This window comes from Fodinibacter luteus (assembly GCF_039541575.1).
GTDB classification, from domain to species: domain Bacteria; phylum Actinomycetota; class Actinomycetes; order Actinomycetales; family Dermatophilaceae; genus Fodinibacter; species Fodinibacter luteus.
Map to the genome: position 1 here is coordinate 283,350 of NZ_BAABGM010000003.1, position 99,830 is coordinate 383,179.

General features: G+C 73.3%; 98 protein-coding genes, 3 tRNA genes and 1 other RNA gene (1 of these 102 only partly in view). 52 read left to right on the plus strand and 50 right to left on the minus strand.

Features of this window, described 5'->3' with window-relative positions:
- From ABD899_RS03855 to ABD899_RS03880, 6 genes are all read left to right on the plus strand, one after another.
- Positions 1-194, plus strand: the 3' portion of a protein-coding gene (locus tag ABD899_RS03855; protein ID WP_345202494.1) for a DUF1048 domain-containing protein. Its footprint begins 172 nt before the window's first position; the window shows 194 of its 366 coding nt (coding positions 173-366); the start codon falls outside the window, past its left edge; it ends in the stop codon at positions 192-194.
- Complete coding sequence (locus tag ABD899_RS03860) at positions 191-1,009, plus strand: ABC transporter ATP-binding protein (RefSeq protein WP_345202497.1); 819 nt, start codon at positions 191-193, stop codon at positions 1,007-1,009. Before ABD899_RS03855 ends, ABD899_RS03860 begins: the two co-directional genes overlap by 4 nt.
- Positions 1,006-1,770 (plus strand): ABC transporter permease, encoded by a 765-nt coding sequence (locus tag ABD899_RS03865; RefSeq protein ID WP_345202501.1) that lies wholly within the window; start codon positions 1,006-1,008, stop codon positions 1,768-1,770. Before ABD899_RS03860 ends, ABD899_RS03865 begins: the two co-directional genes overlap by 4 nt.
- Before the next feature lie 72 nt (positions 1,771-1,842).
- Positions 1,843-2,802: an ABC transporter ATP-binding protein gene (locus ABD899_RS03870; RefSeq protein ID WP_345202504.1), complete on the plus strand. Its 960-nt coding sequence runs from the start codon at positions 1,843-1,845 to the stop codon at positions 2,800-2,802.
- Entirely contained in the window at positions 2,799-3,416 is a 618-nt protein-coding gene (locus tag ABD899_RS03875; RefSeq protein ID WP_345202506.1) for a hypothetical protein, read from the plus strand. The genes ABD899_RS03870 and ABD899_RS03875 overlap by 4 nt, the downstream gene beginning before the upstream one ends.
- Positions 3,417-3,440: 24 nt before the next feature.
- The gene (locus tag ABD899_RS03880; RefSeq protein WP_345202509.1) at positions 3,441-3,833 is read left to right on the plus strand and encodes a hypothetical protein; all 393 of its coding nucleotides are present in this window, start codon (positions 3,441-3,443) and stop codon (positions 3,831-3,833) included.
- 10 nt (positions 3,834-3,843) lie between these two features.
- Here ABD899_RS03880 and ABD899_RS03885 read toward each other — a convergent pair whose 3' ends face one another.
- Positions 3,844-6,051 carry a HelD family protein gene (locus tag ABD899_RS03885; RefSeq protein WP_345202512.1) on the minus strand — a complete coding sequence of 736 codons (2,208 nt, stop codon included), beginning with the start codon at positions 6,049-6,051 and terminating at the stop codon, positions 3,844-3,846.
- Between the two features lie 128 nt (positions 6,052-6,179).
- Here ABD899_RS03885 and purD point away from each other — a divergent pair, with 128 nt between their 5' ends.
- Positions 6,180-7,460: a phosphoribosylamine--glycine ligase gene (purD, locus tag ABD899_RS03890; protein WP_345202514.1), complete on the plus strand. Its 1,281-nt coding sequence runs from the start codon at positions 6,180-6,182 to the stop codon at positions 7,458-7,460.
- Between the two features lie 81 nt (positions 7,461-7,541).
- Positions 7,542-8,435, plus strand: a complete 894-nt coding sequence (locus ABD899_RS03895) for a phosphoribosylaminoimidazolesuccinocarboxamide synthase (protein ID WP_345202517.1) — start codon at positions 7,542-7,544, stop codon at positions 8,433-8,435.
- Positions 8,436-8,462: 27 nt separating this feature from the next.
- Here ABD899_RS03895 and ABD899_RS03900 read toward each other — a convergent pair whose 3' ends face one another.
- Genes ABD899_RS03900 through ABD899_RS03910 form a run of 3 tightly spaced genes read right to left on the minus strand, consistent with a single transcriptional unit; the run spans position 8,463 to position 10,306 of the window.
- A complete protein-coding gene (locus tag ABD899_RS03900) occupies positions 8,463-9,218 on the minus strand; it encodes an SDR family oxidoreductase (RefSeq protein ID WP_345202520.1) in 756 nt (251 codons plus the stop codon).
- A 25-nt stretch (positions 9,219-9,243) separates the two neighbouring features.
- Positions 9,244-9,834 carry a TetR/AcrR family transcriptional regulator gene (locus ABD899_RS03905; RefSeq protein WP_345202522.1) on the minus strand — a complete coding sequence of 197 codons (591 nt, stop codon included), beginning with the start codon at positions 9,832-9,834 and terminating at the stop codon, positions 9,244-9,246.
- Between the two features lie 40 nt (positions 9,835-9,874).
- Positions 9,875-10,306 (minus strand): SRPBCC family protein, encoded by a 432-nt coding sequence (locus tag ABD899_RS03910; RefSeq protein ID WP_345202525.1) that lies wholly within the window; start codon positions 10,304-10,306, stop codon positions 9,875-9,877.
- A gap of 239 nt (positions 10,307-10,545) precedes the next feature.
- Here ABD899_RS03910 and purL point away from each other — a divergent pair, with 239 nt between their 5' ends.
- On the plus strand, positions 10,546-14,457 hold the full coding sequence (gene purL / locus ABD899_RS03915) for a phosphoribosylformylglycinamidine synthase (protein ID WP_345202528.1): 3,912 nt from the start codon (positions 10,546-10,548) through the stop codon (positions 14,455-14,457).
- A gap of 162 nt (positions 14,458-14,619) precedes the next feature.
- Here purL and ABD899_RS03920 read toward each other — a convergent pair whose 3' ends face one another.
- Both ABD899_RS03920 and ABD899_RS03925 read right to left on the minus strand, forming a co-directional pair.
- Positions 14,620-14,859 (minus strand): hypothetical protein, encoded by a 240-nt coding sequence (locus tag ABD899_RS03920; protein ID WP_345202531.1) that lies wholly within the window; start codon positions 14,857-14,859, stop codon positions 14,620-14,622.
- A gap of 891 nt (positions 14,860-15,750) precedes the next feature.
- Positions 15,751-16,557 (minus strand): spermidine synthase, encoded by an 807-nt coding sequence (locus ABD899_RS03925; protein WP_345202534.1) that lies wholly within the window; start codon positions 16,555-16,557, stop codon positions 15,751-15,753.
- Between the two features lie 196 nt (positions 16,558-16,753).
- On the opposite strand from ABD899_RS03925, the gene ABD899_RS03930 reads away from it, so the two are divergent.
- A complete protein-coding gene (locus ABD899_RS03930; protein ID WP_345202536.1) occupies positions 16,754-17,143 on the plus strand; it encodes a sterol carrier family protein in 390 nt (129 codons plus the stop codon).
- Between the two features lie 80 nt (positions 17,144-17,223).
- On the plus strand, positions 17,224-18,087 hold the full coding sequence (locus tag ABD899_RS03935; protein WP_425474936.1) for an LLM class flavin-dependent oxidoreductase: 864 nt from the start codon (positions 17,224-17,226) through the stop codon (positions 18,085-18,087).
- Positions 18,088-18,134: 47 nt separating this feature from the next.
- On the opposite strand, the gene ABD899_RS03940 is transcribed toward ABD899_RS03935, so the two are convergent.
- On the minus strand, positions 18,135-19,751 hold the full coding sequence (locus tag ABD899_RS03940) for a molybdopterin-dependent oxidoreductase (protein WP_345202542.1): 1,617 nt from the start codon (positions 19,749-19,751) through the stop codon (positions 18,135-18,137).
- 103 nt (positions 19,752-19,854) lie between these two features.
- On the opposite strand from ABD899_RS03940, the gene ABD899_RS03945 reads away from it, so the two are divergent.
- Together ABD899_RS03945 and purF are read left to right on the plus strand one after the other, a co-directional pair.
- Complete coding sequence (locus ABD899_RS03945) at positions 19,855-20,094, plus strand: hypothetical protein (protein ID WP_345202544.1); 240 nt, start codon at positions 19,855-19,857, stop codon at positions 20,092-20,094.
- 25 nt (positions 20,095-20,119) lie between these two features.
- Positions 20,120-21,760, plus strand: coding sequence for an amidophosphoribosyltransferase (gene purF / locus ABD899_RS03950; protein ID WP_345202547.1), 1,641 nt, complete (start codon positions 20,120-20,122; stop codon positions 21,758-21,760).
- A gap of 84 nt (positions 21,761-21,844) precedes the next feature.
- Here the strand turns inward: purF and ABD899_RS03955 are convergent, their stop codons facing one another.
- The 3 genes from ABD899_RS03955 to upp form a co-directional block, all read right to left on the minus strand.
- Positions 21,845-22,705: a PH domain-containing protein gene (locus ABD899_RS03955; protein ID WP_345202549.1), complete on the minus strand. Its 861-nt coding sequence runs from the start codon at positions 22,703-22,705 to the stop codon at positions 21,845-21,847.
- A 1-nt stretch (position 22,706) separates the two neighbouring features.
- Positions 22,707-22,871 (minus strand): hypothetical protein, encoded by a 165-nt coding sequence (locus ABD899_RS03960; protein WP_345202551.1) that lies wholly within the window; start codon positions 22,869-22,871, stop codon positions 22,707-22,709.
- 323 nt (positions 22,872-23,194) lie between these two features.
- Positions 23,195-23,836, minus strand: a complete 642-nt coding sequence (upp, locus tag ABD899_RS03965) for a uracil phosphoribosyltransferase (protein ID WP_345202553.1) — start codon at positions 23,834-23,836, stop codon at positions 23,195-23,197.
- Between the two features lie 52 nt (positions 23,837-23,888).
- Here upp and ABD899_RS03970 point away from each other — a divergent pair, with 52 nt between their 5' ends.
- The 3 genes from ABD899_RS03970 (at position 23,889) to ABD899_RS03980 (ending at position 24,911) form a co-directional block, all read left to right on the plus strand.
- Positions 23,889-24,323, plus strand: a complete 435-nt coding sequence (locus ABD899_RS03970) for a nucleoside deaminase (protein WP_345202715.1) — start codon at positions 23,889-23,891, stop codon at positions 24,321-24,323.
- 125 nt (positions 24,324-24,448) lie between these two features.
- Positions 24,449-24,703, plus strand: a complete 255-nt coding sequence (locus ABD899_RS03975) for a GlsB/YeaQ/YmgE family stress response membrane protein (protein WP_345202555.1) — start codon at positions 24,449-24,451, stop codon at positions 24,701-24,703.
- A 118-nt stretch (positions 24,704-24,821) separates the two neighbouring features.
- Positions 24,822-24,911, plus strand: a tRNA-Ser gene (locus tag ABD899_RS03980).
- A gap of 376 nt (positions 24,912-25,287) precedes the next feature.
- Here ABD899_RS03980 and ABD899_RS03985 read toward each other — a convergent pair.
- Genes ABD899_RS03985 through ABD899_RS03995 form a run of 3 tightly spaced genes read right to left on the minus strand, consistent with a single transcriptional unit; the run spans position 25,288 to position 27,058 of the window.
- On the minus strand, positions 25,288-26,196 hold the full coding sequence (locus ABD899_RS03985) for a CHAD domain-containing protein (RefSeq protein WP_345202557.1): 909 nt from the start codon (positions 26,194-26,196) through the stop codon (positions 25,288-25,290).
- 21 nt (positions 26,197-26,217) lie between these two features.
- Complete coding sequence (locus ABD899_RS03990) at positions 26,218-26,757, minus strand: LytR C-terminal domain-containing protein (RefSeq protein WP_345202558.1); 540 nt, start codon at positions 26,755-26,757, stop codon at positions 26,218-26,220.
- A 10-nt stretch (positions 26,758-26,767) separates the two neighbouring features.
- Positions 26,768-27,058, minus strand: coding sequence for a type II toxin-antitoxin system VapB family antitoxin (locus tag ABD899_RS03995; protein ID WP_345202559.1), 291 nt, complete (start codon positions 27,056-27,058; stop codon positions 26,768-26,770).
- A 69-nt stretch (positions 27,059-27,127) separates the two neighbouring features.
- Between ABD899_RS03995 and ABD899_RS04000 the strand changes: the two genes are divergently transcribed.
- On the plus strand, positions 27,128-28,843 hold the full coding sequence (locus tag ABD899_RS04000; protein WP_345202560.1) for a helicase HerA-like domain-containing protein: 1,716 nt from the start codon (positions 27,128-27,130) through the stop codon (positions 28,841-28,843).
- 150 nt (positions 28,844-28,993) lie between these two features.
- Here ABD899_RS04000 and ABD899_RS04005 read toward each other — a convergent pair whose 3' ends face one another.
- Complete coding sequence (locus ABD899_RS04005; protein WP_345202561.1) at positions 28,994-29,401, minus strand: hypothetical protein; 408 nt, start codon at positions 29,399-29,401, stop codon at positions 28,994-28,996.
- A 96-nt stretch (positions 29,402-29,497) separates the two neighbouring features.
- On the opposite strand from ABD899_RS04005, the gene ABD899_RS04010 reads away from it, so the two are divergent.
- Entirely contained in the window at positions 29,498-29,866 is a 369-nt protein-coding gene (locus ABD899_RS04010; RefSeq protein WP_345202562.1) for a carboxymuconolactone decarboxylase family protein, read from the plus strand.
- 194 nt (positions 29,867-30,060) lie between these two features.
- On the opposite strand, the gene ABD899_RS04015 is transcribed toward ABD899_RS04010, so the two are convergent.
- Together ABD899_RS04015 and ABD899_RS04020 are read right to left on the minus strand one after the other, a co-directional pair.
- A complete protein-coding gene (locus tag ABD899_RS04015; protein ID WP_425474933.1) occupies positions 30,061-30,984 on the minus strand; it encodes an AEC family transporter in 924 nt (307 codons plus the stop codon).
- A 119-nt stretch (positions 30,985-31,103) separates the two neighbouring features.
- A complete protein-coding gene (locus ABD899_RS04020) occupies positions 31,104-31,475 on the minus strand; it encodes a VOC family protein (protein WP_345202565.1) in 372 nt (123 codons plus the stop codon).
- Between the two features lie 104 nt (positions 31,476-31,579).
- Here ABD899_RS04020 and ABD899_RS04025 point away from each other — a divergent pair, with 104 nt between their 5' ends.
- The gene (locus ABD899_RS04025; protein ID WP_345202567.1) at positions 31,580-32,476 is read left to right on the plus strand and encodes a DUF6597 domain-containing transcriptional factor; all 897 of its coding nucleotides are present in this window, start codon (positions 31,580-31,582) and stop codon (positions 32,474-32,476) included.
- 15 nt (positions 32,477-32,491) lie between these two features.
- Here ABD899_RS04025 and ABD899_RS04030 read toward each other — a convergent pair whose 3' ends face one another.
- The 4 genes from ABD899_RS04030 to ABD899_RS04045 form a co-directional block, all read right to left on the minus strand.
- A complete protein-coding gene (locus tag ABD899_RS04030) occupies positions 32,492-34,402 on the minus strand; it encodes a propionyl-CoA synthetase (protein WP_345202569.1) in 1,911 nt (636 codons plus the stop codon).
- Positions 34,399-35,844, minus strand: a complete 1,446-nt coding sequence (locus ABD899_RS04035) for an MFS transporter (RefSeq protein WP_345202572.1) — start codon at positions 35,842-35,844, stop codon at positions 34,399-34,401. The genes ABD899_RS04030 and ABD899_RS04035 overlap by 4 nt, the downstream gene beginning before the upstream one ends.
- Before the next feature lie 81 nt (positions 35,845-35,925).
- A tRNA-Ser gene (locus tag ABD899_RS04040) sits at positions 35,926-36,013 on the minus strand.
- Between the two features lie 76 nt (positions 36,014-36,089).
- Complete coding sequence (locus tag ABD899_RS04045) at positions 36,090-36,557, minus strand: DUF3817 domain-containing protein (RefSeq protein ID WP_345202574.1); 468 nt, start codon at positions 36,555-36,557, stop codon at positions 36,090-36,092.
- Positions 36,558-36,663: 106 nt separating this feature from the next.
- On the opposite strand from ABD899_RS04045, the gene ffs reads away from it, so the two are divergent.
- Positions 36,664-36,760, plus strand: an RNA gene (gene ffs / locus ABD899_RS04050) — signal recognition particle sRNA small type.
- A gap of 37 nt (positions 36,761-36,797) precedes the next feature.
- Here ffs and ABD899_RS04055 read toward each other — a convergent pair.
- On the minus strand, positions 36,798-37,511 hold the full coding sequence (locus ABD899_RS04055; protein WP_345202576.1) for a response regulator transcription factor: 714 nt from the start codon (positions 37,509-37,511) through the stop codon (positions 36,798-36,800).
- Positions 37,512-37,688: 177 nt separating this feature from the next.
- The gene (locus ABD899_RS04060; protein WP_345202579.1) at positions 37,689-38,522 is read right to left on the minus strand and encodes a DsbA family oxidoreductase; all 834 of its coding nucleotides are present in this window, start codon (positions 38,520-38,522) and stop codon (positions 37,689-37,691) included.
- Between the two features lie 129 nt (positions 38,523-38,651).
- Between ABD899_RS04060 and ABD899_RS04065 the strand changes: the two genes are divergently transcribed.
- The 5 genes from ABD899_RS04065 (at position 38,652) to ABD899_RS04085 (ending at position 43,261) form a co-directional block, all read left to right on the plus strand.
- Positions 38,652-41,075, plus strand: a complete 2,424-nt coding sequence (locus tag ABD899_RS04065) for a DNA polymerase III subunit gamma and tau (protein ID WP_345202582.1) — start codon at positions 38,652-38,654, stop codon at positions 41,073-41,075.
- Positions 41,072-41,767, plus strand: a complete 696-nt coding sequence (locus tag ABD899_RS04070; protein ID WP_345202584.1) for a lysophospholipid acyltransferase family protein — start codon at positions 41,072-41,074, stop codon at positions 41,765-41,767. Before ABD899_RS04065 ends, ABD899_RS04070 begins: the two co-directional genes overlap by 4 nt.
- A 56-nt stretch (positions 41,768-41,823) precedes the next feature.
- The gene (locus ABD899_RS04075) at positions 41,824-42,048 is read left to right on the plus strand and encodes a cation transporter (RefSeq protein ID WP_345202586.1); all 225 of its coding nucleotides are present in this window, start codon (positions 41,824-41,826) and stop codon (positions 42,046-42,048) included.
- A 66-nt stretch (positions 42,049-42,114) separates the two neighbouring features.
- The gene (gene recR, locus ABD899_RS04080) at positions 42,115-42,714 is read left to right on the plus strand and encodes a recombination mediator RecR (RefSeq protein ID WP_345202588.1); all 600 of its coding nucleotides are present in this window, start codon (positions 42,115-42,117) and stop codon (positions 42,712-42,714) included.
- Positions 42,707-43,261 carry a DUF5063 domain-containing protein gene (locus ABD899_RS04085; protein WP_345202590.1) on the plus strand — a complete coding sequence of 185 codons (555 nt, stop codon included), beginning with the start codon at positions 42,707-42,709 and terminating at the stop codon, positions 43,259-43,261. The genes recR and ABD899_RS04085 overlap by 8 nt, the downstream gene beginning before the upstream one ends.
- Positions 43,262-43,418: 157 nt before the next feature.
- Here the strand turns inward: ABD899_RS04085 and ABD899_RS04090 are convergent, their stop codons facing one another.
- The gene (locus tag ABD899_RS04090) at positions 43,419-44,564 is read right to left on the minus strand and encodes an NAD(P)/FAD-dependent oxidoreductase (protein WP_345202592.1); all 1,146 of its coding nucleotides are present in this window, start codon (positions 44,562-44,564) and stop codon (positions 43,419-43,421) included.
- A 273-nt stretch (positions 44,565-44,837) separates the two neighbouring features.
- Here ABD899_RS04090 and ABD899_RS04095 point away from each other — a divergent pair, with 273 nt between their 5' ends.
- The 9 genes from ABD899_RS04095 (at position 44,838) to ABD899_RS04135 (ending at position 55,587) form a co-directional block, all read left to right on the plus strand.
- The gene (locus tag ABD899_RS04095) at positions 44,838-46,112 is read left to right on the plus strand and encodes an aspartate kinase (protein ID WP_345202594.1); all 1,275 of its coding nucleotides are present in this window, start codon (positions 44,838-44,840) and stop codon (positions 46,110-46,112) included.
- Position 46,113: 1 nt separating this feature from the next.
- Entirely contained in the window at positions 46,114-47,232 is a 1,119-nt protein-coding gene (locus tag ABD899_RS04100; protein ID WP_345202596.1) for an aspartate-semialdehyde dehydrogenase, read from the plus strand.
- A gap of 119 nt (positions 47,233-47,351) precedes the next feature.
- Entirely contained in the window at positions 47,352-48,551 is a 1,200-nt protein-coding gene (locus ABD899_RS04105; RefSeq protein ID WP_345202598.1) for a pyrophosphate--fructose-6-phosphate 1-phosphotransferase, read from the plus strand.
- 15 nt (positions 48,552-48,566) lie between these two features.
- Positions 48,567-48,782: a hypothetical protein gene (locus ABD899_RS04110; RefSeq protein WP_345202600.1), complete on the plus strand. Its 216-nt coding sequence runs from the start codon at positions 48,567-48,569 to the stop codon at positions 48,780-48,782.
- 37 nt (positions 48,783-48,819) lie between these two features.
- Entirely contained in the window at positions 48,820-50,493 is a 1,674-nt protein-coding gene (locus ABD899_RS04115) for a phospholipase D family protein (protein WP_345202603.1), read from the plus strand.
- 120 nt (positions 50,494-50,613) lie between these two features.
- The gene (locus tag ABD899_RS04120; protein ID WP_345202605.1) at positions 50,614-51,849 is read left to right on the plus strand and encodes a carboxylate--amine ligase; all 1,236 of its coding nucleotides are present in this window, start codon (positions 50,614-50,616) and stop codon (positions 51,847-51,849) included.
- 10 nt (positions 51,850-51,859) lie between these two features.
- Complete coding sequence (gene cuyB / locus ABD899_RS04125; RefSeq protein WP_345202608.1) at positions 51,860-52,582, plus strand: cysteate racemase; 723 nt, start codon at positions 51,860-51,862, stop codon at positions 52,580-52,582.
- 218 nt (positions 52,583-52,800) lie between these two features.
- Positions 52,801-53,118 carry a hypothetical protein gene (locus tag ABD899_RS04130; RefSeq protein WP_345202610.1) on the plus strand — a complete coding sequence of 106 codons (318 nt, stop codon included), beginning with the start codon at positions 52,801-52,803 and terminating at the stop codon, positions 53,116-53,118.
- An 84-nt stretch (positions 53,119-53,202) separates the two neighbouring features.
- Positions 53,203-55,587, plus strand: a complete 2,385-nt coding sequence (locus tag ABD899_RS04135; protein ID WP_345202613.1) for an ATP-binding cassette domain-containing protein — start codon at positions 53,203-53,205, stop codon at positions 55,585-55,587.
- A 153-nt stretch (positions 55,588-55,740) separates the two neighbouring features.
- Here ABD899_RS04135 and ABD899_RS04140 read toward each other — a convergent pair whose 3' ends face one another.
- The 4 genes from ABD899_RS04140 to ABD899_RS04155 all read right to left on the minus strand — a co-directional run bounded on the left by ABD899_RS04140 (position 55,741) and on the right by ABD899_RS04155 (position 58,695).
- Positions 55,741-56,394, minus strand: a complete 654-nt coding sequence (locus ABD899_RS04140) for a dihydrofolate reductase family protein (protein ID WP_345202615.1) — start codon at positions 56,392-56,394, stop codon at positions 55,741-55,743.
- 120 nt (positions 56,395-56,514) lie between these two features.
- Positions 56,515-57,411, minus strand: coding sequence for a hypothetical protein (locus tag ABD899_RS04145; RefSeq protein ID WP_345202617.1), 897 nt, complete (start codon positions 57,409-57,411; stop codon positions 56,515-56,517).
- 110 nt (positions 57,412-57,521) lie between these two features.
- Positions 57,522-58,010, minus strand: coding sequence for a Gmad2 immunoglobulin-like domain-containing protein (locus ABD899_RS04150; protein WP_345202619.1), 489 nt, complete (start codon positions 58,008-58,010; stop codon positions 57,522-57,524).
- A gap of 67 nt (positions 58,011-58,077) precedes the next feature.
- Positions 58,078-58,695 (minus strand): M23 family metallopeptidase, encoded by a 618-nt coding sequence (locus ABD899_RS04155; protein ID WP_345202621.1) that lies wholly within the window; start codon positions 58,693-58,695, stop codon positions 58,078-58,080.
- A gap of 153 nt (positions 58,696-58,848) precedes the next feature.
- Here ABD899_RS04155 and ABD899_RS04160 point away from each other — a divergent pair, with 153 nt between their 5' ends.
- Positions 58,849-59,064: a hypothetical protein gene (locus ABD899_RS04160; protein ID WP_345202623.1), complete on the plus strand. Its 216-nt coding sequence runs from the start codon at positions 58,849-58,851 to the stop codon at positions 59,062-59,064.
- A gap of 124 nt (positions 59,065-59,188) precedes the next feature.
- Here ABD899_RS04160 and ABD899_RS04165 read toward each other — a convergent pair whose 3' ends face one another.
- From ABD899_RS04165 to ABD899_RS04180, 4 genes are all read right to left on the minus strand, one after another.
- Complete coding sequence (locus ABD899_RS04165) at positions 59,189-60,001, minus strand: DUF5995 family protein (RefSeq protein ID WP_345202625.1); 813 nt, start codon at positions 59,999-60,001, stop codon at positions 59,189-59,191.
- Positions 60,002-60,082: 81 nt separating this feature from the next.
- Positions 60,083-60,916, minus strand: a complete 834-nt coding sequence (locus ABD899_RS04170; protein WP_345202627.1) for an alpha/beta fold hydrolase — start codon at positions 60,914-60,916, stop codon at positions 60,083-60,085.
- A 1-nt stretch (position 60,917) separates the two neighbouring features.
- Positions 60,918-61,793 (minus strand): SDR family NAD(P)-dependent oxidoreductase, encoded by an 876-nt coding sequence (locus ABD899_RS04175; RefSeq protein ID WP_345202629.1) that lies wholly within the window; start codon positions 61,791-61,793, stop codon positions 60,918-60,920.
- Positions 61,793-63,037: an NADH:flavin oxidoreductase/NADH oxidase family protein gene (locus tag ABD899_RS04180; protein ID WP_345202632.1), complete on the minus strand. Its 1,245-nt coding sequence runs from the start codon at positions 63,035-63,037 to the stop codon at positions 61,793-61,795. The genes ABD899_RS04175 and ABD899_RS04180 overlap by 1 nt, the downstream gene beginning before the upstream one ends.
- A gap of 96 nt (positions 63,038-63,133) precedes the next feature.
- Between ABD899_RS04180 and ABD899_RS04185 the strand changes: the two genes are divergently transcribed.
- On the plus strand, positions 63,134-63,748 hold the full coding sequence (locus ABD899_RS04185; protein ID WP_345202635.1) for a TetR/AcrR family transcriptional regulator: 615 nt from the start codon (positions 63,134-63,136) through the stop codon (positions 63,746-63,748).
- Positions 63,745-64,737, plus strand: a complete 993-nt coding sequence (locus tag ABD899_RS04190) for an NADP-dependent oxidoreductase (RefSeq protein WP_345202637.1) — start codon at positions 63,745-63,747, stop codon at positions 64,735-64,737. Before ABD899_RS04185 ends, ABD899_RS04190 begins: the two co-directional genes overlap by 4 nt.
- A 153-nt stretch (positions 64,738-64,890) precedes the next feature.
- Here the strand turns inward: ABD899_RS04190 and ABD899_RS04195 are convergent, their stop codons facing one another.
- The 4 genes from ABD899_RS04195 to ABD899_RS04210 all read right to left on the minus strand — a co-directional run bounded on the left by ABD899_RS04195 (position 64,891) and on the right by ABD899_RS04210 (position 68,139).
- Complete coding sequence (locus tag ABD899_RS04195) at positions 64,891-65,709, minus strand: strictosidine synthase (RefSeq protein WP_345202639.1); 819 nt, start codon at positions 65,707-65,709, stop codon at positions 64,891-64,893.
- Positions 65,706-66,587: an alpha/beta fold hydrolase gene (locus tag ABD899_RS04200; protein ID WP_345202641.1), complete on the minus strand. Its 882-nt coding sequence runs from the start codon at positions 66,585-66,587 to the stop codon at positions 65,706-65,708. The genes ABD899_RS04195 and ABD899_RS04200 overlap by 4 nt, the downstream gene beginning before the upstream one ends.
- Positions 66,588-66,968: 381 nt before the next feature.
- A tRNA-Pro gene (locus ABD899_RS04205) sits at positions 66,969-67,042 on the minus strand.
- Between the two features lie 128 nt (positions 67,043-67,170).
- Positions 67,171-68,139 carry a metallophosphoesterase gene (locus ABD899_RS04210; RefSeq protein WP_345202643.1) on the minus strand — a complete coding sequence of 323 codons (969 nt, stop codon included), beginning with the start codon at positions 68,137-68,139 and terminating at the stop codon, positions 67,171-67,173.
- 73 nt (positions 68,140-68,212) lie between these two features.
- On the opposite strand from ABD899_RS04210, the gene ABD899_RS04215 reads away from it, so the two are divergent.
- Positions 68,213-68,677 carry a GatB/YqeY domain-containing protein gene (locus ABD899_RS04215; RefSeq protein ID WP_345202644.1) on the plus strand — a complete coding sequence of 155 codons (465 nt, stop codon included), beginning with the start codon at positions 68,213-68,215 and terminating at the stop codon, positions 68,675-68,677.
- A gap of 21 nt (positions 68,678-68,698) precedes the next feature.
- Here ABD899_RS04215 and ABD899_RS04220 read toward each other — a convergent pair whose 3' ends face one another.
- Positions 68,699-71,110, minus strand: a complete 2,412-nt coding sequence (locus ABD899_RS04220) for a penicillin-binding protein (protein WP_345202645.1) — start codon at positions 71,108-71,110, stop codon at positions 68,699-68,701.
- 309 nt (positions 71,111-71,419) lie between these two features.
- Between ABD899_RS04220 and ABD899_RS04225 the strand changes: the two genes are divergently transcribed.
- Positions 71,420-71,743: a WhiB family transcriptional regulator gene (locus ABD899_RS04225; RefSeq protein WP_345202646.1), complete on the plus strand. Its 324-nt coding sequence runs from the start codon at positions 71,420-71,422 to the stop codon at positions 71,741-71,743.
- Between the two features lie 114 nt (positions 71,744-71,857).
- Here the strand turns inward: ABD899_RS04225 and bagB are convergent, their stop codons facing one another.
- The 3 genes from bagB to ABD899_RS04240 form a co-directional block, all read right to left on the minus strand.
- On the minus strand, positions 71,858-73,138 hold the full coding sequence (gene bagB / locus ABD899_RS04230) for an ArsA family ATPase (RefSeq protein WP_345202647.1): 1,281 nt from the start codon (positions 73,136-73,138) through the stop codon (positions 71,858-71,860).
- Complete coding sequence (gene bagA, locus ABD899_RS04235; protein WP_345202648.1) at positions 73,138-74,151, minus strand: ATPase BagA; 1,014 nt, start codon at positions 74,149-74,151, stop codon at positions 73,138-73,140. Before bagA ends, bagB begins: the two co-directional genes overlap by 1 nt.
- Positions 74,152-74,398: 247 nt before the next feature.
- Positions 74,399-75,199, minus strand: coding sequence for an alpha/beta hydrolase family protein (locus tag ABD899_RS04240; RefSeq protein WP_345202649.1), 801 nt, complete (start codon positions 75,197-75,199; stop codon positions 74,399-74,401).
- Between the two features lie 44 nt (positions 75,200-75,243).
- Between ABD899_RS04240 and sp36 the strand changes: the two genes are divergently transcribed.
- From sp36 to ABD899_RS04265, 5 genes are all read left to right on the plus strand, one after another.
- Entirely contained in the window at positions 75,244-75,396 is a 153-nt protein-coding gene (sp36, locus tag ABD899_RS04245) for a Sp36 family protein (RefSeq protein ID WP_345202650.1), read from the plus strand.
- 2 nt (positions 75,397-75,398) lie between these two features.
- A complete protein-coding gene (locus ABD899_RS04250; protein ID WP_345202652.1) occupies positions 75,399-75,872 on the plus strand; it encodes a RidA family protein in 474 nt (157 codons plus the stop codon).
- A gap of 4 nt (positions 75,873-75,876) precedes the next feature.
- A complete protein-coding gene (locus tag ABD899_RS04255; protein WP_345202653.1) occupies positions 75,877-76,602 on the plus strand; it encodes an NUDIX hydrolase in 726 nt (241 codons plus the stop codon).
- A 199-nt stretch (positions 76,603-76,801) separates the two neighbouring features.
- A complete protein-coding gene (locus ABD899_RS04260; protein WP_345202655.1) occupies positions 76,802-77,731 on the plus strand; it encodes a DUF559 domain-containing protein in 930 nt (309 codons plus the stop codon).
- 168 nt (positions 77,732-77,899) lie between these two features.
- The gene (locus ABD899_RS04265; protein ID WP_425474934.1) at positions 77,900-78,712 is read left to right on the plus strand and encodes an MBL fold metallo-hydrolase; all 813 of its coding nucleotides are present in this window, start codon (positions 77,900-77,902) and stop codon (positions 78,710-78,712) included.
- Between the two features lie 46 nt (positions 78,713-78,758).
- Here the strand turns inward: ABD899_RS04265 and ABD899_RS04270 are convergent, their stop codons facing one another.
- Complete coding sequence (locus ABD899_RS04270; RefSeq protein WP_345202657.1) at positions 78,759-79,436, minus strand: Crp/Fnr family transcriptional regulator; 678 nt, start codon at positions 79,434-79,436, stop codon at positions 78,759-78,761.
- A gap of 103 nt (positions 79,437-79,539) precedes the next feature.
- Here ABD899_RS04270 and nth point away from each other — a divergent pair, with 103 nt between their 5' ends.
- Genes nth through ABD899_RS04285 form a run of 3 tightly spaced genes read left to right on the plus strand, consistent with a single transcriptional unit; the run spans position 79,540 to position 82,372 of the window.
- Positions 79,540-80,451: an endonuclease III gene (gene nth, locus ABD899_RS04275; RefSeq protein WP_345202660.1), complete on the plus strand. Its 912-nt coding sequence runs from the start codon at positions 79,540-79,542 to the stop codon at positions 80,449-80,451.
- The gene (locus ABD899_RS04280; RefSeq protein WP_345202662.1) at positions 80,448-81,167 is read left to right on the plus strand and encodes an NUDIX hydrolase; all 720 of its coding nucleotides are present in this window, start codon (positions 80,448-80,450) and stop codon (positions 81,165-81,167) included. The genes nth and ABD899_RS04280 overlap by 4 nt, the downstream gene beginning before the upstream one ends.
- Positions 81,164-82,372 (plus strand): MarP family serine protease, encoded by a 1,209-nt coding sequence (locus ABD899_RS04285; protein WP_345202665.1) that lies wholly within the window; start codon positions 81,164-81,166, stop codon positions 82,370-82,372. The genes ABD899_RS04280 and ABD899_RS04285 overlap by 4 nt, the downstream gene beginning before the upstream one ends.
- Here the strand turns inward: ABD899_RS04285 and ABD899_RS04290 are convergent.
- The 4 genes from ABD899_RS04290 to acs all read right to left on the minus strand — a co-directional run bounded on the left by ABD899_RS04290 (position 82,364) and on the right by acs (position 86,989).
- Positions 82,364-82,864 (minus strand): phage holin family protein, encoded by a 501-nt coding sequence (locus tag ABD899_RS04290; protein ID WP_345202667.1) that lies wholly within the window; start codon positions 82,862-82,864, stop codon positions 82,364-82,366. The genes ABD899_RS04285 and ABD899_RS04290 overlap by 9 nt on opposite strands.
- A gap of 122 nt (positions 82,865-82,986) precedes the next feature.
- Positions 82,987-84,324: a Na+/H+ antiporter NhaA gene (gene nhaA / locus ABD899_RS04295; protein WP_345202670.1), complete on the minus strand. Its 1,338-nt coding sequence runs from the start codon at positions 84,322-84,324 to the stop codon at positions 82,987-82,989.
- Between the two features lie 85 nt (positions 84,325-84,409).
- On the minus strand, positions 84,410-84,964 hold the full coding sequence (locus tag ABD899_RS04300) for an NADPH-dependent FMN reductase (RefSeq protein WP_345202673.1): 555 nt from the start codon (positions 84,962-84,964) through the stop codon (positions 84,410-84,412).
- Between the two features lie 78 nt (positions 84,965-85,042).
- Positions 85,043-86,989: an acetate--CoA ligase gene (acs, locus tag ABD899_RS04305; RefSeq protein WP_345202719.1), complete on the minus strand. Its 1,947-nt coding sequence runs from the start codon at positions 86,987-86,989 to the stop codon at positions 85,043-85,045.
- Between the two features lie 454 nt (positions 86,990-87,443).
- On the opposite strand from acs, the gene ABD899_RS04310 reads away from it, so the two are divergent.
- The gene (locus ABD899_RS04310; RefSeq protein WP_345202676.1) at positions 87,444-88,376 is read left to right on the plus strand and encodes a phenylalanine 4-monooxygenase; all 933 of its coding nucleotides are present in this window, start codon (positions 87,444-87,446) and stop codon (positions 88,374-88,376) included.
- Positions 88,377-88,492: 116 nt separating this feature from the next.
- Here ABD899_RS04310 and ABD899_RS04315 read toward each other — a convergent pair whose 3' ends face one another.
- On the minus strand, positions 88,493-90,139 hold the full coding sequence (locus ABD899_RS04315) for a solute symporter family protein (RefSeq protein WP_345202678.1): 1,647 nt from the start codon (positions 90,137-90,139) through the stop codon (positions 88,493-88,495).
- A 2-nt stretch (positions 90,140-90,141) separates the two neighbouring features.
- The gene (locus ABD899_RS04320) at positions 90,142-90,480 is read right to left on the minus strand and encodes a DUF485 domain-containing protein (RefSeq protein ID WP_345202681.1); all 339 of its coding nucleotides are present in this window, start codon (positions 90,478-90,480) and stop codon (positions 90,142-90,144) included.
- A gap of 287 nt (positions 90,481-90,767) precedes the next feature.
- On the opposite strand from ABD899_RS04320, the gene tdh reads away from it, so the two are divergent.
- On the plus strand, positions 90,768-91,808 hold the full coding sequence (tdh, locus tag ABD899_RS04325; protein WP_345202683.1) for an L-threonine 3-dehydrogenase: 1,041 nt from the start codon (positions 90,768-90,770) through the stop codon (positions 91,806-91,808).
- 199 nt (positions 91,809-92,007) lie between these two features.
- Positions 92,008-93,201 carry a glycine C-acetyltransferase gene (locus tag ABD899_RS04330; RefSeq protein ID WP_345202685.1) on the plus strand — a complete coding sequence of 398 codons (1,194 nt, stop codon included), beginning with the start codon at positions 92,008-92,010 and terminating at the stop codon, positions 93,199-93,201.
- 309 nt (positions 93,202-93,510) lie between these two features.
- Here the strand turns inward: ABD899_RS04330 and ABD899_RS04335 are convergent, their stop codons facing one another.
- The 4 genes from ABD899_RS04335 to ABD899_RS04350 all read right to left on the minus strand — a co-directional run bounded on the left by ABD899_RS04335 (position 93,511) and on the right by ABD899_RS04350 (position 97,425).
- The gene (locus ABD899_RS04335; RefSeq protein WP_345202687.1) at positions 93,511-95,043 is read right to left on the minus strand and encodes a sodium/solute symporter; all 1,533 of its coding nucleotides are present in this window, start codon (positions 95,041-95,043) and stop codon (positions 93,511-93,513) included.
- Positions 95,040-95,354 carry a hypothetical protein gene (locus tag ABD899_RS04340; protein ID WP_345202689.1) on the minus strand — a complete coding sequence of 105 codons (315 nt, stop codon included), beginning with the start codon at positions 95,352-95,354 and terminating at the stop codon, positions 95,040-95,042. The genes ABD899_RS04335 and ABD899_RS04340 overlap by 4 nt, the downstream gene beginning before the upstream one ends.
- Before the next feature lie 71 nt (positions 95,355-95,425).
- Complete coding sequence (locus ABD899_RS04345) at positions 95,426-96,208, minus strand: LytR/AlgR family response regulator transcription factor (RefSeq protein WP_345202692.1); 783 nt, start codon at positions 96,206-96,208, stop codon at positions 95,426-95,428.
- A 23-nt stretch (positions 96,209-96,231) separates the two neighbouring features.
- On the minus strand, positions 96,232-97,425 hold the full coding sequence (locus ABD899_RS04350; protein WP_345202694.1) for a sensor histidine kinase: 1,194 nt from the start codon (positions 97,423-97,425) through the stop codon (positions 96,232-96,234).
- 52 nt (positions 97,426-97,477) lie between these two features.
- Here ABD899_RS04350 and ABD899_RS04355 point away from each other — a divergent pair, with 52 nt between their 5' ends.
- Both ABD899_RS04355 and ABD899_RS04360 read left to right on the plus strand, forming a co-directional pair.
- A complete protein-coding gene (locus ABD899_RS04355; protein ID WP_345202697.1) occupies positions 97,478-98,326 on the plus strand; it encodes a thioesterase family protein in 849 nt (282 codons plus the stop codon).
- Positions 98,327-98,335: 9 nt separating this feature from the next.
- On the plus strand, positions 98,336-99,190 hold the full coding sequence (locus ABD899_RS04360; protein ID WP_345202700.1) for a Fic family protein: 855 nt from the start codon (positions 98,336-98,338) through the stop codon (positions 99,188-99,190).
- Positions 99,191-99,830: the final 640 nt, after the last annotated feature.

Below are 99,830 nucleotides of genomic sequence, written 5' to 3' on the forward strand. Positions count from 1 at the left end.
ACCTCTTCGAGCGAGCCGCCGCCGATGGCACGCCCGTGCGGGACGTCGTCGGGTCCGACCCCGTCGAGTTCGCGGAGGCGTTCCTCCTCAACTACCCCGCCGGCAGCTGGATCACCCGCGAGCGGGACCGGCTGGCCCGCACCATCGAGCAGGCCGAGCGCGAGGCCGCCGGAGACGGCGAGGTCCCGCGATGACGGCCCCCACCGCCCCCGCACCGGCCATCCGGGTGCGCGGCATCGAGAAGTCCTTCGGCGACCTCGCCGTGCTCCGCGGCGTCGACTTCGACGTGCACCGCGGCAGCGTCGTCGCCCTCCTCGGGTCGAACGGCGCGGGCAAGACGACCCTCGTGCGCATCCTCGCGACGTTGCTGCGCGCCGACGCCGGCACGGCCACGGTCGCCGGCGTCGACGTCGCCGAGCGGCCGGCCACGGTGCGCGAGGCGTTCAGCCTCACCGGGCAGTTCGCGGCCGTCGACGACGTGCTCACCGGGCGGGAGAACCTCGTCCTCGTCGCGCGGCTGCGCCACCTCCCGGATGCCGCGGGCGTCGCCGGCGCGCTGCTGGCCCGGTTCGGGCTCACCGAGGCCGGCGACCGGCGGGTCGCGACGTACTCGGGCGGGATGCGCCGACGGCTCGACATCGCGATGAGCCTCATCGGTGATCCCCCCGTCGTCCTCCTCGACGAGCCGACCACGGGCCTGGACCCCCAGGGCCGCCTCGAGGTGTGGAGCTGCGTCACCGAGCTCACCGGTCGCGGCACGACCGTCCTGCTCACGACGCAGGACCTCGCCGAGGCCGAGCAGCTCGCCGATCGCATCGTCATCCTCCACGAGGGGCGGATCATCGCGAACGGCACCCTCGCCGAGCTCAAGCGCCTGCTGCCCCCGGCGCGGGTCGAGTACGTCGAGAAGCAGCCGACCCTCGAGGAGGTCTTCCTCGCCGTCGTCGGCGACGGGCACCGCACGCCCACCTCCCCGGCATCCGAGACGACCACGCGGGAGCAGCCATGAGCCTCAGCCACGTCGTCGGCGACACCGCCGTCCTCACCGGCAGGTCGCTGCGGCACGTCCTGCGCAGCCCCGACACGATCATCACGACGACCGTCATGCCGGTCATGTTCATGCTGCTCTTCGTCTACGTCCTCGGGGGGGCGATCCGCACGAGCACCGGCGCGTACGTCGACTACCTGCTCCCCGGCATCCTCCTCATCACCGTCGCGTCGAGCGTCTCCTACACGGCCTACCGGCTCTTCCTCGACCTTCAGGGTGGGCTCTTCGAGCGCTTCCGCTCACTGCCGATCGCCCGCTCGGCGGTGCTGTGGGCCCACGTGCTGACCTCCCTCGTGGCCACGACGGTCTCCGTCGTCGTCGTCGTGGGCGTGGCGCTCGTCATGGGGTTCCGCTCGGGCGCCGGTCCGCTCGCCTGGCTCGGGGTCGCCGGCATCCTCGCGCTCTTCACGCTCGCGCTCACCTGGCTGGCCGTCGTCGCCGGGCTGTCGGCGTCGAGCGTCGACGGCGCGAGCGCGTTCTCGTACCCGCTCATCCTCCTGCCGTTCGTCAGCTCGGCGTTCGTGGCCACCGCGACGATGCCCGGGCCGGTGCGGGCCTTCGCGGAGCACCAGCCGGTGACGCCGATCGTCGACGCCATCCGTGCCCTGTACACGCAGCAGCCGGTGGGTGCCGACCTCTGGGTCGCCCTCGCCTGGTGCCTCGGCATCCTCGCCGTCGCGAACCTCGCCGCCGTGGCGGTCCACCGCCGGCGGTTCGGGTGACCGACCGGATCTGCACGGAACCTTCACAGGTCCCCCCCACGGCGGGTGGCCGACCGGCCCTAGCGTCGGGCCATGATCAGCGTTCGAGGACTGACCAAGACGTACGGTGACGTGACGGCCGTCGACGACCTGACCTTCGAGGTGGCGGCGGGCAAGGTCACCGGCTTCCTCGGCCCGAACGGGGCCGGCAAGTCGACGACGCTGCGCATGGTGCTCGGCCTGGACCGGCCCACCGCCGGGAGCGCGACCGTCAACGGGCGGCGCTGCGCAGGGCTCGCGGCTCCCCTGCGGGAGGTGGGTGCCCTGCTCGACGCCGACGCCGTGCACCCCGCACGTTCCGGTCGGGCGCACCTGCGGATCGCGGCGCACACCAACGGCATCCCGCTGTCGCGCGTCGACGAGGTCCTCGAGCAGGTCGGCCTGGCCGCGGCGGCCCGGCGCAGGATCAGCGGCTACTCCCTGGGGATGCGGCAGCGCCTCGGGATCGCAGCGGCGCTGCTCGGTGACCCGCCCGTGCTCGTCTTCGACGAGCCGGTCAACGGCCTCGACCTCGACGGGGTGCGCTGGATCCGCGCCCTGTTCAGGGGGTTCGCGGACGAGGGTCGCACGGTGTTCGTGTCGAGCCACCTCCTGAGCGAGGTGCAGCTCGTCGCGGACCGGGTCGTCGTCATCGGGCGGGGCCGGCTCATCGCGGACGCGGCGGTCGACGAGGTGCTGGGCGGGCTCGACGAGGTGAGGGTCCGGGTGCGCACCCCGGCCTCCGCCACGCTCCGCCGCGCGCTCGCGGGGCGCGCCGAGGTGACGGTGCCCGCCCCGGGGGAGCTCGAGGTGACCGGGGTCGCGTCTGCCGACATCGGCGACCTGGCCCACGACATCGGTGTCCCGCTGCACCACCTCGCCGAGGTCGAGCAGTCGCTCGAGCAGGCCTACCTCTCGCTGACCGACGGGGCGGGGGACCACCGCGACCGGGCGCCGGGGTCGCTCGACCCCGTCGGGCCCGAGCGGGCCGCTGCGTCGGGGTCGGCCCGGTGAGTGCCGTCGCGCTCTCCACGCGCACCGGCCGGGCCGAGTGGTCGCGCATCTGGAGCGTGCGGTCGAGCAGGGTGCTCGTCCTCGTCACGGCCACCGCCGACCACACCACCGGCGCCATCGTGCCGACCCTGCAGTGGACGCCGCGCCGTGGCGTGCTGCTCGCCGCCAGGGCATTCGTCATCACCGCGACGGCGACGCTCGTCGGCCTGCTCCTCGTCACGGCGGCCTGTGTCGTGGTCTGGGCCCTGGTGCCGGAGGTCGGCCTGCCCGTGGCGCAGGGGCGCGACCTCCTCGCCGGGCTCAGCGCGGTCTACGGGTCCTGTGCCCTGCTCGGGGTCGGGCTCGGGCTGGCCCTGCGCAGCACCGCCGGCGGGCTCGTCACCGTCCTCGCGCTCGTGCTCGTGCTGCCCCCGCTGCTCGCGCAGCTGCCCTACGACTGGTCGGCCACCCTCACCGCGATCCTGCCCGGCTCGAGCGTCCTCCACCTCGTCTTCGGCGAGGGACCGAGGGAGGGCCTGTCGCCGGCGTCGTCGCGGCTCGTGCTCGCGGCGTGGGCCGCCGGGGCCCTCCTCGTCGGCGGTGCACGCCTCGTTCGCTCCGATGCCACCCGATGACCGACCCCGCAGGAGGGACCACCCATGAACGCATCCACCCGCTACTGGCTCGCCGTCGTGCTCGCCGTCGGCACCGTCCTGCTCCTCGTCCTGGGAGCGGGCGCGCTCGGTGTCATCGGTGCCGGGGGGCCCGCGGACCGGGTCTTCCTCGCCGTGCCCGTCGTGCTCGTCGTCGGCTCGCTCCTCGCCCGCTTCCGTCCGCGGGGGATGGCGGTGGCCCTCCTCGCGACTGCGGCGACGCAGGTCCTGGCTCCCGTCGTGGCCTTCGCCGCGGGCCTCGAGGGCACCGCGGGCGCCTCCGTCGTCGACGTCGTGGGGCTGACCGCGATGCTCTCGGGGCTGTTCGTCCTGGCGGCGTGGCTCTTCCGGCGAGCCGACGAGGCGACCGAGCCGGACGGGGTGAGGAGGGCCGCCTGACGCCGTCGGCTCAGGCCGGGCGCAGCACGTGCATCCGGTGGGCGGCGCGGGTGAGCACGACGTAGAGCACCCGAACCCCGCCGGGCGACTCCTCGGCGATCGCGTCGGGGTCGACGACGACGGTGGCGTCCCACTCCAGGCCCTTCGTCGACAGCGGGTCGATGACCTGGACCCGCCCGTCGCCTGCGCCGTCGAGCCCGGCGAGCCGGTCCTGCCAGCGCCGGGGGGTGATGACGGCGAGCGACCCCTCGACCTCGCCGAGCAGCTGCTCCACGGCATCCGCCGCGGCCGTGGCCAGCGAGCCCGTCACGGCGCGCGTGACCGGGTCGACTCCCGTCTCGCGCACGGCATCCGGGATGTCGGCGTCGGGGACGAGGGGAAGGATGACGTCGCGCGCGAGGTCGAAGATCTCGCGGGCGTTGCGGTAGTTCGTGTCCATGTGGAAGGCCCGGCGCTCCTGCCCGGCGAACGCCTCGTCGCGGGCGCGGCGCGCCTCGGCGAGGTCGGACCACGAGGCCTGAGCGGCATCCCCGACGACGGTCCACGACGCGGTGCGACCCCGGCGAGCGAGCATCCGCCACTGCATCGGCGAGAGGTCCTGGGCCTCGTCGACGAGCACGTGCGCGTACCCCGACGCGCGGTCGATGCGACCCATCATGAGCCGGTCGCGGGCGTCGGCCGGTGTGACGATGCCGACCTGCGGGTCGTCGACGACGCGACGGTCGCCGGCCCGCACGTCCTGCACGCCGTAGGCCGAGAGGTCGTCGAGCTCCTCGATGTCGTAGAAGCCGACGTCCTCGCGCTCGGCGACCTGCACCGGCCCGAGCCGGGCGACGAGCTCGTCGACGAGTGCGGCGTCGGCGACCGACCACGACCCGGCCTCGAGCGCCTCGCGGTACGACCCCGCGAGGGCCGCCCCCTCCTCCTGGTCGAGCACACCCCGCGAGACGGCGTACACGTGGTCGGTGTCGGCGAGGCCGAGGAGCAGCTCGCGCGGGTCGAGCTGGCGCCACCACGTCGCCATGAACTCGTCGACGGCGCGGGAACCCTCGAACGCGTCGAGGAACACCTCGCGGTCGCCCTGGCGCACCGAGCGCCAGGCCGCCTCCGCGAGTGCCGCGCGCGCGGCATCCGCGCCGAGGTTGTGCTGGTGGTTGCGCAGCACGTCCGAGCGGACCCGTCGCAGCACGTGCTCGTCGAGGCGCACGGCGTGCCCGGCGACGAAGGCCCGGAACGCATGCTGCGCACCGGCCGGCGGGCGTGCGGTGAGGCGGCCGAGCAGCCGGCGGATGCGCAGCGACCCCTTGATCGCGGCGACCTCGGGGGTGTCGAGACGAGTGGCCGTCATGCCGTCGACGAGGTCGCCGACCGCGCGCAGCGCCACCGACTCCTCGCCGAGGCTGGGCAGCACCCGCTCGATGTAGGCCGTGTACGCGGACGACGGGCCGACGACGAGGATGCCGCCGTTCTCGAACCGGCGCCGCTCGGAGTACAGCAGGTAGGCCGCGCGGTGCAGGGCGACGACGGTCTTGCCGGTGCCCGGGCCACCGCTGATCTCGGTGACTCCCCGCGAGGCAGCGCGGATCGCCTCGTCCTGGTGACGCTGGATCGTCGCGACGATGTCGCGCATCTGGCGGCCCCGGCTCCGGGTCAGGGCGGCGATGAGGGCGCCGTCGCCCAGCACGACGATGTCGTCGGGCGCCTCGGGCACCATGAGGTCGTCCTCGGCACCGATGACGGTGGCTCCCCGGCAGCGCAGCACCCGGCGGCGCACGACCCCCATCGGGTCGACCGGCGTCGCGCGGTAGAAGGCGGAGGCGGCGGGGGCCCGCCAGTCGACGACGAGCGGCTCGTAGTCGTCGTCGCGCACCCCGAGACGGCCGATGTAGCGCACCTCGCGCTCGGCCGCCGTGGAGCGCTCCTCGCCGAGGTCGAGCCGGCCGAAGACGAGGCCCTCGTACTGCTTCTCGATCATCGACCGGCGCCGGGCCGCCGCGAAGACGAGCGCGTCGCGCTCGAACAGGCCGGTCATCTCCTCGTCGCGCACGTCGCCGGCGCGTGAGGTGCGCCCCCGCGCCATCCCGTCGGCCTCGACGTCCGACGCCCGCCGGCTCGCCTTCTCGAGCTCCGCGTAGACCCGGTCGACGTGGGCCTGCTCGAGGGCGATCTCGCCCGCGACGTCGGGCGAGGTGTCTGGCACCGGGTGGGGGGCGGTCACGAGGCGGGGTCTCCTGGCTGGACGGGTCGTGCGCGTGGCTGGCCACGGAACTCATCAGTCTAATCCCGTCGGCGGGCGAGGCCGGACGCGCGCCCCCGCACCGCACCCCGCACCCTAGATTGGGGCCCGTGAAGGTACTCGTCGTCGGGTCCGGGGCCCGCGAGCACGCCATCGTCCGTTCCCTGCGCCTCGACCCCTCGGTCGACGAGGTCGTCGCGGCGCCGGGCAACCCGGGCATCGCCGAGCTGGCGCGGTGCGAGCCGCTGCTTGGCGGCGTCGCCGACGCCGACGGGGTCGTCGCCGTGGCGACCGGGCTCGGTGCCGACCTCGTCGTCATCGGGCCCGAGGCGCCGCTCGTGGCCGGCGTCGCGGATGCCGTGCGCGCGGCCGGCATCGCGTGCTTCGGGCCGTCGGCACAGGCCGCCCGGCTCGAGGGCAGCAAGGCGTTCGCGAAGGACGTCATGTCGGCGGCCGAGGTGCCGACCGGGCTCGCCCACGTGTGCACGAGCGTCGAGGCGGTCGAGGAGGCCCTCGACGCCCTCGGGGCCCCGCACGTCGTCAAGGACGACGGGCTCGCAGCCGGCAAGGGGGTCGTCGTCACCGACGACCGTGCCGAGGCGCTCGAGCACGCCCGGGCCTGCCTCGCCAAACCCCACGGAGCCGTCGTCGTCGAGGAGTACCTCTCCGGGCCGGAGGTCTCGGTGTTCTGCCTGTGCGACGGCACGACGGTCGTGCCGCTCAGCCCGGCCCAGGACTTCAAGCGCGTCGGGGACGGCGACGCCGGGCCCAACACCGGCGGGATGGGCGCCTACAGCCCCCTCGACTGGGCGCCCGAGGGCCTCGTCGACGAGGTCGTGAGCCGGGTGGCGCAGCCGGTCGTCGACGAGATGCGCCGTCGGGGCACGCCGTTCGCCGGGGTGCTCTACGTGGGCCTCGCCCTCACGCCGCGCGGGCCCCGGGTCATCGAGTTCAACGCCCGGTTCGGCGACCCCGAGACCCAGGTCGTCCTCGCGCGGCTCCGCACGCCGCTCGGCGGGCTGCTGCTCGCCGCCGCGACCGGTCGCCTCGAGGACCTCCCCGACCTGCGCTGGTCGACGGACCACGCCGTGACCGTCGTCGTCGCGGCCGAGAACTACCCCGGCCCCCCGCGCACCGGCGACCCGGTCACGGGGACCGAGGACGTCGTGGCCGCGCCCGACGCCTACGTCCTCCACGCCGGCACGGCCCGGGACGCCGACGGGCGGCTCGTCTCCGCCGGGGGGCGCGTGCTCTCCGTCGTCGCGAGCGGTGGGTCGCTGGCGCAGGCGCGCCGGCGGGCGTACGCCGTGGTGGCCGGCATCCGGCTGCCGGGCTCGCACCACCGCACGGACATCGCGCTGCGCGCGGAGCGGGGTGAGGTCACGGCCTGACCGGCGCCTGGCGCGGTGGGGGCGACCGCAGGGTGCACTGCGGCGACCGCCGGGCCTGTGCCGGCTGGAAGAATCGGCGCCATGCCCGATGCACCCCCCGACCTGCCCGGCTACGCCCACGTCTACTCGGGCAAGGTCCGTGACCTCTACGCGCCGATCGACCCCGCCACCGGCGGCCGGCGCCCCGACCGGCTGCTGCTCGTCGCGTCCGACCGCATCTCGGCCTTCGACTTCGTCCTCGACAGCCCGATCCCCGACAAGGGGGAGGTGCTGACCCGGCTGTCGCTGTGGTGGTTCGCCCAGCTCGAGGACCTCGTCCCGAACCACGTCGTGTCGACGGACGTCCCGGATGCCGTGCGCGGGCGGGCCGTGCTCGTCGAGCGCCTCGAGATGCTCCCCGTCGAGTGCGTCGCCCGCGCCTACCTCACCGGCGGTGGCCTGGGGGAGTACACCGCGACCGGTGCCGTGAGCGGCATCCGCCTGCCCGAGGGCCTCGTCGACGGCGACCGCCTGCCCGAGCCGATCTTCACCCCCTCGACGAAGGCGCCCGTCGGGGAGCACGACGAGCCGATCCCGTACGCCGCCGTCGAGGCCCAGCTCGGCGCGTCGCTCGCGGCCCGGGTGCGCGACCTCACCGTGGCGATCCTCCAGCGCGGCAACGCGATCGCGGCCGGTCGCGGCATCCTGCTCGCCGACACCAAGGTCGAGTTCGGTCTGCGCGGGGACGAGGTCGTGCTAGCCGACGAGGTGCTCACACCCGACTCCTCGCGCTTCTGGCCCGCGGACGAGTGGGAGCCGGGCCACCCGCAGCCGAGCTTCGACAAGCAGTTCGTGCGCGAGTGGCTCACCTCGCCCGCCTCGGGGTGGGCGAAGGGCTCGGGCGAGCCGCCGCCCGCTCTGCCCGAGGACGTCGTGGCCCAGACCCGGGCGAAGTACGTCGAGGCCTACGAGCGGCTCACCGGCGAGGCCTTCTGACCCTCGGGCCTGCGGGCCGGGGCCGGGTCAGCCCTCGGCGAGCCAGTCGGCGAAGCGGCGGGTGTCGACCTCGACGTCGCCGCGGGGCAGCAGGCCCGTTCGCAACGCGGGCATCGGCGGCGGGAGGCGGACGACCCGCACCCCCGGATGCCGGGCGCGCGCCACCGCGCGGGCCATCGCCGCGGCATCGAGCTCCTCGGGCCCGGCGAGCTGCCGCGCCTGCGGGCCGCGGCTCGTCGCAGGACCGGCCTCGACGGCGTCGGCGACGAAGGCCGCGGCCGCGTCCGGGTGCACCGGTTGCAGCCGCATCCCGAGCACGACGGCGAGGGGACCGACCCGGATCTGCTCGAGGAACGTCTCGGCGAGGCTGAACCATGCCGTCGTGCGGGCCAGCGTCGTCGGGACCGCCCCCGCGGCGTACGCCTCCTCCTGGGCGGCCTTGCCCGCGTAGTACCCGGCCGCCCGCCGCACGCCGGGGTCGGCGGCGTTGACGACCGAGAGGCAGACGACGTGGCCCACGCCGGCCCGCGCGGCGCCGCTCGCGACCCGAGTGGCCGCACCGCCGAAGAAGGACACCGCGGTGCGCCGGGAGATGGACACGACGTTGAGGCAGTCGACGACCGTGTCGGCCCCGGCCAGGGCCTCGTCGAGACCGGCCCCGGTCGTCGCGTCGACGCCCGTCGCCCGGGCGGCCACGACGACGTCGTGCCCGCGGCCGGCGAGCACCCGGGACACCGCGGCGCCCATGGCGCCGGTACCGCCGAGCACGACGACCCGGCTCACCCCGCTGCCTCCCGCACGACCCGGCTCATCCGGCCACCTCCAGCACCTCGCGCCGCACCATGTGCGTCCAGCGTGCCATCGCCGCGTCCGCCGCGGCCCGGTTGCCGGTGGCGGCCACCTCGAAGAGCAGCCCGCGGGCCATGGCGAGCGACTGGAGGGCGAGCGTCGGGGCCCGGTCCGGCGGCACACCGAGCCGCAGGTAGGCGTCGCGGAGAGCGTCGGTCCACCCGGTGCGCAACCAGGTGCGCAGGGGTGCGGCGTGCGGCTGCCCCCGCATGGCGTGCGTCGACAGCTCGAAGAACAGCGGGGCGAAGACCTCGGCCCGGTCCGCGACCCGTGCCCAGAAGACGAGGCCGGCCTCCAACGGGTCGAGGTCGCTCGCGGCGAGGTCGACGAGCGCGGCGTGCTCGGCCTGCTCGACCGCTTCGACGACGGCGCCGAGAAGTCCTGCGCGGGATCCGAAGTGGTAGTTGAGCATCCGGTGGCTCGTGCCGATGCCGTCCGCGAGCGTACGCAGGCTCGTGTCCCCGACGCCGTGCCCGGCGAACCACTCGACGGCCCGGGCCAGGAGGACGTCGCGGGGCGAGGGCGCCGGCTCGGTCGCCGGTCCGGCCACCGGCTGAGGCACCGGCTGAGGCACCGGCTCAGGCACCGGCTCAGGCACCGGCATCCGCCGAGGCGGTGCGGTCGAGGGCCCGGGCCTCCTGGCGGACGTAGTCGAGGGTCTTGCGGCCGAGCACGAGCCGCAGGACGGGGGCGAGCAGGCCCCACCAGGAGATGCCGAGCACGATCGTCGTGCCGCCGTCGGCCTCGGGGCGCAGCACGTGCGTGCCGACCGAACGGATGCCGGGCTGCTCCGACTCCCACGTGAAGGACCGCCCGGGATCGATGGCGGTGATCGTCCAGACGGCCCGGGGCAGCCCGGGCTGCTCGACGGAGTAGCGCGCGCCGACCTCGTCGGGCCGGGCGGCCTCCAGCGGGGTGACGGCATCGACGGTCGGGAGCCACTGCGGCCAGCGGCGGACCTCGGACATGACCGACCACAGCCGGTCGACGGGGGCGTGGGAGACGTGGGCGACCTCGATCATGTACCAAATGGTACATCACGGTGGGGGTGAGGCCGGGCACGGCGAGGCGAGGCCGGGCGCGGCGAGGCGAGGCCGGGCGCGGTCGGGCGCGGCGAGGCGAGGCTGGGCGAGGCCGGGACCGGTCGGGCGCGGCCGGGCAAGGCCGGGCGGGGCCGGGCGGCAGAGCGGGAGGAGGGTGGCCCCGGTAGCCTTGACGACGGCATCCGCCCCCGCGCCCCACCACCGGGAGAGACGCACCCATGGCCTCGTCGCACGAGCTCGTGCTGACCACCGTCCCGGGCGGCGACGCCCTCTCCCCGTTCCGAGCCGGTGCCCTGCTGACCCGGCTGCACAGCGTCGCGCCGCCCGTCACCGGGCTCAGCGCGCGCCACGTGCACCTCGTCGCGAGCGAGCGCGCCCTCGACGACACGACCCGCACCACGGTCGAGCGGCTGCTCACGTACGGGCCGCCCTCCACGGGTGACGCGCAGGGTGCTCACGTCGCCACCGTGGTCGTCGCCCCGCGGCTGGGCACGCTCTCGCCGTGGGCCTCGAAGGCCACCGACATCGCGCACAACTGCGGCGTCGACGTGCGGCGGGTCGAGCGGGTCACGGAGTACCTCATCGCCGGCGACGAGCCGCTCACCGACGAGCAGTGGACCGCGGTCGCCGACCTCCTCCACGACCGGATGACCGAGACCGCCCTGCCGCACCGCGATGCCGCCGCGGCACTGTTCGACGAGCGCGAGGCCGAGCCGATGGAGCACGTCGACGTGCTCGGGCGGGGACGCTCCGCGATCGAGGAGGCGAACACGGCCTACGGGCTCGCCCTCTCCGACGACGAGGTCGACTACCTCGTCGACGCCTTCACCGGGCTGCGCCGCAACCCCACCGACGTCGAGCTCATGATGTTCGCGCAGGCCAACTCCGAGCACTGCCGCCACAAGATCTTCAACGCGGACTTCGTCGTCGACGGGGTCGTGCAGCCGCGCTCGCTGTTCGGGATGATCCGGTACACCGAGGAGGTCGCGGGCGAGGGAACCGTCGTCGCCTACAAGGACAACGCCTCGGTCATGCTCGGGGGACGTCGCGTGCGCTGGATGCCCGAGTCGGCCGACGGCCCGAGCCGCTACACCGCGCGCGAGGACGACGTCCACGTGCTCATGAAGGTCGAGACCCACAACCACCCGACGGCGATCAGCCCCTTCCCCGGTGCGGCCACGGGCGCGGGCGGGGAGATCCGGGACGAGGGCGCGACCGGCCGCGGTTCGCAGCCCAAGGCCGGGCTCACCGGTTTCGCCGTGTCCAACCTCCACCTGCCCGGGCTCGAGGAGCCGTGGGAACGCGAGCCCTACGGCGCCCCGGCCCACATCGCGTCGCCGCTCGAGATCATGGTCGAGGGGCCGGTCGGGGCGGCGGCGTTCAACAACGAGTTCGGCCGCCCGGGGCTGGGCGGGTTCTTCCGGGTCTACGAGCAGACCGTCGACGGGGTGCGCCGCGGCTTCCACAAGCCGGTCATGAGCGCGGGCGGGCTCGGCACGATCAGCGCCGACCAGACCGAGAAGGTCGTCTTCGCGCCGGGCACGCTGCTCGTGCAGATCGGCGGCCCGGGGATGCGGATCGGCATGGGGGGTGGGGCGGCCTCGTCGATGGCCGCGGGGGCCAACGCCGCAGAGCTCGACTTCGACTCGGTGCAGCGGGGCAACCCCGAGATCGAGCGGCGCGCCCAGGAGGTCATCAACCACTGCTGGGGCCTCGGGGCCGACAACCCGGTGCTCGCCATCCACGACGTCGGGGCCGGGGGCCTGTCGAACGCCTTCCCCGAGCTCGTCGACGGCGCCGGCCTCGGGGCGCGCTTCGACCTCACGGCCGTGCCGCTGGAGGAGAGCGGGCTCGCGCCGAAGGAGGCGTGGTGCAACGAGTCGCAGGAGCGCTACGTGCTCGCCCTGGCGCCCGAGTCGCTCCCGGTGTTCGCGGCGCTGTGCGAGCGCGAGCGCTGTCCGTACGCCGTCGTCGGGGTCGCGCGCGACGACGGCCGCCTCGTGCTCGGCGAGGGGCCCGACGACCGCGACGACGAGGACCGTGCGATCGACATGCCGATGGAGGTGCTGCTCGGCAAGCCGCCGCGGATGACGCGCGACGTGACCCGGGTCCCTCGCGTCGGTGACGAGCTCGACCTCGCGGTCCTCGACGTGCGCGAGGCGGCGTACGCCGTGCTCCGCCACCCGACGGTGGCGTCCAAGCGCTTCCTCGTGACGATCGCCGACCGCACCGTCGGCGGCCTCACGCACCGTGACCAGATGGTCGGTCCGTGGCAGGTGCCCGTCGCCGACGTCGCCGTGACCCTCGCCGACCACGTCGGCTTCGCAGGTGAGGCGATGGCCACCGGCGAACGAATGCCGGTCGGGGCCGTCGACGCACCGGCATCCGGTCGGCTGGCGGTCGGGGAGGCGCTGACGAACCTCCTCGCGGCGCCGGTGTCGGGGCTCACGGGGGTCAAGCTGTCGTGCAACTGGATGGCCGCGTGCGGCGAGGAGGGTGAGGACGCGGCGCTCTACGACACGGTCGAGGCCGTCGCGATGGAGCTGTGCCCCGACCTCGGGGTCTCGGTGCCCGTCGGCAAGGACTCGTTGTCGATGCGCACACGGTGGACGGATGCCGGGTCGGGCCGAACGCGTCAGGTCACCTCGCCGGTGTCCCTCGTCGTCACGGCGTTCGCGTCGTTGCCCGACGTGCGCGGGACGCTCACGCCCCAGCTGCGAGGCGGCGCGGGGGCCGCGACCGAGCTCGTGCTCGTCGACCTCGGGGCCGGGCTCGACCGCCTCGGCGGGTCGGTGCTCGCCCAGGCGTCCGGCGTGTTCGGCGGGGCCGTGCCCGACCTCGACGACCCGGCCCGACTCGTGGGGCTGGTCGCCGCACTGGCCGAGCTGCGTTCTGCCGGAGCGGTACTCGCGTACCACGACCGCTCCGACGGAGGCCTGTGGGCCGCGGTGGCCGAGATGGCGTTCGCCGGGGGGTGCGGGGTCGACCTCGACGTGCCGTCTGTTGCGGGGCTCTTCGCCGAGGAGCTCGGGGCGGTGCTCGAGGTGCCCGCGGAGCGTTCCGACGAGGTGCTCGAGGTGCTGGCGGCGCACGGGCTCGGCGAGCTGAGCCGGGTCGTCGGGCGCCCCACCCCGGAGCGACGGGTGCGGGTCGCGGTCGCGGGCGAGGCGCTGCTCGACGAGGCGGTGCGCGACCTCGGCCAGGCCTGGGACGAGGTGTCGTGGCGGATCGCGACGCTGCGCGACAACCCTGCCTGCGCCGAGGAGGAGCACGAGGCCTTCGCCTCCGACGACGACCCCGGGCTCGTCGTCGCGCCGACGTTCGACCCGACCGACGACGTCACCGCCCCGTACCTCAGCCTCGGGGTGCGGCCCAGGGTGGCCATCCTGCGCGAGCAGGGCGTGAACAGCCACGTCGAGACCGCATTCGCCTTCGACAGAGCGGGTTTCGACACCTACGACGTGCACATGACCGACCTTCAGGAGGGTCGGTTCGACCTCGCGGACGTCGTGGGCCTCGTGGCCTGCGGTGGGTTCTCGTACGGCGACACGCTCGGCGCAGGGGAGGGCTGGGCGCGCTCGGTGCTGTTCGACGAGCGGCTCACCCACTCCTTCCACGACTTCTTCCACCGCGACGACACGTTCGGGCTCGGCATCTGCAACGGCTGCCAGATGTTCGCCGCGCTCGCCGACCTCATCCCGGGCGCCGAGGCGTGGCCGCGGTTCACCCGCAACAGGTCCGAGCAGTACGAGGCGCGGCTCACCCTCGTCGAGGTGCTCGACTCGCCGTCGATCCTCACGTCGGGGATGGCCGGCAGCCGCATCCCCATCGCCGTCGCGCACGGCGAGGGCTTCGCCGACTTCTCGGCGCGCGGCGACTCCGGCGTCGTCAGGCGGGTGGCCCGCTTCGTCGACCACCACGGCGAGCCGGCGACGACCTACCCGTTCAACCCCAACGGGTCGCCCGGCGGGCTCACCGCGGTGACGACGCCCGACGGCCGGTTCACGGCGATGATGCCGCACCCCGAGCGGGTCGCCCGCAACGCGCAGCTGTCGTGGACGTCCGCCCCGGTGGAGCAGGAGAGCCCCTGGCTGCGGATGTTCCGCAACGCGCGGGTCTGGGTCGGCTGACGCGACGAGCCCCCCGCTTGCGTCCGGCATCTTGGGCCCCGGAACCCCCAGCCTGCCGGACGTCGTCGGTGGCCTCTTCGAACGTCCGGCATCTTGGGCCCCGGAACCCCCAACCTGCCGGACGTTGGCTCGGATGCCGTCGTCCACAGGGCGCGCCTTCGCTCACGTTCGTCCACAGCCTCCCGGCGTGCCCTGGTTCGGCACCATCCAGGACGTGACGATCCAGCCATGGACCACGAGCCGCTCCGCCTCCGAGACGTGGTCGACCTGCCCGAGTCGGCCGATCGAGTGGTGTCGCTCGCCAGGCTGCGCCAGGCGGGTGTGACCCGTGAACGCAGGCGCGCGCATGTCAAGGCCGAGCGTTGGCGGGCCGTGCCGAACCGTGGTGTCGTGCTCGACCATGGCCCGCTCGATGGGCCGGCCGCGTGGCGCGCTGCTCTGCTGCAGGTCGGGGCATCCGCACGTCTCGGGGGCGTCACCGCTCTCCAGGCCTGGGGAATGACGGGGTTCGACGAGCCGAGCATCCATGTCTGGGTCAGGAAGTCCACCCGCAAGGGACGACCAGACGGCGTCATCCTGCACGAGAGTCGGCGGTGGGCCGCCGAGCACGCGGTGGACCACGGCATCCCACGGGCCACACCCGCGGTGGCGGCCGTCCAAGCGGCACTCTGGGCGCGCACCGCACGGCAGTCGGCCTTCCTGCTCGTGTTGCCCGTGCAGCAGCGCCTCGCGTCCGTGGAGCACATCGGCGACGAGCTGGCACGAGTGCGTCGCCATGCGTACGGAGCGATGCTCCGGGGGGTCCTCATCGACATCAGTGACGGGGTGCGCTCGATGAACGAGCTGGACTTCGCTCGCCTGTGTCGCCTCCGCGGGCTACCCGAGCCCAGCAGGCAGACGCCACGTCGGTCGCCCGACGGACGCCGCTATCTCGACGTCGAGTGGGTGGTCCACGGGGTGCGGCTCGAGGTGCAGGGCGCCGGGCACGGGCAGCTCCTCAACGCCCTCAGCGACGACGTAAGGCTCATGGACCTCGCCGCGGAGCCCGGCGCGGCCGTCAGTGTCTCGGTGTTGTCGTTGCGGGTCGATCCGGAGCCGCTCTTCCGCAGCCTGTCCCGGTTGCTCCGGTCCCGAGGGCTGGCGGGGGGCCTACCACCCGGCCTGACCCGCAGGACGTCCGGCAGGTCGGGCCCTCTGACCCCCACGGTGCCGGACGTCAGCAGGGGGACCCGCAGGACGTCCGGCAGATCGGGCCCTCTGACCCCCACGTCGCCGGACGTCCGCCGCAGGGCGTCAGCGGCGGCGCCAGGATCCTCGTGCGGGCGGCGGGGGAGAGGATGCCGTGTCGCCGGCAGTTGCGCTGAACGGGCGTGCCCCCGGCCGCCGGCGGTCGACCTCCTCCCAGCCCATCACCCCGGTGGGCAACGCCGCGGATGCCGTGGCGCGCCGCAGCGTGAACAGGTCGAGCGGGCTGGTGGCCCCGACGAGGACGAGGTTTCCGAAGCGCTTGCCCTTCAGCACCTCGTGCAGGCCGACGAAGGCGACGTGGCCGAGGGCCTCCCGGGCTCCGGCCGCGACGCGCGCGGCGTAGTGCATCCCCGGCTCGTCAGCGACGTTCGCGAGGACGAGGCCGCCGGGGGCCAGCACCCGACGCAGCTCGGCGAACCACTCGACAGTGCCCAGCTCGGCCGGCACCCGGCCGTCGGCGTAGGCGTCGAGCACGACCAGGTCAGCGCTCGCGTGGCGCACCGCCGCGATGCCGGTGAGCCCGTCGACCGGCCGGACGCGGATCCGGTGGCCGCGCGGGAGCGGAAGCTCACGGCGCACGGCATCGGTCAGACCGGCATCCGGCTCCAGGACGATCTGCGGTGAACCATCCCTCGAATGGTGCACCCAGCGAGCCAGCGTGAGCCCCGCACCGCCGACGTGGGTCACGCGCAGAGGACCGCCGGGCGCGAGGGCGTCGATGACGAGGGCGAGGTGCTGGACGTACTCGAAGTCCAGGCGCGTCGGGTCCTCGAGGTCGACCGCCGACTGTGGCTGGCCGTCGAGCACGACGGTGACCAGTGTCCCCTCGCGCTCGAACTCGGCCACACCCATCCTGAGAGGCTACGGGCCGGGTGGCCGCCCCGTCGGGCCGGTCGGTCACGCGCCGCCGAGCACCTCGCCGACCACGATGAACGTCCACATGAGGCCCATCGCCAGTCAGGCCCGGAGCACCACCTGCGGGATGACGCCGCGCTCGCCCCGTCGCCACGCCACGAGCCCCACCACGGCCGCGGGTAACGTCGTCGTCATGCCACCGCGCCGACGCACCGACCCCGTGGTGGGCGAGGCGGCCCTCGCCGCCTGGCGGGCCGATCCCGACGGCGTCGACCGCGCCACCCGCGCCGCCGCGGTGCGCTTCACGCTCGAGGAGCTCGGCGCCGTCGCGCCCGGCCGCAGCGTCGAGGTACGGGTCCCGCCGTTCGGCGCCGTGCAGTGCGTCGAGGGGCCCACCCACACCCGCGGCACCCCGCCCAACGTCGTCGAGACCGACGCCGAGACCTGGCTCTCCCTCGCCACGGGGGTGCTCCGGTGGGCCGAGGCGCTCGCCGACGGCCGGCTGCGCGTCAGCGGCACCCGGGCCGACCTCGGCTCGCTGCTCCCGCTTGTCGGTCGCGACCCCGCGGGGGTGGCGCGGTGACGGCCCCGACGGAGGGTCCGGGGCGGGCGCCCGGGCCACCCCCCACGCGGCGGGCCACCGCGGACGCGGCGCGCGACGGCATCCGGCACGGCATCACGATCCTGCCCGAGCTGCCCTGGCGGGAGTCCGCCCCGATGTGGCGCGCGGCCGAGGAGATGGGCTTCGACCACGCGTGGACCTACGACCACCTCGTGTGGGGCGGGCTCCCCGATGCGTCGTGGTTCGCCGCCGTCCCCACGCTCGCCGCCGCCGCCGGGGTGACGACGACGATCCGGCTCGGGACGTTCGTCGCCTCCCCGAACTACCGGCACCCGTACACCTTCGCCCGGGACGTGCTCACGCTCGACGACCTGTCCGGCGGGCGCTTCGTCTGCGGGCTCGGCGCGGGCGGCGACCTCGACGCCGGCATCCTCGGTGAGGACCGCACGCTCAAGGAGCGGGTCGACCGCTTCCACGAGTTCGTGCAGCTGCTCGACCGCCTGCTGCGCGAGGACCGGGTCGACCACGTCGGCGGCTGGTACACGGCGCGTGGTGCACGGACCCTGCCCGGCCCGGTCCGCCACCGGGTGCCGCTGCTCGTCGCGGCGAACGGGCCCCGCTCGATCCGGCTCGCGGCCACCCTGGGTGACGGCTGGATCACCTACGGCGGGAAGGGCGACACCCTCGACGCGTGGTTCGGGCACGTCGCGGAGCTCGCCGCGCGCTTCGACGACGCGGTGGATGCCGTGGGTCGTGGCCCGCTCGACCGCGTGCTGTCGCTCGACTCCTCGCCCCGGTTCTCGCTCGACTCGGTCGAGCTCTACGCCGAGATGGTGGGACGCGCTGCCGAGCTGGGCTTCACCGACGTCGTCACGCACTGGCCCCGACCGAGCGGCCCGTATGCCGGGGACGTCGCGGTCCTCGAGTCGGTCGCCGCGACCGTCCTGACCCGCACGCCCGGATGAGGTGAGGCAGACCCGGAGGCGTCCGCCCGGCAAGAGGCGGCTGGCCGTCAACCCGCGGTGACGACGATGCGGTGCCAGCCCGTCGCGCCCCGGGGGAAGGGCTCCGTGCGCGCCTCCTCCTGGACCGCCCCGGTGCCGTCCGTGGCGCGGACCGTCAGCGTGTGACGGCCGGGGGCCGCTGGCCACGGCAGGTACCACTGGCGCCAGTGGTCGATGCCGGCGTCCGGGCCGAGCGTCGCCTCCTGCCAGGCGCCGTCGTCGACCCGCACCTCGACCCCGGCGATGCCGCGGTGCTGGGCCCAGGCGACGCCGCCGACGACGGCGTCGCCGGCGGAGACCCGGGCGCGATCGCGCGGGGTGTCGATGCGCGACTGGGTGAGGATCGGGGCGTCGGTGGCCCACCCCCGCTCGGTCCAGTAGGCGCGCCCGGCCGCGTACGTCGTGGCCTCGAGGCGGCTCAGCCACTTCGTCGCCCCGACGAAGCCGTAGAGACCGGGGGTGACGAGGCGCGCCGGGAACCCGTGCCGCGTCGGCAGCGGCTCGCCGTTCATCGCGACCGCGACGATCGCCTCCCGGTCGTCGGTGAGCGCCTGGACCGGCGTCGAGATCGTCATCCCGTCGGTGGAGTGGCTCAGGACCTGGTCGGCGCCCGGCCGGACCCCGGCCCGCTCGAGGAGGTCGCGGGTGAGCACGCCGAGCCACCGGGCGCCCCCGACGTAGGGGCCGCCGACCTCGTTGGACACGCACGTGAGCGTGATGTCGCGCTCGACGAGCGGCATCGCGATGAGCTCGTCGTAGGTGAGCCGGAAGGGGCGGTCGACGTCACCGTCGACGGTGAGCGTCCAGCCGGCGGGGTCGACGCGGGGGATGACGAGCGCGGTGTCGATCCGGTAGAACTGCGAGCTCGGCGTGCGGAGCGCCGAGATGCCGGGCACGGTGGCCTCGAGCCCGGCCGTCGGCGGCGGCAGGGGCACGGCGGGTGGCGGCAGGGTCACCGATGCGGGCGACCCGCCGCGGGACAGTGCCCGGCCGAGCGCGCCCCCGGTCGCGGCGAGGGCCCCGAGGCCTGCGGCGGCCACGATGACGCGGCGGCGGTCGCTGCGGCCGTCCGTGAACGGCATCCCGTCCGCCCCCGCCCCGGCGGCCGGGTCGCGGTCGGCGTCCCCCCACGCGTCGAGGAGCCCGAGGAACCACGCGGTGGTGGCGACGCCGACAGCCGCGGCGACCAGGCCCGGCAGGAGGTCGACGCCCGTGCTCGTCGGGCGTGCCACGGCAGCCGCCACGGACACCAGGGCGAGGGCGCCGAGGAGGGCCAGGCCGAGCGAACGCCGGGCGCGGGCGACGAGGCCGCACCCCGCGGCGAGGAGGAGGGCCACGATGCCGACCGAGCCGATGAGCAGCGGCTTGTCCGCGGTCCCGAACCGGGCCACGGCCCACTCCTTGACCGGCGTGGGGGTGAGGTCCACGACGGTCGAGCCGACGGCGAGCACGGGGGACGCATCGGGCGAGACGAGGCCTGCCACGAGGTGTCCCGCCGCGGCCCCGACGGCGGCGCCGAGCAGGGCGCCGGCCGCGTACCAGCCCCGTCCCGGGCCGGCGGTCGATGCCGTCCGCGGGCCCTCGTCGGGGGGGCGGACGGTGCCCGCGGGCGCGGTCGAGGTCATGGCCGTCGTCCGGGGCCGGGGGTGTCGACGCAGCGGGTCATGGCACCAGTGTGCGCGGGGTCGGCCGGGGGCGGGGATGCCGTGCTCACGTACCGTAAGGAGCGTGACACCTGCTCGCCACCCGCGGTTCCTGCCCTTCATCCTCACCGGGGCCGTGCTCGGCTTCCTCGTCGGTGCCTCGTTCGCGGTCTTCGGGTGGCTCGAGGACACCGACCCGACCGTCGCCTCGAACTACCCTCCCTCGGCCGGCATCGGCTACCTCGGCTTCCTCGGCGCGCTCGTCTTCGGGCTGCTCGCCGCGGTCCTCGCGGTGCTCGTCGACCGGCGCACCGACCGCTCCTGAACGGTGCGTGTGGGAGAATCGACGCGTGCCACGCGGAGACGGACGCCTGACCCACGACCTGCTCCCCGGCGAGAAGGGGCCGCAGGACGCCTGCGGAGTCTTCGGCGTCTGGGCCCCCGGCGAGGACGTCGCGAAGCTGACCTACTACGGCCTCTACGCGCTGCAGCACCGCGGGCAGGAGTCCGCCGGCATCGCGACCTCCGACGGCCAGCGGCTGCTCGTCTACAAGGACATGGGCCTGGTGTCGCAGGTCTTCGACGAACGCTCGCTCGCCTCGTTGCGCGGCCACCTCGCGGTCGGCCACTGCCGCTACTCGACGACCGGCGGCTCGACGTGGGAGAACGCCCAGCCGACCCTCGGCGGCCACGCGGGCGGCACGGTGGCGCTCGCCCACAACGGCAACCTCACGAACTCCGCCGAGCTGCGCGACCTCGTCGAGGGCCGGCGCGGTGACGACGCCCACCGCGGTGAGCTGGCCCGCGGCAACACCACCGACACCGCGCTCGTCACGGCCCTGCTCGCCGACGACCCCGACCGTACCCTCGAGACCGCCGCGCTCGACGTGCTGCCGCGCCTGCGCGGGGCGTTCTGCTTCGTGTTCATGGACGAGCACACGCTGTACGCGGCACGCGACGGGCACGGCATCCGCCCCCTCGTCATCGGGCGGCTGGAGCGGGGCTGGGTCGTGGCGTCCGAGACCGCGGCGCTCGACATCGTCGGCGCGTCGTTCGTGCGCGAGGTCGAGCCGGGCGAGCTCGTCGCGATCGACGAGGACGGCCTGCGCTCGCAGCGGTTCGCCGAGCCCACGCCGAAGGGCTGCGTCTTCGAGTACGTCTACCTCGCCCGGCCCGACACGACGATCAGCGGGCGGGTCGTCCACGAGTCGCGCGTCGAGATGGGCCGCACGCTCGCGCGCGAGCACCCGGTCGAGGCCGACCTCGTCATGCCGACCCCCGAGTCGGGGACGCCGGCGGCCATCGGCTACGCCCAGGAGTCCGGCATCCCGTACGGGCAGGGCCTGGTCAAGAACTCCTACGTCGGACGCACCTTCATCGCGCCGTCGCAGACGATCCGCCAGCTCGGCATCCGGCTCAAGCTCAACCCCCTCAAGGACGTCATCCGGGGCAAGCGGCTCGTCGTCGTCGACGACTCCATCGTGCGCGGGAACACCCAGAGGGCGCTCGTGCGGATGCTGCGCGAGGCCGGGGCGGCCGAGGTGCACGTGCGCATCTCGTCGCCCCCGGTGCGCTGGCCGTGCTTCTACGGCATCGACTTCGCGACCCGGGCCGAGCTCATCGCCACCGGTCTCGGGGTGGAGGAGGTGCGCAACTCGATCGGCGCCGACTCGCTCGGGTACATCTCCGAGGACGGCATGGTCGCCGCGACGAACCAGCCGCGCGACCGGCTGTGCACCGCGTGCTTCACCGGCACCTACCCCGTGCCGCTGCCCGAGGACGGCCGGCTCGGCAAGGGGCTGCTCGAGCTCGAGCTGCCGATCGCGGCGCCCCCGGCGGAGCGGACGACCGGGGAGCGCCACCCCCACCGCCACGCGCCGGTGCTCGACCTGCCCGTGCTCGACCCGCCCGTGCTCGACCTGCCGCTCGACGTCGACGGGGTGTCGACCTCCGCCGCGGGGGGTGCGTCGGAGGCCGTGCTGCGCCCCTGACCCCCCGGGGTTGCCTCCGCGGCGTCGAGGTGACCGTTCCTGGGACGGGTGTCACCTCGGCCGCGCGCGAAGCGCCGAACCTCGTCAGCGGTCGGACCAGCTCGACGGTGGGTAGAGCGTGGGCTCGCCGTCGTCCGGAGCGCGCACGACCGGGATCTCGCCGGTGTCGCCGAGGCGTGAGGGGCCGTCGAGGTTGGAGCTGCGGTACCACGACTCCGGGGTGCGGATCGGGCTCGGCAGCGGCGAGCCACCACCCGAGCCGGCGGCGGGAACCCCGACCGGACCCCCGGCATCCGGCCCGCCCCGACCACCACCGTCGGTACCGGAGCCACCCCCGGAGCCATCCCCGGGACCACCCGCCCCGTCGTCGCCGTCCGAGGGCCCGTCCTCCCGAGGCGGGGGTGGGGCCATGCCGCCCGGCAGGAACCGCACCTGGGACCCCGGCCCGAAGAGCTGGGTGCAGATCGCGCGGTAGTGGGCGTCGGCATCCGGCACGTGGTCGATGACCGAGAGCGCCTGGCCCTGCCCCGCCGACTCGAGGACGAAGGTGCCGTAGCCGACGATCCGCCCGAGCAGTGAGCGGTCGTAGGTCATGTCGGTGACCTTGAGCAGCGGCATCATGGCGACCTTGCGCCGGATGAAGCCGTAGAACAGCAGGAAGCGCTTGTCGGTCGCGACGAACCACTCGTGGCGCCAGTTGAGCACCCTCCAGACGAGCCAGAGCGCCGCGCCCCACCACAGCACGAGGCTGACGTTGTGCACGGCGGCCCCTCCGCCGCTCCCCGGCACGTTGACGTCGGCCCAGACCGCGAACGCGGTCGCCCCCGCGGCGAGGAAGAGCTCGCGGTGCAGCGCGAACCAGTGGCGCCGGACGGAGACGATGGGTGTCTCGCCCGCCACGAGGTACTTCTCGAGCTCGCGGTCCAGCCGTGGCCGGCGCGCCATGTCAGCCCCGCAGGAGCGAGTCGAAGAACGACGCGAGGTTGGTGACCACGGTGACGACGACGTCCCAGGCGGAGCTGAAGATGGCGGCGGCGTCGGTGGGGGAGGTGAGGATCGCGTAGAGCAGGAAGATGACGACGAGCCACAGCACGATCTTCTTGATCGACATGCCGTCCTCCTGCCGTCGGGCGCGCGGGGCGCACGCCTCAGCCAGCATGCTCTCAGATGTGACTCGTGTGACGGGTGAGGCCGGCTGGCGTGTCGGGTACGCCGGCTGCCGGTGTCGCCCGGTCGAGCGGTCGCGCCGGATGCCGTGCCGTCACCTCCGGGTTGCCGTCGCCGCGCGCGCTCCGTCGCTCGCGCATGCCGCCGCCTCGCGGATGCCGTCGCCTCGCGGATGCCGCCGCCTCGCGGATGCCGTCGCTCCCGGACGACATGGCCTGGCGCATACCGCCGCGCCCGTCTCCTGCTGCTGGGCCGAGCGGTCGGGACCTACTGGGCCAGGCCGTAGAGCCGGTCGCCCGCGTCGCCGAGGCCGGGCACGATGTAGCCGTGCTCGTTGAGGCGCTCGTCGATCGCCCCGGTGACCAGGGTGATCGCGGGGTCGACGTCGGCCAGCGCCTCCTGGAGGTGGGCGATGCCCTCCGGCGCGCTCAGCAGGGTGACGGCCGTGATGTCGTCCGCGCCGCGCTCGATGAGGAACCTGATGGCGTCGGCCATCGACCCGCCCGTCGCGAGCATCGGGTCGAGCACGTACACCTGCCGGCCGGACAGGTCGTCGGGCAGCCGGTTCGCGTACGTGACCGCCTCGAGGGTCTCCTCGTCGCGCTGCATCCCGAGGAACCCGACCTCGGCGCTCGGCAGGAGGCGCACCATCCCCTCGAGCATGCCCAGGCCCGCGCGCAGGATCGGCACGACGAGGGGCTTGGGGTTGCTCAGCTTGATGCCGGTCGTCGGTCCCACGGGGGTCTCGATCTCGAACGGCTCGACGCGCACCTCGCGGGTGGCTTCGTAGGCGAGCAGCGTCATGAGCTCCTCGGCGAGCCGTCGGAAGGTCGGCGAGTCCGTGCGCTTGTCCCGGAGGTAGGTGAGCTTGTGGGCGATGAGCCGGTGGTCCGGGTTGATGACGCGCATGGGTGAAACTTAGCGTGTGAGCCTGCCGCCCGATCCGCGCTACGCGACGTGGATGCGCCGTGCGATCACCCTCGCCGAACGGGCCGCGGATGCCGGTGACGTCCCGGTCGGCGCCCTCGTCGTCTCCTCCTCGGGGGAGGTGCTCGGCGAGGGGTGGAACCGGCGCGAGGTCGACGGCGACCCCACGGCGCACGCCGAGGTGGTCGCCATCCACGAGGCCGCCGAGCGCCTCGGCTCGTGGCGGCTCGAGGGGTGCACCCTCGTCGTGACGATGGAGCCCTGCCCGATGTGCGCCGGTGCCGCGATGCTGGCCCGCGTCGAGCGCGTCGTCCTCGGCGCCTGGGACCCCAAGCTCGGCGCCTGCGGCTCGGTCTGGGAGGTGCTGCGCGACCGACGGGCGACGCACCGCGCGGAGGTGGTCGGCGGGGTACTGGAGGAGGAGTGCGGCGACGTCGTGCGCCGCTTCTTCGGGCCGCACCGGGGCTGAGCGGCTCAGTGCCGGAAACTGCCCTGTCGCTGTGACCGATTCCGGTCCGGTCGACGGGTAGCGTCCTCCGTCGGCGGTCGCCCGGAACCGGGGCCGCGTCACACAACTGAAAGGCAACAACCCTCATGGGCATCATCGGCTGGATCATCATCGGCGGGCTCGCCGGCTGGGTCGCGAGCAAGATCATGAACACCGACGCACAGCAGGGCATCATCCTGAACATCGTCGTCGGCATCGTCGGCGGTCTGCTCGGCGGCTGGATCCTCAGCCTGCTGGGCATGGACATGGCCGGCGCTGGGCTCATCGCGAGCTTCCTCACGGCGCTGCTCGGCGCCGTCCTCCTGCTGTTCGTCGTCAAGGCTGTCACGCAGCGCGCCTGACGACGGCCGGGCCCTGCGCGGCCCCGCCGACGACACCACGCCGTCCCCACCTCGGGGGCGGCGTGCTGTCGTCCCGGCCGATTTCGGGGCGGCCGTCGGCTCGGGTAGCCTCTCCGGCGGTGGCGTGTCCGAGCGGCCTAAGGAGCACGCCTCGAAAGCGTGTGAGGGTGCAAGCCCTCCGTGGGTTCAAATCCCACCGCCACCGCCATCGACCTCGCCCCGAGAGCTCTTCTCGGGGCGTCGTCGTTGCGGCGGCTCCCCACCCAGGAGCGTCGCCCACCTCGGTGAGTCCACCGACAGGCAGTACCCCTCGCGCGGCGGGCTCGCCGCGCTCAGGGCTCGCCCGTCGCCCGGCTACTGCCTGTCGGTGGACACGCTCTCGCGGCCGCGGCCCACTGGGGGAGCGTCGCTCACCTCGGTGCGTTGTCGTTGCCGCGGCCCCCACCCGGGAGCGTCGCCCACCTCGGTGCGTTGTCGTTGCCGCGGCCCCCACCCGGGAGCGTCGCTCACCTCGGTGGACACGCCCTCGCGGCCCCGGCAGTCGGCGCTCGGGGGCGGTTGGATGCCGTGCGGCCGGAGGGCGCTCAGCGCCAGAAGGGCTCGATCGCGGCGAGTCGCTCGCACGCCCGGATGCCGGCGTCGACGAGAGCCGCCTCGTCGACCTCCGGCGCCGCGGCACCGACCGTGCGCAGCAGCGAGTCGGCGGTGTGGTGGTCGTTGACCGCACCGAGGGCGGTCTGCACCTCCTCGACGTGCCACGCGTAGGCGAGCGGCCCGGTGAGCTCCTCCCCGGACGGCGTGACGACGGGCGGGATGCCGGGAGCCTCGGCCGGGTACAGGGAGGCGAAGAACTCGCACCCGTATCGGAACTTCTTGGCCTCGATGCGCACGCGGTGCCGCTGCGCGGGGGTCATCGCGGCGATGTGGTCGTGCACCCCCGCGACCCGGCGCCAGCGCTTCTCGAGGGCCCGGGCTGCGAGCTCGGGGACCGGCGGGCCGCCGTCGAGGTGCCCTGACAACCCGACGAGCGAGCGGTCCAGGCCCCGCGCGGTCCTGGCCCACCTCTTCGACCGGAGGATGTGGACGACCTCGTCGTAGGCCGCCTCCCGCGCCGTCCACAGGCCGGTGACCTCACGTTCGTGCCGCCCTTCGAGGATGTCACCCGCGAGGATGACGTCGAGGTCGCGGGCCGGGCCGAACGGCAGGGCGAGTTCGCGGATGCGGTGGGCGGCGTCGACGACGGGTGAGCGCCGTCCGAGGACCGGGGCGAAGAGCGAGACCGCCGAGCGCAGCCGCCGGATGCCGACGCGCGTCTGGTGCAGGTGCGGCATGGCCCGCGAGTGGACGAGCAGCGCCTGATTGGTGCGCCAGTGCTCGGTGCACTCGATGGCGACGACGAGGAACGCGTGCCTCGCCGAGGTCTCGGGGTCGAGGACGACGGCGCGCGCCTTGCGGGGGAGGGCGCCGGCTCCGAGGTCGACGGCCGCGCTCACCGGGTCACCGTGGGCGTCCGGTCACGAGCCCGACGGTGCCGGGCAGGTCGGCAGGGCCGGGCTCGGGGGCACGGGGGCGAGGGTGGTGAACTTCGCCCCGAGGGCGACGTCGACCGTCGCACTCTTGCGCTTGTCGGCGACGACCTTCGCCCCTTCGGGGAGTGCGGAGCGCACCAGCGCCGCCTGCGCTTCGCCCTTGGGCCCGTGCCGCACCTCGGCGACGGCTGGCGCCTTGCGCTTCGAGGGGTCGTTGGCGACCTTGCCGATGACGAAGCCGCGCTCCTGGAGGCTCTTCGACACCGACGCGGCGAGGCCGCTGCGGTCGGAGGAGTTGTAGACGTTGACCGTGGTCTCCTCGGGCGTGACGGCGTTCGGGTCGAACGGTGCGCAGGTGGGGGCCGGGGGGCGTGCGGCGATGGCGGCGTTCTCGGCCTGGTAGTACGACCATGCGTACCAGAACGCGAAGAACAGGCCGAGGAGGACCGCCCCGATGGTGAGGAGCGAGCGACGACGGCGCCGGGCGCGCACCGACGCGTCGGCCTCGGTCGTGTAGTCGCTCACCCCGTCCCCCTCAGAGCGAGAGCACCCGCGCGTGGAGGGTGGGCCGCTGCTGCAGTGCGGCCCGCAGGGCGCGGTGCAGCCCGTCCTCGAGGTAGAGGGTGCCCTCCCACTCCACGACGTGAGCGAACAGGTCGCCGTAGAAGGTGGAGTCCTCGGAGAGCAGCATCTGCAGGTCGAGCTCGCGCTTGGTCGTGACGAGATCGTCGAGTCGCACGAGGCGCGGGGGCACGTTCGACCACTGCCGCGTCGTGTACCCGTGGTCGGGGTAGGGGCGGGTGTCGCCGACTGCCTTGAAGATCACGGAGTTCACTGTATGCCGCGCCGTCCCGGCCCGCCGGACCGACGCCCGCGAGCGGGCTAGATTGGCGCGGTGACCGAGAACACGAGCACCTCGCACGTCGACGAGATCCGCGCCGGGTACGCCTTCGAGGGGCCCGCGCTCGAGTTCGGGGCGGCCGTTGTCGACGGCACCGCGCACCCAGACGCGCGCGTGCGCATCCCCCTGTCCGCCCTCAACCGCCACGGTCTGGTCGCCGGCGCGACGGGCACGGGCAAGACCAAGACCCTCCAGCTCATGGCCGAGCAGCTCGTCGAGCAGGGGGTCCCGGTCTTCCTTGCCGACATCAAGGGCGACCTGTCGGGCATGGCGAGCCCCGGCGAGCCGAACGACAAGATCGCCGCGCGCTCGGCCGACGTCGGCATGGACTGGCAGGCGACGGCCTACCCCGTCGAGTTCTTCGCGCTCGGCGGGCAGGGCACCGGCATCCCGGTGCGTGCGACCGTGTCGACGTTCGGCCCGACGCTGCTGTCCAAGGTCCTCGGCCTCAACGCGACCCAGGAGTCCAGCCTGGGCCTCGTCTTCCACTACGCCGACACCAAGGGCCTGTGGCTCGACACCATCTCCGACCTGCGCGCCGTCGTCCAGTTCCTCACGGGCGACGAGGGCAAGGCCGACCTCAAGGACCTCGGGGGCCTGTCGTCGGCGACGGCCGGCGTCATCCTGCGCGAGCTCGTCAACTTCTCCGCGCAGGGTGCGGACGTCTTCTTCGGGCTGCCGGAGTTCGACACGGCCGACCTGCTCCGCACCGCCCCCGACGGCGGCGGCCTCGTGTCGATGCTCGAGCTGCCGCGGGTCCAGGACCGCCCGGCCCTGTTCTCGACGTTCCTCATGTGGCTGCTCGCCGACCTGTTCCACGACCTGCCCGAGGTCGGCGACCTCGACAAGCCGAAGCTCGTCTTCTTCTTCGACGAGGCCCACCTGCTCTTCAACGACGCGAGCAAGGACTTCGTCGACGCCATCCAGCAGACCGTGCGGCTCATCCGGTCCAAGGGGATCGGCGTGTTCTTCGTGACCCAGTCCCCCAAGGACGTCCCGGCCGACGTCCTGGCCCAGCTCGGCAACCGGGTCCAGCACGCGCTGCGGGCCTTCACCCCCGACGACGCCACGGCGCTCAAGGCGGCGGTGCGCACCTACCCGAACACGCCCTACGACCTCGAGGAGCTGCTCACCGCCCTCGGCACCGGAGAGGCCGTCGTCACCGTGCTCTCGGAGAAGGGCGCGCCGACGCCGGTGGCGTGGACCCGGATGCGGGCGCCCGAGTCACTCATGGCCCCCTCGCCCGAGGCGCTGCTGACGCAGGCCGTCGCGGCGTCGCCGATCGCCCCGAAGTACGCCACCGCCGTCGAGCGGGAGTCGGCGTCGGAGATGCTCGGCAAGGCCGAGCTGGCGCGCACCGAGGCCGAGCGGGCCGCGGCGATCGAGGCCGAGAACGCCAAGGTGCGGGCAGCGGCGGCAGCGGCCGCGGAAAAGGAACGCCTCGCGGCCGAGAAGCAGGCGGCCAAGGAGGCCACAGCGGCCGAGAAGCAGTCGGCCAAGGATGCCGCAGCCGCCCAGAAGCAGGCCGAGCGGGATGCCGCGGCTGCGGCGAGGGCCCGCGAGGCGGAGGAGCGCCGACGGGCCGCCGAGCCGGGGGTGGTCGAGTCCGTCGTGAAGTCGAGCGCGTTCAGGTCGATGCTCCGCTCGGCGGGCACGGTCATCGGCCGGGAGATCACCCGGTCGGTCTTCGGCACCTCGCGCCGCCGCTGACGTCTCCCTCCACGAGTACGGAAGTGGTCGCCCCGGCAACCGTTTCCGCACTCACGGCAGGGGAGACGGCGTCACTCACGGCGGGGAGAACGGCGCCGCTCACGGCGCGGAGTACGGCCGCACTCACCGCGGGGAGAACGGCGGCGCCGCTCAGGGGCGCACGTGGTCGAGGGTGAGCACGGCACGGGCGTACGCGCACTCGAGGTCGGGGTCGGTGACGGTGCGCACGTAGCCCGGCGCGACGGCATACGTCAGCTCCCAGCCCTGCTCGATGCGCCGCACGACCTCGAGCCGGTCGCCGAGCAGCCCGCGCAGCTGGTCCTCGCGCGGGAGCCAGATGGCCTGGTCGAGCGTCACGGAGTCCAGCGCCCACTCGGTGGTGCCGTTGAACCCGAGGAGGGACTGGTCGCGGTAGGTCTGCACCTCGACGGTGAGGTCGCTGATCCAGAAGACCTCGCCGGTGAGCAGCTCGGCGTCGATGACGAAGCGGTCGCCGGCGGCCGGCTCCCAGAGCACACCGGACCGGACGAGGGCCCGGGCGAGCTCGACCGTGATCATGGTGACATTCTCACCCAGGGTCGCCCGGCCCAATTGGCGCCGGTCCAAGGTATACCCTGCGGGGTATCACGAACTGGACGAACGAGGGAGATACCCATGAGTCACGAGAACGGTCACGGCCCCGCGGTCCTGGAGGGGCTGCGCACGCCGTCCAAGGCCCTGCGGTCCGCGATCCCGGACGTCTACGCGGGGTTCTCCTCCATGCACAGGGCGGCGCTCGAGCCGGGAACCGTCGACGCGAAGACCAAGGAGCTCATCGCCCTTGGCATCAGCGTCGCTCAGCAGTGCGACGGGTGCATCGCGTCCCACGCCCGAGGGGCCGCCATGAAGGGCGCCACCCCCGAGGAGGTCGCCGAGACCATCGGCGTCGCCATCCTCATGATCGGCGGCCCCGGCACCGTCTACGGGCCCCGGGCCTACGACGCCTTCCTCGAGTTCCACGAGAAGTACGCCGCCAAGGGCTGAGCCGGGGAGGCGCCCCGGCTCCCTCCAGCGTCCGAGGAGCATGACCTACGGCGTGGTCCTCGCTGCTCCAACAGCGACTACCACGCGGTAGCCCGCGCGGGACCGCCGACGGCGCGAGCCGCGCGCCCACTGCATGCGGACCGCCGCGGACGGCGCGAACCGCACCCCCGCGCCGGGCTGCCCAGCCCGAGGTGTCAGCCGAGCAGCCAGACGACGAGCGTGATGATCGGGACCGCGCCGATCGTCGTCACGAGGATGGTGTCGCGAGCCAGGGTCGTCGACCGGTCGTACCGTGTCGCGTGCACGAAGATGTTCTGTGCCGTGGGCAGGCTCGAGCACACGACGACGGCGAGCAGCGGGTGGCCGGTCAGGCCGAGCGCGTGGTGCGCCACGGCATACGCCACGAGCGGCTGCACGGCGAGCTTGAGGCTGCTCGTCAGGGCGAGCTCGGCGGCGGGCACGACGCCGCCGAACCCGGGCCCGAGCCGCAGCGCGATGCCGTAGGCCAGGAGCATGCCGGGCACTGCCATGGCGCCGATCAGCTCGACCGGGTCGGCGACGATGGGGGGCAGCTGCCAACCGGTCACCGACAGCAGCAGGCCGACGAGCGTGCCGATGGTCAGCGGGTTCGTGAACGGCCGCAGCAGGACGTCGCCGACGGACGGGCGGCGGCCCCGCACGTCGGCGTCGAGCACGGCGAGCGCCAGCGGCTGGAGGACGAGCAGCTGGAGCAGCAGGGTCGGGGCGACGAGGGCCGCGTCGCCGAGCACGTAGGCAGCGACGGGCAGGCCGAGGTTGCCGGCGTTGACGTACGAGCTCGCGAGGGCACCGATCACCTGCTCGCCGGAGGTCCGGCGCCACCGCCACCCCGCGAGCGCGGCGTAGCCGGCTGCCGGCACCGCCACCCCGGCGACCGTCGCGACGAGGCTTCGGGACAGCACGTCGCTGACATCGGCCTGAGCGACCGTCGTGACGAGCAGGGCCGGTGAGGCGACGAAGAACGCCACCCGGCTGAGCACCTGCTGCGCCCCGAGGTCGACGACTCCGAGGTGCGCGACGAGGGCGCCGACGCCGATGACCGCGACGATCGTCGCGAATCCCAGGATCACTCCCTCCACACCCGCCATGCTCGCGCGCGAGCGCCGGCGCCCACCCCGCCGTCCACCGGCTGGCGGGATGCCGACGTGCCCCGGCCCGGTGCCGGGCCGGTCTCCCTCGGCGAGCCGGCGTGCGGCGGTCAGCCCCAGTTCGCCGCGAGCGTCAGGCAGAACGGGTGCCCGCTCGGGTCGAGCAGAACTCGCCACGTCTCACCGGGCTGCTCCTCGGGGTACGTGGCACCCAGCTCGACGCACGCCGCGACCCCGGCGTCGAGGTCGTCGACCGCCAGATCGAGGTGGAACTGCTTGCTGCCGTGGGCGTTGGGCCACCCCGGTGACACGTGGTCGTCGAGTGTGCCGAATCCCAGGGCCATCCCGCCGGGGCCGCTGAGCATGGCGTAGCCGTCCTCCGCCGCGGCCACCTCCCAGCCGAGCACGGCCGACCAGAAGGCGGCGTCGCGGCGGGCGTCGGAGCTGTCGAGCGTGAGCATCTTCAGGCTGGCGAGTGTCATCGTGGTCCTCTGGTCGGTGGTCGGTGGTCGGTGGTCGGTTCGGCCCGGTTGGTGGTCGATGGTCGGTTCGGGCCGATGTCGTCCACCTTCCCTAGGCTGGGCGGGTGCCCGATAGGACAAAGGCGACACCACCGCCCACGGCCACCGTGGCCGGGGTGCTCCGGCCCGGCGAGCTGTCCCGCCACGTCGACCTCGCCCGCGACCCCGCAGGCCCGGTGGCCGGTCGTTGGGTCGAGAACCGCTGGTCGCTGCGGTGGCACCTGCCCCCCGGGCGCTGGTACGACAGCGAGATCCTGCCGCACCCGACGTGCTCCCTGACCGTCGAGCTCGGCAGCCACCCGCGGGCTGGGATTCCGGCCGGCGAGACGGTCGTGGTCACCGGCGTGTGCACCCGTCGGTTCGACGTCGAGGTTCGCGGCTGGGGGCGGGTGCTCGGTCTGCGCTTCCGCCCCGGTGGGCTTGCCGCACTCACCGGCCACCCGGCATCCGCCTGGACGAACCGGTCGGTCGCGGCGAGTGACGTGCTGCCCGCGCACCTCACCGAGGCGCTCTCCGACCCCGACCTCGTGGGGCTCGACGCCGCGGCCTGGGCCGACGTGGCGGAGGCCGGTCTGGCCGTGCTCGCCGACAACAGGCCGGACCCGCGCTACGACCTGCTCCTCGAGGTGGTCGCCGACATGCTCGCCGACCGAACCATGCTCACTGTGGCCGACGTCGCGGACCGCCACGCCGTGACGGTCCGTACCCTGCAGCGGCTCTTCACCCACTACGTCGGCGTGGGCCCGAAGTGGGTGCTCGGGCGCTACCGCATGCACGACGCGGTCAGCGACCTCGACGCCGGGTTCCACGGCACGCTCACCGACCTCGCCGTGCGCTACGGCTGGTACGACCAGGCCCACTTCACGCGCGACTTCACCGAGCTCATCGGCGTGACCCCGGGCCGGTACCGCGACCGGACGACGGCAGCGGATGCCGGGCGCGCGGCATCCGCTGCCGGCTGAGCGCGAGCGCCCGCCTCAGGCTCCCGGGCGGAGCACGGGACCGAGGGCGTCGAGCACCGAGACGTCCTCGATCGTGCCGGGCACGGTCGGGGTCTTGCCGTCGGCGAGCTCGCGCATCGTCTTGCGCAGGATCTTCCCCGAGCGCGTCTTCGGCAGCCCGGCGACGATGTCGACCTGCTTGAGGCTCGCCACCGCCCCGACCTCGTCACGGACCCGCTGGACGAGCTCGCGGCGGATGCGCTCGCCGTCCGCCCCCGCGGCGTCGATGCCGCCCTTGAGCACGACGAGGCCGCGCGGCACCTGGCCCTTGAAGTCGTCGGCGACGCCGATGACGGCGCACTCGGCGACCGCGGGGTGACCGGCGAGGGCGGCCTCGATCGACCCGGTCGACAGCCGGTGCCCGGCGACGTTGAGCACGTCGTCGGTGCGCCCCATGACGTAGAGGTAACCGTCCTCGTCGATCATCCCGCCGTCGCCGGTGAGGTAGTAGCCGTCGTAGACCGAGAGGTACCCGGCGATGTAGCGCTCGTCGTCCTGCCACAGCGTCGGCAGCGTGCCCGGCGGCAGGGGCAGGCGGATCGCGATGGCGCCCTCGTGCCCCGGGGGCATGGGCTGGCCGGCGTCGTCGAGCACCTGCACGTCGTAGCCCGGCACCCGAACCGACGGGGAGCCGGCCTTGATCGGCATCGGCTCGAGGCCGCGCAGGTTCGCGGCGATCGGCCAGCCCGTCTCGGTCTGCCACCAGTTGTCGACGACGGGGACGCCGAGCACGCTGCTCGCCCACTCGTAGGTGTCGGGGTCGAGGCGCTCCCCGGCGAGGAAGAGGGTCTGCAGCGACGACAGGTCGTGGCCGGCCATGAGCGAGCCGGTGGGGTCCTCGCGCTTGATGGCGCGGTAGGCCGTCGGGGCCGTGAACATCGCCTTGACGCCGTGGTCGCCGATGACCCGCCAGAACGCGCTCGCGTCGGGGGTGCCGACGGGCTTGCCCTCGTAGAGCACCGTCGTCGCCCCGGTGAGCAGGGGCGCGTAGACGATGTAGGAGTGCCCGACGACCCAGCCGACGTCGGATGCCGTGAACCACACGTCCCCCGGGCCGACGTCGTAGACGTTCTCCATCGACCAGCGCAGCGCGACGGCGTGACCGCCGTTGTCGCGGACGATCCCCTTCGGGCGGCCCGTCGTGCCGGAGGTGTAGAGCACGTAGAGCGGGTCGGTCGCCTCGACCTCCACGCAGTCGGCCGGCTCGGCATCCGCGACGAGCTCGTGCCAGTCGAGCTCCTCCCAGTCGGTGTCCCGCTCGCCGACCGACGCCTCGGCCTGCTCGCGCTGGAGGACGATGACCGACTCGGGCGTGTGGCTGCTGCGGTCGAGGGCGGCGTCGAGCATCGGCTTGTACTCGACGACGCGGCTCGGCTCGATGCCGCAGCTCGCGGCGACGATGACGGTGGGCTGGGCGTCCTCGATACGGGCGGCGAGCTCGGCCGGGGCGAACCCGCCGAAGACCACCGAGTGGATCGCCCCGAGCCGGGCGCACGCGAGCATCGCCACGACGGCCTCGGGCACCATCGGCATGTAGATGACGACGCGGTCGCCCTTGTCCACCCCCAGCGAGGCCAGCGCACCGGCGAACGTGGCCACCCGCTCGAGCAGCTCGGCGTACGTGAACGTCTCGACGACCCCGGTGACCGGGCTGTCGTAGATGAGCGCGGCCTGGTCACCGCGGCCGTCGCGCACGTGCCGGTCGAGCGCGTTGAAGCAGGTGTTGAGCGTGCCGCCGCGGAACCAGCGGTAGAACGGGGGGTTCGTGTCGTCGAGCACCGTCGTGGGCTCGGTGATCCACTCGACGGCCTTGGCGGCCTGCCCCCAGAACGTCGTCGAGTCGGTGATCGACTGCTCGTATGCCGCTGCGTAGGCGCCGGTGCTCATGGCACCTCATCGTGGCGAGGCGCGGGCCCCTTCGCCAGCCGTCCGGCGCGAACCGTCCGTGGACGGGCGGTCTGCCGCGCCGAGCGGGCAGGGGTGCCCGGTTCCGAGGATGCCGTCGCGGGCACCTCGGTCCCCGCGGCGGGGACCCGGATGAGGAGGCTGAGGATCACCCCGAGAACGGCGATGACGAAGGGGTACACGCCGACCGCGACCCGGAAGGCGGCGCCGGGGTCGGGCCCCGGGTCATTGCCCGAGTAGTAGCCGAACAGCAGGCCCAGCGACCCCAGCCCGATGCCGGCCGTCGCACCGGTGAGCCGGCTGAAGAACCCGAACGCCGACAGGAACAGTCCTTCGCGGTGCTGCCCGTGGCGGCGGATGTCGTCGTCGACCACCCGGGCCTGGATGAGGTCGTTGGTCGCCAGCAGGCCCGACCAGCCCAGGGCCACGACCCCCAGTCCGGCGATCGCCGAGGCCAAGGAGGTGGCGAGGTAGAACGGCACGAACCCACCGGCGAGGAAGACGAAGGCCAGCCGCCACGCGAACGGCGCCCCCCGCCGGCGCACGAGCCCGGTCCAGACGGGCAGGGCGACGGCGGCGATCGCGATCGAGGACCCGATGAGCCACAGCGAGTTCGCGACCGGTAGGCCGAGGGAGTACTTCACGTACAGCTGGACCCCGGCCAGGACGAACGCGAGGGGGACGAGGTAGCAGGCGGTGGCGAGGCCCACGAGCCAGAAGTGGGGGTTGCGCAGGATGACCCGGGCGCCGGTGAGGAACCCGTCGTGGCCCTCGGCGACGCGGGCCGGGTCCTCGCGGACGTTCAGGGCCATGAACAGCAGGGCCGCGAGTGCGAGGCCCGCGTACAGGAGGGCGGTCGTCCGGAAGCCGGACGGCGAGTCCTCCGCGCCGAACACGCTCGTCGTCAGGGCCGGTGTGGCGGCCAGCGCGATCGCGAACCCGATGAGCTGGAACGCCTGGCGCAGGGAGTTGGCCCCGGCACGGCGGTGCTCGTCACGGAAGAGCTCGGGCAGCAGGGCGTTGTAGTTCGCCGCGTACATCGAGTCGGCGGCCTCGCAGAGGATCGCGAAGAAGGCGAACCAGGCGACGAGCGCCACCCCGTCGAGGGTGCTCGGCGCCCAGAAGAAGCCCACGAGACCGGCGGTGAGGAGCACCGCCCCCACGACGAGCCACGGACGTCGCCGCCCCCACCGGGTGCGCGTGCGGTCGGACAGGTGACCGAGCACCGGGTTGTCGACGGCATCCAGCACGGCGTACACCGCCATGACCGTGCCGTAGGCGCGCACGTCGAGCCCGAGGATGTCCACGTAGAACAGCAACGTGGAGACCCGGATGGTGTTGATGGGAATGGCCAGGCCGAACATCCCGATGGAGTAGCGCCAGGTGGGCATCGACCCCGTCGCCCGCCCGCCACCGCGCCTCACGCCCACACGCTAGAGCAGCCGGCCCACGAGCACGGGTCAATGCGAAGACCCCCGGTCGCCGACTCCCGGGGGTCTTCGCGGTGGCGGAGGATGGGGGATTTGAACCCCCGAGGGTTTTATCCCAACACGATTTCCAATCGTGCGCACTAGGCCACTATGCGAATCCTCCGCGGGCGAGGCTACTAGAGGGAGGGGGTCGGCCCGAAATCGCCGTCAGGCCCTCGCGCGCAGCGCCACGCCGTCGGTCAGGCGCCCCGGCCCGGGACGGGTGGCGGGCCGATGACGAGCAGTGCCGCGGTCGTCAGGCCGACGGCCACCGCCGCGACGAGCACCGCAGCGGCCGGGCGGGCCAGGCCGGTGGCGACGGCCCGCTCGGCGACGGTGGCCGGCTCGTCGCCGCCCACGCCCAGCCGCCACCGGGTCGGCGCGAGCCCCAGCCGCTCGACGCGACGCTCGGCCCACAGGGTCGCGTACGGCGGCACGCCGGCCGCGGCCACGAGCACGGCATCCCGCAGCCGCCACCGCTGGTCCACCCACAGCACGAGCGTCACGAGCACGAACGCGAGGAAGACGATCCCGTGCGCCAGGCCGAAGACGCGCACGCCGAGCTCGGTCGTGCGCGTCACGTACTTCAGCGCCATGCCGACGAGCAGGAGGGTCCACGTCACGACCTCGGCGCGGGCGAGCCAGGTGAACAGGGCGCGGGGGGTCATGGTGTCCTTCGGGTCGGTGTCGGGGGGCGGCCATTGTCGCCGACCGGGCTGGGGACGGGGGTCCGGGGCGGATTTCCGGGATGCCGTTCGCGCGCCTAGGATCGTCACCGGCACCCCGCGTGGTGGTACCCCGCTGAACTCCCCCAGGGCAGGAATGCAGCAAGGGCAGGTGGGCTCTTCCAGGTACGCGGGGTGTCCTCGTCTGCCGGCGGGGTGTCCTCGTTTCCCGCGAGCGCGCCCTCACGCCGCGCCGGGGGGCCGGGACTCTCCCGGGGCGCACGTCGGGTGGCCGACGCGGTAGCCCACCCCCGGCACGGGGTCGCCGAGCCGGGGTCCGCCGGCGGCGAGGATCTTCGAACGCATTCGGCTCATGTGGACGTCGAGCACGTGCTCGTGGCTCTGGCGGCCGCCCCACACCGTGTCGAGCAGCTCGTGCCGGGAGACCACCCGGCGCTGGTTGGACACCAGCATCGCCGCGAGGTCGAACTCGTGCCTGGTCAGCGCCACGACCTGGCCCCGGACCGTCGCCGTGCGCAGCTGGGGGTCGATGCGCAGGCAGCCGAAGTCGACGACGCGCTCACCCGACCCGCGGCCCCGGGCCAGGAGCGCGAGCATCCGAGCGCGGAGCACCTGGGGCGAACCCGGGAGGTGGACGTAGTCGTCGCACCCTTCGGCCAGTGCCATGACCTCGTCGACCTCCCGAGGGCTGGCCGTCACGAGGGCGAGCGGCGCCGACGAGGCGACCCGCAGGGCCCGGCAGGTGCGGTGGGCCGGCTCGAGGTCATCGTCCGCGGTCACGACGATCATCGACAGCGACTGGAGCAGCTCGTCGGTCAGGGCCTCACCAACGTCGGGGGTAGAGGTGCGGACGACGTGCGCGTGGTCTTCCAGGGCCGCGACGACGGTGTCGGCCAACTCCGAAGAGTGAGCCTCGGCCACGAGGAGTACCACCATCGCTGCACCTCACGAGGGGTCCGCTCGCCGCTTCTTGACGATGGGGTTACCACTTCTTTACTCCATCTTTACCCTTCTTCGCCACCACTCGGAAGAGGTCCGATCAACACCTCGCGTGATGCCAGCCACACCCATGGCTCGGCCGGCCATGTGTGCTCGGTGTGGCGGATCCGGTGATCAGCGAGAAACCGTGACCGGCTCCTCCGCTGAAGGGTCGCAGACCCCGCCGCACCCGCTGGAACCGCAGCCGCATCCGGCACCGGCCGTGACGGCATCCGCCGCGGTGTCCTCGACCGCCCCACCGCCCGAGCCGCATGCGCCGCCGCAGCACCCGCCACCGCAGCCACCACCCGCGGCGACCGGCTCGGGCTCGGTGCCCTGCAGGTCCCACACCTGGCGGATCGCGCCGAGTAGCACGTCGACCGGCTGGGCGCCCGTGACGCCGTACTTCTGGTCGAGCACGAACGTCGGCACGGACGTGATGCCGATCTGGTTCGCGAGCGCGAGGTCGGTGCGCACGTCGATGCCGTGGTCGTCGCCGGCGAGGAGGGCGCGGACGGCATCCTCCGCGAGGCCGCCCTCGACGCCGAGGCGCACGAGGGTGTCGTGGTCGCCGATGGCCTCGCCCTCGGAGTACCAGCCGCGCATGACCCGCTCGGTCACGGTTTCCTCGCGGCCATGCTCGCGGGCGAGGTGGATGAGCCGGTGGGCGTCGTAGGAGTTGCCGCCGCGCAGGCGCTCCCACTGGAAGTCGAGCCCGACGGATGCCGCGTCGCTCGCCATCCGCTCGTGCTGGGCGACCATCTGCTCGCGGGTGGCGCCGTACTTCTCGGCGACGCGGTCGAGCGGAGGGGTGTCGTCGACGGCAGGGGCGGTGCGGTCGAGCTGGAAGCTGTGCCAGACGACCCCCACCTCGTCGCGGTGCTCGAACTGCTCGAGGGCGAGCTCGAGGTGCCGCCGGCCGAGGTGGCAGAACGGGCAGAGGATGTCGGACCAGACGTCGATGCGCACGAGTCGAGGGTATGTCGCGGACCCTCCCACGACCGAACCGCGTGCAGCTCGCAGGGTGCGTCCGCCGCCGAGTCCACAGCCGGGACCACGGCCTTCGGGATGTCCGGCATCGCGGCTAGGGTTCGACAGGTGAGCACCGCGCTGTACCGCCGCTACCGCCCCGAGACGTTCGGCGACGTCATCGGGCAGGAGCACGTGACCGAGCCGCTCATGCAGGCGCTGCGCACCGGCCGGGTCAACCACGCCTACCTGTTCAGCGGCCCGCGCGGCTGCGGCAAGACGACGAGCGCCCGGATCCTCGCGCGCTGCCTCAACTGCGACGCCGGCCCGACGCCCGACCCGTGCGGCACCTGCGACTCGTGCGTGGCCCTGGCGCGCGGCGGGTCCGGCACGGTCGACGTCATCGAGATCGACGCGGCCAGCCACGGCGGCGTCGACGATGCCCGTGACCTGCGCGAACGCGCCTCCTACGGCCCCGCCCAGAGCCGCTACAAGATCTACATCATCGACGAGGCCCACATGGTCACGACGCAGGGCTTCAACGCCCTGCTCAAGATCGTCGAGGAGCCGCCCGAGCACGTGAAGTTCGTCTTCGCGACGACCGAGCCCGAGAAGGTCATCGGCACGATCCGTTCGCGCACCCACCACTACCCGTTCCGCCTCGTCCCCCCGGCCCGGCTCCAGGCCTACATGGAGGAGCTGTGCGTCAAGGAGGGGGTGTCGGTGGCGCCCGGCGTGCTCTCGTTCGTCGTGCGCGCCGGTGGGGGGTCGGTGCGTGACTCGCTCTCGGTGCTCGACCAGCTCATCGCCGGCTCGGGCCCCGAAGGGCTGACCTACGAGTCGGCGGCCTCCCTCCTGGGCTTCACCGACGGTGAGCTGCTCGACGGGGCGATCGACGCGTTCGCGGCCGGTGACGCCGCGGCCGTCTTCCGCACCATCGACAAGGTCGTCGAGACGGGGCTCGACCCGCGCCGCTTCGTCGAGGACGTCCTCGAGCGGCTGCGCGACCTCATCATCGTCGCGGCGGTCGCCGACGGCGCCGGGCAGGTGCTGCGGCACGTGCCCGAGGACCAGCTCGAGCGGATGCGCCGGCAGTCGGCGGCGTTCGGGGCGGGGGCGCTGTCGCGAGCGGCCGACGTCGTCAACGCGGGGCTCACCGAGATGACCGGCGCCACCGCGCCGCGGCTGCAGCTCGAGCTCATCGCCGCGCGGATCCTGCTGCCCGGTGCGGCGGGGGAGGCGGGGTATGCCGCGCGCCTCGACCGCCTCGAGCGTCGCCTCGACGTGGGGGGTGTGCCGACGGGGGCCGTGCCGTATGCCGGGTCCGCGCCCCCGGCTGCCCCCGCACCCGCCGCTGTCCCGTCGTCGGCCCCGGCCCAGCCCCAGCCGTCGGGGGTGGGATCGCAGGTGCACGGTTCCGAGAGCGGTGTCACCTCGACCCCGGAGGCGCCGGCGGCGGTCGACCCGCAGGTGCGCGGTGCCGCGAGCGGTGTCACCTCGACCCCGGAGGCCCCGGCGGCGGTCGACCCGCAGGTGCGCGGTGCTGCGAGCGGTGTCACCGCGACCCCGCCGGGCCCGTCGACCGCGCAGATGCCGGCAACCTCACCGGGGCAGTCGACCCGGGTGGAGCCGTCGACCGAGCAGGGGCCGGCGGTCCAGCCCAAGGGGCCCGGCGGCCTCGACACCGATGCCATCCGGCGCTCCTGGCCCGACGTCCTCGAGTGGCTGAGCCGCCACAAGCGCGTCACGTGGACCTTCGTCTCGCAGAACGCCCAGGTCGCCGACTACGACGGCCAGCGGGTGCTCCTCGGCATCTCCACCGTCGGGCTCGCCGAGACGTTCCGCCGCGGCGCGCACGCCGACTACGTCCGGCAGGCCCTCATCGATGTCCTCGGGGTCGACGCCCGCGTCGAGGGAGTCGCATCGGATGCCGTGCCGTCACCGGCCGCTTCTCCCGCGGCGGCCGCGCCCACCGCGCCCGTTGCACCGCCCACCGTTGGTGAGTCGCCCCCCGCGCCGGCCTCGCCCCGGGCACCGGCATCGCCCCCCGTCGGCGCGTCTCGCGCCGCGCCCGACCGCGACGAGGCTCGGTCGACGCCCGAAGCCCGCCCCACAGCATCCGCGGATCGTCCCGGCGAAGGCCCAGGAACGGTCGCGGGCCGCGGGCCGATCGACCCCGTCGCCGGCCCCGGGACGACGGCCGGAACCCCGGCCGCCGCCCCACCCGCACCCGACGCCGCGGCCACCCCACCCGCCCCCGGTGCGCCGGCGAGCGCTGGCGCGCCGGCCGAGCCCACGGCATCCCGGCCCCCCGAACCGGCCAGCTGGTCCGATGCCCCGCGGCCGCCAGGCAGCGCCCCGTCGTGGGCGAGCCCGCTCGAACGGGCGAGGGCCACCGTGGCCGAGGAGGCGGGGGCCACCCCCGCGGAGCGCGTCGTCGACGACACGGCGATCAGCGACGACGACGAGTCCATCGACGACCTCACCGACGTCGGACTGCCGGTCGTCGAGCGGATCCTCGGCGGCACGGTGATCTCCGAGGATCCGCGATGAGCGCCGCGTCCTACCGGCTGAGCCACGGCGTCGTCGCGCCCCTGTCCAAGCTCCTGTGGCGACCGACGATCACCGGCACCGAGAACGTCCCGCTCACCGGTGGCGTCCTCCTCGCGAGCAACCACCTGTCCTTCATCGACTCGTTCGCGATCCCCATCGCGGCCCCGCGGCCGGTCAGCTTCCTCGCGAAGTCCGACTACTTCACCGGCACCGGCATCAGCGGGGCGATCCGCCGCGGCTTCTTCGAGGGCTCGAACGCCATCCCCGTCGACCGCCACTCCTCGCGCGCGGCCCAGGAGTCGCTCGACGCCGCCCTGCTCGTGCTCCGCGAGGGCGGCGCGTTCGGCATCTACCCCGAGGGCACCCGCTCGCGCGACGGCCGCCTCTACCGGGGTCGTACCGGCGTCGCCTGGCTCGCGCTCACGGCGGGGGTGCCCGTCGTGCCGGTCGGCCTCGTCGGCACCGACCGGGTCCAGCCGATCGGGGCGCGGTTCCCGCGGTTCGCCCGGATCCGGGTGGCGTTCGGGCGCCCGGTCCGTCCCGCGGCGTATGCCGGGATGCCGTCCGGCAAGGCGCGCCGCCTCCTCACCGACGAGGTCATGGACGCCATCGCCGCGCTGTCCGGCCAGGAGCGCGCCGACACCTACAACGAGCTGCCCCCGGAGTCGACCGGCGCCGCGGTCGGCATCTGACCCCACCCCGACCCCACCCCAGGGCCGACCCGGCCCGACACGACGAAGGAGAACCGATGGCCAGCACCCAGACCTTCAAGGCGACAGGCCTCACCTGCGGCCACTGCGCGCACGCGGTGGGCGAGGAGCTCAAGGCGCTCGGCGGCGTCGACGAGGTCGAGGTCGAGGTGGTGAGCGGTGGCGAGTCCACCGTCACCGTCACCGGCGGGCGAGAGCTGACGTCGGACGAGGTCACCGCCGCTCTCGCCGAGGCCGGCGACTACGTGCTCGTCGATTCCTGAGTCACGCCGACCAGCCCGGGCGCGCGGGCAGGGGACAGCGTCGCCTCGAGGTCGTAGGCTCACGGTGTGTACGAAGGCGCGGTCCAGGACCTCATCGACGAGCTCGGCAGGCTGCCGGGCATCGGCCCCAAGAGCGCGCAGCGCATCGCGTTCCACGTCCTGCAGTCCGACCCCGCCGACGTCGAGCGCCTCGCCCACGCGCTCACCGAGGTCAAGGCCCGGGTCCGCTTCTGCGAGGTGTGCTTCAACGTCGCCGAGGCCGAGCGGTGCCGCGTCTGCCTCGACCCGCGGCGTGACGTCCACGCCATCTGCGTCGTCGAGGAGCCCAAGGACGTCGTCGCCATCGAGCGCACGCGCGAGTTCCGCGGGCGCTACCACGTGCTCGGCGGGGCCATCAGCCCCATCGACGGCATCGGCCCCGACGACCTTCGCGTTCGCGAGCTGCTGACCCGGCTCGCCGACGGCACCGTCACCGAGGTCATCATCGCGACCGACCCGAACCTCGAGGGCGAGGCGACCGCGAGCTACCTGTCGCGACTGCTCAAGGACGTCGGGCTGCGGGTCACCCGGCTGGCCTCGGGGCTGCCCGTCGGGGGCGACCTCGAGTACGCCGACGAGGTCACCCTGGGTCGAGCGTTCGAGGGACGGAGGCTCATCGATGTCTGACGACTGGAGCGTCATCGCGCAGGAGTCCGCGGCCGACGCGCGGATGTACCTGCTCACCGTGCGCGAGATCGCGGCCGGCGAGGCCCCCGACGCCACCCTCCCGATGGCGCTGCTCGCGCTCTCCCAGGTGCTCGTCATGGGCGCGCGCCTCGGCGCCGTCGAGGACGTCGTCCCGGTCGAGCGGTTCGAGCCCGACGTCGGCCCGGACGCCGAGCTCGACCCCCTGCGCGAGAGCCTCGCCAACGTCTTCGAGGGCCTCGACGAGTACGCCGACGTCGCCGACCCGGTGCTCGACCCCGAGCCCACCGTCGGCTTCCTCAGCAACGACCTCGTCGACATCGCGTCGGCCCTCAGCCACGGGCTGAGCCACTTCGACTCCGGTCGGCAGGTCGAGGCGCTGTGGTGGTGGCAGTTCAGCTACCTCTCGCACTGGGGTGAGCGGGCGGCCGCGGCGCTGCGCGTCGTCCAGGCGCTCCTCGCGCACGTGCGGCTCGACGCCGACCCGGATGCCGTGTCCGAGGCGGAGTTCGACGCGCTCCACCCCTGAGCGGAGGGTCTCCTGCCCGGTGCCTCGGGGAGTCGACCCGCAGGTGCACGTCTTCGCGAGCCGTAGCACCTCGACCCCGCGGAGGCTTCTTGCACATCACCCACCCGAACCCGGGCCGGGACGCCCCGACCGCGTGGGTGATGTGCAAGAAGTGCGGTCAGCCGGGGGAGGGGAGGTCGCCCGAGTCGACGGCGGCTCGCAGCTCGTCGGTCGCGTCCCAGTCGTTGGCGTGCATGGCCGCGACGACCCGCCCCTCACGCAGCCAGAACGCCCGGAAGACCCGATCGCCCAGCGAGCCGTGCACGACGACCTCGTCGTCCGCACCGGCGTGGCCGACGTACTCCATGCCGAGGTCGTACTGGTCGGTGAAGAAGTACGGCATCGCGTCGTAGGACTGCTCCCCACCGACGAGGTTGTGCGCCGCCACCTTCGCCTGGTTGATCGCGGTGTCCCAGTGCTCGACGCGGATCCGACGCCCTAGCACGGGATGCGCGTGGTTGGCGATGTCGCCCACGGCGAGCACCGACGCGACGCTCGTGCCCCGCTGCGCGTCGACGGTGCGCAGCGCGGCATCCACGAGCACGCCGTCGTCGACGGCGAGCCCGCCCGACCGGGCGAGCTCGACGCGGGGGGCCACACCGACCCCGGCCACGACGAGGTCGGCCTCCGCGAGGTCCTGCGCCGACACCGAGGCCCCGAGCCGCAGGTCGACGCCGTGCTCGCGGTGCAGGTCGGCGAACACCTGCGCGACCGTGGGCCCGAGGACCCGCAGCAGCGGCAGCTCGGCCGTCTCGAAGACGGTGACCGGGCAGCCCGCCTCCCGAGCGGCGGCGGCGACCTCGAGCCCGATCCAGCCCGCCCCGACGACGGCGACGCGACCTCCGGACCCGAAGGCCTCCTTGAGCCGGTCACTGTCCTCGATCGTGCGCAGGTACGCCGTGGGCACCCCGCTCTCCTCGGCGACGGCCAGGCGCCGCGGCTCCGCGCCGGTCGCGAGCAGCAGTGCGTCGTAGCGCACGTCGCCGCCGGTCGTCGTGACGACGTGGGCGTCGGTGTCCAGGGCCGTCGCCTCGACCCCGAGCCGCAGCTCGACGTCGTGCTCGGCGTACCAGGCCTGCGGGTGGACGAAGGCGTCGTCGAGCGGGTCGTTGCCGAGCAGGTAGCCCTTGGACAGCGGTGGCCGCTCGTACGGCGGGTGCGGCTCGGCGCCGAGGAGCACGACCGGCCCCTCGTACCCCCGCTCGCGCAGCTCGGTCGCGGCGGTGCCGCCGGCCAGCCCGGCTCCGACGATGACGATCGACATGGGACCTCCTCGGGTGGGTGCCCGCGACGTTACGCCCGAGCAGCCCCCGACCGGCCCCGAAGACCCGCGCAGAGTCCGGACCTCGTGCGACTTCCGCGCGGTTCCTCGGCGAAGGGGGCGTGCAATCCGCACCCAAGTCGCACGACGTCGCAGGTGGGAGGTGGGATGCCGGGGGGCCGGCATCCGGGCGGCAGGTCCGGTCCGTGGACGGCCGGTTAGAGTGGCCCGAGCCACCGACCACTGGCCATCGACCCATCGTCACGGGAGCAGCGCGTGCCCATCGTCGTCCAGAAGTACGGCGGATCGTCCCTGGCCGACGCCGAGAGCATCAAGCGGGTCGCCCGGCGCATCGCGGACACGAAGAAGACCGGGAACGACGTCGTCGTCGCCGTCTCGGCGATGGGCGACACGACCGACGAGCTGCTCGACCTGGCCCAGGAGGTCAGCCCGGTCCCGCCGCCGCGCGAGCTCGACATGCTCATGACCGCCGGGGAGCGCATCTCGATGGCGCTCGTCGCGATGGCGATCTCCGACCTCGGCTACAGCGCCCGCTCCTTCACCGGCAGCCAGGCCGGCGTCATCACCGACGGCGTGCACGGCAAGGCCAAGATCATCGACGTCACCCCGGGACGGATCACCGAGGCCCTCGGCAAGGGGCACATCGTCATCGTCGCCGGGTTCCAGGGCGTCAGCCAGGGCACCAAGGAGATCACCACCCTCGGCCGCGGGGGCACCGACACCACCGCCGTCGCCCTCGCCGCGGCCCTGCGCGCCGACGTGTGCGAGATCTACACCGACGTCGACGGCGTCTTCACCGCCGACCCGCGCATCGTCCCGAGCGCCCGCAAGATCGAGCGCATCACGAACGAGGAGATGCTCGAGCTCGCGGCCTCCGGGTCCAAGGTGCTGCACCTGCGCAGCGTCGAGTACGCCCGGCGCTTCGACATCCCCATCCACGTGCGGTCGTCGTTCTCGCAGAAGACGGGCACGATCGTCACGGACCAGCCAGGACCCGAAGGAGACGCCGTGGAAGCACCGATCATCGCCGGAGTCGCCCACGACCGCAGCGAGGCGAAGGTGACCGTCGTCGGGGTGCCGGACCGCACCGGGATGGCCGCCCAGATCTTCGAGGCGGTGACCCTGGCCCAGATCAACATCGACATGATCGTCCAGAACGTCTCGGCCACCGACACCGGGCTCACCGACATCTCGTTCACCCTGCCCAAGGCCGACGGCCCGGCCGCGGTGGAGTCGCTCCAGCGGATCCAGGACGAGGTCGGCTTCACCGCCATCCAGTACGACGACCAGATCGGCAAGCTCTCGCTCGTCGGGGCGGGCATGCGCTCCAACCCCGGCGTGTCCGCGACCTTCTTCAAGGCCCTCGCGAACGCCGGCGTCAACATCGAGATGATCTCCACCTCCGAGATCCGCATCTCCGTCATCACCCGCGACGACCTCCTCGACGACGCCGTGCGCGCCGTCCACACCGCGTTCGGGCTGGACTCCAGCGAGGGAGAGGCGGTCGTCTACGGGGGCACCGGCCGCTGACGTGGCACCCACAGCGAAGGGGAACCCGGGGGGCGGGCTGCCGACCCTCGCCGTCGTCGGCGTCACGGGCGCGGTCGGCAAGGTCGTGCTCGAGGTGCTCCCCGTGCGGCACTCGCACTGGGGCCAGGTGCGCCTCGCCGCCGGCGCCGAGGACGTCGGTGCGGTGCTCGACGTCGCGGGGCTCGACGTCGTCGTCGAGCCCCTGACGCCGGAGTTCTTCGACGGCATCGACGTCGCGATCTTCGACATCCCACCGTCGATCGCCCGCGAGTGGGTCGAGCTCGCGGCCTCCCGGGGGGTCGTCGCCATCGACAACAGCACGGTGTTCCGCACCGCGCCCGACGTGCCGCTCGTCGTCCCCGAGGTCAACCCGCTCAAGATCGCCGACCGCCCGCGCGGCATCATCGCCAACCCCGGCGCCACGGTCATGACGATGATCGACGCCCTCGCGGCGCTCCACGCCGGCTGGGAGCTCACCGACCTCGTCGTCACGACGCTCCAGGCCGCGTCCGGGCTGGGTCGCGCCGGCATCAACCGGCTGCGGGCCGAGCTCGACGTCGTCCACGGCCAGGACCACCTCGGCACCCGGCCGGGTGACGTCCGGCGGCTCATCGAGCACGAGCTCGGCGAGTCCCCGTTCCCGGCGCCGCTCGCGCTCAACGTCGTGCCCTTCGTCGGCCACCACGTCGGCGGCGGCTGGACGTCCGAGGAGGTCAAGGTCCGCGACGAGACGCGCAAGATCCTCGACATCCCGGACCTGCGGGTCTCGGCGACGTGCGTGCGGGTGCCCGTCGTGTCGTCGCACTCGGTCACCGTGCACGCGACCTTCGCCCGCAAGGTGCGCGTCGAGGAGGCCCGGCAGGCGCTCATCGAGGCCCCCGCCGTCGTCGTGCTCGACGACCCCGACGAGCCCGAGTTCCCCACCCCGAACGACGTCGTCGGCGCCGACCCCCGCTTCGCCGGGCGGATCCGGCAGTGGCCCGAGGCCCCGACGACCCTCGACCTGTTCATGAGCGGTGACAACCTGCGCAAGGGCGCCGCCCTCAACATGGTCCAGACGGCCGAGCTCGTCGCCCGCGAGCTCGCCGGCGAGGACGCAGACCGGATGCCGGGCGGCTGACCGGGCGCGTCCCCGACGCGCAACAATGGAGCCACCGCACGACCGCCACTGCACGACAGCGACCACCGCACGACCGCCACCACCGCACCACCGCCACCACCGCACCGCAGGAGCGCACCATGACCGTCCGCACCGTCGCCATGCTCACCGCCGGCGGGCTCGCCCCGTGCCTGTCCTCCGCCGTCGGCGGGCTCATCGAGCGATACACCGAGATCGCCCCCGACGTGCGGATCATCGCCTACACGAACGGGTACGCCGGCCTGCTCCAGGGCGAGTACGTCGAGGTGACCCCCGAGGTGCGCGCCAGGGCCCACCTGCTCCACGGCTTCGGCGGCTCCCCGATCGGCAACAGCCGGGTCAAGCTGACCAACGTCGCGGACTGCGTCCGGCGCGGGCTCGTGCAGGAGGGCCAGGACCCCCTCCACGTCGCGGCCGAGCAGCTGACCGCCGACGGCGTCGACGTCCTGCACACCATCGGCGGGGACGACACGAACACGACCGCCGCCGACCTCGCGGCCTACCTCCACGAGAACGACTACGAGCTGACCGTCGTCGGCCTCCCCAAGACCGTCGACAACGACATCATCCCGATCCGCCAGTCCCTCGGCGCCTGGACCGCCGCCGCCCAGGGGTCGGTCTTCGCGCAGAACATCATCGCCGAGCACTCCTCGAACCCCAGGATGCTCATCGTCCACGAGGTCATGGGGCGGCACTGCGGCTGGCTCACCGCCGCCACCGCCGAGGCCTACCACCTGTGGGTCGCCGAGCAGGACTTCGTGCCGGCGATCGGCAACGACCCGCGCCGCTGGGACGTCCACGCGGTCTTCGTCCCGGAGATGCCGCTCGACCTGCACGCCGAGGCCGACCGCCTGCGTGCCGTCATGGACGACATCGGCTGCGTCAACATCTTCCTGTCCGAGGGCGCGGGTGTCTCCGAGGTCGTCGCCGAGCTCGAGGCCGCCGGCCAGGACGTGCCGAAGGACCCGTTCGGCCACGTCCAGCTCGACAAGGTCAACCCCGGTGCGTGGTTCGCCAAGCAGTTCGCCGAGCTGCTCGGCGCGGAGAAGACGATGGTCCAGAAGTCGGGCTACTTCTCCCGCTCCGCGGCCGCGAACGAGCGCGACCTCGCCCTCATCAAGGAGTGCACCGACCTCGCCGTCGACTGCGCCCTGCGCGGCGAGCCGGGCGTCGTCGGCCACGACGAGGAGCGTGGCGACGCCCTGCGCGCCATCGAGTTCCCGCGGATCAAGGGCGGCAAGGCCTTCGACACCTCGGTGCCGTGGTTCCGCGACCTGCTCGACTCCATCGGCCAAGCCTGACGAGGTCCCACGGCCGTGGTCGACGCCTGGTGGGTCGCGGTGGCCGTCTACGCCCTGCTCCTCGTCGGCCAGAGGCTGTGGCGCGCCCGGTCGTGGGTGCCGCCGGAGTGGCCCGAGGCCGACTACGGCTGGAAGGTGACCCACCTGTTCTGGGTGCCGTTCCACGTGCTCGACGTCGTCTTCGGGGTGCCGCTCGTCTTCGCCGTCATCATCGCCTTCTTCGCGATCTGACGACCCACGCAGCCCCGAGGCGCGGCAGGATGGCGCCGTGCTGCCCGACCTGTTCCTGACGCCCGACGAGCGCGACAACCCGCACACCCGGATCGACGCGCACCACGCCGACGGCGTCGCGTGGAGCACCGGCAACGACGTGCGCCCCGTCGTGCACGGCCGGCCGTACTTCGCCGAGCTCCACGAGCGGGTCGAGGCCATGGGCGAGGGCGACCTGCTGCTCTTCGCGGACTGGCGGGGTGACCCCGACCAGCTGCTCACGGACGACCCGGCATCCACGGTGTCGGCGACGTTCGCTGCCGCCGCGCGACGCGGGGTCGACGTCCGCGGTCTGCTGTGGCGCTCGCACTGGTCGAAGATCGGCTTCCACGCCGAGAAGGCGCGTCTGCTCGGGGTCGAGATCGACGAGGCGGGCGGGCAGTGCCTGCGCGACATGCGGGTGCGCACCGCCGGGTCGCACCACCAGAAGATCGTCGTGCTGCGGCACCGCGACGACCCGTCGCGGGACATCGCCTACCTCGGCGGGATCGACCTGTGTCACAGCCGGCGCGACGGCATCGAGCACGAGGGTGACCGCCAGGTCATCGCCATGCCGCAGGCCTTCGGACCGCGTCCCCCGTGGCACGACGTGCACATCGCCGTCCGGGGCCCGGCGGTCTTCGACGTCGAGACGGTCTTCCGGGAGCGGTGGGAGGACTCCACGCCACTCACCCTCAACCCGGGGCGGCTGCTGTCGAGCCTGAGCCAGGGCGAGGACCTCACGCCCCGCCCGCTGCCCGAGCAGGCCCCGCCGCCTCCCTCGCCCGACGGCGCCCGCGAGGCGGTGCAGATCCTGCGCACCTACCCGGCGATCCTGCCCAAGGGCTACGACTTCGCCCCGCAGGGGGAACGCAGCGTCGCCCACGGCAACACCAAGGCGGTCCGGCACGCCCGGCGGCTCATCTACCTCGAGGACCAGTACCTCTGGTCGCGTGAGGTCGGGCGGCACTTCGGCGACGCGCTGCGCGAGAACCCGGGGCTGCGGCTCATCGCCGTCATCCCGATGGTTCCCGACGTCGACGGAGCCGTCTCGATGCCGCCCCAGCTCTACGGGCGCCAGCTCGCGATGGACGAGCTGCTCGACGCCGGCGGCGACCGCGTCGCGGTGTACGGGCTGACGAGCGAGGCCGGGTACCCCGTCTACGTCCACTCCAAGGTGTGCGTCATCGACGACGTGTGGGCGAGCGTCGGGTCGGACAACTTCAACCGCCGCTCGTGGACGAGCGACTCGGAGATCGCGGCGGCGATCCAGGACGTGCGGGTGGAGGACCGGGAGGGGTCAGCGCCGCGCGACGTCTTCGCCCTGCGGATCCGCCGCGAGCTCGTGGGCGAGCACGTCGGGATCCACCCCGACGACGTGCCCGACGACCACGACGAGCTGTGGGACCTCATGGCCGCCTCCGCGCAGGCCCTCGACGCGTGGTACGCGGGCGGGGCGGCCGGGCGTCGTCACCGACGACCCCACCTGCCCGGCGCGCCGATGAAGGGCACCTCGGTGCGCTGGCGCCGGCGCGGCCGGGCCTGGACGGGCCTTGCGGGGACCGAGCGTCCGCCCGGACGGCTGCGCCGGATCGACCCGCCGCAGCTCTCCCGGACCCAGCTGCTCTGGGCCCCGCGGCTGTACGACGTCTTCGACCCCGACGGCACGGTGCTGCGCGACGACGAGATCTGACGACGTCCGGCATCCGCTGCCGGCGCGACGGCTGGATGCCGGCGACGGGCACCCGCTGTGGGAACCTTGGACGAGCCCTTGCGGGAGCACCCGCGCCCCTCGACCCCGGAGGACCCCCGCGTGCCCGACGCCCCGGCCACCGACTTCCGACCCGTCATCCTCGGCGGCGACATCACGGCGTACAGCCTCGTGCGCACCTTCCACGCCGCCTACGGCGTGCGCCCGCTCGTCGTCAACATGACCGACGGTGGCCCGATCGGGCTGAGCACCCTGTGCGACCGCGTCTACGTCCCCGGCCTCGAGGACGCCGACGTGTTCGTCGGCGCGCTCGAGAAGGTGGGCCGTGAGCACGCCCGGCCCGGCGTGCCGCTGCTGCTCGTCGCGGCCGGCGACTGGTACGTGCGGATGATCATCGAGCACAAGGACCACCTGTCCCAGTGGTTCACCATCCCCTACATCGACCTCGACCTGCTCGACCGGATCGTGCGCAAGGACGTCTTCTACGGGCTGCTCGACGAGGTGGGGGTGCCCTACCCGCGCACCGTCGTCGTCGACATGTCCCAGGACCTCGGTGAGGAGCACGACCTGCCCTTCGAGTTCCCCGTCGTCATGAAGCCGGCCGACAGCGCACTGCACCACTACGCGAGGTACCCGGGCAAGAAGAAGGTCTTCATCCACGAGACCCGCGCCGAGCTCGACACCGCGCTGGCGGCCGTTCGGGCCTCGAACTACGACGGCAACTTCCTCCTCCAGGAGTTCGTCCCGGGCGACGACACGAACATGCGGGTGCTCACGTGCTACTCCGACCAGCACGGCACGGTGCGCTTCGGCGCCGTCGGCCACGTGCTGCTCGAGGAGCACCACCCGATGGCGATCGGCAACCCGTGCGTCATCATCAACACCGAGATCGACGCGGTCGTCGAGCAGGCGACGCGCTTCCTCGAGCACGTCGGCTACGTCGGGTTCTCCAACTTCGACCTCAAGTACGACCGGCGTGACGGCACGCTGAAGTTCTTCGAGATCAACGTGCGCCTCGGCCGGTCGAACTTCTACGTGACGGCCGGCGGCAACAACGTGTCGGAGTGGTATGTGCGCGACTGGGTGCGCCACGAGGAGCTCGACGGGGTCGAGATCGCTCGCGGTGAGCACCTGTTCACCTTCGTGCCGAAGTACGTCATCAAGCGCTACGTCCGGGACCACGCCCTGCGCGACAAGGCCCTCGCCCTCATGCGGGCCGGCCGGTCGAGCGACCCCAACTGGTACGCCCCCGACCTCACCCTCAAGCGGCGCGCCTACAACATCGCCTACCACGTCAACCAGGTGCGCAAGTTCCGCACGCACTTCGTCGCCCGATGACGGCCGCCGGATGACGGCGCAGAAGCGCGACGAGCCGGTCGGGGTCATCGGTGGCCTCGGCCCCGCCGCCACGGTGCACTTCCTCGCGCGCGTCGTGCAGCTCACCGACGCCCACCGCGACCAGGACCACGTCGACCTCATCGTCTGGCAGCACGGCAGCATCCCCGACCGCACGGCCTTCCTCCTCGGTCGCGGAGAGAGCCCGGGACCAGTGCTCGTGGCCGATGCCGTGGCGCTCGAGCGGGCCGGGGCCCGCTTCGTCGCCATCCCGTGCAACACCGCCGTCGTGTGGATCGAGGAGATGCGCGCCGCGGTCTCGATCGAGGTGCTCGACACCGTCGCCGAGTCGGTGGATGCCGCGCGCGCGGCGGTCCCCGGGCTGCGCCGGCTCGGGGTGCTCGCCACCGACGGCACGCTGCTCGCCGGCACGTATGCGGCCGCGGCCGGAGCCGCCGGCCTCGAGCTCGTCGTGCCGGACGAGGAGGCGCAGCGCGAGGTCATGTCGATCATCTACGAGGGCGTCAAGGCGGGGATGCCGGTGCCCCGCAGCCGGTTCGACGCCGCCGTCGAGCACCTCAGGGGACGAGGCGCCGAGGCGGTCGTCCTCGGATGCACCGAGCTCTCGGTGCTCCACGAGGAACTCGGCGTCGACGACCCGAGCATCGTCGACTCGATCGACGCGCTGGCCCGGCGGGTCGTCCGGCGCGCCGGCGCCCCGCTGCGGGCCTCCTGAACCGGGATGCTCGTCGACGCGGGCGACCATCTGGGCGGTCGTCGTCCTCGTCATCGGCGCCCTGCTCGTCGGCAAGGGCGTCGAGGGGCTCTGACCGGGCGGTGTGGCCTCGCCCTCAGGCCTGTCGCGGCGGGCGGTCGGGGTGGGAGTCTGGGGGATGCCGCGGGGCCGGCGTGGGCCGCGCCCGCCGGCTCGCTCGCGGAGGGCAGGAGATGAGGATGTCGACCGATCGACCACCGAGGACCAACCGCGTCGTCCCCGTGCTCGCCGTCGTCGTGGCGGTGCTCGCCCTGAGCGCCTGCGCGGCCGGGCCCAACCCCGCCCTGGACACCGGACCCGACCCTGCGGGGTTCTGGCTCGGGCTGTGGCACGGGTTCATCTCCCCGGTGACCTTCATCGTGTCCCTGTTCACCGACGACGTGTCGATCTACGAGGTCCAGAACAGCGGCAACTGGTACGACTTCGGCTTCATGATCGGTGTCAGTGCCTTCTTCGGCGGTGGCGGGGGAGGGGGAGCCGCCGCCCGTCGTCGCTAGTCTGATCCGGTCGGGCGGGCTGCGACCCGGCCGGGCGACGTGGCCGCGAGGGCGGCCCCGCCCGCGGACGGAGGGACGGCATCCATGGGCACGACGACACGGGCCGGGGGAGCGCACGCCGCCGACAGCCACGACCTCATCCGGGTGCACGGTGCCCGCGAGAACAACCTCAAGGACGTCAGCGTCGACCTGCCGAAGCGCCGGCTCACCGTGTTCACGGGGGTCTCGGGGTCGGGGAAGAGCTCGCTCGTCTTCGCGACGATCGCCGCGGAGTCGCAGCGGCTCATCAACGAGACCTACAGCGCCTTCGTGCAGGGCTTCATGCCGACGCTCTCGCGCCCCGACGTCGACCACCTCGACGGGCTGACGACCGCGATCATCGTCGACCAGGAACGGATGGGGGCCAACCCGCGGTCCACGGTCGGAACCGCCACCGACGCGAACGCGATGCTCCGCATCCTGTTCAGCCGGCTCGGGCACCCGCACCTCGGCCCGCCGACGGCCTTCTCCTTCAACGTCCCCACCCGCAAGGCGAGCGGCGTCATGTCGACCGACAAGGGCGGTCGCGTCGAGAAGGCCATCGTCAAGGACGTCGTGTACCTCGGCGGGATGTGCCCGCGCTGCGAGGGCATGGGGCAGGTGAGCGACATCGACCGCACCGCGCTCTACGACGACTCCCTGTCGCTGAGGGAGGGCGCACTCACGGTCCCGGGCTACTCGATGGACGGGTGGTACGGCCGGCTGTTCGAGGGGATGGGCCTGCCCATGGACAAGCCGATCGCGTCGTTCACCGCCAGGCAGCTCGACACGATGCTCTATGCCCCACCGACCAAGATCAAGGTCGAGGGCATCAACCTCACCTTCGAGGGCATCATCCCGAAGATCCAGAAGTCGATGCTGTCCAAGGACCCCGACGCCATGCAGCCGCACGTCCGGCGCTTCGTCGAGCGGGCCGTCACCTTCCAGACCTGCCCCGACTGCGGCGGCACCCGCCTCACCCCCGAGGTGCTGGCGTCGAAGGTGCACGGCAAGAACATCGCCGAGCTGTGCTCGATGCAGATCAGCGACCTCGCGGGGTGGGTCCGCGAGCTCGACGAGCCCTCCGTCGCACCGCTGCTCACGGGCCTGCGCCACCTGCTCGACTCCTTCGACGAGATCGGGCTGGGCTACCTCTCGCTCGACCGTCCGGCCGGCACCCTGTCAGGGGGCGAGGCCCAGCGCACGAAGATGATCCGCCACCTGGGGTCCTCCCTCACCGACGTCACCTACGTCTTCGACGAGCCGACGATCGGCCTCCACCCCCACGACATCGCCCGGATGAACCAGCTGCTGCTCCAGCTGCGGGACAAGGGCAACACGGTGCTCGTCGTCGAGCACAAGCCGGAGGCGATCGCCATCGCCGACCACGTCGTCGACCTCGGTCCGGGCGCCGGGTCCGCCGGTGGCACGGTGTGCTTCGAGGGCACCGTCGAGGGGCTGCGCTCGAGCGACACGACCACCGGCCACCACCTCGACGACCGGGCGGTCATCAAGGAGGCCGTGCGCCCGGCATCCGGAGTCCTCGAGGTACGCAACGCCTCGACGCACAACCTCAAGCAGGTCGACGTCGACATCCCGCTCGGGGTGCTCTGCGTCGTCACGGGGGTGGCGGGCTCGGGGAAGTCCTCGCTCATCCACGGCTCGGTCGCGAAGCGTGAGGGCGTGGTGGTCATCGACCAGGGTGCGATCAAGGGCTCGCGGCGCAGCAACCCGGCGACCTACACCGGGCTCCTCGAGCCGATCCGCAAGGCGTTCGCGAAGGCCAACGGTGTCAAGCCCGCGCTGTTCAGCTCGAACTCCGAGGGGGCCTGCCCCACGTGCAACGGTGCCGGCGTCATCTTCACCGACCTCGGCATCATGGCCACGTTCGAGTCGCCGTGCGAGGAGTGCGAGGGCAGGCGGTTCCAGGCCGCCGTGCTCGAGTTCACGCTCGGGGGCAGGAACATCGCCGACGTGCTCGCGATGTCGGTGGTGGAGGCCGAGGCGTTCTTCGGAGAGCGGACGGGCGAGCAGTACACGCCGGCCGCCCACAAGGTGCTCGACCGGCTCACCGACGTCGGCCTCGGCTACGTCAGCCTCGGGCAGCCGCTCACGACGCTGTCCGGCGGTGAGCGACAGCGGCTCAAGCTCGCGTCCCAGATGGCCGACAAGGGCGACGTCTACGTCCTCGACGAGCCCACGACCGGGCTGCACCTCGCCGACGTCGCGAACCTGCTCGCGCTGCTCGACCGGCTCGTCGACGCCGGTCGGTCGGTCATCGTCATCGAGCACCACCAGGCCGTCATGGCCCACGCCGACTGGATCGTCGACCTGGGCCCCGGGGCCGGGCACGACGGGGGACGCGTCGTCTTCGAGGGCACCCCGGCGCAGCTCGTCGCCGACCGCTCGACGCTCACGGGGAAGCACCTCGCCGAGTACGTCGGCGGCTGAGGGATGACGGGTGCGCCCCCGGACAGGCAGTGCGTCAGTGCCGCGGCGCGGGTCGTGCGTCCGCCCGGCTCGTCCGGGGGGTGCTCGGGTGCACTGCCTGTCCGGCGGTTCACCCGAGGGCGCGGCACGGCATCCGCGCGTGGGGCCCGACGGTCAGCCGGGGCTTGCCGTGCGATGGCGCACCCAGACGAGGCCGCCCTCGAGGGCCTCGGCGGCTACGAGGGTGAGGGCCCTGGGGGTCGCGGGGGCGCCCCCGAACCAGGGGCGCCGGCCGGTGGCGGGCGCGATGGCGGGGTGCACGAGGAGGCTGACCTCGTCGACGAGGCCCGCCTCGAGCAGTGCGCCGTTGAGCGCGCCGCCGCTGTCGACCCGCACGACACCGGCGCCGTGGTGCTCGCCGAGCTCGAGCAGCATGGCCGCGAGGTCGACCCGGTCGCTGCCCTTGACGACCTCTGGGAAGCCGTGGGAGCGCGGCGGCGTGGAGGCGCTGTGCACGGCGACGACGCGTGACCAGCAACCGGCGTCGAGCAGGGCCTGCCACGCGCTGACCCGGCCCCGGCCGTCGACCACCGCGAGCGTGCATCCGCCGGATGCCGGGCCGGGCCGGTCCGCCGCCAGGAGCACTTGCTCCTGCGCCAGGATCGTGTCGGCCCCGGCCAGGGTGACGTCCTCGTGCCACGTCGCGGCCAGCTCGTAGAAGCGCGCGACGTCGGCCTGGAAGCCCGAGGTCGACCCGTCGAGGGACACAGCGACGTGGATGACGACGTACGGCCGGGTCGAGGTGGTGGTCTCGGTGGCGCTCCCCACGACCGGCCCGCTACTCCCTGGTCCCTGGGTGGCACGCACGGTCGGGGACGTCAGCGTCGGGCGCGGCGACCGGCATCCGCGCGGGTCACCGCCTCGCGCAGCCGGGCGCGGTCGGGGACGTCAGCGTCGGGCGCGGCGACCGGCATCTGCGTGGGTCACCGCCTCGCGCAGCCGCTCGACGGTCTCGGCCGCTGCAGCCTCGTCGTGGGCAGCCTGCTCGCCGCCCCGGGCAGCGGCCTCCTCCGTGGCGACGGCGGCCGCGATCCGGCCCTCGAGGTCTCGCAGGGTGCGCAGGACCTCGTCGCGCTCGGACTCCAGGCCTTCCCGCAGGCGGCCGGCCTGCGCGACCTGTTCCACGGCTGACTGCGCCACCTCGCGTGCCGCGCGCAGGGCCGACTCGGCATCCTCGAGCGCCTGACGCGCGGCGGCCAGGCGACGATCGTGCGCGGGGTCCGGCGTGCCGTCGTCGACCGACCTTCGGCTCGGGGGGCCGGACGGTGGCTCGGGCGATGCGGGGGGCAGGGCGACGACCCGCGCCAGGTCGACCGGCTCGATCCCGCTCGCGCTGAAGGTGTCGACGAGCCGACCGGTGGCCAGGGCCGCGCCCGCTGCGGCGTCGACCATCGCGGACCGCAGGGTCTCCTCGACGTCGGCCGCGACCTGCGCGCTCACCCTCCGGCCGCCCTGCCGACCGAGCGCCACGGCCTGCTCCGCCACGGTCCGGGTGAGCGCCCGGCGCTGCCGGTCCAGGTCCCGCAGCTCGGCCGCGCCGAGGGTTCCCTGGGCCGCCCGCAGGCGCGTGCCGAGCTCGAGGACCCCTTCGAGCTCGTCGGCGTGCCGGCGGACCAGCTCGTTGAGGAGCCACGCCCCGGTGGTCGGCTTGCGCAGCGACTGGACCGCGTCGGCGAGCTCGGCGTCCCCCGCGGCCCTCGCCTCCTTGGCCCGGGTGTTGCGGGCAGCCGTGAACGCCTCCGGAGCGAGCCCGTACAGCTCGTCGGCGACGTCCTCGAGACCCATCCGACGATCGTGCCACGTGGCGGGCTGGCCTCGGCGGGATGCCACCCGCGCCCGCACGGGGGCGGCCCGTCGCGGCGTCGGAGCATCGCGGCGGACCGCGCAGCGGAGGGTCAGACGGGGATGCGGAGGATCTGGCCCGGCCGGATCCTGTTCGGGTCCCTCAGCCCGCTGGCCAGCGCCGCGTTGCGCACCGTCGCGACCGCCGAGCCACCGCCCACCTCCCGGATGATCGCGCTGAGGGTGTCACCGCGCTTGACCTGGTAGGGGATGTACCCGGTCGCGCCGGGGATGACGATGACGTCGACCCGGGTGGGTTCCGGGCCGTGGCCCTCTCCCTCGTCGGCGCCCGAGTCGCCCGCGAGCTCGAAGACGGCCGGCCCGGGGTCGACGCCGCCGGCCACCGGGGCCTCGGTGACGAAGGCCTGCATCGTCCCCATCGACCCGGCGGTGAAGAAGCCGTCTGCGAGGACGTGCCCGCCGCGGACCAGCCGCCACACGTACGTCGCCTCGAAGGCGGTGCCCAGGGCGGCGATCGGCAGGGTGTCGCCGACGATGTCACCGGCGGCGGGCTGGCGAACCGAGATCCCGTAGATGTCCATCACCCCACCGTAGGCTCACCCCGCCGCGCCGCAACTCGGGCGGGACCCGCCGGAGGCGGCGCTGCGCCTACGGCACGTCGATGACCTCGCCGTTGCGCGGGAGGCGGCCACCGAAGGTGACGGGGACGGCGCAGGCGTGCAGCAGGTCGACCCGGTCGACGGCCTGGAGGTGGACGTGCGGCTCGGTGCTGTTGCCCGAGTTGCCGCACCGCCCGAGCGGCTGTCCCCGGCGGACCCTCTCGCCCGGCTGCACCTCGACGGTGCCGCGCTGCAGGTGGCACACGGCGACCACCGGACCCTCACCGGTGTCGATCAGGACGTGGTTGCCGGCCAGCCCGACCCACCCGGCCGCGGCACGGCGGCGCTGGGTCAGGGCGTACCCGACCGAGGGCAACCCCCGGAACGCCCGGTGGTCCGGTTGGTCCCCTGCGGTGGCGACGACCACGCCGTCCACCGGGGCCAGGACGGGGCGTCCGAACCCGGGGAAGTGCTCGGGTGGTTCGGGGCGCAGCAGCGCGCCGAGAGTGACCGGTGCCGAGCGGCCTGCCTCGTCGACGGGGACGAAGTCGATGGCGAAGGAGCTCGCGAAGAGGGTCGTGCCGTGGCTGGGCACCCGGTTCGCGGGGCTGTTGAGGGTGAGCCAGCGGCCCCGGAACGGGAAGGCGAGCTCCAGTGTCGGCACCATCGGGACGCACCTCCTCTCCGCGACGCCTGCTCCGCACCTCGCTCCCATCCTGCCGTTCGCAAGGAATTTCCGTCCTCCTGCATCCGAACCTGCCGGACCCGAGGAAGAGGGGGCAGCGGGTGAACGAGCACCCACCAACAGAAGGGATGTCCCATGAAGCGCATCTTCGCCGCCGGTTCCATCGCCGCTCTCGCCATGGTCGGCTTCTCCGCCACCGCCAGTGCTGCGCCCGCCGAGGCCGCGTGCTTCGGTCAGGTGCACAAGCTCGTCAACAGCGGCGGCGTCGAGGGGATCGACAACGTCGGGCAGCTCGTCAAGGCCGCCGGCGGTGGCCAGGCCAAGAACGACACGGCCAGGACGTTCTGCTGACGACAGGTCCACTCTCCACAGCACCGGCGGCGGCTCGGACCTCGGGTCCGAGCCGCCCTGCCGTGCCTTCGGGGACACGCCGGGGGTCCGACCCACGCCTCGGCGGGGGAGAGGTGACGTCCTCCTAGACGTCCACCGCAGTCACCGGCGTGAGCAGCTGTCGGGTGACCAGGCCGACCATCGAGGCGCGTGAGTCCAGGTACGCGGCATACGCGTCGTCGCGGCCCTGGAGGGCCCACTGGACCGTGGCGCTGAGCCAGGCGGCGTCGCGGGCCCCTTCGATGCTCCAGCCGCCGACGACGTTGAGCACCGGTGAGGCCGCCCGGTCGACCTCGAGGGCGATCCCGGCGAGGTAGGACTCGCGCACCTCCTGCACGGCACCGGCGAGGATCGCGTTGACGGCGAGGAAGTCGGCGCGCACTCCGGGCGAGTCCGGCGTGCGACCGAGCTGTCGGCAGGTGCGCACGAGCGCCAGGCCGAGGTCGAAGTTGATGTGCGCGTTCATCCCGGCGAGTGCGAACTGCAGGCCAGCCGTGTGCGGCTGTGACCTCAGGGCGAACAAGGGCTGCCAGGCGCGGCTGCGGCTCTCGTCGCTCGCGCGGCAGGCGTCCAGGTAGAGGCCGGCGAAGACGCAGTCGAGGCGCTCCATGAACGCGGTGTCCTCGAAGGAACGTGCTGCCGCGGCTGCGCCGACGAGCTCGGTGACGTGCAGGTACATGCGGTGGAAGGCCGCGACCCCGTCATCGGCGGGCATCGTGGAGCCGAGGAGCCTCATCTCCTCGAGGACCTGCCCGATCGAGGTGGGCTGGCCCGGAGGCGGGTCGACCCTGCTCAGGGTGCGCCGGCCGTTGAGGGCGGCGGTCACGGTGGTGACGGTTCCCGACGCCCGCGTCACGCCCCGGCGCACGGCGCGACCCAGGTCGCTGAGGAAGCCCATGGCGTGACCCCTTTGCTCGTGGCTCGGACCGGTGCGGCCCACCTTAGGGGTCGCCCGGACCCGCGCACCGGGCCGGCACGCTCAGCCCGCCAGGAAGGCCAGGACCTCGGGGACGAACTCCTCGTGGTGCTGGAAGACGCCGCCGTGGCCTGAGTTCGGGTAGACGACCAGCCGGGCGTCGGGGAGGCGACGGGCCATGTCGGCCGAGTGCGCGCTGGCGACCATCAGGTCGCGGTCGCCGTTGGCGACCAGGACGGGAGCCTTGATGGTCGACAGGTCGTCGGGGGCGTGGAGCCCACCGGAGGTGATGGCACGCAGCTGGGCCAGGCCCGCTTGTCGCGAGATGGGGCGGTCGAGGTCATGGGTGCGTTCGGCAAGGCGGGCGAAGTACTCCCCGGCTGCCGTCCGCCCTTCGGCGTTGCGGGGGAAGAAGAGGAAATGCCGGGGGTCCTTGCGGGTCGCGAAGGCCTTGGCGTACGCACCGCCGACGATGAACGGCATCTTCCAGATGCCGCCGCCTCCGCGTGGGCCGGTACCGGCGAGCACCATCCGGCGGACGAGGTCGGGCGCTTGGAGTGCGACCATCTGGGCGACTGCTCCACCGAGCGAGAACCCGAACAGGTCCACCTGGTCGTGCCCCAGGGCACGGATGAAGGTGATCGCGTCGGCGCCCATCTCCTCGAGGTCGTCGGGGACGCGGGAACCGGTCGAGCCGACGCCCCGGTTGTCGACCGCGATCACGTGGTGCCGTTGCGCGATGCCGTCGATGATGCGTGGGTCCCAGTCGTCCAGGACGGCGGTGAAGTGGTGCAGGAAGACCACTGGTACCCCCGTGGCCTGCCCCAGCTCGCGGTAGGCGAACGGGGTGCCGTCGATGGTGATGTTCTTGGTGGGCGTGTCTCGCCAGGTGTTCATGTCAGCTCCTCTCTGCGACGGTGGTGGTGCTGGGGATCGGGCGGGCATCCAGGCGTGCGAGGACGTCGAGGACGCGACGGTCGGCGGCGAACCGGGCGTCCAGCCTCGGGCCGAGGAGGCCGCGCAACGTCGACACCGGTCGCCACACGCGGGGGTGGATGACGCGAGCGGTGCGCCGTTCGAGGCCGTCGACGATCGCGGTGGCTGCCGAGGCCGGGGTGACGCGCTTGAGCATGGGCTTGGGCAGGGTGGCGAGCAGCTCGAGCACCACCTGGTCGGCGTCGACCCCGCGCCTGATCATCGGTGTGTCGACCAGGGAGAAGTAGGCGGTCAGCACCGACACGTCACGGTCGGCGAGCTCGACCCGCAGACCGCGACCCAACTGCTCGACAGCGGCCTTGCTCATGGCGTACGGGATGGTTCCCATCCCGTTGACGAACGCGAACACCGAGCTGATCAGGACGATCTGGCCCCGGCTCTCGATGACCTCGTCCACGGCTGCGGCAACCGTGTTGACGACACCCAGGACGTTGACGGCCAGGGTCCTCTCGACATCGGCGGCCGGTGTGGTGCGCAGGGTCGCCGCCTTGGCGAGCAGGCCGGCGTTGGCCATCACGACGTCCACGCGCCCGAAGCGCTCGAGGGCCTGCGCGACGACCCGGTCGAGCGAGGCCCTGTCCTTCACGTCGGCGACGCACCCGAGGGCCCGGTCGGCGTGCAGGGCTGCGGAGCGTTGCGGGGTGCCCGGGTCGATGTCGGCGACGACGACCCGAGCGCCGCGGCGCAGCAGCTCGGCCCCGGTGGCGGCCCCGATGCCGCCGTTGCCCCCGGTGATCAGCACGACCTTGTCGAGCAGGTCGTAGCAGGTGGGCGCCATCACAGCCCTCGCTTCGGGCTCAGCGAGAGCCGGCCGTTGCGGCGGAGCATCGCCAGGGTGGTCACCAGGGAGCCGCGGCCCAGGTCCGGTTCGAGCCCCCGGGCCAGCCGGTGCATCTGGTCGACGTTCCAGCTGATGTTCAGGAACCCGTCGAGCGCCTTCAGATCGGTGACTCGGCCCAGGAGTGGGCGCATTCCGGCCCGGATGTCGTGGGTCGTCAGCGTCGCCGTGGTCCCGTCGAGGAGGGTGGCGGCGGCGTCGGTGGCGGTGACGGTCGGTCGGGCGATGCCGATCAGGTCGCAGTCGCCGGCGCCCAGGGCCTCATCCATCGCGGTGCGGGAGCGGAAGCCGCCGGTCACGGCGATCGGCACATCGCCCGCCTCCTGCCGCACCGAGTGTGCGTAGTCCACGAAGTAGGCCTCCCGTGCCCTGGTGGTGGACGCTGCGGAGCCGCCCATCGCCGGTGACTCGTAGTTGCCCCCGGAGACCTCGATCAGGTCCACGGCCTCACCGGCCAGCGCCGCAACCACGGCCCGGGACTCGTCCTCGGAGAAGCCACCGCGCTGGAAGTCGGCCGAGTTCAGCTTCACGGCCACGGCGAAGCCCGGACTCACCCGTCGCCGTACCCGCCGGACGACCTCGAGGAGGAACCGCATCCGGCGCTCCGGGGTGCTGCCCCATTCGTCGGTGCGCAGGTTCGTCAGGGGCGAGAGGAACTGGGCGACGAGGTAGCCGTGCGCCGCGTGGAGCTCCACGCCGTCGAACCCGGCCTCCTCGCACACCGCGGCGGCGGTGCCGAACCTGTCGATGATCTCCTCGATCTCGGCGGCAGTGAGCGCGCGTGGGGTCGGGGCCCCCGGCAGGGCCAGCGGCACGGCACTGGGAGCGACCGGCCTGCGCCCGACCTCCATCAGGTTCGACTGCCGGCCCGGGTGGTTGAGCTGGGCGAAGATCGCCGCACCGCCATCGTGGACGGCCTTCGTCCAGGCGGTCAGCTGGGTCAGTGCGCGGTCGTCCTCGATGACGATGTTTCCCGGCTCCCCGAGATGAGCACGGTCGACCATGATGTTTCCCGTGACGAGCAGCCCGTAACCACCTCGGGCCCACCGGCGGTACAGCGTGACGATCCGCTCGTCGGGCGAGTTGTCGGCGTCCCCCAGTGCCTCGCTCAGGGCCGCCTTGGCGATCCGGTTGGGCAGGCGCACCCCGCAGGGAAGCTCGAGCGGGTCGGGGAGTGAGGGCATCAGGTCTCCTGGGTCAAGGCGATTACATTACGATCGTACGAGTATGATCGTAATGTTACGATTGCGCAAGCACCGCCGACGAAAAGGAGTGGGTTGATGGCCAGGTACGCACCCGAGCACAAGGACGCCACGCGGCGCCGGATGGTCGAGACCTCCGGCCGCCGGTTCAAGCGCGACGGGTTCGACGGTGCGGGTATCTCCGCACTGGTGGCTGACGCGGGACTGACCAACGGCGCCTTCTACGGGCACTTCCCGTCGAAGAGCGCGCTGATCGCCACCGTCGTCTCCGAGCAGCTCGCCGCCCAGGTCGCGGCGGTCGAGGCACTACCGCTCGGGCTGGCGTCGGTGGAGGCCTTCGTGCGCGACTACCTCTCACCCGGGCACCGCGACGACCCCGCGAACGGCTGCCCCTCGGCAGCCCTGCTCGACGAGATCAGCCGTCAGGACCTTCCCACGCGGGAGGCCTACACCGACGGTGCCCGTGCCCTGATCGCCGCGATCGAGCGACACCTTGACGCCGCTGGCTCGGACGGCGCGCGCGACCGCGCGATCGGGCTCTTCACGCTCCTGGTCTCCTCGCTCCAGCTCGCGCGCGCCGTCACCGACCCGGACCTGTCGGACCAGGTCCTGTCGTCGGCCTACCGGAACGCCATGAGCCTGGCTGGCGCCTCCCCTTCCCCCTTGTCCACGCCCACCCAGGAGTCCCTATGAAGGCCTTCACCGTCGCCCGCTACGGCCCCGACGCGCTCCACCTCAGCGATGTGCCGGTGCCCGCCGTGGGCCCACGCGACGTGCTGGTCGAGGTCCGGGCGGCCGGCATCAACCCGCTGGACAAGATGGTCCGCAACGGCGAGTTCAAGCAGCTGCTGAAGTACAAGCCGCCGTTCGTCCTGGGCCACGACGTCGCGGGGGTGGTCACCCGGGTGGGCGCCGACGTGCGCGGTTTCACGGTGGGCGACGAGGTGTACGCGCGCCCGCGCGACCTGCGGATCGGGACCTTCGCCGAGCTCATCGCCATCGACCACGACGACGTCGCCCTCAAGCCGCGGTCGCTGTCGTTCGCCGAAGCCGGAGCCGTACCGCTCGTGGCGCTGGCCGCGTGGCAGGCCCTGGTCGACGTCGCCCACGTCGAGCCCGGGCAGAAGGTCCTCGTCCACGCGGGCGCCGGCGGGCTGGGGTCCACGGTCGTCCAGGTGGCCAAGCACCTCGGCGCCCACGTCGCCACCACCGCCCACACCAACGACCAGGACAAGGTCCGCGAGCTCGGCGCCGACGAGGTCATCGACTACACCCGGCAGGACTTCGCCGACGTGCTCAGCGGCTACGACGTGGTCTTGGACTCCCTGGGCGGCCCCACCCTGGAGAAGTCCCTGACAGTGCTCAGTCCCGGCGGGCTGGCCATCAGCGTCGTCGGCCCACCCGACCCGGCCTTTGCCAGGCAGCTCGGTCACCCGGTGCTGGCACCGGTCATGGCAGCACTCAGCCGCAAGGTCCGCAAGCAGGCCAGGAAGCTCGGAGTGCGCTACACGTTCTTCTTCATGCACGCCGACGGCGCCCAGCTGAAGACCCTGGCCGCCCTCTACGACGACGGCACCCTGGGGCCCGTGCTGGACCGGACCTTCGACTTCGACCAGACCCTCGAGGCGATGGCGTACGTCGAAGGCGGCAAGGCCCATGGCAAGGTCGTGGTCACCCAATGAGCCCCACCAACCGGGACCCCGCCATGACCTCGTACGCGCTGGCCCCGACCCGCACGCGGTAGGGCACGAGGAGCTTCTCCGCCGCGTGTCATCTTCTGCCAGCCACTCGTCCGGCGCGCGGACGGCCGGCGCCCGGACCGCGCTGGCGCTCTCCTACTCGGTGTAGCTGGGGAGGACGACGCCGTCCTTGACGAAGGTCAGCGCCGCCTCGACGTCGTAGGCATGCACCGCCGCGGTCGCCTCCGCCAGTGACGCCGACAGGCTGGAGACCCCCTCGCCGGCGAAGAACGCCGAGCGGGCCGCAGCGTCGGCGAACCCGAGGCTGACCGAGGCATGCAGATGCTGGTCGGTGGGGTTGTCATGCGCCACGTCCGGGGTGTCCCACAGCTTCTCGACCCAGGGCAGGAACGTCTGGGTGCGCAGCTCAGTCAGCTCAGCGGACCGGGCGAGTGCCGGGACGAGGTCGCTCTTGACGACGCTGCGGAAGCGGCTACCGCTGACGCCGCCCTTCCGGCGCAGGTAGAGCATCGTACGCGCACCGGTCGAGATGGCCTCGCCGCCCGTGCCCCCGACGTCGTACCACCGCGACGACCTCGGAGGGCCGGCGTACAGCAGCGTGCGTCGGAACACGTTGACCTCGTCCTTGAAGGCGAGCTTGTTCTGCGTGCGGCCGAACAGCGGCGACACGGCCGAGCGGAAGGTCACCTCGGCGACCCCGTCGATCCTGCGGTCGACCGGGATGGCGGTCTCGACCCCGGGGACGTCGGGCCACCGGCCGGGGTTGTCGGCGGCCAGGTGGATCTGGCGGTACTCCAGGAGCCCCGGTGTGGCCGAGATGATGCCGGAGTGCGGGCCCTTCCAGTAGTCCATGCCGGTCTGGCGCGGCTGGTCGGTGCGGACCCACAGCAGGATCGAGGAGGTGAAGTGCTTCTCGTGCGTCAGGCGGGCAGCCCCTGCGGTGGGCGTGGTCACGACGTGGTCCCCGACGCGTTGAGGAAGGCAGTGGCGACCGGGGCGAACTCCTCGTGGAACTGGAAGATCGCGCCGTGGCCGGAGTTGGGGTAGATGATCAGCTCGGAGCCGGCGATCCTGCGGTGCAGGTCCTGCGACAGGACCGAGGGCACCATCCGGTCATGGTCACCGTTGGCGACGAGGGTCGGCTGGGTGATGACCGATAGGTCGTCCGGCGCCCCGCGCCCCCACGCCTTGATGGCCTTGAGCTGGGTCTGGAAGCCCTTGGTCCTCATCGGAGCGTCCCGGTCGGTGGTGCGCTCCTGTAGGCGGGTGACGAAGGCCTTGCCGGCAGCCTTGCCGGCGGCATCGCGGTTGAAGAAGAGGAACTCCTTGGGGTCAGAGCGGGTGAGCGCGGCCCGGGCGATGTCGTAGTAGGTGGCTCGGGCGACCTTGTCCATGTCCTTGCCGCCCTTGGGGCCGGTGCCGGTGAGGACGAGCCGGCGCACGAGGGTGGGGTTCTTGACGATGAGCGCCTGGGCGATCATGCCGCCCATCGAGAACGAGAAGACGTCGATCCGCTCATGGCCCAGGGCTGCGATGAAGGCCAGAGCGTCGTCGGCCATCGCCTCGATGGTGTCGGGGACCGAGCCGCTCGAGGCCCCCACGCCGCGGTTGTCGAACGCGATGACGTGGCGCGTGGCAGCGATCGGGTCGACGATGCGGGGGTCCCAGTTGTCCAGGGTCGCCGCCAGGTGGACGAAGAGGACGACGGGGATCCCGCCCCTGGGGCCGAGCTCGCGGTAGGCGTAGGTGACCCCGCCGGCGGTGACTGTGCGTGCAGGGGCGTCCCTGTAGGCCGTGACGACGGCGTCATTCGATGGTTCGTCGCTGCTCATGATGGTGTGCTCCCGTGGTGTGGACGAATCTGCGTCGGACGTCGGCCGGCCGTGACGTGGGGCGGCCGTCGGGCCGCCTGCTCACCGGGGCGGCCCGGCCAGGGTGACGTTGCGCTGCCATTCGTCGAGGATGCGTCGACCCAGTGATGCAAGTATGACCGTACGACAAAGATTGCGCCAGTGTGGCGACTCGCTGAGTCATCGTCGGGTGGACCCGCGGAAGGAGGGTATGGCGCCGGCTCCCCGCACTCGCCGATGCACGGCCGTTCTCGGCGAGGGCCCGGAGGCATCTCGGTGCCGTCTGAACGCCTCCGGCAGCCTAGGAGACACGAACAGGGCCCCTGGCCTGCATCTCTGCAGATCAGGGGCCCATTTCCACAGTCGGGGTGACAGGATTTGAACCTGCGGCCTCGTCGTCCCGAACGACGCGCGCTACCAAGCTGCGCCACACCCCGTGGCTGTGCCGCCGACCCGAGGGCGCGGCGACACCCGAGGATAGCCGACCCCACCCAGCCCGCCGAAATCGGTCCGGCCCGACGCCCGCGCGCGACCGCTGCCACCCGTGCCCGGGTGCTGCCAGGCCTCAGGCGTCGCGCGCCACGAGGGTGAGCAGGGTGGCCTCGGGGCGGCACGCGAAGCGCACCGGTGCCCACGGCGACGTGCCGAGACCGGCCGAGACGTGCAGCCACGCGGCGTGCTCCGGCGCCGCCGACGAGGGGGCCGCACCACCGCCGCGCCCGGTGTAGCCGGCACCCGGCCACCAGCGGGACACCCCCTTGGCGCGGCGGGTGTCGAGGTCGCAGTTCGTGACGAGCGCGCCCCAGAGCGGCACAGCGAGCTGGCCGCCGTGGGTGTGCCCGGCGAGCACGACCGAGGCGCCGTCGCCGACCATCGCGTCGAGCACCCGCTGGTACGGGGCATGCACGAGGCCCATCGTCAGGGTGACGTCGTCGGCCGCCGGGCCGGCGACCCGGTCGTAGCGGTCGTAACCGACGTGCGGATCGTCCACCCCGACGAGCTCGACGTCGTGGTCGCCCATCCGCACGACCGCACGAGCGTTGTTGAGGTCCGCCCACCCACCGGTGCGCAGCCCGTCGACGAGCTCCCCGACCGGCAGGGCGGACCGCTCCGAGCGGACCTCGGCGTGGCGGCGGGTGAGGTAGCGGGCCGGGTTCTTCGGGACCGGGCCGAAGTAGTCGTTCGACCCCAGGACGAACGCGCCGGGCCGTTCGAGCAGGGGCTCCATGGCGCGCAGCAGGGGCGCCACCGCGTCGAGGTGCGCGAGGTTGTCGCCGGAGTTCACGACGAAGTCCGGCTCGAGCTCGGCCAGCGAGCGCACCCACGCGATCTTCTTCGCCTGCCCGGGCGTGAGGTGGAGGTCCGAGACCTGCAGGACGCGCACCGGGGCCGAGCCCGGCGGCAGGGCGGGCACGGCGAAGCGGCGCAGGGTGAACCAGGTGCGTTCCACGAGGGCGGCGTACGCGACGCCCGCCACCCCGGCGCCGACGATGCCGCCGACGGTGCGCAGGGCGGTGCGGGCGAGGTCGTCCATCGGTCCATCCTCGCAAAGCGCACCCTCCCCGGCCGAATCCGGACCGACCCGCCCGGGTGGGAGACTGGGTGCCATGACCGACACGACGCTCAAGGCGCGGCTCCAGCACGACCTGCACGACGCGATGCGCGCTCGCGACAAGGTGCGTTCGGGCACGCTGCGGATGACCCTCACGGCCATCACGAACGCCGAGGTCGCGGGCGACGAGGCCCGTGAGCTGACCGACGACGAGGTCCTCAAGGTCGTGGCCAGGGAGGCCAAGAAGCGCAAGGAGTCCGCGACGGCGTACGCACAGGCCGGGCGACCCGAGCTCGCCGCCACCGAGGAGGCCGAGCTCGTCGTGCTCGAGGGCTACCTTCCGGCGCAGCTCGCGGACGACGAGCTGCTCGACGTCGTCGAGCGCGCGGTCGCGTCGACCGGCGCGACGGGGATGCCGCAGATGGGCCTGGTCATGAAGGCTGCCCAGGCGGAGGTGGCCGGACGCGCCGACGGCGGCCGGGTGGCCGCCGTCGTCAAGCAGGTGCTGTCCGGGCGCTGACCCGGCACCCGCAGCCCGGCGTCAGTCCCTGTTCGGCTTCGGTTTGGGCCGCTTGCCCGGCGGGTTGACGGTCTCCGCCTGCGGTGGCGGGGCCGGCTGGGGGACGGTGGCCGGGGCGGGCGCGACGTACGCGGGCTGACCCGAGGAGACGAAGAGCCCCACCCGCGACCCGGGCAGCGCCGAGCCGGCGGGGTCGGTGTAGGCGACCGTGCCGGCCGGGAGGCTGCTGTTGACCTGGCCGGCGACGTAGCCGCTGAAGCCCGCGTCTTCGAGCCGCTCCTTGGCGCTGTCGACGCTGCGTCCGATGACGTTCGGCAGGCTCTCGTACGTGCCGTTGCGGACCTCCGACGACGGCTTCTTGAACTGCTTGACCGGCATCCCCTTGTGGACCGCACGCATGATCTTCGCCCACACCGGCGCGGCGACCGTGCTGCCGTAGACGCGGTTGACGCACCCGTAGTCGCCGAAGCACTTGCCGGACAGGCTGTAGAGGTTGCCCTTCTTGCTCGCCGGCTTGAGGTTGCCGACCCACACGACCGTCGCGAGCTGCGGGGTGAACCCCGAGAACCAGATCTGGTTCTGCTTCTCGGTCGTCCCCGTCTTGCCGGCGGCTGGACGGGCGTCGCTGTCCCACAGCGGCGACACGGTGCCGTCCGTGACGACACTCTGGAGGAGGTCGTTGACGCCCGCGGCGACGTCGGCGGAGATGGCCTGCTTGCACTGCGGGCCGGGCAGCTCGAGCGCCTTGCGGTCGGGGGTCGTGATCGACGTGACCGGGTTGGGCTCGCAGTACTTGCCGTTCGCGGCGAGTGTCGCGTACGCGCTCGCGACACTCATCGGCGTCGACTCACCCGCACCGAGGGCGATGCCGGCGATCGTGTTCGAGATCGGCTCGCCGTCGGCCCGGTGCAGGCCCATCTTCATCATCGTGTCGCGCACCGAGCAGGCGCCGAGGCGCACGTTGAGGGCGGCGAAGAACGGGTTGACCGACTTGGTGACGCCCTCGCGCAGCGACATCGGGCCGCCGGAGGTCGCGAAGTCGTTGCGGACCTCCCACGGCTCGACCGTGCCGCACTCGTCCGTCATCTGGCGGGCCTGGAAGACGGCCGGGCGGCTCGGGCTGACCGCCGGGATGGTGATCGTCGAGTTGAGCGGCATACCGCGCTCGAGCGCCTCGACGAGCGCGAAGGTCTTGGCCGTCGACCCGATCTGGTACCCGTTCGGGCCGCCGCCGTACACCTGGTCGACGTTGAGGTTGGTCTGGTACTTGGCGAAGTCGGTGGCCTGCGCCATGGCGAGCACCTTGCCGCTCCCGGGCTCGATGATCGACACCGCGCCGGCGAGGTTCTGCTTGTTGCCGATCTTGACGGCCTTGAGCAGCTCCTTCTGGGCCACCTTCTGCATCGACGGCTTGAGGGTCGTGCGGATCGTCAGGCCGCCCTGGTTGATGTTCTTGAGGCGCTCGGCCGGGGTCTTGCCGAGCACGGCCATCTGGGGTGACTTCTGCAGCCACTCCATGACGTACGCGCAGAAGTAGGGCTGTGGCGAGCGGTGGCAGACGCCCTTCGCCGGCTTCTTGTTGACGCTCTTGCCGACGTCGACCTTCTTCGCCGCCGCCACGTCCTTCGCCGAGGCCATGCCGAGCGACTGCATCCGGTCGAGGACGAGGTCGCGACGGGCCTGGGCCGCCTTGGGGTTGATGACGGGGTTGTACGCGGTCGGCTGCTGGACGATGCCGGCGAGCAGCGCGGCCTGCCCGAGGCTCAGCTTGGCCGAGCTCTTCCCGAAGTAGTTGAGCGCCGCGGCCTCGACCCCGTACGCCTGGTCGCCGTAGTAGACGAGGTTGAGGTAGCCCTCGAGGATCTGGTCCTTGGTGAAGTTCTCCTCGACGTTGAGCGCGTACTTGAGCTCCTGGAGCTTGCGGGAGTACGACTTCTGGACCGCGGCGCGGGCGGCGTCCTTGTCGCCGCGCCGCAGCGCGCTCTCCTGGAGCGAGATCTTGACGAACTGCTGGGTCAGCGTGGACGCGCCCTGGGTGTCGCCGCCCTGGAGGTTGGAGATCATCGCCCGGCTGAAGCCGCGCACGTCGAGGCCGCCGTGCTCGTAGAAGCGGGCGTCCTCGATGGCGATCTGCGCGTTCTGCATGTGCTTCGAGATCTTCGCCAGCGGCACGATGATGCGGTTCTCGTCGTACGGGTTGGCGATGAGCTTGCCGTCGGCGTCGAGGATGCGGGACTGCTGGGCGAGCGGCGAGACCGTGAACTCGCTCGGCAGGTCGTTGAAGAAGTCGACCCCGCCCTTGGCCACCTGGCCGGTCGCCCCGACCGCCGGGATCGCGAGCCCGGCCATGAGCAGCCCGGCCACCGTGCTCAGCACGACGAAGCCGAGCAGGAGCCGGAGCACGGCGGAGACATTGTGGGCGCGACCGTCCATACCACCCAGAGTAACCCGAGCACGCACCGCACCCCGGATGCCGGGCTGGGGGTGGACAGTCGCCGGCACCGCGCGTCGCCGGCACCGCGCGTCGCCGGCACCCGTGCGTCACCGCGGAGCCGGGTCCGGGACCCTACCGCGGTCCGCGGCCCCCCGACGACCGGGTGATGCGGGACTCAACCGTTCGGCCAGTGCGTCGAGCGGTTCGGACGATGCCGGCGAACCCCCGCAGTCAATAGCGTTTGGGCAGGTCGCCGCTCGTATCCCGGGCGGCGCTGAGCAGACGGTCCCGTCGGAACAGAGGTGGACATGAGCATCGCTCCCGAGGTCGCAGCCGCGGACTCCCAGTGGGTGTCCGACTGGGCAGGGCACGGACGCTGTGCAGGCACCGATCCCGACGCCCTCTTCGTCCAGGGCAAGGCCCAGCGGGTGGCCAAGCTCGTGTGCAAGGGCTGCCCCGTCGTCGCCGAATGCCTCGCGGACGCCCTCGACAACCGCACCGAGTTCGGGGTGTGGGGCGGCATGACCGAGCGCGAGCGCCGGGCGCTCCTGCGCCGTCGGCCCGACGTGCGGTCGTGGACCGAGCTGCTCTCCCAGGCCAAGCTCGACGTGGCCCAGGGGGCCATCGCCTGACCGGCCCTACCGCCTGACCACCCTGCGGCCGACTGCGGACCACCGGCGCCACCGCCAGACCACCGCCGCCTGGCCACGCGGGCTCCGCGTCGACGGGCGGCCCGGACCCCGCCGTCAGCCGGCCGCGAGCGCCTCGCCGACGGTGCGCAGCCCGTCGAGGTCGTGGATGTCGGTCGCGCTCGCCGGCACCGTCGACACCGGTACCCCGGGGTGCCCGGCCACGAACCGCTTGACGTGGCCCTCGTGCCGCGCGGCCACCGCGGACAGGTCGGCGTGCAGGCGCAGCAGCGCCGGGGTCAGGCCCGCGAGGTCGCCGTCGGTGGCCGCCCCCGAGGCGGGCGGCGAGCCGGCAGCCGAACCGGCAGGCCCGGCATCCGGCGCGACCGCCTCGGCGGAACCTGAGGCCCCGGCATCCGGCCCGCCCCCGCTGCGCCCGTTCGCCAGCCGGTCCTCGAGCTGCTCCGCGGCCGCGGTGGCCCGGCCACCGCTCAGGCCCGTGGCGGCCAGCGCCTGCATGCGGTTGACGACGACGCCCGCGAGCGGCATCCCCTCGCTCTCGAGCCGGTCGACGAAGTAGGCCGCCTCGCGCAGGGCGTCGCGCTCGGGCGCCGCGACGACGACGAACGCCGTGGCGGGCTCCTTGAGGAGGGCGTAGGTCACGTCCGCGCGCTCGCGGAAGCCGCCGAACATCGTGTCGAGGGCGGCGACGAAGGTCTGCACGTCGGCGAGGAAGGCGCCCCCGAGCACCTTGGACACCGTCGCGGCGGCGATGGTCGCGGTGACGCTGAAGACCTTGAGGTAGGCCCGGCCCCCCGCGCGGGCGGGCGCGGTGAGCAGCCGGATGAACCGGCCGTCGAGGAAGGAGCCGAGCCGCTTCGGGGCGTCGAGGAAGTCGAGCGCCGAGCGCGACGGGGGCGTGTCGACGACGACGAGGTCCCAGGTGCCCTCGCGCCCGGCCTGGGCGTGCAGCTGGCCGAGCTTCTCCATCGCCATGTACTCCTGGGTGCCCGCGAACGAGCTGGAGACGGCCTGGTAGAAGGGGTTGGCGAGGATCTGCGCGGCCTTGTCCGGGGTGGAGTGCGCCTCGACGACCTCGTCGAAGGTGCGCTTCATGTCGAGCATCATCGCGTCGAGGCTGCCGCCGGACGCCTCGCCGACGCCCGCGACCGGCCGAGGGGTGTTGTCGAGCTCGGTGAGGCCGAGCGACTGGGCGAGCCTGCGGGCGGGGTCGATCGTGAGGACGACGACCCGTCGCCCGGCCTCGGCCGCGCGCAGCCCGAGGGCCGCGGCCGTCGTCGTCTTGCCGACGCCGCCCGAGCCGCAGCACACGATGATGTCGGTGTCGGAGTCGGCGAGGAGGGCGTCGATGTCGACCCGCTGGGGTGCGCCGGCCATCAGCGCACCCCCTGCCCGAGGAGGACGTCGGCGAGCTCGGCGACCCCGCCGTCCTCGACCCCCGACGTGAGGGACGGCAGGGTGAGCGTCGGCAGCCCCTGCGCGGCGACCTCGTCGGTGAGCCCTCGCTCCAGGGCCACCCGCTCGGCGTGGTCGTGCGCCTGGGAGAGCAGGCCGGCGACGGTGCGCGCCGTCGCCTTCACCCCGACCGCGGCGAGGTCGGAGCGCACGCGCCCTCCGACCCCCTCGGGGTCGCGTGCGGCGGTCTCGAGCAGCGCCTCGTCGACGAGCGGCTCGCGGACCTGGTTGACGATGATCGCGCCCACGCCGAACCCCGCCTCGGAGAGCTCGGCCACGGCGTCGACGCTCTCCTGCACCGGCATCTCCTCGAGCAGCGTGACGACGTGCACGACGCTCTGCCGGTTGCGCAGCATGCGGGTGATCGAGTCCGCCTGGGAGTGGATCGGCCCGACCCGGGCGAGGTCGGCGACCTGCGCGTTGACGTTGAGGAACCGGGTGATCCGCCCGGTGGGCGGGGCGTCGAGGACGACGGCGTCCCACACCTTCGCGCCGTGGCCCCGCTTGTGACCCGTCGTGCGGCCGACGGCCTCGTAGACCTTGCCGATGAGCAGCACGTCGCGCACGCCGGGGGCGATCGTCGTCGCGAAGTCGATGACGCCCATCCGCTCGAGGGCGCCCCCGGCCCGGCCGAGCTTGTAGAACGTCTGGAGGTACTCGAGCAGCGCGGCCTTCGCGTCGACCGACAAGCCCCACAGCTCACCCCCCTCGGCGTGGCTCACGAGCCGGACCTCGTCGTTGCCGAGCGGCGGCACGTCGAAGGTCTGGCTGATGCCCTGCCGGCCCTCGACCTCGGCGAGCAGCACCCGCTTGCCGCGGCGGGTCAGGGCGAGGGCCAGGGCGGCCGCGACGGTCGTCTTGCCGACCCCGCCCTTGCCGGTCACGACGTGCAGGCGCACGCCGTCGAACGCGCGCGAGGGGGGAGGGGTGAGCACGGTTCCAGCGTAGATGGGCCGCTCGAGCGCCTCGCAGGCCGGTGGGTGGGTCGGTGCGGATGCCGGCCGGTTGCGGCGGGCGGATGCCGGCTGGTCGCGGCAGGCGGATGCCGGCCGGTTGCGCCGTGCGGATGCCGGCTGGTCGCGGCGGGCGGATGCCGGCCGGTTGCGCCGTGCGGATGCCGGCCGGTTACGCCGTGCGGATGCCGGCCGGCCACCGGGGCCACGGCGCTCGCGGACCGGCGGCTCAGTGTGTCGTGAGGGTGAGCTCCTCGACCTCGGCGAGCACGAGCAGGTAGGCGGGCCCGGTCGGGTCGATGACGTCGAAGTGGTCGGCACCGCGCGCCACCGCCGTCCGCAGCGGCTCGCTCGGGTCGCGGCCGGCGACGTAGCGCTCGACGACGCTCGCGGGGACGACGTCGTCGAGGTCCCCGGTGACGACGACCGCCGGCACGGTGAGGCGCTGGCGGGCGGGGTCGGCGTCGGCCCACGCGTCAGGGTGCTCGTCGGGGTCGCCGAGCAGGGCCCGCACCGCGTCATCGCTCAGCCCGAGCCGGTCGACCTCGGCGAGGTCCGCGGCGGGGGCGAGGGCCAGGACACCGGTGAGCCACGGCATCCGGCCGCCGGAGGCGAGCCAGAGCGCGAGCTGGCCGCCGGCGGAGTGGCCGACGACGACGACGCGGTCGGGCAGGTGGGTGTCGGCCCGCACCGCCTCGAGCCGCTCGACGACCGACCGGCCGGTCCCGGGCCAGCCGCCGCCCGGCATCCCGCAGCGGGCGTACTCGAGGTTCGCGACGTGGAAGCCGTCGCGGGCCAGCGCCTCGGCGAGGGGGGCGAGGTGCGCCCGGTCGTACTCCTCGCGCCAGAAGCCGCCGTGGACGAGGGCGACCGTGACGCCGCGCGCGCGGTCGGCCGCGGGCTCCCAGACCTCGTAGACGTCGGTCTGCTCCGGCCCGGTGACCTCGGTGCGGTCCGGCGGCCGGGCGGGCCGGGACGGCACCTCGCTCCCGCGGTGGGTCGCGGCGTCGGTCCGGTTGTGCTCGCTCACGCCTGCCACGGTAGCCCCCGGCGGCCGGCGCTAGGGTGGCCGCCATGACGAAGTACGAGTACGCCACCGTGCCGCTCATCGTGCACGCGACGAAGCAGATCCTGGACCAGTGGGGCGAGGACGGCTGGGAGCTCGTCCAGGTGCTCGCCATGCCCGAGGGGAACCTCGTGGCCTACCTCAAGCGCCCGAGGGCCTGATCGTGGGGGCCGTCGAGCAGCGCCTCGCCGAGCTGGGCCTGAGCGTCCCCGAGGTCGTGGCCCCGCTCGCCGCCTACGCGCCCGCGGTGCTCGACGGGTCGCGGGTCTACGTCTCGGGGCAGGTGCCGATGGTCGACGGCGTGCTCGCCGAGGCCGGGCACGTCGGTGAGGGCGAGGGGCTCGTGTCGCCCGAGCGGGCCAAGGAGCTCGCCGCGGTGTGCGCACTCAACGCCCTCGCGGCCGTGAAGTCGGTCGCCGGCGACCTCGACCGGGTCGAGCGGGTCGTCAAGGTCGTGGGATTCGTCGCGTCCGACCCGTCGTTCACCGGGCAGCCGGGCGTCGTCAACGGTGCCTCCGAGCTCTTCGGCGCGGTCTTCGGCGAGGCCGGGGTGCACGCCCGGTCCGCCGTCGGTGTGGCCGCTCTCCCACTCGGCGCGCCGGTCGAGGTCGAGGTCATCGTTCACCTGCGCGACTGACGCCGTGGCCGACGGGCAGCCGGTGGGGCGGGTTGTCGAGCACCCGGTGTCGCGCGACCCGGGGCTCGGGGAGCGGGCGGCCGCGTGGCTGGCCGCCCCCGAGCGCGTCGTCGTCCGGGCGCGCGCCGCCGCGACCGTCATGCTCGTTCGGGACGGGGATGCCGGGCCCGAGGTCTTCGTCCAGCGTCGCGTCGCGTCGATGGCCTTCGCGCCGTCGACGGTCGTCTTCCCCGGTGGGGGCGTGGATGCCGTGGACCACCAGCTCGACGTCGAGACGCCGGGCCTCGCCGAGCTCGCCGCCGCGATGGGGGTGGGCGTCGCCGAGGCCGCGCCCTTCGCCGCCGCGGCGGTGCGCGAGGTCGAGGAGGAGTGTGCGGTGCGGCTGTCGGTGGCTGACCTCCGGGGCCGGGCCCACTGGGTGACACCGGAGTTCGAGCCGCGGCGCTACGACACGTGGATCCTCGCCGCCGGGATGCCGGCCGGCCAGCACGCGACCGGCACGACGACGGAGTCCGACCACAGCACGTGGGTCCGGCCGCGAGAGCTGCTGTCCCGGCACCGGGCCGGCGAGGTTCGGATGCTGCCACCCACGGTCGTCTCGCTCGAGCAGCTCGCCGCGTTCGGCGATGCCGCGTCGTTCCTCGCCGACCGGCCACGGGTGGCGCGGGTGCTGCCCGAGCTCGTGCTCGGCGACGACGGACTGCCGGTGCTGCGCACCGTGCTGCCGTGAGCCCCGCGGGTGGACGGGTCCGGGTGCATCCGCCGACGGGGTGCGCGGCGGCTTGCGTTCATGGCAACAGGCAGTGCAGCCCCTGATCGGGCGCCCGCGTGCTCAGCGACCCCTCCGGGTCCGTGCCACTGCCTGTTCGTGGGAACGCCCCTGTGGATGACGACGGTGGCCGCCGACGCTGAGCAGGCACGATGGCGACATGGGGCAGCGAGGGGATGGCGCAGGCGTCGCCGACACGCTTGCGTTCCTCGGCGGGGTCGCCACGTGGCGCGAGCTGCGCGACGTCCACCCCGCCCGGCGCATCACTCGCGCGAGGGACAGCGGCCTCGTCGACCGCGCCGCGAGGGGCCGCTACGTCCTGCCGTCGACGGGTGGCCAGCTCACGATCGCGCAGTCTCGCACCGCGGTGCTCTCCCACCTCAGCGCCGCCGTCCACCACGGGTGGAAGGTCAAGACGGTCCCGGATGCCGCGCGGCTCACCGTCGCGCGCAAGCGGCACCTGCAGCCCGACCAGCTTCGCGGGGTCGTCACGCACTGGGCCGACCTGGCTCCCCACGAGGTGCACCACGGGGTGACGACGCCGTTGCGCACCGTCCTCGACTGCGCGAGGTCCCTGCCGTTCGACGAGGGCCTGGCCGTGGCGGACTCCGCCCTGCGGTCGGGGGTGGTCGGCCGCCCGGAGCTCGCGCTTCGAGCGGCTGCCCTGCGCGGCAACGGATCCGCTCGAGCACGGCGTGTCGCCGCGCACGCCGACGGGCGCGCGGCGAACCCGTTCGAGTCGGTGCTGCGCGCACTCTGCCTCGCGGAGGGCCTCGACCTCACGCCCCAGCTCGAGGTCTGCGCCACGGGTCTCTACGCCGTCGTCGACCTCGGCAGCGAGGAGCTGCGGCTCGCGGTCGAGGCTGACGGATTCGAGCACCACGGCACCCGTCGGGGTCTGCGCAAGGACTGCCGCCGGCACACCGAGCTCGCCGTCTTCGACTGGTCCTCGCTGCGGTTCTCGTACGAGGACGTCATGGGGGAGCCCGCGTGGGTCCGCTGGGCCCTTCGCTCGTGGCTCGACGTGCGCTCGGGGCGCGAGCCGGGGCTTCCGCCGCTGCGCTCACCACGACAGGCAGTGGCCTCCTGACCATCGTGCCGCCGTGCCTGGAACCCCACCGCGGCGGCAGGCACTGCCTGTTGGCAGGAGCACCAGTCGGCGCGCGGCCTGCGAGGCGCGACCTCAGCCGGCGCGCGGTCTGCGAGGCGCGACCTCCGGCGGGGAACCCGGCGGCGAGCCACGGCATACTCGTGACCCGTGAGCGCCAGCCCGCCGCCGTCGGTGACCGCACCCTGGTCCGGTGGGGCCGTCACCGGCCGGGCGCGCTGCGTGCTCGCCCCGAACCCCGGCCCGATGACCCTCGACGGCACGAACACGTGGGTGCTCGTCGAGCCCGGGTCGACCGATGCCGTCGTCGTCGACCCCGGGCCGCTCGACGAAGGGCACCTCGCCGCCGTGCTCACGGCCGTCGAGGATGCCGGTGCGCGCGTCACCGAGACCGTGCTCACCCACGGTCACCTCGACCACGCGGAGGCGGCGCCGCGCTTCGCCGAGATCACCGGCTCACGGGTGCGTGCGGTGGGTCGCGGTCACGACGACCTCGGCGACGGTGACGTCGTGCGGGCCGGCGGCCTCGAGCTCCGCGTCGTCGCGACGCCCGGGCACACCGCCGACTCCATCTCGCTCGCCCTGCCGGCCGACCACGTCCTGCTCACCGGCGACACCGTGCTCGGCCGGGGGACGACCGTCGTCGCGCACCCGGACGGCGAGCTCGGCGCCTACCTCGACTCGCTCGAGCGCATCGCGGCGCTGACCGGCGACGGCTCGGTCACCGCGATCCTCCCCGGGCACGGACCGGTCGTGCCGGATGCCGCGGCGATGGTCGCGTTCTACCGCGTGCACCGCGCCGAGCGGCTCGACCAGGTGCGCCAGGCGCTCGCCGACGGCGCCGCGTCGGAGGACGACCCGGTCGAGGGCGTGCTGCGGCGGGTCTACGCCGACGTGCCGGCGAGCGTGTGGCCGGCGGCGCGGCTGTCGATCCGCGCCCAGCTGGCCCACCTCGCGCGCTGAGTCCGGCACCCCGCAGCGCGCCTGGTGAGGGCGTGCTGCCGGGCGGTCAGCGGGCCCGGCGCTTGAGCCGGTCGACGTCGATGAGCAGCACGGCCCGGGCCTCGAGCCGCAGCCACCCGCGGGAGGCGAAGTCGGCCAGGGCCTTGTTGACGGTCTCTCGGGAGGCGCCGACGAGCTGGGCGAGCTCCTCCTGGGTGAGGTCGTGCGCGACCATGAGCCCATCGTCGACCGGGCGACCGAAGCGGTCGGCGAGGTCGAGGAGGGCCTTGGCGACCCGGCCGGGGACGTCGGTGAAGACGAGGTCGGCGAGCACCTCGTTCGTGCGGCGCAGCCGGCGGGCCAGTGCGGCGAGCAGCGTCGAGGCGACACCGGGGCGCGTGGCGAGGTACTCCTTGAGCTGCTCGTGACCCATCGAGACGACCTGGGTCTCGGCGACGGCGGTCGCGGTGGCCGTGCGGGGCCCGGGGTCGAACAGCGACAGCTCGCCGAACATCTCACCGGGGCCGAGGATCGCGAGGAGGTTCTCACGGCCGTCGCTGCTCGTGCGGCCGAGCTTGATCTTGCCCTCGCCGATGACGTAGAGCCGGTCGCCCTGGTCGCCCTCGTGGAAGAGGATGTCGCCGCGCTCGAGGCGCTGCGGGCTCATGGAGGCGATGAGCGACTCGGCGGTCTGCTCGTCGAGGGCGGCGAACAGGGGTGCTCTGCGCACGACATCGTGATCCACGAGCCACAGTGTGCCAGAGACGGACCCGTTCGGGGCGGAGCGTCCCCGCCGGATCGCTCGCCGCCGGGCCGGGGCCGTCAGGGCCACGACGTAGGCTGACCCGGTGCCCGTGACCACCCCGTATGCCGTCCGGCGGGCCCGCGCGGGCGAGGAGAGCCCGGTGGCGCTCACCCGGCGCGCGCGCCGCATCCACCGGGCCCTCGTGGAGCGCTACCCGTACGCCCACTGCGAGCTCGACTTCGAGACACCGCTGCAGCTCCTCGTCGCCACGGTGCTCTCCGCCCAGACGACCGACGTCATGGTCAACTCGGTCACCCCCACCCTCTTCACCCGGTGGCCCACGGCCGAGGCCCTCGCGGGCGCCGACCGCGACGAGATGGAGGCCGTGCTCCGGCCGACCGGGTTCTTCCGCGCCAAGACCACCTCGCTCATCACTCTCGGGGCCGCGCTCGTCGAGCGGTTCGGCGGCGAGGTGCCGCGACGGCTCGACGACCTCGTCACCCTCCCCGGCGTCGGGCGCAAGACGGCCAACGTCGTGCTCGGCAACGCGTTCGGCGTCCCGGGCATCACCGTCGACACCCACGTCGGCCGGCTCGCACGCCGGTTCGGGTGGACGAGCGAGACCGACCCCGTCAAGGTCGAGCACGCCCTCGGGGCCCTCATCCCGAAGCGCGACTGGACGATGCTCAGCCACGTGCTCATCTTCCACGGGCGCCGCACCTGCCACGCCCGGCGCCCGGCCTGCGGGGCGTGCCCTGTCGCCCGGTGGTGCCCCGCCTACGGCGAGGGCGAGACCGACCCGGTCAAGGCGCGAGCCCTGCTCGCCTACGAGCTCGCCCCCGGCGCCGCCCTCCCCGACCCGCCCCCCGGCCCGCTGCCGGACGACCCGCCCCCCGGCCCGCTGCCGGACGACCCGCCCCCCGGCCCGCTGCCGGACGACCCGCCCCCCGGCCCGCTGCCGGACGACCCGCCCCCCGGCCCGGTGCCGGACGACCCGCAGCCCGCTCACCCGTGACCGCGCCGACCCCCGAGTGGCTCGCCGCCCTCGCGGCCCGCACCGACGTCGCCGAGCACGAGTGGTTCTCGACGTACGCTCCGCCGGAGGGGGCCGGCCGGCGCTCGGCCGTGCTCATCCTCTTCGGCCCGGACCCTCGTGGGGGCGAGGACGTCGTGCTCACCGAGCGGGCGCACACGCTGCGCTCGCACCCCGGTCAGGTGTCCTTCCCCGGCGGTCGGGTCGACCCCGACGACGACGGCTCGGTGGCCGCCGCGCTGCGCGAGGCCGAGGAGGAGGTGGGCCTGGACCCCGCGGGCGTCGAGGTGCTCGCGACCTTCCCCGAGCTCTTCCTCGCCCCGAGCCAGCACGCGGTGACCCCCGTGCTCGGGTGGTGGCCGCGCCCCGTGCCGGTCGGCGTCGTCGACCGCGGTGAGGTCGAGCGGGTGCTGCGCGTCCCGGTGGCCGACCTCGTCGCACCGCGGCACCGGTTCACGGCGGTGTTCGGGCCCTACCGCGGCCCCGCCTTCGAGGTCGGTGACCTGTTCGTCTGGGGGTTCACGGCGATGCTGCTCAGCAGCCTCTTCGAGCTCGCCGGCGTGGCGCTGCCCTGGGATGCCGGCATCGAGCGTCCGCTGCCCGAGCGGGTCCTGTCGCCGTGGATGCGCCAGGCCCAGGCGCAGGCCGAGGCCGAGGCCGCAGCCCGGGCACGGCATCCGAAGGAGCCGCGGGGGTGAGCGGCGAGGCGCTCCTCGACGTCGTGCTCGTGCTCGTCCTCGTGGGGTACGCGTGGAGCGGGTGGCGGCAGGGCTTCGTCTCGGCGCTGCTCGGCCTCGTCGGCCTCGTCGCGGGTGCCTTCCTCGCGGTCCGCCTCGTCCCCGGCTGGCTCGAGGACTCGCTCGGCCTCGCGCCGTCCACGCCCGGCGGGGTGCTCGCCCTCCTGGCCGCGGTGCTCGCGGGCGCCGTCGCGGGGCAGTCGCTCATGCTCGTGCTCGCCCGCCGGGTGCGGGAGTCGGTCGAGGCCCCCAGCGCCCGGGCCCTCGACTCCGCGCTCGGCCTCGTCGCCGTGCTCGCCGCGGCGGTCCTCGTCATCTGGGTCGTCGCCGGGGCGGTCCGGGTCGGTGGCCCACCTGCCGCGCGCGACCTCATGGCCCGCTCGGCCGTCGTCACCGCGCTCGACGAGGTCGTGCCCCCGTCCGCCGACGGGCTCGTCGAGGACGTCACCAAGGCGTTGGACCGCAGCGGCTTCCCGCGCGTCTTCGAGGGGCTCGGACCCGAGCCGATCGCCCCGGTCGACGCCCCCGACGACGAGCTCGCGACCGACCCCGAGGTGGCCCGCGCCCTGGGCTCCGTCGTGCGCGTGCTCGCCGAGTCCCGCACGTGCGACGCGGCGCAGGTCGGCACCGGCTGGGTCGTCGCCCCGGGGCGGGTCGCGACGAACGCCCACGTCGTCGCCGGGGCGGACCGCGTCGGCGTCAGCCTCAGGGGAACCGGACGCGAGCGTGAGGCGCGCGTCGTCGCGTTCGACCCCCGGCGCGACGTCGCGGTGCTCGCCGTGCCCGGTCTCGACGCACCGAGCATGCCCCGCGGCGAGCCGCTCGACACGGGTGACCCGGCCGTGCTCGCGGGGTTCCCCGGCGACGAGGGGCTGTGGGTCGGCAGCGCCCGGGTGCGCGACGTGCTCACCGCGAGGGGTGCCGACATCCACGGTGGCACCGGCGTCGTGCGCGAGGTCTACTCGTTGCGCGCCCAGGTTCGTCGCGGTGCGTCGGGCGGGCCGGTCGTCGACCCGTCGGGCCGGGTCGTGGGCATGATCTTCGCGACCTCGCTCGACGACCCTGACACCGGCTACGCACTCACGCTCGACGAGATCGACCCGGTGCTCGACCGCGGCACGGCGTCGTCGGCGCCGGTCGCGACCGGCGCGTGCACCTCAGGCTGAGGGCGTCGGGGTGGGCGGCGCGGACCCGGTGGCACCACCGGACGCCGGCCCTGCGGATGCCGTGCCGGACGCGGGGCGGGCGGATGCCGTGCCGCCCGCGGGTGCGGCGGCTGCGGCGGGCGCCGCACCCGTGTCCTCGTCGCCGGTGGCGCCCTTGAGGGCCGCGATGGTCTGCTGGGCCTGGTCGATGGCCCGCTCGGGAGCGGGCTGCGCGGTCTCCAGCGACTTCTTCCCGAGGAGGCCGAGCACGACGGCGACGAGGAGCACGACCGCCGCCACGATGAGGTAGCCGGCCCACACCGGCAGCGCCTCGGCGATGCCCCACGCCGCGCTGTGCAGGAGGAAGACGAACCCCATGAGGGCGAGGAACCCGGCGCCGGCGAGCAGGCCGACGCCCTTGCCGAGGACCTTGGCCCCGGAGCTGACCTCCGCCTTCGCGAGGGCGATCTCGCCGCGGACGATCCCCTGCAGGTCGTGCGTGGCGTCGGCCACCAGCTGGCCGATGGTCCGCTCGCTACCCGATGTGCCGGTTGACATTGCGCCTCCGCCTGTGTGGTCCGCGTCGGGCCGCGTGGCGGGCCCTCGCTGCACGACCTTACCGAGAGACGCCCACCTCAGGACGTGGAGGCCCCGCCCTGGTACACGTCCGGGATGCCGTCGGCATCGTCGTCGCGCCTCTCGAGCTCGGCGATCCGACGGTAGGTACGGTTGCGAAGCCGCAGGGCCACCGACGCGAGCGTCGCCGCGAGCAGTGATCCGGTGAGCACCGCGAGCTTGACGTGGGCGTCGCGCTCGGACCCGGTCCCGAAGGCCAGCTCGCCGACGAGCAGGGAGACGGTGAACCCGACGCCGGTGAGCAGGGCCAGGCCGCCGACGTCCCGCCACGCGAGGTCGTCGTCGAGCCGGGCCCGGGTGAAGCGGGCGACGAGCCAGGTCGTGCCGAAGACACCGACGAGCTTGCCGAGCACGAGGCCCGCGACGATGCCGATCGCCACCTCGTCCTGGAAGGCGGCCGCGAAGCCACCTCCGATGACCGTGACACCCGAGGCGAAGAAGGCGAAGACCGGCACCGCGAACCCCGCGGAGATCGGGCGCATCCGGTGCTCGAAGCGGTGGGCGACGTCGGTCCTGCGGTCGAGGGTGCTGATCGAGGGGACGGACGCCCGGGCCTTGACCGGCACGACGAGCCCGAGGAGGACGCCGGCGACGGTGGCGTGGACCCCGGACGCGTGCACGAGCGCCCACGTCGCGAAGGCGAGCGGGAGCAGCATCCACCAGAACGTGACGCGGCGCTGGACGAGCGCCGCGAACGCGCCGAGGGGCAGCAGGGCCGCGAGCAGCGGGACCACCTGGAGATCGGCGGTGTAGAAGATCGCGATGATCGTGATCGCGATGAGGTCGTCGACGACGGCGAGGGTGAGCAGGAAGGAGCGCAGGGCGGACGGCAGGTAGGACCCGATGACCGCGAGCACGGCGAGGGCGAACGCGATGTCGGTCGCGGTGGGGATGGCCCACCCGCGCATCGCCTCGCCGTCCCCCCCGAGGGCGACGACGACGGCGAGGAAGATGACGGCCGGCATGATGACGCCACCGATCGCGGCCGTGACCGGAACGGCGGCCTTGGCGACGGTGCGCAGCTCGCCGACGAGGAACTCGCGCTTGAGCTCGAGCCCGGCGACGAAGAAGAAGATGGCGAGCAGCCCGTCGGACGCCCAGTGCCCGAGCGTCAGCCGGAGGTCACCCCACTCCGGCCCGACGTAGGTGTCGCGCAGGGTCTGGTACGCCTCGCTCCACGGGCTGTTCGCGAGGACGAGGGCGACGACGGCCGCGATGAGCAGCAGCGCCCCACCGATGGTCTCGGTGCGCAGCGCGTTGGCGACGAACTGGCTCTCGGTCCAGGTCGGCCGGCGGAGGACGGAGCGGCCGGCGGGGTCGGTCGGCGAGTCCGTCATGCGGTGCTCCTCTGGTCGGTGGGGGGCGACCCCGCGGGGTCGCCGACATCGTGCCGACCAGGCTTCCCGGCGCTCCGCGAACAGTCTATCGGTGCGCGGCCACCCGCTCGCGGGCCGTCGCCGCGGCGACGAGCGCGGCGAACATCGAGCGCACGTCGGCGACGGCGGCGTCGTCGGCGCGCACCGTGCCGTCGGGGTCGAGGGTCTTCTCGAGGTGGAGCGCGGCGCCGTCGACGACGACCATGCCGACCCGTTCGAGGGTCTGCCGCAGCGCCGAGCGCGCGTACCGGGCACCGCTCCAGCCGTACCCGACGCAGGCGACCGGCATCCCGTCCCACTCGGCATAGAGGTAGTCGATGGCGTTCTTCAGGGCCGCGTTGTAGCCGCGGTTGTACTCGGGCATGACGAGCACGACGGCGTCGAGCCCGGTGACGGTCTCGGACCAGCGGCGGGTGTGCTCGTGGGCGTAGCGGCCGTCGGACGGCAGCTCGGGCTCGTCGAGGAAGGGGAGGGCGAGCTCACGCAGGTCGATGCCGACGGGCTCGACGCCCTCGGGGGCGAGGTCGAGCACCCACGCGGCGACGTGGTGGCCGATGCGGCTGGGGCGGGTGCTCGCGGTGACGATGCCGATCCGGGTCATGCCCCGATCCTCACACGCGGCCCGGGCGTGAGGGGTGCCGAGCGACCGCCGGCACCCCTCACCGTCCGCCGGAGCGGGTCAGTCCGAGGACGATCCGCCGGTGAGACCCTGCTGGATCATGCTCATCACCGAGGAGTCGGCGAGGGTCGTGACGTCACCGACCTCGCGGTTCTCGGCGACGTCCTTGAGCAGGCGGCGCATGATCTTGCCCGACCGGGTCTTGGGCAGCTCGGGCACGATCATGATCTGCCGCGGCTTGGCGATCGGGCCGATCTCGTGGGCCACGTGGTTGCGCAGCTCCTGGACGAGGTCGCCGCCCTCACCCGGCTCGTCGGCCTCCTCGACCGCCTCCTGGCGCAGGATGACGAACGCGCACACGGCCTGGCCGGTGGTCTCGTCGCTCGCCCCGACGACCGCCGCCTCGGCGACCTTGGGGTGCGAGACGAGGGCCGACTCGATCTCGGCCGTCGACAGCCGGTGGCCCGAGACGTTCATGACGTCGTCGACCCGGCCGAGCAGCCAGATGTTGCCCTTCTCGTCGTACTTCGCCCCGTCGCCGGCGAAGTAGTACTTCGGCCCGAAGCGGCTCCAGTACGTGTCCTTGTAGCGCTCGGGGTCACCCCAGATGCCGCGCAGCATCGCCGGCCACGGCTTGGTGAGCACGAGGTAGCCGACCTTCTCGGCCTCGGTGAACGGCTGGCCGTCGTCGTCGAGGATCTCGGCCGCGATGCCGGGGATCGGGCGCTGGGCGGAGCCGGGCTCGAGCGTCGTGACGCCGGGGAGGGGGCTGATCATGATGCCGCCGGTCTCGGTCTGCCACCACGTGTCGACGATCGGAGCCCGGTCGCCGCCGATGTGCTTGCGGTACCAGAGCCAGGCCTCGGGGTTGATCGGCTCGCCGACGCTCCCGAGGAGCCGCACGCTCGACAGGTCGAACTTGGCCGGGATGTCGTCACCCCACTTCATGAACGTGCGGATCGCGGTCGGCGCCGTGTAGAGGACGGTCACGCCGTACTTCTCGATGAGCTCCCACCAGCGGCCCTGGTGCGGCGTGTCCGGTGTGCCCTCGTACATGACCTGGGTCGCGCCGTTGGCGAGCGGCCCGTAGACGATGTAGGAGTGGCCGGTGACCCAGCCGACGTCGGCGGTGCACCAGTACACGTCGGACTCGGGGTGGACGTCGTGGACGACGGCGTTCGTGTAGGCCGCCTGGGTGAGGTAGCCACCGCTCGTGTGGAAGATGCCCTTGGGCTTCCCGGTCGTGCCGCTCGTGTAGAGGATGAAGAGCGGGTGCTCGCTGTCGTGGGGCTGCGCCTCGTGGGTGTCGGCCTGGCGCTCGACGAGGTCGTGCCACCACACGTCGCGGTCCTCCGACCACGCGACGTCGGTCCCGGTGCGGCGCACGACGAGCACCTTCTCGACCGGGTTCGGGTACTGCAGGGCCTCGTCGACGGCGGGCTTGAGCGGGGAGGGCTTGCCACGGCGGAACTGTCCGTCGGTCGTCACGACGACCTTGCACTGCGCGTCGTCGATGCGGGTGTGCAGGGCCTCGGCCGAGAAGCCGCCGAAGATGACGGAGTGCGGGGCGCCGAGCCGGGCGCACGCGAGCATCGTGAACACCGTCTCTGGGATCATCGGCATGTAGATGGCGACGGTGTCACCGGTCGTGACCCCGAGCTCGGTGAGCGCGTTGGCCGTCTTCGCGACCTCGCGCTGCAGGTCCGCGTACGTGATCGCGCGGGTGTCGCCGCCCTCGCCCTCGAAGTGGATCGCGACCCGGTCGCCGTTCCCGGCCTCGACGTGCCGGTCGACGCAGTTGTGGGCGACGTTGAGCCGGCCGCCGACGAACCACTTCGCGAAGGGCGCGTCGTCCCAGTCGAGGGTGCGCTCGAAGTCGGTCGCCCACGTGATGCGGCTGCGGGCCTGCTCGGCCCAGAACCCCTCGTGGTCGGCGGCCGCCGCGTCGTACAGGTCGGCGGTCCCGTTGGCCTGGGCGGAGAACGCCGGGTCGGGGGCGAAGTCCATCTCGTGCGCGTGGCTGGACAGGCTGTCGTCGGTCACGGCGTGATCCTCCTCGTTGAGTGACTGGCCCCCAGCCAACCCGAGGTCGGGCCGCCGATCAACCGCTCGCGGTCCCGGATGCCGGTGGGCGGGCGGCGCGTGCGCCGAGCGGGTCCGGGGCGGTCGCCGTGGGCCGCCGACCGGCATCCCGCGCCGTCGTGGGCCCGGTGCGGCCGCGGCGGCCGCCGCGGTACGGGCACCGTACGAGCGGGTCCGGCGACGAGGCCGGTCACGCCGCCGGTCACGACGCCGCCCCGCGGGCACCCGCCGGCCGCCCGGCATCCGTCCGTCCCGGCGGACTGGGCAGGTTGCCCAGAGAATCGCGGAACCGGGTGGCGAAACTGTGCGCTGATTGACCATCGGGTCCCGCATCGGTTCCATCCTGTCGACGTCCGTGGAACCGTGGGGAGAACGGCCCATGAGGCCACCCCACACTCACGAGGAGGTGAGCACGGTGTTCGAGGAGGGACAGCTCTACTCGACCGTGTCGACGGATGCCGACGGGCAGGTGCAGGTGCACCTCGGGGAGGACCACCCCGGGTTCACCGACCCCGCGTACCGCGCGCGACGGGGCGACATCGCCGCGGCGGCCCTGGCCCACCGGCCGGGGCAGCCGGTGCCCACGATCGACTACACCGAGCAGGAGCACGAGATCTGGCGGCTCGTGTCCGCCGAGCTCGCACCGAAGCACGAGAGGTACGCGCACTCCGAGTTCCTCGCGGCGAAGGCGGTGCTGGACCTGCCGACCGACCACGTGCCCCAGCTGCACGAGGTCACCGAGCGGCTGCTCCCGCTCACCGGCTGGTCGTACACCGCCGCCCCCGGGCTCGTGCCGCTGCGCGAGTTCTACGCCGACCTGGGCGCGCGCACCTTCAACTCGACGCAGTACCTGCGGCACCCGAGCCAGCCGCTCTACACGCCCGAGCCGGACATCATCCACGAGGTCATCGGTCACGCGAACCAGCTCGCGAGCCCGCGGTTCGCGGCGATCGTCGAGGCGGCGGGCCGGGCGAGCGAGCGACTCGAGACCGACGAGGCGATGCAGTTCGTCGCGGACGTCTTCTGGTTCTCGATCGAGTTCGGCGTCATCGCCGAGGGCGGCGTCACGAAGGCCTACGGCGCCGGCATCCTGTCGAGCTACGGCGAGATGGACGAGTTCGGGCACATGGACATCCGCCCGCTCGACCTGGGCCAGATGGGCACGCTCAACTACGACATCACGGCGTACCAGCCCATCCTGTTCCGGGCCGAGGGCCTGGCGCACCTCGAGGACGTCGTCGGCCACTTCTTCGCCACCGTCGACGACGACCTCGCGGCCGGGCTGCGGGCGCAGGCGAGCGCGCACGTCTGACCCGCCGCCGCCCGCCCCAGCGCCCCGTTGGTCGGGTGACCCGAGAAACCCCCACCTCACTGGACAAGGTTCGTCCGGTGAGGTGGGGGTTCGTCGGGTGAGGTGGAGCAGCCGCGTCAGTGGTTGACGGCCTCCGCGACACCGTGACCGGTGAGGCTGCGGACCTCCATCTCGGCGTACTTCTGGGCGTTGTGCTCCTTGCTCGTCACCGAGCCGAGCCACCCGAGGAAGAACGCGAGCGGGATGGACACCAGACCCGGGTTGTCGAGCGGGAACCACGAGAAGTCCACGCCCTGGATCATCGACAGGCTCTTGCCCGTCGCCGGGTCGACCGGCTTCCCGGACACGACCGGGCTGAAGATGATCAGGCCGATCGAGCTGATGAGGCCGCCGTAGATCGAGAAGAGCGCGCCGCGGGTGTTGAAGCCCTTCCAGAACAGCGAGTACAGGATCGTCGGCAGGTTCGCGCTCGCGGCGACGGCGAACGCCAGGGCGACGAGGAAGGCGATGTTCTGGTCCTTGGCGAACATGCCACCGACGATGGCGACGATGCCGATGACGACCGACGCGATGCGGGCAACCTTGACCTCGCTCTCGCCCGACGTCTGACCCCTCTTGAAGACCTCCTTGTAGAGGTCGTGGGCGAAGGTCGCCGATGTCGTGATGGTGAGACCGGCGACGACCGCGAGGATCGTCGCGAAGGCGATGCCGGAGATGATGCCGAGCAGGACCGAGCCACCCAGCTCGTAGGCGAGCAGCGGTGCAGCGGCGTTGGCCTTGCCCGGGGCCGCGGTGATGGTCGCAGGGCCGACGAGGGCGGCGGCGCCGTAGCCGACGACGAGGGTGAGCAGGTAGAAGCCGCCGATGAGCCAGATGGCCCACTCGACCGACTTGCGGGCCTGCTTGCTCGTCGGAACGGTGTAGAAGCGCTGGAGCACGTGCGGCAGTCCCGCGGTGCCGAGGACCAGGGCCATCGACAACGAGATGAAGTCGATCTTCGTCGTCGTGCTCACGCCGTACTTCAGGCCCGGTGCGAGGAGCGCGTCGCCCGCCTTCGGCGAGTTGTCGACGGCGCCCTGGAGCAGGGCCGAGAAGTTGAAGCCGTACTTCGCGAGCGTCCACACCGAGATGACCGCGGTCCCCGCGATGAGCAGGATGGCCTTGATGATCTGCACCCACGTGGTGCCCTTCATGCCACCGATGAGGACGTAGGCGATCATCACGGTGCCGACGAGGGCGATGACGAGGTTCTGCGCGGTCTCGCCGCTCACCCCGAGGAGCAGCGACACGAGGCCGCCCGCGCCGGCCATCTGGGCCAGCAGGTAGAAGAACGACACGGCGAGAACGGAGGTGGCGGTCGCGATGCGCACCGGGCGCTGCTTGAGGCGGTAGGACAGGACGTCCGCCATCGTGAAGCGGCCCGTGTTGCGCATGAGCTCGGCGACGAGCAGGAGCGCGACGAGCCACGCGACGAGGAAGCCGATCGAGTACAGGAAGCCGTCGTACCCCTGGAGGGCGATGGCGCCGGCGATGCCGAGGAAGCTCGCCGCGGAGAGGTAGTCGCCGGCGATCGCGATGCCGTTCTGGCGGCCGGTGAAGGCACCCGCGGCCGTGTAGTACTGCTCGGCCGTCTTCTTCCCCGAGGCCACCTTGATGACGATGACGAGCGTCACGACGACGAACGACGCGAAGATGGCGATGTTGAGGGCGGGGCTGCCGACCGAGGTCGAGGTCGCGGCGGCGAGGCTGCTGAGGCCGGCCATGGTCAGCCCTCCTGTCCGGCGTCGAGGCGCGAGCCGAGCTTGTCGGCCAGCGGGTCGAACTCACGGTTCGCCCACCGCGCGTAGATGATCGTGATCGCGAACGTCGTCACGAACTGTCCGAGCCCGAAGATCAGGCCGATGTTGATGTTGCCGAACAGCGTCGTGCCCATGAAGTCGGACGCGAAGATCGACAGCAGGACGTACACGAAGTACCAGGCGAGGAAGAACGCGGTCATCGGGAAGACGAACCCGCGGAACTTCTTGCGCAGCTCCTGGAACTCCGAAGTGGACTGCAGCGCGAGGTACGGGTCCTCGTCGTGCGTGCGAGCGTCGTTGCTCACGGGTCACCTCCAGGGTCTGATGTCCGGACCGATCGACCGGCTCGGCTCAAGGGTGGGGGCAGGTCGGGGCCCTTGGGCACCCTCGCGCCCGGGTGGCGCGCCGGGCGGGTCCGCGGGGCGACGTGCGGACCCCGGCGCCGCGGCGAGCGGCGCGCGTCGCGCGACGAGCGGTGCACCGCGGCCGGAGCCGGACATCCCGCCCGCGACCGCACGGCATCCGCCCGCGACCGCACGGCATCGCGCTCGCGAGCGGCACGGCATCCGCCTGCGAGCGGCATGATGGGCCCGTGCGCGCGCTGAGGAAGGTCACGGCAGGCCCCGGTCTCGAGCTCGTCGACGTCCCCGAGCCCGAGTGCGGTGACAAGGACGTCAAGGTCAGGGTGCTGCGGGCCGGGCTGTGCGGCACCGACCTGCACCTCGAGCAGTGGGACGAGTGGGCGGCGGCCACGGTGCGCGCCCCGATGACGATCGGCCACGAGTTCTTCGGCGAGGTCGTCGAGGTGGGGGCGGACGTCGACCACGTCGCGGTCGGCGACCGGGTCTCCGGCGAGGGGCACATCGTGTGCGGCAACTGCCGCAACTGCCGCGCCGGCCGCCGGCACCTGTGCATCAACACCGTCGGGGTGGGGGTCAACCGCGACGGTGCCTTCGCCGACTACGTCGTCATCCCGGCGACGAACGCGTGGGTGCAGCCGGCCGACCTCGACCCCGACCTCGGCGCGATCTTCGACCCGCTCGGCAACGCGACCCACACCGCGCTGCAGTGGCCGGTCGTGGGGGAGGACGTTCTCGTCACGGGCGCCGGGCCGATCGGCGTCATGGCGACGGCGATCGTGCGGCACGCCGGGGCCCGCCGGATCTGCGTCACCGACCTGTCGGCCGAGCGGCTCGCGCTCGCGAGGGCCGCCGGGGCCGACCTCGTCGTCGACGTGTCCGCCGGGGGGACGCTCGCGGCGGCACAGCGCGAGCTGGGGATGGTCGAGGGCTTCGACATCGCCCTCGAGATGTCGGGTTCTCCCGCGGCGGTCGAGGACCTCCTCGCGAACATGAACCACGGCGGCCGGGTCGCGCTCCTCGGCCTGCCCACCGACCGCTACGCCATCGACTGGGGCCGGGTCATCACGCACATGATCACGCTGCGGGGCATCTACGGCCGCGAGATGTTCGAGACCTGGTACCTCATGGGGTCCATGCTCGCGTCGTCGCCGCAGCTGCGGGCCGCCGTGTCCTCGGTCATCACCGGCCGGCACGCCGCCGCCGACTGGCAGGAGGCGTTCGACGAGACCCGTTCGGGCCACGGCGGCAAGGTCGTCCTCGACTGGAGCTGAGCCCTCCGCCCGCGACGCGGTCGAGAGTTCACGACGCGGCTGGCGCCTCGACGGCGGCTCGAGCGTGCCGCGCACTCTCGACGTGGGTTCGCGACCCTTGCGGCTCGGGCGTCGATCGGATGCCGGCGCGCGGGCCTACGCTGGCCGGGTCGGGTGCCGCTGTCGGGCCCCAGGAAGACCGGACCCACGAGGAGGCGACGTGTACGGCGCAGTCAAGGACGAGCTGGCGGCCACGCTGAGGGAGATCGAGGAGGCCGGTCTCTACAAGCGCGAACGCGAGCTCACGACACCGCAGGCCGCCCACGTGGCGACGACGGGCGGGGAGGCGCTCAACTTCTGCGCGAACAACTACCTCGGCTTCGCCGACCACCCGGACGTCGTGGCGGCGAGTCGCGCGGCGCTCGACGAGTGGGGCTTCGGGATGGCGTCGGTGCGGTTCATCTGCGGCACGCAGACCCAGCACACCCGGCTCGAGCGTCGGCTCTCCGAGTTCCTCGGCACCGAGGAGACGATCCTCTACAGCTCGTGCTTCGACGCCAACGGCGGTGTCTTCGAGGTGCTCTTCGGGGCCGAGGACGCCATCGTCTCCGACGAGCTCAACCACGCCTCGATCATCGACGGCATCCGGCTGAGCAAGGCGGCCCGCTTCCGGTACCGCAACGCCGACATGGCGGACCTGCGGGGGCAGCTCGAGGCGGCCCGGGCAGGGGGTGCCCGGCGCGTGTGCGTCGTCACCGACGGGGTGTTCTCGATGGACGGCTCGTTCGCCCCGCTCGACGAGATCTGCGACCTCGCCGACGAGTTCGGGGCGATGGTGCTCGTCGACGACTCGCACGCCGTGGGCTTCGTCGGCGCGGGCGGACGGGGGACGCCCGAGCTGTTCGGCGTCGTCGACCGGGTCGACATCCTCACCGGCACCCTCGGCAAGGCGCTCGGGGGCGCGTCGGGCGGGTACGTCTCGAGCCACCGCGAGGTCGTGGACCTGCTGCGCCAGCGCTCGCGCCCCTACCTGTTCTCGAACTCGGTGGCCCCCGCCGTCGTCGCCGGCTCGCTCACGGCTCTCGACCTCGTCTCCGGGTCGAGCGAGGCGCGCGAGAGCCTGCAGGCCAACTCCGCGCTGTTCCGCGAGCTCATGACCGAGGCCGGGTTCGAGCTGCTGCCCGGCTCGCACCCGATCACCCCGGTCATGTTCCCGGGGGAGGACGGCGCCCGGCAGGCCGCGGCCATCGCGGACCACATGCTCGGCAACGGGGTCTACGTCATCGCGTTCAGCTTCCCCGTCGTGCCGCGGGGCAGGGCGCGGATCCGGGTGCAGCTGTCGGCCGCCCACTCCGCCGACGACGTGCGCACCTGTGTGGCGGCGTTCGTCGCGGCGCGCGAGGCGGTGGGCTGAAAGCACCGGCGTCGGGTCCGGAGAGGCCGGCCTCCCCCGGAGGAACTGCGGCATCCGGCCCGACCTCGTGCGGTTCCCGGTCGACCGCAGGCCGTTCCAGCCTCCCGGACGCCCGTCGGCGCGCCGGACTTCTCCGATCCGTACGTGGGCGCGGACGTTTTGTGCACCCGGGCACCCGGCTTCGTTGCGTCCGACGTGGCGGTCTGCTGAGGGGCAGGGGCCGGGTGGTCCGTAGAGATCGACACTGCTGCACGCTGGCTCAGCAGTGTCGATAGGCCCGCGCACACACCCCGCGACCCGGCATCCGCCTCAGTCGCGCAGCCGCGACCTCGAGAGGGCGACCCGCTCCGGGGTGTGCAGGCGCACCATCGTGCGGGTCGTGCCCGCCGGGATCCGCGAGGGCGTCGCGAGGGAGACGAGGAGCGCGGTGACGAGGGCGAGCGGTGTCGCCCACATCGCCGGGTTCGCGAGCAGTGCGGCCGGCCAGCCGGTGAGGGAGTCGGCCACCATCGTCGTGACGATCGCCCCACCGGCCGACAGCCCCCCGACGACGAGTCCGGCCATCGCCCCCCACGTCGAGAGCCGGCGCCACCACACCCCGAGCATGAGCAGGGGCGCGAACGTCGCCGCCGCGACGGCGAACGCCAGCCCGACCGTCGTCGCCAGTCCGAGCGGTTCGCTGACCCGGCTGATGACGTAGGGCAGCAGGACCGCGAGGATCGCCGCGACCCGGAATCCCCGCACCCCCGGCACGTCACCGCCGGCGAACCGCGAGAGCCGTGGGCGCAGCAGCTCCTGGTCGATGACGCCCGTCACCGACATCGCCAGGCCCGATGCCGTCGACAGGAACGCGGCGAACGCTCCCCCCGCGAGCATCGCCGTGAGCAGCTGACCCGCCAGGCCCTCGACGAGGGTCTCGGGCAGCCGGAGCACGATCGTGTCGGACCCCACGCCCTCGGGCAGCGTCGGGTAGGCGACCCGGCCAAGGGCCCCGTAGACCGGCGGGATGAGGTAGAAGACGCCGAGGAGGGCGAGCACGGTGACGGTCGTGCGCCGGGCGCCCGTGCCGTCGGGGTTGGTGTAGTAGCGGACGAGGACGTGCGGCAGGCCCATCGTGCCGAGGCACAGGGCGAGCACCGTGGATGCCGTGCGGTACACCGGGTGGTCGTCGGGGCCGGTCGGGGCGAGCGGGATGTGCCACGACGGGTCGACCTCGGGGCGCGGCGCCCCCGAGCGGAACCACAGGGCGAGCAGCACGAACGCGGGCACGGCCAGCGCCGTGAGCTTGATCCAGTACTGGACGGCCTGGACGAACGTGATCGACCGCATCCCGCCCGCACCGACGGCGAGCGCGATGACGACCATGACGACGAAGCCCCCGACCCACGCGGGGGCCCCGGTCACGAGGGTCAGGGTCAGGCTCGCCCCCTGGAACTGGGGGATGAGGTAGAGCCACCCGATGCCGATGACGAGGGCCGACGACACGAGCCGGATCGCGCGCGACCCCAACCGGGCCTCCGCGAAGTCGGGCAGCGTGTAGGCGCCGGACCGACGCATCGGCGCCGCGACGACGACGAGGAGCACGAGGTAGCCCAGGGTGTATCCGACGGGCAGCCAGAGCATGTCGACGCCGCGGTCGTAGACGAGTCCCGCGACCCCGAGGAAGCTCGCCGCCGAGAGGTACTCCCCGCCGATCGCCGACGCGTTGAGCCGGGGCGACACGGTGCGGCCCGCGACGTAGAAGTCGCTCGTGCGCCGGGACAGCCGCAGCCCGAGGCCGCCGACGACGAGGGTGGTGAGGCAGACGAGGACGACCGCGACGAGGGAGAGGGGGTTGCTCACGAGGACTCGACGACCTCGGCGAAGTCCTGCTCGATCCGTTCGGCCTGACGGGTGTACCAGCGGGCGAGGAACCAGGCCGCGGGGTAGACGAGCACCCCGAGCGCCAGCCACGGGAACGGCAGGCCGGCGATGGTGAGGGTGCGCGTGGCCGGGACGAGGGTGAGGACGACGGGCAGGGCGGCGAGGCCGACGGCGGTGAGCGCGAGGACGGCCGCCGAGAGCCGCAGCTGCGCGCGCATGAGGCCGGCGAGGTAGACGTCGCCGAGGCCGGTCTGCTCGTCGAGGTCGCGGGCGACGGGGCGGGCCCGCATGGGAGCCGCTCCACGACGCGAGCTCGTGACCCGGACCCGTTGCGGCGGACCGTCGCCCGGCGTGGCCATGCTCAGCCGCGCCGCTCGCCGATCGGCCGGCGCAGCAACGTGTCGCGCAGCTCCTTGGTGTGGCGGCGGCTGACCTGCAGCTCGACGGTGCCCACGAGCACCGAGCAGCGGCCGTGGTCCATGTGGACCTCGCTGACGTGGGGCAGCGCGACGAGCGTGCTGCGGTGGATGCGCACGAAGCCGTGGTCGGCCCAGCGCTCCTCGAGCACGCTGAGCGGCACGCGCACGAGGTGCGACCCGGTGTCGGTGTGCAGCCGGGCGTAGTCGCCGTGGGCCTGGGCGTAGCGGATCTGGCTGCGGGTGATGAACCGGGTCACGCCGCCGAGCTCGACGGGGATCGTCTCGTCCTCGACCGGCGCGGGCCCGGCCTCCGCGCCGCCTCCGGCGCCTCCCTGGGCCTTCTCGCTCTGGGCGCTCACGACCCGGCGGATGGCCTCGGCGAGGCGCTCGGCGCGCACCGGCTTCATGACGTAGTCGGTGGCGGCGAGGGCGAACGCGTCGACGGCGTGCTGGTCGTGGGCCGTGACGAAGACGATCTGGGGGCGGACCGAGAACCGGGAGATGACCCGCGCGAGCGCCATGCCGTCCAGGCCCGGCATCGAGATGTCGCTGAAGACGACGTCGACGTCGCGGCCGTCGAGCACCTGCAGCGCCTCGGTGCCGCTCGATGCCGTGATGACCTCGGCGATGCGCTCGTCGCGGCCGAGGAGGTAGCCGAGATCGGACAGCGCCGGCAGCTCGTCGTCGACGACGAGTGCGGTGAGCCCCACGACGTTGGTGGACATGGCCCCGAGCCTAGGGCCAGCGACTACGCGTCGGCGTGGATGCCGGGCGCGAACTTGGGCACGCGGAAGGTCACCTTCGTTCCCGCCCCCTCGGCCGTCTCGACGACGAGCCCGAACTCGTCACCGTAGACCTGGCGGAGCCGCGCGTCGACGTTGCCGAGCCCGACGGAGTCGCTCGCGTGGGCCCCGTCGAGGATGGTCCGGATCCGGCGGGGGTCGGCCCCGACGCCGTCGTCCTCGATGGAGATCTCCGCGTCGGAGCCGCGGTCGGTGGCGGTGATCTCGAGGTGCCCGACCCCCTCCTTCCCGGCGAGCCCGTGGCGCACGGCGTTCTCGACGAGCGGCTGCACGGCGAGGTAGGGCACGGTGACGGGCAGCACCTCGGGGGCGATGAGCAGCGAGATCTCGAGCCGGTCGCCGAAGCGCGCCTGCTCGAGGACGAGGTAGCGCTCGACGTTGCGCAGCTCCTCGGCGAGGGTCGTGAACGGGCCGCCGGAGCGCAGGGCGTAGCGGGTGAAGTCGGCGAAGTCGATGAGCAGCTCGCGGGCGCGGTCGGGGTCGGTGCGCACGAACGACGCGATCGCCGCGAGGCTGTTGTAGATGAAGTGCGGGCTGATCTGCGCGCGCAGGGCCCGCAGCTCGGCCTCCATGACCCGGGTGCGCGTGCGCGCGAGCTCGGCGAGCGCGAGCTGGCTCGAGACCCAGGCCGCGACCTCCTCGGTGGCCCGGGCCAGGCCGGGCGAGGGGTGCTCGGTCCAGGCGGTGAGCGTGCCGACGACGAGGTCGTCCATGACGAGCGGGGCCGTGACCGCGCTGCGGATCGGGCAGTTCGGGTCCGAGCAGGTGACGTCGGACGCGCCGTGGACGACCGTGCGGCCGGTGCGCCGGGTCTCGTCGCCGAGGCCGAGGGCCAGGCCGGCGTGGTGCTCGCCGGTGCCGGTCCACGACAGCACGCTGCCCGGGTCGGACAGGCTCAGGGCGTGCGCACCGAGGATCGACAGCAGGTGGCGCCCCGCCTTCTCGGCAGCCTCCGGGGTGAGGCCGTCGCCGAGGTGCTGCGAGGCGAGGGAGGCCGTGTGCAGGGTGGCGTACGTGGCCCGGTCGACCTCGGAGAGGAACCCGCGGCGGCGGTTGCGGCGCAACAGCCAGACGGCGAGCCAGACGAGGAGCCCCGTGCCGATGACGAGGACGGCCGTCGGCCAGTGGATTCCCGTCATGGGGCCCACCCTAGGCTCGGGTCCGGACCACAGGACGAGAACGGAGGCGCGCATGGCTGAGCTCGACGAGGTGCTGGGGCTGACCTGGGTCGACGGGCCCGCGACGCGGCAGGGCGGCGTCGCGACCGGGCGCGGCCACCTCGGGGAGGACTGGCTCATCGGCCGGGCCGTCAACGGCGGGGTGCTCATGGCGCTGGGGCTGGGGGCGGTCGCCGAGGGCCTCACGGCATCCGGTCACACCGCCCCGCTGTCGTGGGGCGCCCACTTCCTGTCCGCGGCGCAGGCGGGTCCGGTCGAGGTGTCGGTTGAGGTGCTGCGCACCGGCCGCAGCGTGTCGACCGCCCAGGCCCGGGTCGTGCAGTCCTCGGATGCCGGCCCCGTCGAGCGGGTGCGGCTCGTCGGCTCGTTCGGCGACGTCGCCCGCACGACGACGGTGCACCGGGCCCCCGCCCCGCCGTCGCTGCCGGACCCGGGGGAGTGCCTTCCGGCCACCCGTGACGCGTCGCCCGCGGCCGCCCCGATCACGATGCTCGACCGCCTCGACGTGCGGGTCGACCCGTCGACGGCGGGCTTCGCCGTGGGGCGGCCGACCCGGCGCGGGGTCATCCGGGCGTGGCTGCGGATGCGCGACGGACGCGAACCGGACGTCGCGATGCTCCCCTACGCCGTCGACGCCCTCATGCCGGTCTCCTTCGACCTCGGCGTGCCCGGCTGGGCCCCGACGCTCGAGCTGACCGGGCAGGTGCTCGGCGACCCGGCGCCGGGCTGGCTGCTCGTCGAGCTGTCGACCGACACCGTCGTCGGCGACCTGCTCGTCGAGGACGCGCTCGTCTGGGACTCCACCGGGCGGCTCGTCGCGCGCTCGAGGCAGCTCGCCGGCATCCGGATGCCGTCCGCCTAGGCTGGTCGCGTGCCCGCCGAGAGCCCCGCAGTCGACGCCGTGACGCGCCTCGCCGAGCTTCCCGGCATCCCGGAGCAGGTCGAGGCGGCGCGCGAGGCGTGCACCCGGCTGCGGTGGCACCAGGCGTTGCGCCGCCGGATCCCGGAGGCGGCCGCCGAGTCGCGGGTGCGCGGGGCGTTCGCCAGCGCCGAGCTCGAGGGCGCGTCGGTGCCGGTCGACGTCCTGCGCGACGTCGTGCGCGGCGCCGCGACGTGGTCGGCCGAGCCGGACCCCGTCGAGCGCACGGTGCGCGGTGTCGTCGCGGCGACGGCGGAGACCGAGCACGTCGTGCCCGTCGTGCTCACGGCGCCGCTCCAGGCGCTCGCCCGCCTGCACACGGCGGCGGCGCGCGACCTCGTCGACGACCCTGCCGCGCTCGGACGGCCCCGGCTGGCGGGTGAGGACTGCCGCGAGCTCACCGACCTCGGCGCCGCGCCCGACCCGGCCGTGGTTTCGGCCCGGCTGCGCGCGGTCACCGAGGTGCTGCTCGCGACGCCCAGGCTGCCGGTGGTCGTCGCCGCGGCCCTCGTCCATGCCGAGCTGGCCACGGTCCGACCCTTCGTGCGGGGCAACGCCGTCGTCGCGCGGGCGCTGGACCGCGCCGTCGTCCAGGCGGGCGGGCTCGACCCGACCGGGGTCGCGGTGACCGAGGCGGGACACGGCGCCGGGGGCGGGGCCGCCTACCTCGGGGCTCTCGTGGCCTACGGCCGCGGTGACGTCGCGGGGGTGGGGCTGTGGGTCTCCCACTGCTGCACCGCGGTCCGTGCTGCCGCCGCCGCGGGCGAGGAGGTGGCGGATGCGGTGCTCGCCGGCCGACTCGGGTGACGTGCGACGCGCCGGGTGACGACGCGACTCGCCGACCGGCCTTGTCGGGACGGCGCGTCGAGGAGTACAAACGGAGGTGACGGGAGCCCTCGGGTGACCGTCACCCAAGAACTACCGCGGGATGAACGGGTACCCACGCGCGGGCAGTCCACTGATGGACCGATCGTGATGGGCTGGACCCAGCACGACGACGGCATGGAGCACGCCTGGTCGCCCCGGAGGACCGCGGTGGGACGACGCCTCCTCCCGGTGATCCGGGTGGAGGCGCCGTCGTGGAGGGGCGCCGACCGGCGGTCACCGCGGTGGTCAAAGAATCAACCGCCTCATCGAAACCTTCGGATTCCGTCGTCCTGAGGTGGTCCTGAGAACGTTCTCGGCATGTCGGGGTCGGGACTTGCGCCGAGACCCGGCCATGACGCAGGATTGACCCACTCGCTCCCCTTCGGGGTTGAGCGAACGGCGGACCGGCTTCTCCCCCCCGGAGCTCGGCTCGCCGACGGCCCCGGTTGTCCCCCCGACCGGGGCCGTCCCATGTCCGCAGCCAGGTGCCCCGCGCCGCTCCGCAGTCCGCTCGGCAGCTAGGACCTGTTACGTAAGTCGTCTGAGCCAGTGGTCGATGCTGGCGACGTGGACGGTGGCG

Coding starts and splice junctions, on each gene's coding strand:
- sp36 (WP_345202650.1), top strand. CDS start 75,244: ATGACGAAGTACGAGTACGCCACCGTGCCGCTCATCGTGCACGCGACG.
- ABD899_RS04020 (WP_345202565.1), bottom strand. CDS start 31,475: ATGACACTCGCCAGCCTGAAGATGCTCACGCTCGACAGCTCCGACGCC.
- ABD899_RS04130 (WP_345202610.1), top strand. CDS start 52,801: ATGTCGACCGATCGACCACCGAGGACCAACCGCGTCGTCCCCGTGCTC.
- ABD899_RS04030 (WP_345202569.1), bottom strand. CDS start 34,402: ATGAGCACCGGCGCCTACGCAGCGGCATACGAGCAGTCGATCACCGAC.
- ABD899_RS04165 (WP_345202625.1), bottom strand. CDS start 60,001: ATGGGCTTCCTCAGCGACCTGGGTCGCGCCGTGCGCCGGGGCGTGACG.
- ABD899_RS04005 (WP_345202561.1), bottom strand. CDS start 29,401: ATGATCACGGTCGAGCTCGCCCGGGCCCTCGTCCGGTCCGGTGTGCTC.
- ABD899_RS03930 (WP_345202536.1), top strand. CDS start 16,754: ATGCCACCGCGCCGACGCACCGACCCCGTGGTGGGCGAGGCGGCCCTC.
- bagB (WP_345202647.1), bottom strand. CDS start 73,138: ATGGCCGGCGCACCCCAGCGGGTCGACATCGACGCCCTCCTCGCCGAC.
- ABD899_RS04355 (WP_345202697.1), top strand. CDS start 97,478: ATGGCTGAGCTCGACGAGGTGCTGGGGCTGACCTGGGTCGACGGGCCC.
- ABD899_RS04210 (WP_345202643.1), bottom strand. CDS start 68,139: ATGGACGACCTCGCCCGCACCGCCCTGCGCACCGTCGGCGGCATCGTC.
- ABD899_RS04160 (WP_345202623.1), top strand. CDS start 58,849: ATGAAGCGCATCTTCGCCGCCGGTTCCATCGCCGCTCTCGCCATGGTC.
- ABD899_RS03865 (WP_345202501.1), top strand. CDS start 1,006: ATGAGCCTCAGCCACGTCGTCGGCGACACCGCCGTCCTCACCGGCAGG.
- ABD899_RS04315 (WP_345202678.1), bottom strand. CDS start 90,139: ATGGCCGGCCTCAGCAGCCTCGCCGCCGCGACCTCGACCTCGGTCGGC.
- nhaA (WP_345202670.1), bottom strand. CDS start 84,324: ATGACGGACTCGCCGACCGACCCCGCCGGCCGCTCCGTCCTCCGCCGG.
- ABD899_RS04170 (WP_345202627.1), bottom strand. CDS start 60,916: ATGAACACCTGGCGAGACACGCCCACCAAGAACATCACCATCGACGGC.
- purL (WP_345202528.1), top strand. CDS start 10,546: ATGGCCTCGTCGCACGAGCTCGTGCTGACCACCGTCCCGGGCGGCGAC.
- ABD899_RS04010 (WP_345202562.1), top strand. CDS start 29,498: ATGAGTCACGAGAACGGTCACGGCCCCGCGGTCCTGGAGGGGCTGCGC.
- ABD899_RS04345 (WP_345202692.1), bottom strand. CDS start 96,208: ATGTCCACCAACGTCGTGGGGCTCACCGCACTCGTCGTCGACGACGAG.
- ABD899_RS03860 (WP_345202497.1), top strand. CDS start 191: ATGACGGCCCCCACCGCCCCCGCACCGGCCATCCGGGTGCGCGGCATC.
- ABD899_RS04180 (WP_345202632.1), bottom strand. CDS start 63,037: ATGCCCTCACTCCCCGACCCGCTCGAGCTTCCCTGCGGGGTGCGCCTG.
- ABD899_RS03970 (WP_345202715.1), top strand. CDS start 23,889: ATGCGCCGTGCGATCACCCTCGCCGAACGGGCCGCGGATGCCGGTGAC.
- ABD899_RS04155 (WP_345202621.1), bottom strand. CDS start 58,695: ATGGTGCCGACACTGGAGCTCGCCTTCCCGTTCCGGGGCCGCTGGCTC.
- ABD899_RS03940 (WP_345202542.1), bottom strand. CDS start 19,751: ATGACCTCGACCGCGCCCGCGGGCACCGTCCGCCCCCCCGACGAGGGC.
- ABD899_RS03920 (WP_345202531.1), bottom strand. CDS start 14,859: ATGGTCGAGCACGACACCACGGTTCGGCACGGCCCGCCAACGCTCGGC.
- ABD899_RS04350 (WP_345202694.1), bottom strand. CDS start 97,425: ATGACGGGAATCCACTGGCCGACGGCCGTCCTCGTCATCGGCACGGGG.
- ABD899_RS04200 (WP_345202641.1), bottom strand. CDS start 66,587: ATGAGCAGCGACGAACCATCGAATGACGCCGTCGTCACGGCCTACAGG.
- ABD899_RS04175 (WP_345202629.1), bottom strand. CDS start 61,793: ATGGCGCCCACCTGCTACGACCTGCTCGACAAGGTCGTGCTGATCACC.
- ABD899_RS04150 (WP_345202619.1), bottom strand. CDS start 58,010: ATGGACATCTACGGGATCTCGGTTCGCCAGCCCGCCGCCGGTGACATC.
- ABD899_RS04190 (WP_345202637.1), top strand. CDS start 63,745: ATGAAGGCCTTCACCGTCGCCCGCTACGGCCCCGACGCGCTCCACCTC.
- ABD899_RS04215 (WP_345202644.1), top strand. CDS start 68,213: ATGACCGACACGACGCTCAAGGCGCGGCTCCAGCACGACCTGCACGAC.
- cuyB (WP_345202608.1), top strand. CDS start 51,860: ATGACGGCGCAGAAGCGCGACGAGCCGGTCGGGGTCATCGGTGGCCTC.
- ABD899_RS04145 (WP_345202617.1), bottom strand. CDS start 57,411: ATGGGTCTCGAGGACGTCGCCGACGAGCTGTACGGGCTCGCTCCGGAG.
- ABD899_RS04300 (WP_345202673.1), bottom strand. CDS start 84,964: ATGACCCGGATCGGCATCGTCACCGCGAGCACCCGCCCCAGCCGCATC.
- ABD899_RS04085 (WP_345202590.1), top strand. CDS start 42,707: ATGTCTGACGACTGGAGCGTCATCGCGCAGGAGTCCGCGGCCGACGCG.
- ABD899_RS04090 (WP_345202592.1), bottom strand. CDS start 44,564: ATGTCGATCGTCATCGTCGGAGCCGGGCTGGCCGGCGGCACCGCCGCG.
- acs (WP_345202719.1), bottom strand. CDS start 86,989: ATGGACTTCGCCCCCGACCCGGCGTTCTCCGCCCAGGCCAACGGGACC.
- ABD899_RS03975 (WP_345202555.1), top strand. CDS start 24,449: ATGGGCATCATCGGCTGGATCATCATCGGCGGGCTCGCCGGCTGGGTC.
- ABD899_RS04105 (WP_345202598.1), top strand. CDS start 47,352: ATGACCGTCCGCACCGTCGCCATGCTCACCGCCGGCGGGCTCGCCCCG.
- ABD899_RS04055 (WP_345202576.1), bottom strand. CDS start 37,511: ATGGTGGTACTCCTCGTGGCCGAGGCTCACTCTTCGGAGTTGGCCGAC.
- ABD899_RS03870 (WP_345202504.1), top strand. CDS start 1,843: ATGATCAGCGTTCGAGGACTGACCAAGACGTACGGTGACGTGACGGCC.
- ABD899_RS04075 (WP_345202586.1), top strand. CDS start 41,824: ATGGCCAGCACCCAGACCTTCAAGGCGACAGGCCTCACCTGCGGCCAC.
- ABD899_RS04340 (WP_345202689.1), bottom strand. CDS start 95,354: ATGCGGGCCCGCCCCGTCGCCCGCGACCTCGACGAGCAGACCGGCCTC.
- ABD899_RS04185 (WP_345202635.1), top strand. CDS start 63,134: ATGGCCAGGTACGCACCCGAGCACAAGGACGCCACGCGGCGCCGGATG.
- ABD899_RS03960 (WP_345202551.1), bottom strand. CDS start 22,871: ATGTCGATCAAGAAGATCGTGCTGTGGCTCGTCGTCATCTTCCTGCTC.
- ABD899_RS04310 (WP_345202676.1), top strand. CDS start 87,444: ATGAGGCCACCCCACACTCACGAGGAGGTGAGCACGGTGTTCGAGGAG.
- ABD899_RS04045 (WP_345202574.1), bottom strand. CDS start 36,557: ATGACCCCCCGCGCCCTGTTCACCTGGCTCGCCCGCGCCGAGGTCGTG.
- ABD899_RS03910 (WP_345202525.1), bottom strand. CDS start 10,306: ATGATCGAGGTCGCCCACGTCTCCCACGCCCCCGTCGACCGGCTGTGG.
- ABD899_RS03895 (WP_345202517.1), top strand. CDS start 7,542: ATGCCCGATGCACCCCCCGACCTGCCCGGCTACGCCCACGTCTACTCG.
- ABD899_RS04070 (WP_345202584.1), top strand. CDS start 41,072: ATGAGCGCCGCGTCCTACCGGCTGAGCCACGGCGTCGTCGCGCCCCTG.
- upp (WP_345202553.1), bottom strand. CDS start 23,836: ATGCGCGTCATCAACCCGGACCACCGGCTCATCGCCCACAAGCTCACC.
- ABD899_RS03880 (WP_345202509.1), top strand. CDS start 3,441: ATGAACGCATCCACCCGCTACTGGCTCGCCGTCGTGCTCGCCGTCGGC.
- ABD899_RS03925 (WP_345202534.1), bottom strand. CDS start 16,557: ATGGGTGTGGCCGAGTTCGAGCGCGAGGGGACACTGGTCACCGTCGTG.
- ABD899_RS03955 (WP_345202549.1), bottom strand. CDS start 22,705: ATGGCGCGCCGGCCACGGCTGGACCGCGAGCTCGAGAAGTACCTCGTG.
- ABD899_RS04135 (WP_345202613.1), top strand. CDS start 53,203: ATGGGCACGACGACACGGGCCGGGGGAGCGCACGCCGCCGACAGCCAC.
- ABD899_RS04260 (WP_345202655.1), top strand. CDS start 76,802: ATGGGGCAGCGAGGGGATGGCGCAGGCGTCGCCGACACGCTTGCGTTC.
- ABD899_RS04225 (WP_345202646.1), top strand. CDS start 71,420: ATGAGCATCGCTCCCGAGGTCGCAGCCGCGGACTCCCAGTGGGTGTCC.
- ABD899_RS04220 (WP_345202645.1), bottom strand. CDS start 71,110: ATGGACGGTCGCGCCCACAATGTCTCCGCCGTGCTCCGGCTCCTGCTC.